Origin of the sequence: Streptomyces sp. NBC_00846, from assembly GCF_045207325.1 — a bacterium.
Classification (GTDB): domain Bacteria; phylum Actinomycetota; class Actinomycetes; order Streptomycetales; family Streptomycetaceae; genus Streptomyces.
In genome coordinates, this window is record NZ_CP108846.1 from 3,215,856 (window position 1) to 3,329,108 (window position 113,253).

A 113,253-nucleotide genomic window follows, 5' to 3' on the forward strand; every position below is an offset into this window, starting at 1 on the left:
TGCCTCAATCACAGACCCGGAAATCACAGACACGAACCCTCGCCAAGAAGAGTGGACGCTGGATTCCGTATGTCGTATTCGGAGTGACCCTTGCATGGGTCGGAGGGGTCGCGTTCGAAATTTCCCGCGAAACGCCTGCCGGGGCATCCACACCGAGTGAGCTCAAAACTCAGGTAGGGGAATATGTACGCGAGGGAAACTCAGACGATCTGAATGATCTGTTTACAGAGGACAGCGTCGGTGGCTCCTACGCGAAAAACTATTTGGCGCACCTTGAAGATGCCAAGCCGAGTCGGCTTGAAGTGTCCATCAATGACCACCAAGGAGTTTACGCACTGACCCTTTCAGGGGTGACGAAATAAGGAGGGAAAGTCTGCACTTCGTGGCAGATAGAGCAAAAGGGTGGCCGATGGTTTTTGGACGCGGCGCCACTCGTCCAACCGAACCCGTGCGCCACCACCCCCTGACCCGCCACCCCTCACAGGGCCTCGCCGACCTCGCAGCGCCTCGCAGGCCTCGCCGCACAACCGATCGGCAACACCGGCAGCACATCCACCGAGCCCCTCCGCAGCACCAGCCAGAAATCAGACAGATCCAGATGGCCAGAAAAGGACTGTCCGAAGTAGATCTTCCATGGTTTTGCTTCGTGACCCTCCTCGCAAAAAATGGAGGATCGCTCGATGAAGAAGGCCCTCTCCCTCGTGGCGGCAATCGGGATGAGCACTATTGCTTTCACCGGTAGCGCGCAAGCCGTCGACGTCCAGCCGCTCTCGGCCACCGGCTGCACCGGAAACGCCGGATCCACCGACGGCTCCGGATCGGTATGCATATCCGTCACCGGGACGGGCTTGAAGGTCGACAGCGTATCGTTGAGCAAGAAGTCGAATAACCGGGCCTGGACGGATTACGCGCAGATCGATTTCACCGACGGCTCCGGCGGCTACATGAGCGCGACGGTGAGCGCCGCACGGGTCGAGACCAAGACCGTCGGCTTCAAGTGGGGTCTCAACGCCGCGAACAACAGCAAGGTCTGCGGATACTGGCACAACTACCCGGGCACCAAGGCCTGCGTGACGATCCACAGCTGACGGACCCGACGAGGGGCCGCACCCTGCGCACGCGCGGGACGGCCCCTCTTCTCACCGGTCACGCAGTCGGGCGCGACCGGCCACGAGGTCCCCGCCGAAAGCGCTGGACGGGCCGAACGTGCACCACACGATCACGGGACGAGAGTCACACTCCGTGACTACGCTGCCGCGGTACGCGCACCCGTACAGATTTCTTGTACGGGTCGTGCGCGCGTGACATACGCACGTAGGTGGGAGTTCGATCCGTATGCACCCCAGGAAGCGGCAGCGCAAGAACGCGTCGGCAATGAAACTCGTAGGCAAACTGGTCGGCGTGTTCCGCGTCGCGGCTGGCCTGACCCAGGCCCAACTGGCGGACCGGGTCGGCCATCAGGTCGAGACGATGGCCTCCATCGAACAGGGCAGACGCGCGCTGCTGCCGGAACTGGCCTGTCGACTGGACGAGTTGCTGGAGACCAAGGGGGCGCTGGAGACGGCGGTGGACAACATGCCGGAGGTCGACCTGATTCCGGCGTGGGTCGAGGAGTACCTGGACCTGGAACGGGAAGCCCTGGCCCTGTCCTGGTACGACAACCAGGTGCTCCCCGGACTCCTCCAGACGGAGCCGTATGCCCGAGCCGTCTTCCGCAACCGAATCCCCGTCTTCGCCGAGGACGAGATCGCCATCCAGACCACGGGCCGTCTGAAGCGCCAGGAGATCCTGCACCGCACCACACCCCCACCATTAGCTTCGTGGTCTGGGAACCGGTCCTGATGCTTCAACTCCTGGGCGGCGAGGAGCATGCGGAGCAGCTGCGCCACCTGCGGGCGTGTGCCGCGCTCCCCGGCATCTGCCTCCAGGTCCTGCCGCTGAACAGCCGGACCCACGCGGGACTCAATGGCCCCTTCATCCTGCTGGAGACACCGGACTTCCAGCACATCGCCTACTCCGAAACACAACGCGGCAGCCTGCTCGTCTCCGACCCCGACGAGGTCAGCATCCTCGCCCAGAAATATGCGATGCTGCGAGCCCAGGCCCTCAGCCCCGAAGACACCGTGGGCCTGCTGGACCGTCTGCTGGGAGAGCAATGAGCACTGAACGCAAGTGGTTCAAGTCCAGCTACAGCGGCGACGAGGGCGGCGCCTGCCTCGAAGTCGCCTACGACTGGCACAAGTCGAGCTACAGCGGCAGCGAAGGCGGCGAATGCGTCGAGATCGCCGCGCACCCCGCCGCGATCCACATCCGCGACTCCAAGAACCCCGACGGCCCCACCCTCACCGTCGCGCCCACCACCTGGACGGCCTTCGCCGGCTTCGCCGCCGACCGGCGTCTCGTCTGAGCCCACGGGAGGGATCCACCACCATGGCTGTCATCCACAACACCACCACCCTGACGCCCACCAAACTGGAACTCCTCGCCACCTGGCTGCCCGCGCAGCCCTGGTACCGCGGCAAGGCGGGGCAGCAGCCCGAGCTGGCCAGGACCGGCGGGTTCCGGCTGGACGACCCGGAGGGCGAGGTGGGGATCGAGTTCATGGTGGCCACCGACACGTCGGGGGACCAACCCGTCTCGTACCAGATCCCGTTCAGCTACCGAGGCGCGCCGATCCCGGGCGCCGACGAAGCGCTCATCGGCACGGCGGAGCACGGGGTGCTGGGGCAGCGGTGGGTGTACGACGGGACGCGTGACCCGGTCCTCGTCGCCCAGCTGTTCGCGCTGATCGTCGGCGAGGCCGAGCCGCAGATGCAGAGCACGAGCAACACCCCCGACCCGTCCGTGACCGGTTGGTTCGCGGAGACCGGCATCAAGGCCACGCTCGCCTCCACGACCGTGACCGACGCCCCGGACGGTACGGACCTCCTCGTGGAGACAGCACCCGACGGACGTCGGCTGGCCATCCGCATCAACCGCGTTCTCCAACCCGGCCAGGACACCGACGAGCAGGCACTCGGCCACGTCACCGCAGACGTGCCACTGCTCGACGGCACCACGGCACGCACCGCGTTCGCCGTCGTCCACGCACACCCATAGCCCGGGTCGGCCCCGGTCGCATCCCGTCGTTGTCAGTGGCCGCGTCTAGAGTCGCGGTCATGGCGACGCTCCCGAACCCGCTCCCGTCCTTGACCGCTTCAGGGCTCCAACTCCCGCCCGGCTCAATGGTGGACGCCACGCTCGACGGCGTGTGGCACGAGCCATTGCTCTGGTACGGGGACGAGCCCGCGTCGCCCGGGACGTGGGCCGGGCTGCGTGAGGCGGGCCGGCCGGTCGGGCTCATACCCGTACTGATCGACGGCGGGAATCGCGACCAGTGGCCCGACACCTGGGACCTGGCCCCGGACAGGACGTCGTACCCCGGTGATCACGACGCCGAGGAAGTGCTCGGCGAGTACTGGGCGGACTGCGCACCCGACGAACTCGACGCCGCCGAGGACGAGTGGCCGGGCCTGGCACCCGCCCCGTCCGTCGACGGGCAGTCCACCCCGGACGACCTGGCCGCCGAGATCGCGGACGAGTGTGTCGGCCCGGACGGCTGGTTCCCCGGTACCCGGGCGGCGCTCGTCCCGGCCCGGCGCAGCGCGGACATCCCGGCGGCGATCGGCTGGTCGGGACCGGTCAACTACGAAGACGACGTGGCCCGGCTCTGCGCCGTGCTCCGCTCCTGGGAGGACCGCTTCGGCATACGGGTCGTGGTGCTCGGCTTCGACACCCTGACCGTGTCCGTCGGACGCCCGCCCACCACCTTCGCCGAGGCACGGGCGCTCGCCGCCGAGCACTTCGCGTTCTGCCCGGACAACATCAACCAGAACCCGCCGTACGACCTGGATGCGTACGCCGGGAAGAGGGTGCTGAACCAGGAGACCTGGTCGTTCTGGTGGGACTAGTGCCCCTCCCGGCAAGCTTTGCCCCGTCGCGGCACTAGGTGTGCTGACTGGCTTGCTCCGCCGCCGACAGCGGGCGGTGGCCACCCGCTCCGAGAATCTCGCCGTGCGCTGCGAAGCGACCGTCCTCGTCACTGCCGTCAACAAGTGGCTGTGACCAACGACTTCGCGGCCGTCATGGCGGCCGTCACCTGCTTTCCGCCTCGAATGCCTGGGCGACCGCCAGGCTGTCCTCGTAGACATGGTGCCGGGTGACGAGGCCATCCTCGACCGTAAGGTGCAGGGCGAACCGCGCGCGATACGCACGCCTGGTGAGCCGAGCGGTCTGACGAATCTCGCCGAGCACAACTGCGTCGTTGCCATCGACGAGGATGCGCTCGATCTCGGTCGCCCCGTGCTCAGGCACGTGGTGCTCGGCAAGCTCGCGATAGTGAGCTGCCGCGTCGGCCCGGGTGGACCGGTGACGGATCCACGGCGTGGCCGTTCGGCCGTGCTCGGCCTCCGGCCAGTCCAGCTTCCAATCGCCCCTCTCGGCGTACAGCTCGGCGATACGCTCGGGGTCGCCTTCCCCGATCCTGCTCAACAGTTCCTCGACAACGGTGCGCGTGTTCTGAGGTGCGGCAATGGGCATGGCTGGCCTCCCCGTCCTGATCCGCGTCCAGCCGACGCGGAGAGGACCCCATTCTTGCCGGTACAGGCGAGCCAGGACGATTACCTCTGAGGTAGGCGCAAGCGAGTCACCGTGATCCGCTTTCGACGCACGCCCTCGTCGGCCGGGCGCCTGTCCGGCAGATCACGAGGCTCGCCCGGCCCGGCGGAGTCCGCGCGAGACGTGAGCGGCGTGCGAACCGGTGACCGTGCGGCAAGGCACCGTCACCGGCGAGCCGGGTCGGGTCTCATATATTCGTTTGGTGATCACACGTTCTGAAAACCTGCCCGATGGCGCGTTCAGCGATATCCCAGGCGTCCGGAACTTCCGCGATGCGGGTGGTGTCGGGTCCCTTCGCCACGGGGCTCTCTACCGTTCCGGTGCCCTGAACGCCATGCCACCGGAAGGCGCCCCATACCTGAAGGCACTCGGCCTGCGCAGCGTGATCGACCTGCGCAGTACGCCGGAGGTGACGGCCGGACCCGACCTGCGGCACGACCTCGGGTACGAACACAGTCACTTTCCCGTCTTCGCCGAGCAGCGGTGGCCCGAGGACCAACGAGAGCTCTACCCTTCCATGGCCGAACACGCCGGGCGTTCGACGGTTGCGATCATCCGTCGGCTCATCGTTCCCGGAGCGTTGCCCGCACTTGTCCACTGTGCCTCCGGCAAGGACCGCACCGGGGTAACCATCGCCATTCTTCAGACTCTTCTGAACGCCTCCGAAGCGGAGATCACGGAGGACTTCCTCCGTTCGAACACTTCCCTGGGCCTCACCGAGGCTTCGGCTGCGGCACGGACCGGACACGGCACCCGCCCCGTCACCGCGACCCACCTGCTCCACGCCATGATCTGGATCCGCAGCCACTACGGGTCGGTGCCCGACTATCTCCTGGCGCACGGCGCCAAGGAGGCCGAGTTGCAGGCGCTGCACACCGCCTTGACCTGACGCGGTCCAGCGAGACGGCCACGGGTCGGAGGCTCACCGGCCGCCGGGCGACCGGTGCGGACCCGCTGTAGCCGCCACCGAAGAGATGCGGCTGTCCAGGACACGCGGCGGCGTAGGACATGCCACCGTACGACGTGCCACGCTCCCCACCCGGCAGATGAGTACGACGACTCATGTGCCGTCTTCGACGGTCCGATTGAATCGCACGCATGCCCGACAACGTCATGGACAGCCGCCCCCAGCGCACCTGGATAGCCTCGCTGATCTCCACGATCGTGACGCTTCCGCTGGCGTTCTTCGCCCTGGTCTTCGGCGCGCTCTCGCCGATGGCCTGCGACGCCTGCGAGGAAGCCGAGGCCCACCGGTTCGACACCAGCTTCGATTCCGCGTGGACGGTGCTCACTGTCGGCCTGGTGCTGGCGCTGATCACCCTCGTCACGAGCTGGGCGCTCAGCAGGCAAAGGCCACCGGCCGCCCTCGCCCTCGCCGTGCTCGCGCCCGGCGTCGTGTTCTTCGCGTGGGTGACGTTCATGGCCCTGGTCGACTGGCCCTGAGTTCCGCACAAATCCTGAGACGGTCTGTCAATTCAGCGGCTGGTCCCGGTCGTTGAGTGGTCAGTTGTTGCTCGGGGCCGGGCGGCCTTCGAAGGCGATCCGGAAGGCGTTGAGTGGGGGCTTCCAGCGCGTGGTCCACCGCTTGCGGCCCTTGCCTGTCGGGTCGAGGCTCATCAGCGCCATATAGACGCGCTTGAGAGCGAACCGATACAGCCGGGAGTCGTTCCTCGGGGAACGGCCTGATCAATGTCAGTGACCTTTGCTGTCGCTCGTGTGCTGCGGGGCCGCCCGCTTGGGCATGATGAGGACCGGAACATCCCGTCAAGCGGGCACCGCGCCGCCGAGGCCGACACGGCCTGCGCCGACCTCGCGATTCACGAGCTCGGGAACAGGGGCCCGCCCGCCATGAGGCCACCGTCGACAAGGAGGATGTGCCCGGTGACGTAACTCGCCTTGTCCGAACCCAGGAACTGGACGGCCTCGGCAATCTCCTCCGGGGTACCCGCCCGGTGCATGGGCAGCACCGAATCGACCTCGGCACGAGCCGTGTCGTCGCCGGTGAACCGCTCGTACATAGCGGTCCGGGTGTAGCCGGGCGCGACCGCGTTGACCCGGATACCGTGAGCAGCCCCTTCAAGTGCGGCCGCCTTCGTGATGCCGACGACGGCGTGCTTGCTCCCGACATACAAGGTCGCCCCGGGATAACCCATCAGGCCGAAGGTGGAGCTGACGTTGACGATGCTGCCGCCGCTCTGTTCCCTCATGACCCGGAACTCGTGCTTCAGGCACAGCAGCGTTCCCTTGACGTTGGTATCGAAGGTCGCCTGGTATGCCTCGTCGGTCACCTCGGTGACAGGGCCGGGTGTTCCTTCGGTGCCGGCGTTGTTGAAGGCGACATCGATCCGCCCGAACCGTGCCACCGCACGGTCGACGAGGTCCTTCACATCGGCGTCGAAGCGGACGTCGGCACGCACGAACTCGACCGGGGCGCCGAGGTCGCCCAGCTCCCCGGCAAGCTGCTCGCCCACGTCCTCGTGGCGGCCGGAGACCACAAGGTTCGCGCCTTGACGGGCATAAGCGAAGGCGGTGGCGCGGCCGATACCGGTAAGCGCGCCCGTGATGAGGACAACGGGATCAGACACGTCGAGGGCCCTTCCTGAAACCACCCAGATGAACGACGGGCAAGCGGATCGGAACCCGCACGACACCGGGTTCCTCTTCGGGCCGGGGCGTATCCCCCGGTACGCCCGCAAGGAAGGTGTCCCAGCCGGACGACAGCCGCATCGGACCCGACCGCCGCGTCCATCGAACGGCGGCACTCAATGACCCGTATGGCCCACGGACAGCAGCCGGGACAGACGAGTCCGAACAGGGCCCAGGAACTTTCCGCGGCGGTGTTATCGAAGCAGGGCCCGGTGCGTCCGCAGCTCTGACGCAGGCTCAACTCGCATATTCCCCGCCCTACTTCGGCCGAGGTGCATTCGCTGCCGCAGTCGCTGTGCGTGACACACCCGGGCTCAAGGCCACCCCGGCCGTGGGCCATTTTCAGGGCATCGACGACCAGGGAGGCGCGGTGGTGGTCGGCCATGGCCTGGCCGACGACCTCGCGGGTGGCCCTCTTACAGCAACATGTGACGCCTGTCACCTCGGACGACATGCCCCGTCGGTGCCTCTTGTCTGGGCTTCCGTGCCTCCTGCCTGGGCCAAGGAGACACCTCCACAGCAACGCCGTAGCCTTGAAGGGAGCGCCTGCTGACCAAACGGGCGAACTCCTGCGTCGGGTCTCCACCCATCGCGGCTACATCGGCGAGCGGTCGACCGACACCTGTGAGGAGCGACGCCGTCACCCGCAGCCTGAGGCTGCGGGTGAAGAAACGGGGAGGTCGAAACGCCGTCAGGGCGCCTTTCTCCGGTGCGACGGACATTCCTTCAGGGCTCAGCACCAGCTGTGCGTTTCAGCTAAGGAAGTGAAACATGCCTGTGCAAGTCGAAGAGCGTATTCGAGTTCCCGCCAGACGATTCGGGGCGCCGCACTCCGACGGCGTGGCCGGCGCCTACCTCGCTGAGTTGATCGGGACCTTCATCCTGGTCTTCGCGATAACCGCCACCGCCACCTCCGCCGGCCTGGGGCACACCATCGCCGGACCGGCCTACGGCTCGCTGGCCATCGTTCTGGTGAACGGGCTGGCGCTGGCCGCGCTGGTCGGCGGCCTCGCCCACGTCTCCAGCGCACACTTCAACCCGGCCGTCACCGTCGCGCTGGCTGTCATCCGCAGGTTCTCGTGGCGGCATGTCCCCGGCTACGTCGCCGTCCAGATGATCGGCGGGATCCTCGGCGCTCTCGCCACCTGGGCCATTCACGGCAACGCCGCGCGGACCACCACGCACCTCGGTGCCACCAACCCGGCGCCCGGGGTGGGCGACGGCCGTGCTCTGGTCGTCGAAATCCTGATCACCTTCGTGCTGGTCCTCGTGGTGACCGCCGCGGCCACCGACAAGCGGTTCCCGTCCCCCGCTGCCCCGGTCGTGGTCGGCTTCGCCCTCGCCGCGGCGGTCTTCATCGGCGGCCCCAGTGACGGGGCCGCGGTCAATCCGGCCCGCGGTCTTGGCCCGATGATCGCCGCCGGCTCGTTCAGCGGCTGGTGGGTGAGCCTGGTAGGCCCTGTGGTCGGTGGTGTCCTCGCCGCGGTGCTCTACGACCGATACGTCCGCAGGGGCCGGCCCTCAGCAGTTGAGCAGGTATCCAAGGCCCGTGTTGTCGCCGGCAGCGGACGAGCACGCAGCCGGCGCGTGTTGTAGGCCCGGGCCGGCCGCCCGAATCCCAGCGCCCGGGGCTCGAAACCCAGGGCTCGAATCCCGAGTCTCGGAGTCCGAGGCCCGGGTTTCGAGCGCCGGACCCCGGCACCACGTTCGACGCATACATAACACTTACGGCCCCGGTCCAACGTCCCCGAGAGGAACGTCAGCATGCCCCCGGCCCCGAGCCCGGACCACCCCCACCACCTCATCGAGGAGTTCCGCGCCCTGCCCGCCTCCAGCGACCGCAGGCGCGAGATCGTCGCGGAACTGGACGGGAACGCCGAGGCGCTGCCGTTCCTCGCCTCCGTTGTCGCCGACCCGCAGGAGTACGACCTCGCCCGCGTCGAGGCGGCCACGATCCTACGCCTGTGGCCCCCGTCCGACCCGGCCACCGCCCGCACCGCCGCCCAGGCCCTGCTGGCCGCACTGCGCGACCCCGAGGACGACCTGGTCCGCCAGTACGCGGCCGCGGCGCTCGGCCCCTACGCCGACGAACCGGCGGTCGACCAGGCCCTGGCCACCGCCCTGCGGCCCGACGAGGAGCCCCTCGTACGGGACAACGCCCTGGCCGCCGTCGAGGAGGCAGGCCCGAGCGACGCCCGTACCGACGTACTGCGCGCCCTCACCCGGGACCCCGACCTCGGCAGGGCGGCGGCCCGCATCCTCACGGCATGGGGCCGGGACCTTGGGGCCTGAGCCGGTCGTTCGTCCGACACAGCCGGACGCGCCTCGAACCCGGTTGCTCAGCCGGGCATTCGCCAGGGTCGCTCGCCGATTGGCCCTACTCGTCCACCCGGTGGAGCAGGTCAGTGATCGCCTGGAGAACGGCGTCCGGACGGTCCTCGTGCAGAAATCCGTGACCTGCGTCGTTGAGGATGCGCTGTTCACCGCGGGGTACGGACGATGCAAGATCGGCGTGGAGGGCGCTCGTAATGCGGTGGATCTCGCTCAGAACGTGTTCGGGCCAAAGCTGGGCCTGGGTGGCGTCGCGGCCGAGCGCGGTGATCACGATCAGCGGAAGATCCGGAAGGGCCGGGGCGTGCCGGAGCTCCTCGGCGACCTCGTCGTAGATGTTCTTGCTCTCGTGCAAGCCGGTTCGCCAAGCGGTGCGGAGATGGTGCTCGATGAGCGGCTCACGGACAGCTTCGGGCCAGTTGGCGAACAAGGGTGCCATTTGGCTGCGGGCAAGCCGTAGCTGCTCCTCGGTGAGCTCGGGCTGCTCCCGGCTCTCCATATCCTTCAGCTTGTCCCGAACTTCTTGGGGCACGCGTGCGTGGAGGTCTTCGTGGAACGGGTCCAGCAGGAGCAGGCCGGCCACCTCGCCGGGGAAGCGTTGTGCGATGTGGCGGGCCGTAGGCGGCGCCCAGAGAGTGGCCGACAAGCAGGTAAGGGCCTGGCACGTCGGCTGCACGCAGCAGGTCCATGAGTTCGTCGGTTACCGCGGCAGCGGTGCGGGGAAGTGCGGCTGCCTCGCTCCAACCGGTACCCGCGCGGTCGTAGAGGACGGTGGTCGTCAGCTCGGCGACGCGGTTGTGCATGTTCAGGTAGTCCAGACCGACCAGTCCGGCACCGGGCAGGAACACCACGGCCGGGCCCCCGCTCCCGGAACGGTGCAGCAGCAGCCTCCGCCCCGCGACCTCGCACAGCCTGCCCAGCGGCGGCTCCAGGAGGGCCGATTCCTGCGCCTCGGCGACAGACGACTGATCTGGCATGGTGCGCTCTCCGAACACCGGGCTCTCAAGTTTGAGAAAGGTATCGGATGTGAGACCGTTCGTCCATGAACACGGTCGACCTGCTTCTGCACCCGGTCCGTCTGCGTGTCGTGCACACCATGACCGGCGGACGGACACTCACCACAGCTCAGCTGTGTGACCTTCTGCCGGACGTTTCGAAAGCGACCGTGTACCGGCATGTCGGCCTCCTCGCCGACGCAGGTGTCCTGGAAGTCGAGGGCGAGCAGCGTGTTCGGGGGGCGGTCGAACGCCGCTACCGGCTGAACCGGACGCGGTCGGTGATCGACGCCGATACGGCCGCATCGGTGTCGCTGGATGACCACCGCCGCGCCTTTGCCGTCGCCATGGCCGCCTTGTTGGCGGAGTTCAACGCCTATCTCGACCGGGACCACGCCGATCCGACGGCCGACCTCGCGGGGTATCGCCAGCACGCGCTGTGGCTCAGTCAGGACGAGCTCATGGAGATGATCGTCGAGATGCGCAGCGTGATCGTGTCCCGGATGGGAAACACCCCTTCCCCGGAGCGCACCCGACATCTGATCAGCCCGATTCTTTTCCCCGCTGAGGAAGGGCCTCCGGGTCCCGCTGACAAGCAGGGCTGAACAACGTCACCGAGCCGGCCCGACCGTGCAGATCCCGGGTCGGACTCCGCTCGGACTGGGCCGTGCGCGGAGTCCGGCGCGGGTTCAGGAATCCGCACGAGATCGGCCGCGGACGAAAGGACAAGCCGAGCCCTACGCGCGCCCCAGCCGCTGCGCGACCTCCGTCGCCCAGTACGTCAGGATCATCTGCGCCCCGGCCCGCCGGATCCCGGTCAGGCTCTCCAGAATGGCCGCGTCCCGGTCGATCCAGCCGCGCTCCGCCGCCGCCTCGATCATCGCGTACTCGCCACTGACCTGGTACGCGGCGACCGGCACGTCCACCGAGTCGGCGAACTTCGCGAGGATGTCGAGGTACGGGCCGGCCGGCTTGACCATGACCATGTCCGCGCCCTCTTCGAGGTCGAGCGCCAGCTCGCGCAGGGACTCACGGGTGTTCGCGGGGTCCTGCTGGTACGTCTTGCGGTCACCCTTCAACGACGACCCGACGGCCTCGCGGAACGGCCCGAAGAACGCCGACGAGTACTTCGCCGTGTACGCGAGGATCGAGACGTCCTCGTGGCCCGTCTGGTCCAGCGCGTCACGGACGACGCCGACCTGGCCGTCCATCATGCCGCTGGGGCCGACCACATGGGCGCCCGCGTCAGCCTGGACCTGGGCCATCTCGGCGTACCGCTCCAGCGTCGCGTCGTTGTCGACGCGGCCGTCGGCGGTCAGGACACCGCAGTGGCCGTGGTCCGTGTACTCGTCCAGGCACAGGTCCGACATGACGACGAGCTCGTCACCGACCTCCTCGCGCACCGCGCGCAGACCAACCTGGAGGATCCCGTCCGGATCCGTGCCCGCCGAGCCCCGGGCGTCCTTCTTCTCGTCCGTGGGGACGCCGAAGAGCATGATCCCGGAGACGCCGGCCGACACCGCCTCGACGGCGGCCTTCCGCAAGGTGTCCAGGGTGTGCTGCTGGACGCCGGGCATGGCCGAGATGGCGACGGGCGCGTCGATGCCCTCGCGCACGAACGCGGGCAGGATCAGGTTCGCCGGGTCGAGCCGTGTCTCGGCGACCATGCGCCGCATCACCGGGGTCGTCCGCAACCGCCGGGGGCGGGAGCCGGGGAAGTTTCCGTACACAGTCATGCTTCGAGACTAGACCCGTACACATCACCGATTTACCGACACCGGCGCCGGAAAAGCTTCACAACGGCGACGGGCGGCCCGGCCGCCGAAGCAGCCGGACCGCCCGGTCCTCACACATCACCCGTCACATGGACATGGGTCAGGTCGTCGTACGACGCCGCCGTGCCCCCGGACGCCGCTCGCTCGGCCGCGTCACCGGGTCACCGGCCTCCTTCGCCGCCTCCCGGCGCTGCGCACCGAACTCGGCGAGGGCCTCGACCAGCCTGTGCACCGAAGGCTCCGGCGACAGGACGTCGACGCGCAGCCCGTGCTCCTCGGCGGTCTTCGCCGTCGCCGGACCGATACACGCGATGACCGTCACGTTGTGCGGCTTGCCCGCGATGCCGACGAGGTTCCGTACGGTCGACGACGAGGTGAAGAGCACCGCGTCGAACCCGCCGCCCTTGATGGCCTCACGCGTGTCGGCGGGCGGCGGCGAGGCGCGGACCGTGCGGTACGCGGTGACGTCGTCGACCTCCCAGCCCAGCTCGATGAGCCCGGCCACCAGCGTCTCGGTGGCGATGTCGGCACGCGGCAGGAAGACACGGTCGATCGGATCGAAGACCGGGTCGTACGGCGGCCAGTCCTCCAGCAGACCGGCGGCCGACTGCTCACCGGACGGCACCAGGTCCGGCTTCACACCGAAGTCGACGAGCGCGGCGGCGGTCTGCTCACCGACGGCCGCGACCTTGATCCCGGCGAAGGCACGGGCGTCGAGCCCGTACTCCTCGAACTTCTCCCGCACGGCCTTCACCGCGTTGACGCTGGTGAAGGCGATCCACTCGTAGCGGCCCGTGACCAGACCCTTGACCGCGCGCTCCATCTGCTGGGGCGTACGAGGCGGCTCGACGGCGATCGTCGGGACCTCGTGCGGCACGGCACCGTACGAACGAAGCTGGTCGGAGAGCGACGCCGCCTGCTCCCTGGTACGCGGGACGAGCACCTTCCAGCCGAAGAGGGGCTTGGACTCGAACCACGCGAGCCGGTCGCGCTGGGCGGCGGAGCTGCGCTCACCGACCACGGCTATGACGGGCTGGTGCCCGTCCGGCGACGGGAGGACCTTCGCCTGCTTCAGGACCTGGGCGATCGTCCCGAGGGTCGCCGTCCAGGTGCGCTGGCGGGTGGTCGTACCGGCCACCGTCACGGTCAGCGGGGTGTCCGGCTTGCGGCCCGCCGCGACCAGCTCACCGGCGGCCGCGGCCACCGAGTCGAGCGCCGTGGAGACGACAGCCGTCGCATCGCTCGCGCCGACCTCGGCCCAACAGCGGTCCGAGGCGGTACGCGCGTCGACGAACCGGACGTCCGCGCCCTGCGCGTCGCGCAGCGGCACACCGGCGTACGCGGGCACGCCCACCGCGTTCGCGACTCCCGGCACGACCTCGAAGGGGATACCGGCGGTGGCGCAGGCGAGCATCTCCGCGCCGGCGTTCCCGTCCAGTCCCGGGTCACCGGAGACGGCACGAACGACCCGCCTGCCGCCCTTCGCTGCCTCCATGACAAGATTGACCGCATCCCTGAGAACGGGAACACCGGCGGCTGTTGACTGCGCGTCAACAACCGTCAGCTCAGGCGTGCTTACGCCTGCCCGCGCATGGCAGCGAACAACGCCGAGAACGTCCGGCTCGGCGACAAGGACGTCCGCGCTCGCGAGCGCCTCGACGGCGCGCAGAGTCAGCAGTCCCGGGTCGCCGGGACCGGCGCCGAGGAAGGTGACGTGCCCTTGTGCGGACAGGGCTGGATAGTCGGATGCGGCGGGGCCGGTGGGGCTCAAAGTGCTCGCTCCCCCATAAGACCGGCCGCACCCTTGGCGAGCATCTCGGCCGCGAGTTCGCGACCGATGGCCGCCGCGTCGTCGTGCGACGTGGGGACGGGACCGGTGGTGGACATCTGTACCAGCGAGGAACCGTCGGTGGAACCGACGACACCGCGCAGGCGCAGTTCATTGACAGCCTGCCCATCCGCCAGGAGGTCGGCCAGCGCACCCACAGGTGCGGAGCAACCAGCCCCCAGAGCGCCGAGCAGGGCACGCTCGGCGGTCACGGCGGCCCGGGTGACCGGGTCGTCGAGCTCGGCGAGCGCGGCGGCGAGGTCCGCGCTGGTCTCAGCGCATTCGATCGCCAGTGCTCCCTGGCCGGGAGCGGGCAGAATGGTGTCGACCGACAGGAAGTCGGTCGCCTCACCGGTCCGGCCGAGGCGGCTGAGCCCGGCCGCGGCGAGTACCACCGCGTCCAGCTCCCCGCTTCGGACAAATCCGATACGCGTGTCGACGTTCCCCCGGATCGGCACGGTCTCGATGTCGAGGCCGTGGTTACGGGCGTACGCGTTGAGCTGCGCCATGCGGCGCGGCGAGCCGGTGCCGATGCGGGCACCGGACGGCAGCTGCTCGAAGGTCAGCCCGTCCCGCGCCACCAGTACGTCGCGCGGGTCCTCGCGCACCGGCACGGCGGCCAGCACGAGGCCCTCGGGCTGAGTGGTCGGCAGGTCCTTGAGCGAGTGGACGGCGAAGTCCACCTCGCCGCGCAGCAGCGCGTCGCGCAGCGCGGCGACGAACACACCGGTGCCGCCGATCTGCGCGAGGTGCTCCCGGGAGATGTCGCCGTACGTGGTGATCTCGACGAGCTCGACGGCGCGCCCGGTCACCTCACTGACCGCGTCGGCGACGAGGCCGGACTGCGCCATGGCGAGCTTGCTGCGCCGGGTGCCCAGCCGGAGCGGTGCGTCGGTCCGTGCGCGCTGGGGTGAGTTGTCGGTCATGACCGCCCTCGATTCGGGTCGTTCAGGTCTGCCCGGGAGACGGCGGCGACCGTCTGCGGGTCGAGGTCGAAGAGTTCCCGCAGCGCATCGGCGTACCCGGCGCCGCCGGGCTCGCTGGCGAGCTGCTTGACCCGCACGGTGGGCGCGTGCAGGAGCTTGTCGACGACGCGGCGCACGGTCTGCGAGATCTCGGCGCGCTGCTTCTCGTCCAGGTCGGGGAGGCGTCCGTCGAGCCGCGCGATCTCGCCCGCGACCACTCCGGCGGCCATCGTGCGCAGGGCGACGACGGTCGGGGTGATGTGGGCGGCGCGCTGGGCGGCGCCGAAGGCGGCGACCTCGTCGGCGACGATCGTGCGCACCTGGTCCACATCGGCGGCCATCGGGGCATCCGCCGACGCCTCGGCGAGCGACTCGATGTCGACCAGGCGCACGCCGTCGAGGCGGGCGGTGGCGCCGTCGATGTCCCGCGGCATGGCGAGGTCGAGCAGGGCGAGACGGACGGGGCCGGCGCCCTGCGCGGGCACGGTGGCCCGGCGGACGGCCTGGCGCACCGTGCCGGCGGTGCCGTTCTCCACCCAGGCGGCATGCCGGTCGGGGGCGGCGGGCGGCGCGGGGACGGAGGCGGCGGGCGCCTCGTGCGCGGGGTCGAAGGCCAGGCCGAGCGCTCCGGCGACGGCCTCGGCGGTCAGCACGAGACCGGTCGCACCGGTGCACGAGACGACGACGTCGGCACGTGTCAGTTCGTCGGCGACGGCGGCCATCTCCACGGCGTGGGCGGACACTCCGGTACCGCCGGGCTGGCCCAGGATCTCGACGAGCCGGTCGGCGCGGGCCCTGGTCCGGTTGGCGACGACGATCTCGGCGACACCGGCACGGGCCAGCGTCGCGGCGGCCAGCGAGGACATCGAGCCGGCGCCGATCACCAGCGCGCGCCTGCCCCGGGCCCAGTCGGTGACGTCCGCACCGGCTGCGATCTGTTCGAGACCGAAGGTGACGAGCGACTGCCCGGCCCGGTCGATCCCGGTCTCGCTGTGGGCCCGCTTGCCGACCCGCAGGGCCTGCTGGAACAGATCGTTCAGCAGCCGGCCGGCGGTGTGGAGCTCCTGCCCCAGTGCCAGCGCGTCCTTGATCTGGCCGAGGATCTGGCCCTCGCCGACGACCATCGAGTCCAGCCCGCACGCCACCGAGAAGAGGTGGTGGACGGCCCGGTCCTCATAGTGCACATAGAGATACGGAGTGAGCTCGTCCAGACCGACGCCGCTGTGCTGGGCGAGGAGCGTGGACAGCTCGGCGACGCCCGCGTGGAACTTGTCCACGTCGGCGTACAGCTCGATGCGGTTGCAGGTGGCCAGCACGGCAGCCTCGGCCGCGGGCTCCGCGGCAAGGGCGTCCTGAAGCAGCTTGGCCTGCGTCTCGGCAGCCAGCGAGGCCCGTTCCAGTACGGAGACGGGTGCGCTTCGGTGGCTCAGCCCCACTACGAGAAGACTCATGCCGGCATCACGGCGGGCATGTCCCCGTCGGGTCCCTTCCGGCTGCCGGTGTCGGCGCGCGCGGGCGGCGCGGCCGCGTCCGGGCTGCTCTCGGTGGTGTCCTCGCCGGCCTTGCGCTGCTCGTGGAAGGCGAGGATCTGGAGTTCGATGGAGAGGTCGACCTTGCGGACGTCGACGCCGTCGGGCACGGAGAGCACCGTCGGCGCGAAGTTCAGGATGGAGGTGACGCCCGCGGCGACGAGCCGGTCGCAGACCTGCTGCGCGGCACCGGCCGGGGTCGAGATGACGCCGATCGACACGCCGTTCTCGCTGACGATCTTCTCCAGCTCGTCGGCGTGCTGAACGGGGATCCCCGCGACCGGCGTTCCGGCCAGCGCAGGATCGGCGTCGATCAGCGCGGCGACCCGGAAACCACGGGAGGCGAAACCGCCGTAGTTGGCGAGCGCGGCGCCGAGGTTACCGATACCGACGATCACGACCGGCCAGTCCTGGGTGAGCCCGAGTTCGCGGGAGATCTGGTAGACGAGATACTCGACGTCGTACCCGACACCACGCGTTCCGTAGGACCCGAGGTAGCTGAAGTCCTTGCGCAACTTGGCAGAGTTGACCCCCGCCGCAGCCGCGAGCTCCTCGGACGAGACCGTGGGGACCGAGCGCTCGGAGAGCGCGGTCAGTGCGCGCAGATACAGCGGAAGTCGGGCGACGGTGGCCTCGGGAATTCCTCGGCTACGGGTCGCCGGTCGGTGAGTTCGGCCAGTTGCCACGGTGCTCCTGCGGGATGAGCGGGGCTGCAGGCGGCCGTATGCAGCAGGACCGCCCCGTCGAATGCAGGCTATGTCTTTGTGAACACGTGCACAAAGATAGTGTCCGTTTTGTCCGGTCAAAGTGACCGGGGTCACGCACATTCGTCGCGCGATCCCGGAACCAGGGATCGCATCAGCCCGTTGCAGACCCGAAGGGGGCAAAGCAGCACACACTCCTCACAACCATTCCCCCGAGATCACTCAAAACGCCCACGATGGTAACCGGGTTTCACTCACGAAAGCAGTGCGCTGCGCAGCCTCGCCGGGTCCACCCGCCAGAACGTGTGCTGTTCGTTATCAATCAGGACGACCGGAATCTGCTCCCAGTACTCCCGGTGCAGCTCCTCGTCCTGATCGATGTCCTTCTCCTCCCAGGACGCGCCGGTCTCCTCGCACACCTCCTTCACCACCGTCCTCGCGTCGTCACAGAGGTGACATCCGGGCTTCCCAACCAGGGTCACCACCCGGTCCGCGGGCTTCTTCCTCATACGTCGCAGCAGGGCACTCATGCCTTCATTCTGCGCCGAACAGGACCGCCACCCCGAGTAGGAGAGGAGCCGACCCCACCCTTGATCCCTTACGCCCCGAATCGCCCGATTAACAATTCGGCAGCCAAGAGTTCACGGCACGGCATCCCGGCAGGTCCGGAACGGCCGAACCGACTGGCTATGCTCACGACATGGCCGCTCTTGGATGGCTCACACCCCGTAGGCGCCCCGCGACAGCACGGAGCGTGCTGGCAGGCGAGGCTGCAGCTGAGGCAGCGCGGAAGTCCGCCCTCCCCGGCGAACTCCCCGACGACCAGCCCGCCGCCGGTCAGGGCGGCTCCGCCCCCACCGAGGCCGAGGAACCGGCCTTCCCCGTCGTCGGCGACGACCGGGCCGCCGCCTTCTTCGACCTGGACAACACCGTGATGCAGGGCGCGGCGATCTTCCACTTCGGCCGCGGCCTGTACAAGCGGAAGTTCTTCCAGCGCCGCGAGCTGACCCGGTTCGCCTGGCAGCAGGCCTGGTTCAGGCTGGCCGGCGTCGAGGACCCGGAGCACATGCAGGACGCCCGCGACAGCGCCCTGTCCATCGTCAAGGGCCACCGCGTCTCCGAGCTGATGTCCATCGGCGAGGAGATCTACGACGAGTACATGGCCGACCGCATCTGGCCCGGTACCCGCGCCCTCGCCCAGGCCCACCTGGACGCCGGACAGCGGGTCTGGCTGGTCACCGCCGCCCCGGTGGAGACCGCCACGATCATCGCCCGCCGCCTCGGTCTGACCGGCGCGCTCGGCACCGTCGCCGAATCCGTCGACGGCGTCTACACCGGCCGCCTGGTCGGCGAACCGCTGCACGGCCCCGCGAAGGCCGAGGCGGTCCGCGCCCTGGCCGCCGCCGAGGACCTCGACCTCGACCGCTGCGCAGCGTACAGCGATTCGCACAACGACATCCCGATGCTGTCCCTGGTCGGCCACCCGTACGCGATCAACCCGGACGCCAAGCTCCGCAAGCACGCCCGCGCCCTCGACTGGCGGCTGCGGGACTACCGGACGGGCCGCAAGGCCGCCAAGGTCGGCATCCCGGCCGCGGCGGGCGTCGGCGCCCTCGCGGGCGGCACCGCGGCCGCCGTCGCGCTGCACCGCCGCCGACGCTGACGCACACCCGTTCGTTCTCCGGCGGGGGCCGCCGAGCCACGCCCGGACACCCGGCGCCGATCGGGATCCCTTGCCCACCGGCCGCTCCCGCCAGTCGGATTGCCCGCACCCGACCACAACCCGTCGCACCCGCAGGCAGATCCCGAACTAATCCGATCATTAACCGGTCACGATGTGCTACTTGATGCATCGATTAGTTGCTACAGAAGCGACGTAATCGATGATTTGAGCAACTGGGTGTAGCACTGCCTGTACGAAGCGTTATTCTCCTCAGACGCATTCCGGAACCCACCACTCACTACGACGAGTGACGGTTTCGTACTGCACGTGATGGAAGCTCTGCCTCTGGGAGTCCCGTGTACCCACACGTCGGGGTTGACGCCTCGGGCCTGGCTACGCTCCGCGCAACGGTCGCCGACCGCTTGCGCGGTTTCGTCCCCACCGCGTACGCCGTACCCGCATTTGCCACCCCTGCACCTGCCGGCCCTTGCTACGCCCTGGCCGAACGCGGTGCGGCGGTCGGAAGACGCAGCAACCGCGGCGCACCTACTACGTCCACCGTCCGCCGGCCCACCGCCGACAGCGACAGCGCGCGCATGATGGATCTCGTCGAGCGCGCACAGGCCGGCGAGGCCGACGCCTTCGGCCGCCTCTACGACCAGTACAGCGACACCGTCTACCGCTACATCTATTACCGCGTGGGCGGCAAGGCGACAGCGGAGGACCTCACCAGCGAGACCTTCCTGCGCGCCCTGCGCCGCATCTCCACCTTCACCTGGCAGGGCCGCGACTTCGGCGCCTGGCTGGTCACGATCGCCCGCAACCTGGTCGCCGACCACTTCAAATCCAGCCGCTTCCGGCTGGAGGTGACCACCGGCGAAATGCTCGACGCCAACGAGGTCGAGCGCAGCCCCGAGGACTCCGTCCTGGAGTCCCTCTCCAATGCCGCACTGCTGCAAGCCGTGCGCCGACTCAACCCCCAGCAGCAGGAATGCGTGACCCTGCGCTTCCTGCAGGGCCTCTCGGTCGCCGAGACCGCCCGGGTCATGGGCAAGAACGAGGGCGCGATCAAGACCCTGCAGTACCGCGCCGTCCGCACCCTGGCCCGGCTCCTTCCGGACGACGCCCGCTGATCCCGCCCCGCCCGAATCACTCTCGGCGATATATTCATCACACACTGGTCCGATCATCTTTCTTGCGTAACCCATGTGCCGCGCCCCTCGTTGTGCCGGTTGCAGGCCCCCTGTCGTCACCCCATGTCCGCCGACACTCACTCATCCGTGTGGAAGCGCTCAAGGTGTGCAACCTTCCGGACGCGCAGGGGAGTCGACCGTCATGACGAGAGGAGGTGCCGCCAGTGATCGCAAACGTTTCGGCACACCGGCGGGCGGACGCCTTCGCCCAGGCCCTGGAGGAGCAGTCGCTCCGCGGTGCGGCGGCCGTACAGCCCGAGGAACCGGCCGAACCGGCCGACCACGGACCGCTGTTGGCCCTGGCGAACGGCCTCGGTGAGCTACCGCGGCCCGAATTGGATCCCGAAGTCAAAGTGGTGCAACGAGCCCAGCTCGTCGCCGCGATGGAGGCCATGTTCGCCGAGGGCGGCGAATCCACGGGTCCTACGGTGCCCGAACAACGGACCAAGGGGGCCCACCGGGCCTCCCCGCTCCGGAAATTGCGTCCGCGCTCACGCTGGGCGAAGGGCCTCGCGGCCGGCGGGCTCACCGTCGGAGTGGCGGCGGGGGCCTTCGGCGGAGTGGCCGCTGCCAGTTCCGACGCCCTGCCGGGTGATTCGCTGTACGGGCTCAAACGCGGCATGGAGGACATCCACCTCACCATGGCCAGCGGCGACGCCGACCGCGGCGAGGTCTACCTCGACCAGGCATCGACCCGGCTCAGCGAGGCCCGTCGGCTGATGGAGCGCGCCCGCTCCGGCGATCTCGACCACGAACAGCTCGGCGAGGTCAGGCGCACGCTCAACGGCATGACGCACGACGCCGCCGAGGGCCACCGCCTGCTCCACGCGGCCTACCAGCGGGACGGCGCCATCGGCCCGATCCAGACCCTGGAGTCCTTCTCCCGCTCGCACCGCAACAGCTGGAGCAGCCTGCGCGACCGGCTGCCCGTCCAGCTGACCGATGTGGGTGACCAGGTCAACTCGGTCTTCGACGCCATAGACGAAGAGGTCGAACCGCTGCAGTCGCTGCTGCCCCGCACCCCGGGCAGGAGCAGCGATTCGCGGCAGTCGGACGCCACGGAACAGGCCACGGAATCGTCCGGTACGGACCACTCCGCGCCCTCGTCACCGGAGGCCTCGCACGGCCGTACGGACCCCAGCGCCGCGCCCCACCCCTCGGCCTCCGGCAGCGCCCCGTCCGACGGCCTGATCGGCGGCAGCACGGACGGCCTCCTCGGCACCCCGACCCCGGGCACCCTCCCGTCCGCCGACGGCCGGATCGGCTCCCCGCCCACTCCGGACGTAACCCTGCCCCCGCTCCTCCCCGGCCTGCTCCCGGGCCTGGGAATCAACAGCGAGGACCTGGACGACTGACGCCACCTCGGTCGCCGGACGGGCACGAAGAGACAAGCCCGTCCGGTGAGCCGGTGATCATCGGCTCAGAAGAACACCGACCGCCGCTGCACCAACAACTTGTACAGCGTGTGCTGAATCTGCTCCCTCACCTGATCCGTCAGATTGAACATCAGCATCGGATCCTCCGCCGCCTCCACCGGATACCCACTCGTGGAGATCGGCTCGCCGAACTGGATCGTCCACTTCGTCGGCAACGGCACCGCCCCGAGCGGCCCCAGCCACGGAAACGTCGGCGTGATCGGGAAGTACGGAATGCCCAGCAGCCGCGCCAGCGTCTTCGAGTTCCCGATCATCGGGTAGATCTCCTCCGCCCCCACGATCGAGCACGGAACGATCGGCACCCCGGCCCGCAGCGCCGTGGAGACGAAACCGCCCCGCCCGAAGCGCTGCAACTTGTACCGCTCGCCGAACGGCTTGCCGATGCCCTTGAAGCCCTCCGGCATCACCCCGACGAGCTCGCCGCGCCGCAGCAGCCGCTCCGCGTCCTCCGCGCAGGCAAGCGTGTGCCCGGCCTTGCGGGCGAGCTCGTTGACCACCGGCAGCATGAAGACGAGATCGGCGGCGAGCAGCCGCAGGTGCCTCCCGGCCGGGTGGTTGTCGTGCACGGCGACCTGGAGCATCAGTCCGTCGAGCGGCAGCGTCCCCGAGTGGTTGGACACGATGAGCGCCCCGCCGTCGGACGGGATGTTCTCGATGCCCTTCACCTCGACCCGGAAGTACTTCTCGTACACCGGGCGCAGCATCGACATCAGGACCTGATCGGTCAGTTCTTTGTCGTACCCGAACTCGTCGACGTCGTACTCACCGGTGACCCGCCGTCGCAGGAACGCGAGCCCGCCCGCGATCCGCCGGTCCCAGCTGCCCCGCTCCGCCCCTTCCACGGGCTGCCCGGCCCACTGGGGCTCCCCCTGCGGCAGCGGCAGCGCGGCGTCCTGCTGCCCGGGAAGGGCGCTGACGGCCGCCGTCCCGACCACCGGTGCGGCCGCGGAGGGCCCCTGCCCCCGGCCGCCGCCCCCCGCGGACCGGCGCCGCGCGGAGCGCGACGCGCCGCCCGCCCGCGAACGGTCGTCGTCGAACGGAATGACCTTGGCATCCGCCATCGTCGATGCGCTCCTCTACCTGCCGCTGGGGGTCGGGTACGTGTCGCCCGCCCCGGTGATCCCCGGACCGTCGCCGGCCACCCCGGCGAACGGCATGGCGGCCACTCTGTCGACCGCCCTTCCCGCCACCTCGGGCGGCAGCAGCCCCGGCCCCTGACTGCGCGCGAACTCCGCGAACGTCTCCGCGGTGGTGAACTCCGGGTGGAAACCCAGCGTCTCGCGCATCTGAACGGTGGAGACCACCCGGCCGTGGGTGAGCAGCCGGATCTGCTCCGGCGAGAAGTCCGTCATGCCGACCGTACGCAGCGCCTGGCCCACCCAGGTGACGGCAGGCAGCAGCAACGGCATCGTCGGCCGCCCCAGCCGCCGCGAGCACTGCGAGAGCAGCAGCACGCCGTCCCCGGCGATGTTGAAGGTGCCACTGTTCAGCGTCCCGCGCCTCGGCTCGCGCGAGGCGATCCCCAGTACGTCGACGACATCGTCCTCGTGCACGAACTGGAGCCTCGGGTCGTAACCGAACACCGTGGGCAGTACGGGCAGCGACAAATAGTCGGCGAGCGGCGAATCCGCCTGCGGCCCCAGGATGTTCGCGAACCTGAGCACGCACACGGCGACGTCCGGCCGACGGCGTGCGAAGCCCCGTACGTACCCCTCGACCTCCACCACGTCCTTGGCGAAGCCCCCGCTCGGCAGGGACTTGGGCGGAGTGGTCTCGGTGAAGACCGCCGGATCGCGGGGCGCGGAGCCGTACACGTTCGTACTGGACTTGACGACCAGTCGCCGCACGCTCGGCGCCTTCTGACAGGCCCCGAGCAGCTGCATGGTGCCGATGACGTTGGTCTCCTTGACCGTCGTCCGGCCACCCGTGCCGACCACCTTCGCGGAGACGTCCAGATGGACGACCGTATCGACGGAGTGCTCGGCGAGAACTCTGGCGATCGCGGGCTGGCGGATGTCCGCCGACACGAAATCGGCGTCGCCCAGCCGGTGTCCGGGCGTGACCGCGTCGACGGCGATCACCCGGTCCACTTCCGGATCACGCTGAATGCGCCGCACGAAGCGGCCGCCCAGCTGCCGGGCCGCTCCCGTGACCAGCACGACCTTCCCCAAGATCAGCGCCTTCCGTCGAAAGGTTTCCCCTGGCCGTCACCGTAGCGGGTGGATGTTGCCCTGCGATGACCGCACGGCTGCCTTGTGCCAAGACTTTGGCCCGAATGCGGGTACCACCCCGCAACGCGCCGCAGCCCTCCCGCCACAAGGGCGGAAGGGCTGCGGATTCACGAACTGCGTTCGCCTACTTCTTGTTGCGACGCTGAACGCGCGTGCGCTTGAGCAGCTTGCGGTGCTTCTTCTTGGCCATCCGCTTACGCCGCTTCTTGATAACAGAGCCCACGACTACCCTCGCTCACTTCTCTTCACTGGTGCGGGGCGTCTGGGCCCACACGACCTACGTCGTCCTAGCCTACCCGCCACCGCGTGAGGGACGTAATCCGAGGCGAATCTCAGGCGGACTCCACCCCCACAAAGGACTCGCGGAGATACTCGTGAACCGCTTGCTCCGGAACCCGGAATGACCTGCCCACCCGGATCGCCGGCAGATGACCGCTGTGCACCAAGCGGTACACGGTCATCTTCGACACCCTCATGACCGAGGCGACTTCCGCCACAGTCAGAAACTTGACCTCATTGAGAGGCCTCTCGCTGCCAGCAGCCATGACCCACCTGTACCTTCCGCACGAGACGCGCACCGGCTTCCCCTCCGGTGACTCTTCGTCGTTATGCGCTCACTCCCCAGATTAGGGGCGGGTGATGCGAGTGGGGAAGAGGAGAGACGATCGGCCGCCTACTGTGACAGACACGCCCGATTGAGTACATAGCGCGTGAGCGGCCGGTAGTAGGCGGACCGTACGGCGTCATCGAGCGGAACGGCGACCGACACCCGCCCCTCCGCCTCCCCGACGAACAGCGCGGGATCGTCCGTATCCGCCAGACCGATCGCCTCGATGCCCAGCTGACCTGCCCCGCAGACCCATCCGTGGTCCCCGACGACCAACTCCGGCAGCCGCTCGTGCCGCTGCGCCGCAGACTCCAGAACGACCCGGACCGGCAACGGTGAATGGGTATGTGCGCCGGTGTCACCGCCGGAAGTCCGCGCGCCCGGTTCGCGCACCATCGCGACTCCTCGTACGTAGTCCAGGTTGTGCGTGCGTACGCCGAACCGGGTCGTTATGTCGATACATCGGCCCTGCGCAGGAGTGAGTACAGGGCACCCGGCCGCCGACAGGGCGTCTGCCAGTCCTGCGTAGAAACCGAGCAGTCGATGCGGATGACCGGTCCCGAACAGCACCGGCGCCCGCCGGACCGCCGCATGCGACAGCCGCTCCGCGAAGGAATTCAGAGCTGCCAGAGTCCGCTCCGGATCGATCACGTCCGGGCCCGAAACATGAGCAGGATCGCCCGAAACACCACACTTGTCGGCCATCAGACGAAGAAGATCGGACTCTTCCCAGCGCCACTCGGGGTCGAGGCCGAGCGTCACCCGAGGGTCGCGGGCCGCGAAGAGCCGATAGCTCCGCAGGCTCACTTCCCTCGATGTGGCCACGGGCCCGGCCAGCCGGGCCGCCAGCAGATGTGCACGCAACGCTCCGGTGCTCAACACCCCACCGATGCTGCCCCAACCACCCGGACGGGGGGCCAGAAGCCCGGTTACGCCCCACAGTTGGCGTAACCCATGCTCACCACCGCACGAAACCAGCCGCACCCCGACCGCCCCGCCCGTCTCAGGCCAACAGCCCCCGCAACGGGAACGCCGCCCGCCTGGTCGCCCGCACCGCCTGGTCCACCCGGTCCGCGGGGTCGTACCCCTCCTCCCACGACTTCCAGGAAGGAATACGCCCGTCCGTCATCCGGGCCGGCCCCGGCTGCCGGGTCCTCGCGTACACCTCGTCCCGCCACGAGGCCGGAATCACCGACTCGGGATCCACCGGCGCGTGCGCGGCGATCCCCACCAGATGCGTCCAGGACCGCGGCACCACGTCGACCACCGCGTAACCGCCCCCGCCGAGCGCCACCCAGCGCCCGCCCTCCGCGTACTCGTGGGCGAGATCGTGACAGGAAGCCATCACCGCCCGCTGCGCGTCCAACGACACCGCCAGGTGGGCGAGCGGGTCCTCGAAGTGTGTATCGGCCCCGTGCTGACTCACCAGCACCTGCGGCCGGAAATCCGCCAGCAGCTCCGGCACCACCGCATGGAACGCCCGCAGCCAGCCCGCGTCCCCCGTACCGGCCGGCAACGCCACGTTCACCGCACTGCCCTCACCGGCCCCGGCGCCGGTCTCCTCCGGCCAGCCGGTCTGCGGAAACAGCGTGCGCGGGTGCTCGTGCAACGAAACCGTCAGAACCCGCGGGTTCTCCCAGAAAGCCGCCTGCACACCGTCCCCGTGGTGCACGTCCACATCGATGTACGCGACCCGCTCGGCACCCAGCTCCAGCAGCCGCGCGATGGCGAGCGCCGGATCGTTGTAGATGCAGAACCCCGCCGCGCCACCCGGCATGGCATGGTGCAGTCCGCCCGTGAAGTTCACGGCGTGCGCGGTTTCCCCACGCCACACCGCCTCGGCCGCGGCCACCGACTGCCCGGCGATCAGCGCCGACACCTCGTGCATCCCCGCGAACGCGGGATCGTCGACCGTCCCGAGCCCGTAGTTCTGATCGGCGTGCTTCGGATCCGCCGACGCAGCACGCACGGCAGCCACATAGTCCTCGCGGTGCACCAGCCGCAGCGTGGACTCGCCGGCGGGCCTGGCCGCCACCACATCCACCGCGCGGTCGAGCCCGAACGCCCGCACCAACCCCATCGTCAGAGCGAGTCTGACGGGGTCCATCGGGTGACTCTCGCCGAAGTCGTATCCCGTTACTGCGTCATCCCACATCAACTGTGCGCGGCCGCTCATGCCCGCCACCGTATCGGGCAGGTTCCGCGCCGAACGACTTGGCGTACAGGAGCGTTGCCAGGACCAGCACCATCGGTACGAGCATCGCCCCCCGGTAACTCCAGGCGTCCCCGAGCGCCCCCACGAGCGGCGACCCCACCAGGAATCCCACGTAGTTGAAGACATTCAGCCGCGCGATGGCCGTATCGCTCGCCCCGGGGAACATCCGCCCGGCGGCGGCGAACGTCTGCGGCGCGATCACACACAGTCCGAGGCCCAGCAGAGTGAACCCGAGCATCCCGACCCACGCCCCACCGGCCAGCGCCACCACAGCGAACCCGACCGCGGCCAGCACACTCCCGGACCGCACCACGGCCACCGCCCCGAATCGCCGCACCCCGAAGTCCCCGACAGCCCGCCCCAGCAGCGTCGTCACCATGTAGACGTTGTACGGAACGGTCGACACCTGCTCCGAACTCCCCAGCACGTCCTGCAGATACTTGGCGCTCCAGTTGGAGACCGTCGAGTCCCCGATGTACGCGAAGCTCATGACCAGACAGAGCGGCATCAGCAACTTGAACGAGACCGACGCAGCCCCCTTCCCCTGCCCCTCCACCGGACCCGTCTCGACGGACGCGCCCTCGGCGTACCACCGGCTCCCGATGAGCGCGACAGGCAGCAGCACGACAACCGCCGGCAGGTACGAGACCAGCAGCGACAGACCCCAGTGCGCCCCGGCCCACGCCATGGACGCCCCGGCGATCCCGCCCAGGCTGTACGAGGCATGGAACCCCAGCATGATGGAACGCCCGTACGCCCGCTGGAGGCTGACCCCCATCATGTTCATGGAGGCATCGAGCGCCCCAACGGCAAGTCCGAACACCCCGAGCGCCAGAGCCGCCTCCCACAAGGCGCTCCCGGCCCCGACCCCGAGCAGCGCAAGCAGCACCACGGGCTGCGCCCACCTCAGTACGACCCCGGGCCGTACCCGCGCGACCACCTTCTCGGTGACGACGCTGCCCACCCCGGCCAGAATCGGCACCGCGGCCAGGAACACCGGCAACAGCCCGTCGGATATCCCGTACCGGTCCTGAATGGCGGGAATCCGCGTCACGAGCAGGGCAAAGGTGACTCCCTGCACGAAGAAGCTCAACGCGAGGGAGGCTCTGCCGTGCCGCAATCGAGCATGTGTCATGGCCGCGAGCGTAGGGCCAGTTTCTACCCATGGGTAGATGGATCAGGCGAGCAATTCCCGCAGTTGACTCATGTCGGAGAAGTGCCCGGTCACCCCGGCGAGCCGGTCCGAGGGCATCATCGACGTAAACCCGTACACATCCATCCCCGCGGCCCGGGCCGCCTCCACTCCGAGCGGACTGTCCTCGATGACGACGCACCGCTCGGGAGGAACGCCCATGCGCTCGGCGGCGAACAGGAACAGATCGGGCGCCGGCTTTCCGCGCGCCACATCGTCCGCGCTGAAGATCCAGTCTTCCTCGAACCACTGGTCGATCCCGGTCTTGCGGTGCCCGACCCGGATCCGCTCATGACTCCCGGAGGACGCGACGCAATAGGCGACCCCGTCGGCGACGAGCTTCCCCAGCACGTCGTCCACGCCCGCCACCGGTTCCAGCTCCTGCTGGAAGGCCGCGAAGATCCGTGAGTGGAGCGTCTCCTCGAAGTCCGCGGGCAGCTTCTCCCCTGTCCTTTCCTCGACGAGGTCGTGCACTCGATGCACGGCAGCTCCCATGTAGTCGCGAAGGCACTCCTGGTACGAGGTGGGGTGTCCGAGTTCCGTGAGGTACTCGGACAGGATGGTGTTGGAGATCGGCTCGCTGTCCACGAGCACACCGTCGTTGTCGAAGATGACCAGTTCGTAGCGCATGGATCGAGCCTAGACGCTCCGAACGCAGAAAAGCCCCGTGCCACAAGGGCACGGGGCTTTCCCGTAAAAGGAGTTCGGCGGCGTCCTACTCTCCCACAGGGTCCCCCCTGCAGTACCATCGGCGCTGAAAGGCTTAGCTTCCGGGTTCGGAATGTAACCGGGCGTTTCCCTAACGCAATGACCACCGAAACACTATGAAATTAACCAACACCGGAACAACACGGCCGTTCGTTATTTCAGAACAAACACAGTGGACGCGAGCAACTGAGGACAAGCCCTCGGCCTATTAGTACCAGTCAGCTCCACCCGTTACCGGGCTTCCACATCTGGCCTATCAACCCAGTCGTCTACTGGGAGCCTTAACCAATCAAGTTGGTGGGAATACTCATCTCGAAGCAGGCTTCCCGCTTAGATGCTTTCAGCGGTTATCCTTTCCGAACGTAGCCAACCAGCCATGCCCTTGGCAGAACAACTGGCACACCAGAGGTTCGTCCGTCCCGGTCCTCTCGTACTAGGGACAGCCCTTCTCAATATTCCTACGCGCACAGCGGATAGGGACCGAACTGTCTCACGACGTTCTAAACCCAGCTCGCGTACCGCTTTAATGGGCGAACAGCCCAACCCTTGGGACCGACTCCAGCCCCAGGATGCGACGAGCCGACATCGAGGTGCCAAACCATCCCGTCGATATGGACTCTTGGGGAAGATCAGCCTGTTATCCCCGGGGTACCTTTTATCCGTTGAGCGACAGCGCTTCCACAAGCCACTGCCGGATCACTAGTCCCGACTTTCGTCCCTGCTCGACCCGTCGGTCTCACAGTCAAGCTCCCTTGTGCACTTACACTCAACACCTGATTGCCAACCAGGCTGAGGGAACCTTTGGGCGCCTCCGTTACTCTTTAGGAGGCAACCGCCCCAGTTAAACTACCCATCAGACACTGTCCCTGATCCGGATCACGGACCCAGGTTAGACATCCAGCACGACCAGAGTGGTATTTCAACGACGACTCCACAACCACTGGCGTGGCCGCTTCAAAGTCTCCCACCTATCCTACACAAGCCGAACCGAACACCAATATCAAACTATAGTAAAGGTCCCGGGGTCTTTCCGTCCTGCTGCGCGAAACGAGCATCTTTACTCGTAGTGCAATTTCACCGGGCCTATGGTTGAGACAGTCGAGAAGTCGTTACGCCATTCGTGCAGGTCGGAACTTACCCGACAAGGAATTTCGCTACCTTAGGATGGTTATAGTTACCACCGCCGTTTACTGGCGCTTAAGTTCTCAGCTTCGCCGACCCGAAAGTCGGCTAACCGGTCCCCTTAACGTTCCAGCACCGGGCAGGCGTCAGTCCGTATACATCGCCTTACGGCTTCGCACGGACCTGTGTTTTTAGTAAACAGTCGCTTCTCGCTGGTCTCTGCGGCCACCCCCAGCTCGGAGAGCAAGTCTCCTCACCAGTGATGGCCCCCCTTCTCCCGAAGTTACGGGGGCATTTTGCCGAGTTCCTTAACCATAGTTCACCCGAACGCCTCGGTATTCTCTACCTGACTACCTGAGTCGGTTTAGGGTACGGGCCGCCATGAAACTCGCTAGAGGCTTTTCTCGACAGCATAGGATCATCCACTTCACCACAATCGGCTCGGCATCAGGTCTCAGCCTTAACGTGTGACGGATTTACCTACCACACGGCCTACACCCTTACCCCGGGACTACCACCGCCCGGGCTGGACTACCTTCCTGCGTCACCCCATCGCTTACCTAGTACAAGTCTGGTTCGTCGGCTCCACCACTACCCTCAACTCCGAAGAGATCGGGCCGGCTTCACGGACTTAGCATCGCCTGATTCAGTATTGGGCGTTTCAAAGCGGGTACCGGAATATCAACCGGTTGTCCATCGACTACGCCTGTCGGCCTCGCCTTAGGTCCCGACTTACCCTGGGCAGATCAGCTTGACCCAGGAACCCTTAGTCAATCGGCGCACACGTTTCTCACGTGTGTATCGCTACTCATGCCTGCATTCTCACTCGTGAACCGTCCACAACTCGCTTCCGCGGCTGCTTCACCCGGCACACGACGCTCCCCTACCCATCCCAGCAGGCGTTGGCCCTATACGCTGGAATGACACGACTTCGGCGGTACGCTTGAGCCCCGCTACATTGTCGGCGCGGAATCACTTGACCAGTGAGCTATTACGCACTCTTTCAAGGGTGGCTGCTTCTAAGCCAACCTCCTGGTTGTCTCTGCGACTCCACATCCTTTCCCACTTAGCGTACGCTTAGGGGCCTTAGTCGATGCTCTGGGCTGTTTCCCTCTCGACCATGGAGCTTATCCCCCACAGTCTCACTGCCGTGCTCTCACTTACCGGCATTCGGAGTTTGGCTAAGGTCAGTAACCCGGTAGGGCCCATCGCCTATCCAGTGCTCTACCTCCGGCAAGAAACACACGACGCTGCACCTAAATGCATTTCGGGGAGAACCAGCTATCACGGAGTTTGATTGGCCTTTCACCCCTAACCACAGGTCATCCCCCAGGTTTTCAACCCTGGTGGGTTCGGTCCTCCACGAAGTCTTACCTCCGCTTCAACCTGCCCATGGCTAGATCACTCCGCTTCGGGTCTTGAGCGTGCTACTAAAACGCCCTATTCGGACTCGCTTTCGCTACGGCTTCCCCACACGGGTTAACCTCGCAACACACCGCAAACTCGCAGGCTCATTCTTCAAAAGGCACGCAGTCACGACTGTTGCTCCGAAGAACAACAGCGACGCTCCCACGGCTTGTAGGCACACGGTTTCAGGTACTATTTCACTCCGCTCCCGCGGTACTTTTCACCATTCCCTCACGGTACTATCCGCTATCGGTCACCAGGGAATATTTAGGCTTAGCGGGTGGTCCCGCCAGATTCACACGGGATTTCTCGGGCCCCGTGCTACTTGGGTGTCTCTTAAACGAGCCGTTGATGTTTCAGCTACGGGGGTCTTACCCTCTACGCCGGACCTTTCGCATGTCCTTCGCCTACATCAACGGTTTCTGACTCGTCTCACAGCCGGCAGACTATGAAAAAGAGATCCCACAACCCCGCATGCGCAACCCCTGCCGGGTATCACACGCATACGGTTTGGCCTCATCCAGTTTCGCTCGCCACTACTCCCGGAATCACGGTTGTTTTCTCTTCCTGAGGGTACTGAGATGTTTCACTTCCCCTCGTTCCCTCCACACTGCCTATGTGTTCAGCAGCGGGTGACAGCCCATGACGACTGCCGGGTTTCCCCATTCGGACACCCCCGGATCAAAGCTCGGTTGACAGCTCCCCGGGGCCTATCGTGGCCTCCCACGTCCTTCATCGGTTCCTGGTGCCAAGGCATCCACCGTGCGCCCTTAAAAACTTGGCCACAGATGCTCGCGTCCACTGTGCAGTTCTCAAACAACGACCAGCCACCCATCACCCCGCTCCGAAGAACAGGTTCACTGGGGCCGGCAACTGAAGGCGACCTCACGGCCGTACCCTCAGATACCCAACAACGTGCCCGACCCGACCGGTCATCCCCACGTTCCACGCCGAAGCAGTACTAGTGAACAACAACCTGTCGTGCCGAATAGTCAACGTTCCACCCATGAGCAACCACCGTCGAACATTTGCCGACGTAGTGGCCTCTGACCAGGCAAGCCCGGTAAGAAGTGCTCCTTAGAAAGGAGGTGATCCAGCCGCACCTTCCGGTACGGCTACCTTGTTACGACTTCGTCCCAATCGCCAGTCCCACCTTCGACAGCTCCCTCCCACAAGGGGTTGGGCCACCGGCTTCGGGTGTTACCGACTTTCGTGACGTGACGGGCGGTGTGTACAAGGCCCGGGAACGTATTCACCGCAGCAATGCTGATCTGCGATTACTAGCAACTCCGACTTCATGGGGTCGAGTTGCAGACCCCAATCCGAACTGAGACCGGCTTTTTGAGATTCGCTCCGCCTCGCGGCATCGCAGCTCATTGTACCGGCCATTGTAGCACGTGTGCAGCCCAAGACATAAGGGGCATGATGACTTGACGTCGTCCCCACCTTCCTCCGAGTTGACCCCGGCAGTCTCCTGTGAGTCCCCATCACCCCGAAGGGCATGCTGGCAACACAGAACAAGGGTTGCGCTCGTTGCGGGACTTAACCCAACATCTCACGACACGAGCTGACGACAGCCATGCACCACCTGTACACCGACCACAAGGGGGGCACCATCTCTGATGCTTTCCGGTGTATGTCAAGCCTTGGTAAGGTTCTTCGCGTTGCGTCGAATTAAGCCACATGCTCCGCTGCTTGTGCGGGCCCCCGTCAATTCCTTTGAGTTTTAGCCTTGCGGCCGTACTCCCCAGGCGGGGAACTTAATGCGTTAGCTGCGGCACCGACGACGTGGAATGTCGCCAACACCTAGTTCCCAACGTTTACGGCGTGGACTACCAGGGTATCTAATCCTGTTCGCTCCCCACGCTTTCGCTCCTCAGCGTCAGTAATGGCCCAGAGATCCGCCTTCGCCACCGGTGTTCCTCCTGATATCTGCGCATTTCACCGCTACACCAGGAATTCCGATCTCCCCTACCACACTCTAGCCTGCCCGTATCGACTGCAGACCCGGGGTTAAGCCCCGGGCTTTCACAACCGACGCAACAAGCCGCCTACGAGCTCTTTACGCCCAATAATTCCGGACAACGCTTGCGCCCTACGTATTACCGCGGCTGCTGGCACGTAGTTAGCCGGCGCTTCTTCTGCAGGTACCGTCACTTTCGCTTCTTCCCTGCTGAAAGAGGTTTACAACCCGAAGGCCGTCATCCCTCACGCGGCGTCGCTGCATCAGGCTTTCGCCCATTGTGCAATATTCCCCACTGCTGCCTCCCGTAGGAGTCTGGGCCGTGTCTCAGTCCCAGTGTGGCCGGTCGCCCTCTCAGGCCGGCTACCCGTCGTCGCCTTGGTAGGCCATCACCCCACCAACAAGCTGATAGGCCGCGGGCTCATCCTTCACCGCCGGAGCTTTCAACCCCGTCCCATGCGGGACAGAGTGTCATCCGGTATTAGACCCCGTTTCCAGGGCTTGTCCCAGAGTGAAGGGCAGATTGCCCACGTGTTACTCACCCGTTCGCCACTAATCCACCCCGAAGGGCTTCATCGTTCGACTTGCATGTGTTAAGCACGCCGCCAGCGTTCGTCCTGAGCCAGGATCAAACTCTCCGTGAATGTTTTCCCGTAATCGGGACAACACAACACGAGAGCGGAACGATCAGCCGGAATAAGACCGATCGTTCACAGCGTCCTCGCTGTGTAATTGCCTACCGGAACCGTGAGGCCCGGCAGGACTTTCAAAGGAACCACCAACCTGCCGAAGCAGGCCGGGGTATCAACATATCTGGCGTTGACTTTTGGCACGCTGTTGAGTTCTCAAGGAACGGACGCTTCCTTTGTACTCACCCGCAGAACATTCTCTGGGGCTTTCCTCCGGGCTTTCCCTTCGGTCTTGCGTTTCCGACTCTATCAGACTCTTTCGTGTCCGATTCCCGGTCGAAGCGGGTTCGCTTTCCAGTTCTTCGCTTTCGCGTTTCCCTTTCCGGCGAGTCCGACTCTATCAGATCCTTTCGGGCCTGATTCCCAGTCAGCGGGGTTCGTCTTCCCGGCCGTTGGGCCGTTCCGACGAGTGAGACTTTAGCGAATCCTGGGCCTCGACGCTAATCGGGGCCGTGTTCCTTCGAACGCGGATTCCTCATTTCGCAAATGCGCACAGAAAGTCGGGCGACAGATGTCGCTGACCGATGTGGTTACTGCGGAATGGCTGTCCGGGGACCGACCGGAGTCGGCGCTCACGTCGGACAACTCGGAGCACACTACGGATGTGGGCGTGTCGTGTCAACTCCGGCCGGGCCGGTGACTCGGGCGTGGGCGCGAACCCACCGCCGTGGCGTTGCACAGCGGTGGGTTCGCGAAGGTGGTGCGCAGCAGATGTAGGGGGTGGGCGCGGGGCCTGCTGCCCGTCAGCCGTTGCCGGAGGCGAGTTCGCGGCTGCGGTCGCGAGCGGCTTCGAGGGCGGCGATGAGGGCGGCGCGTACGCCGTGGTTCTCCAGCTCGCGGATGGCGCTGATGGTGGTGCCGGCCGGGCTGGTGACGGCCTCGCGGAGCTTGACCGGGTGTTCGCCGCTGTCGCGGAGCATGACGGCGGCGCCGATGGCGGCCTGGACGATCAGCTCGTGGGCCTGGGCGCGGGGCAGGCCGAGCAGGATGCCCGCGTCCGTCATCGCCTCGACGAGGAAGTAGAAGTACGCGGGGCCCGAGCCGGAGAGGGCGGTTGCCGCGTCCTGCTGGGACTCGGGCACGCGCAGGGTCTTGCCGACGCCGCCGAAGATCGCCTCTGCGGCGGCGAGGTGCTCGGTGGTGGCGTGACTGCCCGCGGAGATGACGGACATGCCCTCGTCGACGAGGACGGGGGTGTTCGGCATGACGCGTACGACCGGGGTGTTCGCCGTGAGGCGGTCCTCGATGAAGGCGGTCGTGATGCCCGCGGCGGCGCTGATGACCAGGCGGTCGGCGGATACGTGCTCGGCGAGTTCGTCGAGGAGCCGGGCCATGTCCTGGGGCTTGACCGCGAGGATGAGGATGTCGGCGCGCTTGGCGGCCTCGGCGTTGGTGACGGAGTCGACGCCGTAGCGGTTGTGGAGTTCCTCGGCGCGCTCGGAGCGGCGGGTGGTGACCAGCAGGTTCGCCGGGCGCCAGCCTGCCCGGATCATTCCGCTGAGCAGGGCCTCGCCGATCTTGCCGGTGCCGAGGACTGCAACTGTCTGGGTCATGTGGTTCACCCTCCGGGCGGTACTCGCGGTGCTCGGTGCTCGTGTCCGTCATCCTCGCACCGGGGCCGGTCAGGCGGTACGTCGGCGGAGCGTGGCCGCGCCGAGGGTGAGGACGAGGAGCGCGCAGCCCGCGACGACCAGGACGTCGCGGACGAAGTCGCCGGTGACGTCCGTGTGGTGGAGGACCTCGTTCATGCCGTCGACCGCGTACGACATGGGCAGGACGTTCGAGATCGCTTCGAGTGCGGGTGCCATCCGGTCGCGCGCGGTGAACAGTCCGCAGAGCAGGAGCTGCGGGAAGATCACCGCCGGCATGAACTGGACGGCCTGGAACTCGGATGCGGCGAAGGCGGAGACGAAGAGGCCGAGTGCCGTGCCGAGGAGCGCGTCGAGCAGGGCGACGAGGAGCAGCAGCCACGGGGAGCCGGTGACGTCCAGGCCGAGTGCCCAGACCGAGAGTGCGGTGGCCAGGAGGGACTGGACGATGGCGACGGTGCCGAAGGCGAGGGCGTAGCCGCCGATGAGGTCGCCCTTGCCGAGCGGCATGGCGAGGAGGCGTTCGAGGGTGCCCGAGGTGCGTTCGCGCAGGGTGGCGATCGAGGTCACCAGGAACATCGTGATCAGCGGGAAGATGCCGAGGAGCGAGGCGCCGATGGCGTCGAAGGTGCGGGGGCTGCCGTCGAACACGTACCGGAGCAGCGTGATCATCACGATCGGGATCAGGAGGAGCAGCGCGACGGTGCGCGGGTCGTGGGTGAGTTGGCGCAGGACGCGGGCGGCGGTGGCGAGGGTGCGGGCCGGGCTCAGGGGTGGTGTGGCCGGGCGGGGGTGGGAGCCGGGGTTCGGGTGCGTGCTCATCGGGCGGTCTCCTGACGGATGGCGGCCTTGTCGACCAGGTGGAGGAATGCCTCTTCGACGGTGGCGGCGCGGGCAGCGGTGCGCAGTGCCTCGGGGGTGTCGTCGGCGAGGATCTCGCCCTCGCGCATGAGGAGCAGCCGGTGGCAGCGCTCGGCCTCGTCCATGACGTGGGAGGAGACGAGGAGTGTGGTGCCGCGGTCGGCCGCGAGGGCGTGGAAGAGGTTCCACAGGTCGCGGCGGAGGACCGGGTCGAGGCCGACGGTCGGTTCGTCGAGGACCAGGAGTTCGGGCGTGCCGAGCAGGGCCACGGCGAGGGAAACGCGGGTGAGCTGGCCGCCGGAGAGGGTGCCGGCGAGGGCATCGGCGTGGCTGGTCAGGTCGACCTCGGCGATCGCGCGGGTGACGGCGGTCCGGCGTGCGTCGCGGTGCCTGCGGCCCGGCTGGAGGATCGCCGCGAAGTAGCCGAGGTTCTGTCGGACCGTCAGGTCGGTGTAGACGGACGGGGCCTGGGTGACGTACCCGATGCGCGGGCGGAGCGTGGGGGCGCCCGCGGGGCTGCCGAGCACGTCGAGGGTGCCGGTGACTTTGGCCTGGGTGCCCACGACGGCGCGCATCAGGGTGGATTTGCCGCAGCCGGAGGGGCCCAGGAGGCCGGTGATTCTGCCGGGTTCGACGGTGAAGTCGAGGCCGCGGAGGACGGTGCGGTTGCCTCGTACGACGGTGAGGCCACGGGCCTCGATGGCGGGGCCCGGGGAATTCATCATGCGATGAATTTTGATCCTGGCGTGTCCCTTCGTCAAGGGGGCTGGTGATGGTGGGGCTGGGGTGCGGGTGGCGGGGGCGGGGGTGGGGTCGGCTACGGACGGATCGCCACGCTCAGGTCGACCACGTAACTCTCCTCGACCGTGCCGTCCGGGAAGAGCTCTGCCAGCTGGTCGCGCTCCTCGGTGAGGAACCGGCGTGCGGGTTCCTCACCGAGGACGAGGAAGGCGGAATGGCTGCCGAGGTTGGCGAGGTGGGTGTCCAGGGACACCCGTCGGGTCCAGGGCACCGTGCGGTGTACGAAGTCGAACTCGGACGGCAGGTCGCGGAGGGGCGCGGACGAGCCGTGGGCACTCTCGCCTGCGCCGAAGAAGCGGCGCAGCCGGGCGTCCTGCTCGGCGATCCAGGGGACGGAGTGGTCGGAGACGTTCCACCAGAGGGCGAGTGCGCCGCCGGGTCGCAGGACGCGCAGGGCCTCGGAGGCGGCGCGGCTCCGGTCGGTCCAGTGCCAGGACTGGGCGTACGTGATCAGGTCGGCCGATGCGGTGGCGAGGGGGAGGCGGTTTCCGTCGCCGCGCACGACCGGTACGTACGGGAGTGCCCGGTGCAGCTCTTCCGCCATGCCGGGGCCCGGTTCGACCGCGGTGACCCGGGCGCCCCTCTCGTGGAGGAGCCGGGTGGCGATGCCCGTGCCCGCGCCGACGTCGATGGTGCAGGCGCCGCGCAGGGGACGGCCGGACAGGTTCTCGACGGTGTCGAAGAGGGCGGGCGGGTAGCCGGGGCGGGCCGCGGCGTACTGGGCGGCCGCGCGGTCGAAGGAGAGGGCGCGGGGCGGAGCCGGTGTGGGATCGGAGGGAGGCATGGGGCCATCGTGCCCCCCGCGCGGCGGGCCGATGCCCAGACCTGCGGGGACCCCCGGTGCGCGTGGGGTGCTACTTGCGCTTGGGACGCTTGCCCTTGGTGGTCTTGCGGGCGGCCGGGTTGCCGGTGCGGGCCGAGCGGCGCTTCGTGTAGCGGGCGAGTGCCTCCTCGTACTCCGTGCGGCGCAGCTGTTCGCCCGGTGCCTCCTTGAACGTACGGAGGAAGTACGCGAGCAGCGAGCCGACGAAGCCGATCGTCTTGAGGCCACGCAGGTTCGCCTCGCGCGCCGGATCGGCCGGGCGGCTGCTGAATCCTTCCCAGGTCCTGCGGAAGGCGACGGCGCTGCAGATGGCGAACATCAGGACGACCAGGATGCCGACGAGGTTGCCGACGTCGGCGATCTCCAGCCCCTGGAAGGCGAAGCGGAGTACGAAGCAGGCGGCGGCCGCGGCGGCGAGGGAGCCGACCGCGGCCCCGGTGCGTCGCAGCCCGTAGCCCCCGTCGTGGTCGACCCAGGTCGTACCGAAGAAGAGCAGGGGCTCGGGCTGCGGGCCGGCCGCGGTGGAGCCGGGCGTGTCGCTGCCGGACCTGTCGCCGGTGCCGGGGGCTTCGCTGTTCTCGCTCACGAGGTCGATTATCCCCGGGCGGGCCGCGGTCCCGGGTGCGGTCCCCCGGTCGCGGCCCTCGCCGTGCCGGTCAGTCGCAGCGCGGGGCGATGTATCCATCGCTGCCCGTGTGGACGTAGGCGTCCGACACGAACTGGCCGTTGGCGATGTTGTCCCAGATGTTCGAGGTGCCGTACGGGCCGGTGACCCGCTCCCCCGGCTTCTGGCAGTAGACCGCGACCTTCACTCCGTACGGCAGTGTCCTGACGATGCCGTACTGGGTGCCCGGTCCCGTGCGAACGTTGACGCGGTAGCCGGGCGCGATGGGGTACCTGGTGACGTCGGCGGTGCCGGCGAGCGTGGTCACGCCCTCGGACGCGTCGGCGGTGCTGTCGATGTGCTCTTCCGAGGCCATGAGGCCCTCCCCCGTTGAGAGACGGTGTGTACGACGCGCAGGCTACAAGCCCCGCCCGTATCGCACGCACCATCGACTAGGCTCCGTGCGTCGCGCTTGGCGACGAAACACACGGGGGTGGGCGATGCCGCCGCTGCGAGGTACCGGAGCCAATCCGGAAGCGGAGCATCCGGAATACGCCGGTCATTACCGCCTTGAGGCATGTCTCGGCGCGGGCGGCATGGGCGTCGTACACCTGGCGCGCTCCACCTCGGGGCTGCAGCTGGCCGTCAAGGTGGTGCATCGGCGCTACTCCCAGGACCCCGAGTTCAGAGCCCGTTTCCGGCAGGAGGTCGGGGCCGCGAGGCGGGTCAGCGGGGCCTTCACGGCGCCGGTCGTCGATGCCGACCCCGATGCCGTACGGCCGTGGATGGCCACCCTTTACGTGCCCGGCCCCACGCTCTCCGACCAGGTGAAGCGGAATGGGCCGATGACTCCCGCCGAACTCCGCAGGCTGACGGCCGGACTTGCCGAGGCGCTGCGTGACATCCATCGGGCCGGGGTCATCCACCGCGACCTCAAGCCGAGCAACGTGCTGCTCTCCGACTCCGGGCCCAAGGTCATAGACTTCGGGATCTCCCGGCCGTACGACAGCGATCTGCGCACCGAGACGGGCAAGCTGATCGGCTCGCCGCCGTACATGGCGCCCGAGCAGTTCCAGCGGCCGCGCGAGGTCGGGCCCGCCGCGGATGTGTTCGCCCTGGGCGCCGTGCTCGTCCACGCGGCGACCGGCCGGGGGCCCTTCGACTCCGACAGCCCGTACATCGTGGCCTACCAGGTGGTGCACGACGAGGCGGACCTGACGGCCGTGCCCACGGAGCTGGCGCCGCTGATCGGGCAGTGCCTGGCGAAGGACCCCGCTGAGCGGCCCACTCCGGACGACATCATGGCGGCGCTGCGCCCTCCTTCGTACGACGCCGCAGCGTTCATACCGTCGCAGCGCAGGCCGGGCACCATCGCGGCCGGGTCCGGTGCCACGGCGGACCCTGACCCGGGGATCGTGGCGCTGGCGGACGCGGACACGCATGCGGGCGTGGGCGCGGCTGCGCGGGGCAGGAAGGTGACCGCCAACCACGGCGGCAAGCGGCGGTGGCTGGCAGCCGGGGCGGCGCTGCTCGTCATAGGTGCCGGTGGGGTGTGGGCGGCCGGTGTCATGGGCAACTCGGGTGGCCCGGGTGAGTCGGGTGGCTCCGGTGGGTCGGGTGGGGCGAAGGGCTCGGCGGAAGCGGTCGCGCCGTGGCAGACGCCGCTTCTGGCCTCGGGTAACTCGACGCCGGTCTGCTCCGCGGCGAGCCGCGGCGCCGTCGGCGATGACGGCGATGACGGCGATGACGGCAAGGACGGTATGGACGGCACCGGCAAGAAGGCGGCCGGCCGGTCCATGGCGCTGTACTGCACCGCTGCCGGTATCGGCGCCGCCCGGCTGGACCCCGCGGACGGCCGGGTGCTGTGGTCCCATGGCGTCGCCGCGAACGCCCCGTCGGCCGGCGTCGTGTCGGTCTCCGGAGATCTGGTACACACGGCGGTACCGGGCGGGAAGCTCCGGGCGTACGACCCCACCGAGGGCGCGCAGGTCTGGCAGGTGGATCTCTCCCCGTACCTCGGCGCCCCCTTCGCCGCGGGCGACACGCTGCTGCTGGTCGCCGAGGACGGCACGACCGAGGCCCTCGACCCGGCGACCGGCGTGTCCCGCTGGCGGCATCCGCTCGCCGGGCACCGGCGCCCGGACTTCGCGCTGTACGACGACGCATCGGGGCTGGCCTACGCGTTCGAGCACTCCGCCCACGGGTCCACCACGTTGGTCACGGCCGTCGACGCGCGGGCCGGGCACGTGGCCTGGCAGCGGCGGCTGGACGGCATGCTCACCCCGGTGGGGACCTCGGACGGCGCACTCGTCCTGACGTCCATGAACGGGGACACCCAGACCATCGGGCTCGTCCGCTACGACCCGGAGCGGGGGCGCGTCGCCCGGGTGGCGCTGCCGTTCCGGATGAACGAACCGGAGGTCGTGGTGGGCGGGGACACCGTCTATCTGCTGGCGCACGGCGGGACCCTGGTGGCCGTCGACACGCGTCCGGCCGGCGGCGAAGCCGTTCTCTGGCAGCTGGAGACCGCTGCCGGGCGGACGTCGGCGCCTGTCCTCGCCGGTGGACACCGACTGTACTTCTCGGCGGCGGACGGGCGGCTGCTCGCCGTGGACACGGAGCGCGGAACGCTGCTGGGGCAGACGGGTCCCCGGCTCCGGGACGGGAAGCTCACGTACGCCTCGACGCTGCCCGCCCCCGTCGCCGCCGGCCGGGCCGTCTTCGGGACCGCGCCCGACGGGTCCGTGTTCGCCGTGGACGGACAGGACCCCGCTCACTGGTGAGAGCGGGGTCCGTCTTCGTTGCCGGGTCCGGTTCAGCCGAGCTTGGACACGTCCCGCACCGCGCCCCGGTCCGCGCTCGTCGCCATCGCGGCGTACGCGCGCAGCGCCGCGCTGACCTTGCGGTCGCGGCTCTTCGGTGCGTAGACGCCGTTCAGCGCCTCGCGGCGGGTGGTCAGCTCGGCCTCGGGGACGAGGAGCTCGATCGAACGGTTCGGGATGTCGATCCTGATCCGGTCGCCGTCCTCGACGAGCGCGATCGTGCCGCCGGACGCGGCCTCCGGCGACGCGTGGCCGATGGACAGTCCCGACGTACCGCCGGAGAAGCGGCCGTCGGTCACCAGGGCGCAGCTCTTGCCGAGGCCGCGGCCCTTGAGGAAGGACGTGGGGTAGAGCATCTCCTGCATGCCGGGGCCGCCGCGCGGGCCCTCGTAACGGATGACGACGACGTCGCCCTCCTTGATCTCCTTGCGGAGGATCTTGTCGACGGCGTCCTCCTGCGACTCGCAGACGACCGCCGGGCCCTCGAAGGTCCAGATCGACTCGTCGACGCCCGCCGTCTTCACGACGCAGCCGTCCACGGCGAGGTTCCCCTTGAGGACCGCGAGGCCGCCGTCCTTGGAGTACGCGTGCGCCAAGTCGCGGATGCAGCCGCCGGCCGCGTCCAGGTCGAGGGTCTCCCAGCGCTCGGACTGCGAGAAGGCGGTCGCGGAACGGACACAGCCGGGGGCCGCGTGCCACAGCTCGACGGCTTCGGGGGACGGAGAGCCGCCGCGGACATCCCAGTTCTTCAGCCACTCGGCGAGGGTGGCGGAGTGCACCGAGTGCACGTCCTCGTTGAGCAGGCCGCCGCGGTGGAGCTCACCGAGGATGGCGGGGATGCCGCCGGCCCGGTGGACGTCCTCCATGTAGTACGTGCCGCCGGGGGCCACGTTGGGCGCGACCTTCGACAGGCAGGGGACGCGGCGCGAGACCTCGTTGATGTCGTCGAGGTCGTAGGGGAGCTCGGCCTCCTGCGCCGCCGCGAGCAGGTGCAGGATCGTGTTGGTCGAGCCGCCCATGGCGATGTCGAGCGCCATGGCGTTGTCGAACGCGGCGCGGGTGCCGATGGAGCGGGGCAGGACCGTCGCGTCGTCCTGCTCGTAGTAGCGCCTGGTGATCTCGACGACCGTACGGCCGGCCTCCTCGTACAGCGCCTTGCGGGCGGTGTGCGTGGCGAGGACGGAGCCGTTACCGGGGAGGGAGAGGCCGAGGACCTCGGTCAGACAGTTCATCGAGTTGGCGGTGAACATGCCGGAACAGCTGCCGCAGGTGGGGCAGGCATTCTCCTCGATGCGGAGGATGTCCTCGTCGGAGATGTTCTCGTTGACGGCGTCGCTGATCGCGTTGATCAGGTCGAGCTTGCGGACCGTGCCGTCGACGAGGGTGGCCTTGCCGGCCTCCATCGGGCCGCCGGAGACGAAGACCGTCGGGATGTTGAGGCGCATCGCGGCCATCAGCATGCCGGGCGTGATCTTGTCGCAGTTGGAGATGCAGATCAGCGCGTCCGCGCAGTGCGCCTCGACCATGTACTCGACGGAGTCGGCGATGAGGTCGCGGGAGGGGAGGCTGTACAGCATCCCGGCGTGGCCCATCGCGATGCCGTCGTCGACGGCGATCGTGTTGAACTCGCGCGGCACCGCACCCGCGGCCTTGATCGCGTCGGAGACGATCCGGCCGACCGGCGCCAGGTGGGTGTGGCCGGGGACGAACTCGGTGAAGGAGTTGGCGACCGCGATGATCGGCTTGCCGATGTCCTCGCTCGCTACGCCCGAGGCCCGCATAAGGGCGCGAGCGCCCGCCATGTTGCGGCCGTGGGTGACAGTGCGGGACCTCAGCTGGGGCATCGTCTCTCGCTCCTTCGACATGAAATGACTGTTTCCGAGCGTACGCCTCCGACTCCAAGATCTGGACACGGTGTCCGGCATGCGGGATGAGGTGCTCGGTGGGTGGGCGGGGTGGGAGCGCGGGCCGGGAGTGCGGTGCGGAGGGTCCGCCGCCGGGTTACTCCGCTTCCGTCAGGTAGCGCTGCAGCGTCGGTGCCACCATCTCGATGATCTGCTCCGGGTCCGCCGAGGCCAGTGGTTCCGCCCGGACGACGTAGCGCAGCATCGCGATCCCGAGCATGTGCGAGGCGGCCAGTTCCGCGCGGAATGTCGCGTCCGGTACGTCCAGCGTCTCGGCCACGCGATCCAGGAGGCGGCGCAGGACGAAGCCGCGGAGGACCTTCGCCGCCGCCTCGTGCGTCAGCGCGGACCGCATGATCGCCAGCAGGGGGGCCCTGGACACCGGGTTCTCCCATACGGAGATGAAGGAGCGGGCCAGCCGCTCCCCCATGCCGTCCGCGCCGCTGCCGAGGACGGCCGGAAGCACCAGGGCCGGCTCGAAGGAGAGCTCGATGGCGGCCGCGAAGACCTCGTCCTTCGTACCGAAGTAGTGGTGGACGAGCGCGGAGTCGACGCCTGCCGCCTTGGCGATGCCCCTGATCGACGTCTTGTCGTAGCCGCGCTCCGCGAACTCGGTGCGGGCCGCCTCCAGGATGCGGGTGCGGGCGTCGGGGCCGGTGGTCCGGGACGTGCGGGAGGGGCGACCGCGGCGCTTGGGGGCCGGGTGCGCGGGGCCCTCGTCGTCGGTGTGGCCGCCGGTCACCGGCGCGGCGCCTCTGCCGAGGACGACGCCAGGTGAAGCCGGGTGAAGGCCAGCGCCTCCGCCAGGTCGGCCTCGCGTTCGGCGGTGGACATGGCGCGGCGGGTGTTGACCTCGATGACGACATGGCCGTCGAAGCCGGTACGGGCCAGGTGTTCCAGGAGTTCGGCGCAGGGCTGGTCACCGCGGCCGGGCACCAGGTGTTCGTCCTTGTTGGAGCCCTTGCCGTCGGCGAGGTGGATGTGGGCGAGCCGGTCGCCCATCCGGTCCACCATCGCCATGCCGTCGGTGCGGGCCGTCGCGGTGTGCGAGAGGTCCACGGTGAAGTGCCGGTAGTCGTCGTTGGTGACGTCCCAGTCGGGGGCGTACGCGAGCATCTCGCGGTCCCGGTAGCGCCACGGGTACATGTTCTCGACGGCGAAGCGCACGTCGGTCTCGTCGGCCATGCGCCAGATCCCGGTGACGAAGTCGCGCGCGTAGTTGCGTTGCCAACGGAACGGCGGGTGGACGACGACGGTCGTCGCCCCGAGCTTCTCCGCGGCGGCACGGGCCCGCTGGAGCTTCACCCACGGATCGGTGGACCAGACGCGCTGGGTGATCAGCAGACAGGGCGCGTGGACGGCGAGGATCGGCACCTGGTGGTAGTCCGAAAGCCGTCGCAGGGCCTCGATGTCCTGGCTGACGGGGTCGGTCCACACCATGATCTCGACACCGTCGTAGCCAAGACGCGCGGCGATCTCGAAGGCCGTCGACGTCGACTCCGGGTAGACGGAAGCCGTCGACAGGGCGACCTTCGCATCCGGGATGCGCACCACTGGTTCTGCCACTGGGACAGCCTACGGGCAGTGGTACGCCCCGCCGAGGGAGCCGGGCGGAAAGTGAGAAGGGCCATGGCCGGCTTCCGGTCACCTGCGCGGGGCGGCGTGGAGCCTGCGCGCGGCGCTCAGTGGAGCGCGGCCCGCTCCGTCGGCTCCGTGGGCTCCGTCGGCAGGTGGTCCAGGCGGCGCAGGATGACGCCCTCGCGCAGCGCCCAGGGGCAGATCTCCAGCTCGTCGACCCCGAATAGATCCATGGCGCCCTCGGCGACCAGCGCCCCGGCCAGCAGCTGCGCGGCCCGGCCCTCGGAGACCCCGGGCAGAGCGCCCCGCTTCTCGGTCGTCATCGCCGCCAGCTTCGGCACCCACTCCTCCAGCGCCTTGCGGGTGAGGGCGCGCTGCACGTACAGGCCGTCGGTGGAGCGTGCGGCGCCCGCGATCCTGGCGAGCTGCTTGAACGTCTTGGAGGTGCCGACGACGTGGTCCGGGCGCCCGAGGCGGGTGAACTCGCCGACACTCCGGGCGATCCGGGCCCGTACATGACGGCGCAGCGCCCGCACGTCCGCCGGGTCCGGCGGATCGCCCGGCAGCCACCCGGCGGTCAGCCGGCCGGCCCCGAGTGGCAGCGACACCGCGGCGTCCGGCTCCTCGTCCATGCCGTACGCCATCTCCAGCGAGCCGCCCCCGATGTCCAGGACCAGCAGCCGCCCCGCCGACCAGCCGAACCAGCGGCGGGCGGCGAGGAAGGTGAGCCGGGCCTCCTCCGCGCCGCTGAGGACGGCGAGGTCGATGCCCGTCTCGTCCAGCACCCGGGCCAGCACCTGGTCGGCGTTGCTCGCCTCCCGTACCGCGGACGTGGCGAAGGGCAGCACATCCTCGCACCCCTTGTCCTCGGCGGCCTGGAGCGCGTCGGTGAGCGTTGCCACGAGCCGGTCCACACCGTGGGGGCCGATCGCCCCGTCCTCGTCGAGGAGTTCGGCCAGGCGCAGCTCCGCCTTGTGCGAGTGCGCGGGCAGCGGACGCGCACCGGGGTGCGCGTCCACCACCAGCAGATGCACCGTGTTCGAACCCACGTCGAGGACTCCGAGTCTCATACCAGGAACGCTACCGGGGCGGCGGACTTACCCTTGGCGCGTGCCAAAGACGAAAAAGGCGAAGCCGGGCAAAAACACGAAGAAACAGAGAACGAAGCAGGAGATGCAGCAACAGGAAGCGAACGGACCGAACCGGTCCGAAGACGAAACAGGTATCGATTTCGCCCGCGCCTGGGTCGAGTTCCCCGACCCCGCGGACGACGAGCAGATCTTCCGCTGCGACCTGACCTGGCTGACCTCCAGGTGGACCTGCATCTTCGGCAGCGGTTGCCAGGGCATCCAGGCGGGCCGCGCGGACGACGGGTGCTGCACGCTGGGCGCGCATTTCTCGGACGAGGACGACGAGAAGCGGGTGGCGGGCCACGTCGAGCGGCTGACCCCCGAGCTGTGGCAGTTCCACGACGTCGGTACGGAGACGGGCTGGGTCGAGGTCGACGACGACGGGGAACGCCAGACGCGGCGCTGGAAGGGTTCGTGCATCTTCCAGAACCGTCCCGGGTTCGCGGCGGGCGCGGGCTGTTCGCTGCACATCCTGGCGCTGCGGGAGGGCAAGGAGCCCCTGGAGACCAAGCCGGACGTCTGCTGGCAGCTGCCGATCCGGCGCACGTACGACTGGATCGACCGGCCCGACGACACGCGCGTGCTCCAGGTCTCGATCGGCGAGTACGACCGCAGGGGCTGGGGTCCGGGCGGTCACGATCTGCACTGGTGGTGCACCTCGGCGACGTCCGCGCACGGGGCCGGGGAGCCGGTGTACGTCTCGTACCGGCCGGAGCTCATCGAGCTGATGGGCAAGGAGGGCTACGACCGGCTGGTCGAACTGTGCGAGGAGCGCTTGTCCTCGCTGCTGCCGATGGCACCGCACCCGGCGGATCCGGCGTGACCGCCGGGGTGTGACCGGGCGGGCCGCGCCGGGGCGCCTTCCCGCCGTTCGGCCCGTTTCAGCCTGCCGGGGTCGTGGTGCCCGTACCCGTCCCCGGGCCGGTGGGGACCGATGGTCCGGACGGGTCCGGGGACGGTGTCGGATCGGTCGGTGACGGTGTGGGATCCGGGGAGCCCGTCGGGTCGGGGGTCGGGTCGGTCGGGTGCGTGGGATCCGGCGAGGACGGCGGCGGATCCGACGGTACGGACGGGCCCGAGGAGTCGGGCGGGGCGGGCGTCCCCGGTTGTCCCGGGCCGCCGGGGGTCGGTGTCGTCGCGTCGTGTCCCCGCCCCCGGATCGCCACGACCGAACCGGATGGGGCGAGGGCGATGCGCGCGCTCCAGGGACCGGCGGGTTCCCGCAGGTGGTCCACGTGGACGCGGATCGTGACGCTCTCGCCCGCGGCGAGCGTCCCCGAGGAGCTGCTCAGGCGCAGCCAGGACGCGTCCGCGCGGGCCGACCACGCGACCGGGGCGCCGCCCGAGGCGGTCAGCCGGATCAGTGTCGTGCCGCCGGACGAGCGGGCCTCGACGGTGAGACCGCCGAGGCCGCCCCGCGCCGGACCCGAGCTGATCACCTCGGCCGAGACGTCCGGACCGCGGCCGTCCTCGAAGGGGCCGCCGGGGCCGGGACGGGCGTTGCCCGCGTTCTCGTAATAGCCGCCCGAGGTGCCGTCGAGGTCCTGGCGGGCGTCCGCCTCGGTCGCGGTGACCGAGGAGCCCTCGTGGCCCTCGCCCGTCAGCGGCGCGCCACGGTAGGCGGTCCACAGCGCGATCACCGGGGCCGCGACGACCGTCGCCACCACCGTCGTCGTCACGACCCTGGCCCGCAGCCGGTCCCGGCGCGCGGCGTGGTCCTTCGGGTCCATGGGGAAGCCCGCCCGGTCGAAGCGCGGGCCGCCGGACCGGTTCCGCTGGGCGTGCACCATCGCGACGTACGCGGACGGCCGCGGCGCCTCGACGACCGGCAGCGCGGCGGCCGGGGTGACGGCCGCGCCCGGCCAGGGCCCCTCGGCACCGGCTCGCTCGGCGGCCCGGCGGCAGCGGGGGCAGTCGTCGACATGGCGGACGAGTTCGCGGCGCAGGGTGGCCGAGAGCAGGACACGGTGGTCGCCGGTGAGGCGGGCGATGGTGGGGCAGTTGCCGGTCTCGACGACGGCGAGGGCGGCGCGGGTGCGTTCCACCTCGCAGGCCGCGGCGGCCAGGAGCTCCCGGGCGGTTGCCGGTTCGAGGCCCAGGACGGAGGCGACGGCGCGCGGGGCGAGGCTGTGGCGCACGGCGAGTTCGAGCGCTTCGCGCTGTTCGGGGGTAGTGCCTGCGGCCTCCGGCCAGGCCAGCTGGGCGAGTTCGCGGCGGTGCGCCTCGGCGGCGGCCTCGGATTCCGGGGCGGGGGCGTGGCCCGCCGGGGCGCCGCCGGGCGGGGAGGGTGCGGCAGCGCCCTTCCCGATGGCGGTGGGGGGCGTACGGCGTCCCGCACGCGCCCCCTGGGCGGCCGTCCCGCTCGGCTGCTTGCCCCGGGGCCCGCCGGCCGCCCGGTTCGCCTCCCGCCCCGTCTCCGGCTCGGGCTGCAGTCTTCCCGAGGGCTTCCCGACCTTGTGGCGGTGCGCCCGACGGCCCTGCTTCTGTTCGGCGAGCTTGCGCAGACACATCCATCGGGCCAGCGCGTACAGCCAGGATTTACGTTCCTCCTCACCTGCCGGGCACCGGCCGCCCTGCCGTTCCGCGATCGCCAGCACACCGCCGAGCGCCTCGGTGGCGGCATCGTGGTCGCAGAGCACGGAGAGGCAGTAGGTGAACAGGCCGTCGAGATGCGGCTCGTAACGTGCGGGAGGCCGCCGCGGCGGGTGCGTCGAGGAGTGGGGCGCACGGCGTCGCGCCCGGTGTGCGCCGGTGGTGTGCGTTGGGGGCTCCAGTCTGCTGCTCGTCACCTGGCGACCGTAGGCAGCACAGAGCATGCCTTTAGCGCCCCTTCAGCACATTTAATCCTTACGGGTGAACGTGTCGCTCGAAAGGGGACAGGAATCCCGGTTTCAGGGAGCCGAAATCCCTGAAACCGAGCAAAGTGACCCGCCACTGCCGTACCGGGCGCCGCCCGCGGACCGTGCCCGACGTCGTTGTCCGACCCCACCTATACGGTTGCGCCATGGCTGCCCGTACGAAATCCGCGAAGGACCGGCCGTCCTACCGCTGCACCGAATGCGGCTGGACGACCGCCAAGTGGCTCGGCCGCTGCCCCGAATGCCAGGCATGGGGGACGGTCGAGGAGTTCGGCGGCGCCCCCGCCGTGCGGACCACCGCGGCCGGCCGGGTCAGCACCGCCGCGCTCCCCATCGGCCAGGTCGACAGCCGGCAGGCCACCGCCCGGTCCACCGGCGTCGGTGAGCTGGACCGGGTGCTCGGCGGCGGGCTCGTCCCGGGCGCCGTCGTGCTGCTCGCGGGCGAACCGGGCGTCGGGAAGTCGACACTGCTGCTGGACGTCGCCGCCAAGGCGGCGAGCAACGACCACCGCACCCTCTACGTCACCGCCGAGGAGTCCGCGAGCCAGGTGCGCCTGCGCGCCGACCGGATCCGGGCGATCAACGACCATCTGTATCTCGCCGCCGAGACGGACCTGTCCGCGGTCCTCGGCCATCTGGACGCCGTCAAGCCGTCGCTCCTCGTCCTCGACTCCGTACAGACCGTCGCCTCGCCCGAGATCGACGGGGCCCCCGGCGGCATGGCGCAGGTCCGGGAGGTCGCCGGTGCCCTCATCCGGGCCTCCAAGGAGCGCGGCATGTCGACGCTCCTGGTCGGCCATGTCACCAAGGACGGGGCGATCGCCGGGCCGAGGCTGCTGGAGCATCTCGTCGATGTGGTGCTGTCGTTCGAGGGCGACCGCCATGCCCGCCTGCGGCTCGTACGCGGCGTCAAGAACAGGTACGGCGCGACCGACGAGGTCGGCTGTTTCGAGCTGCACGACGAGGGCATCACCGGCCTCGCCGACCCGTCCGGGCTGTTCCTCACCCGGCGCGACGAGCCGGTGCCCGGCACCTGCCTGACCGTCACCTTGGAAGGCAAGCGACCGCTCGTCGCCGAGGTACAGGCGCTGACCGTCGATTCCCAGATCCCTTCACCCCGGCGCACCACCTCGGGGCTGGAGACGTCCCGGGTATCGATGATGCTGGCCGTTCTGGAGCAGCGCGGCCGGATCAGCTCGCTCGGCAAGCGGGACATCTACAGCGCGACGGTCGGCGGAGTGAAGCTCTCCGAGCCCGCCGCGGACCTCGCGGTCGCGCTGGCGCTGGCCAGCGCCGCCAGTGACACACCCCTTCCCAAGAACCTGGTGGCGATCGGCGAGGTGGGCCTCGCGGGCGAGGTCAGACGTGTTACGGGGGTCCAGCGCAGGCTGGCCGAGGCGCACCGCCTGGGCTTCACGCACGCGCTGGTTCCGACCGATCCGGGAAGGGTCCCGGCCGGTATGAAGGTCACAGAAGTCGCCAACATGGGCGATGCTCTGAGCGTGCTCCCGCGCCGGTCTCGCGCACAGGCCCCACAGGAGGAGAGCGCACGCCGGTAGACTTTGCCCTGGTCTCGCCCGTCCGTACGAACGGTATGAATGACGTAAGGGCACCGCAAACCTGTGACCGGAGGAGTGCAGTGGCAGCCAGCGACCGGGCAGCATCGCCCGGAAAGTCCGGCCAAGGCACCGGTAACGAGACGCTGATGCGCGCCTCATTGAGCGCTGTCGCGCCCGGAATGGCGCTGCGGGACGGCCTGGAGCGCATTCTCCGCGGCAACACCGGCGGGCTGATCGTGCTCGGCATGGACAAGACCGTCGAGTCGATGTGCACCGGCGGATTCGTGCTGGACGTGGAGTTCACCGCGACGCGCCTGCGGGAGCTGGCCAAGCTCGACGGGGCACTGATCCTCGACAAGGACATGACCAAGATCCTGCGGGCCGGTGTGCAGCTGGTCCCGGACGCCTCCATCCCCACCGAGGAGACCGGCACCCGCCACCGCACGGCGGACCGGGTCTCCAAGCAGTGCAACTTCCCGGTCGTCTCCGTCTCGCAGTCGATGCGTCTGATCGCGCTGTACGTGGACGGGGAGCGCCGGGTTCTGGAGGAGTCCGCCGCGATCCTCTCCCGCGCCAATCAGGCACTCGCCACCCTGGAGCGGTACAAGCTCCGGCTCGACGAGGTCGCGGGCACGCTCTCGGCGCTGGAGATCGAGGACCTGGTGACGGTCCGGGACGTGACGGCCGTCGCACAACGTCTGGAGATGGTCCGCCGGATCGCGACCGAGATCGCGGAGTACGTGGTGGAGTTGGGCACCGACGGCCGGCTTCTCTCGCTCCAGCTCGACGAGTTGATCGCGGGCGTCGAGCCGGAGCGCGAGCTGGTCGTGCGCGACTACGTGCCGGAGCCGACCGCGAAGCGGTCCCGTACGGTCGCCGAGGCACTGACCGAGCTCGATGCGCTCTCCCACACCGAGCTGCTCGAACTCCCGGTCGTGGCAAGGGCACTGGGATACAGCGGCTCGCCGGAGACGCTGGATTCGGCGGTCTCGCCGCGCGGCTTCCGGCTGCTGGCGAAGGTGCCGCGGCTGCCCGGGGCCATCATCGACCGGCTGGTGGAGCACTTCGGCGGCCTGCAGAAGCTCCTCGCCGCCAGCGTGGACGACCTCCAGACGGTCGACGGGGTCGGCGAGGCGCGGGCGCGTAGCGTGCGCGAGGGACTGTCGCGGCTGGCCGAGTCGTCGATCCTCGAACGGTACGTATAGCGGCACGCGCAGCGGTGCGCGGCATGGGACGCAGCATGGGGCCCGGGAAACCGGGCCCCGCAGTGTTTTTCCGGGCGCCCGCCCCTCAGCCCGTCTCGGCCCTTCTCAGTCCTTCGCGAGGACGAAGGAGGCGCGCTGCACCGGCTCGCCCGGCACCTTCGCCTCGACCAGATACGTACCCGGCCCCGCAGTTCCCGACGGCGGCGTGGCGCACTGCGGGACGCTCTTCCGGCGGTCCCACTCCACGGTGTGGACGACGGTCGCGCCCGCCGGGACCTTCAGCAGCAGGCTGCCCGCGTTCCGCGGGCAGTCCTTGGAGGACCACACCTGGCTGTCGTCGCCACCGGCCTCGGTGATGGTGAGCACCGCGCTCTTCGGCCCGAAGTCGGCCTTGCAGTCGGTGGACGAGGTGTTCCTGGCGACCAGGCGGAACTTCGGCTTCTGGCCGGGGCCGTAGCTGAGTTCGGTGCTCAGGCTCAACTGAAGTGCGCTTGCGGCGCAGTTGGGAAGCGGAGAGCTCTGCGGGACCTGCTGCCCGGTCGTCTCGGCGCCGTCGCTCGCGCCACCGGCTCCGGTGCCCGATCCGCTGCCGGTGTCCGTACCGCCACCGCCCGCGCCGCCGGTACCCGTACCGCTGCCGCCTCCGTCGCCGCCGCCCGTGTCGTCCGACTCGTCGCGCCCGCCCGGCTGTTGGCTGATGGCCGGGCCCGACGGGGTGGGGCCGGGGGTGATCTCGTGCACGGGATCCGATCCACCGGACCGGGAATCGTCCGTGGTCTTCTTGTCGCCACCGGAGGTGACAGCCCATACGATCAGCGCCGCGAGCAGCGCAACCAGCGTCGCCGCCACCGCCCTCCGTCGCCAGTAGATGGTGGAGGGAAGCGGCCCGATCGGATTACGCAAAGATCCCACGACGCAAACTGTACGAGAGATCGGCGCCGACTCCCGCCCCACCCGCCGCCCGGCCCCTAAGTTTTGCGGATCATCATCCCGGGACGGCCCGTTCCGGCCCCGCGCTTCCGCCGGTTCGGCCCGCTGGGATCGCCGAAGATGACCACTCGATTTCGTTGACTACCCTCTGTCACATGGATAGTTCAGTTACTGCCCCGCTCTACCGGGACATCACCGACTTCGCTCATGACATGCCGTCATGGGTTCAACACCTGGCCGAAATATGGACGGAGCTCGGACTCCTGGTCTTCGGCGTCCTGTTCATCACCGGGTGGTGGCGGGCCCGCCGGGCGGACGAGCGCGCCCTGGCCCTGGCGGTGCTCGCGCCCCTCGCGACGGCCTTCGGCTATGTGGTCAGCGAGGTGCTCAAGTCGATGGTGAACGAGGAGCGGCCGTGCCGGTCGGTCGTCGGGGCGGCGGCCTCGCTGGTGCCGTGTCCGCCGACGGGCGACTGGTCGTTCCCCAGCAACCATTCCGCGATCGCCGGCGCGGCAGCCGTCGCCCTGGCGATCGCCCGGCCCCGGCTGGCCTGGCTCACCGTGCCGCTGGCCCTGCTGATGGCCTTCTCCCGGGTCTTCGTCGGGGTGCACTATCCGCACGATGTGGCGGTCGGACTGCTGCTGGGTGCGGCGATGTCGGCCGCGGTGGTCGCCGTGCTGCACCGCCCGGCACGGTCGCTCGCCCGGACGGTACGGGACAGCGGGGCGCCGGTGGCGGCCCTGGTGTCGGGGCCGGGCACGGCGCCGGGCCAGGGGCGGGGTACGACGGCGGGCCGGTCCCGGCGGCGGCACGGAGGGTCCCGGCGGCGGCGCTGACGGCACCGACGGCCCCGGGGGGAGACCCCTTGGGCCGGTTGCCGGATTCCGCGGGGACAGACGGGTGGCATTATCACCCCAAGGGCCCTCACGAGGAGCGACACCACCGTGCGCTGAGCCCTCGTCTGCCCTTCCGTGCCAGGATCGTGGGTGCGATGACTGCCATGACTGCGACACAGACGCCCCCCGCTTCCCTCCACACTCCCGTCATCGGGTGGTTCGAGCAGCACGCCCGCGATCTGCCCTGGCGCCGTCCCGAAGCGGGCGCCTGGGGCGTGATGGTGAGCGAGTTCATGCTGCAGCAGACCCCCGTCAGCCGGGTCCTTCCGGTGTACGAACAGTGGATGGCCCGCTGGCCGCGCCCGGCCGACCTGGCCGCCGAGCCGCCCGGTGAGGCGGTCCGCGCCTGGGGCCGGCTCGGCTACCCGCGCCGCGCGCTCCGCCTGCACGGGGCCGCGCAGGCCATAACTGAACGGCACGGCGGCGACGTACCGAGCGAGCACGGTCAGCTGCTCGCCCTGCCCGGAATCGGCGAGTACACCGCGGCGGCCGTGGCCTCGTTCGCGTACGGGCAGCGGCATGCCGTACTGGACACGAACGTCCGCCGGGTGTTCGCCCGGGCCGCGACCGGCATCCAGTACCCGCCGAACGCGACCACCGCCGCCGAACGCAAGCTCGCCCGCGCGCTGCTCCCCGAGGAGGACGAACGGGCCGCCCGCTGGGCCGCCGCGACGATGGAGCTCGGCGCCCTCGTCTGCACCGCCAAGAACGAGGACTGCACGCGGTGCCCGATCGCCGGGCAGTGCGCCTGGCGGCTGGCCGGTAAGCCCGCCCACCAGGGGCCCGCGCGGCGGGGCCAGTCCTACGCCGGTACGGACCGGCAGGTGCGCGGGCGGCTGCTCGCCGTACTGCGCGAGGCCGTGGCACCGGTGCCGCAGTCGGCCCTGGACGCGGTGTGGGACGAGCCGGTGCAACGCGCCCGGGCACTGGACGGACTGGTCGCCGACGGCCTCGTCGAACCGCTGCCCGGCGGCCAGTACCGGCTGCCGATGAGCTGAGCCACGCCTCCCCCTCGCTGTTACACAACCGATGGACAGCCGTGCGTCGGCGTATGGCTGCTCCGCACAGCCCCGTGACAACAGCTCCGTAGCGTCAGCGACGTCAGCCCGACCGGATCGATGTCCGGCGGCGGCGTACGGGGTTCTACGGGGACGGAGGCGGTTGGAATGGCGCAGGGCGAGGTGCTCGAATTCGAGGAGTACGTACGCACCCGGCAGGACGCACTGCTTCGCAGTGCGCGCCGGCTGGTCCCCGACCCGGTGGACGCGCAGGACCTGCTGCAGACCGCCCTGGTCCGTACGTACGGCCGCTGGGACGGCATCGCCGACAAGTCCCTCGCCGACGCCTATCTGCGCCGCGTCATGATCAACACCCGGACCGAGTGGTGGCGGGCCCGCAAGCTGGACGAGGTCCCCACCGAGCAGCTGCCCGACGCGAGCGTCGAGGACGGCACCGAGCAGCGCGCGAACCGCGCCCTGCTGATGGACGTGCTGGGCGTACTGGCTCCCAAACAGCGCAGCGTCGTCGTGCTGCGACACTGGGAGCAGATGAGTACGGAGGAGACGGCGGCGGCCCTCGGCATGTCGACCGGTACGGTGAAGAGCACGCTGCACCGCGCGCTGGCACGGCTGCGCCAGGAGCTGGAGAGCCGCGAAACGGCGAGCACGGAGGCCCGGCTCCGGGAGGAGCGGGGCCGTGCCGCGGCCGGCCGCGGCACGGCCGCCGGTGCTCCGGTGCGTGCGCGGGCAACGGCGCGGATACGGGAGCAGGCGGGCGGGCGGATGGACGAACGGGGGCGGGAGCGGTGCGCGGCCTGACAGCCAGCGATGACAGCGCCGGCGACGACGACCGTTGCGGCGCAAGAGACGACGGTGGCCCCGTGGCCACCGTCGGACGCGGCCGGTTCCTGACCGGCTGGGCGGCGGGCACCACGACCCTGGTCGGGCTCGCCGCCTTCGGGCTGTTCGCCGTCGGCTGCTCCACCGGCGGCACGGGCACCCGGGACGAGGGCCCGGCGGGCACCCAGCCGGTCGCCCGGGTCACGCCGAGCGCCCATGCACCGTCCACGGCGAAGCCCACGCCCCGGGTCGATCCGGTGGCGCTGCTCAAGCAGGACCCCAAGGTCGGCGAGCGGGTCAGGACGGACCTGAAGCCGTGCAGCGGTTCCGAGTACCCGGTGGACACCTCGTACGGCAACCTGACCGGCAGCTCCTCGGCCGACGTCGTGGTCAACGTGATGACGTGCGGCGACTCGGTGGGCGTCGGCACGTACGTGTACCGCCCGCGGGGCAACGGCTCGTACGAGAACGTGTTCGCCATCGAGCAGCCCGCGGTGTACGGGACCATCGACCGCGGTGATCTGGTGGTCACGGCCCAGGTGTACGGGAAGAAGGACTCGGTCGCGTACCCCTCCGGCGAGGAAGTGATCACCTACACCTGGGCGAACAACCGGTTCAGCGAGCACGACCGGGTGCACAACGACTTCAACCGAGCCGTCGGTGACGGAGAGGCCGGGCTTCCGGAATCCGCTGAACCGGCGCAGAACTGAGAGCAGTCCGATGGCCGAGACCCACGTCCTGTTCGTCGAGGACGACGACGTCATCCGAGAGGCCACCCAGCTGGCGCTGGAGCGCGACGGCTTCGCGGTCACCGCGAAGCCCGACGGCCTGTCGGGCCTGGAGGCGTTCCGGGCCGACCGTCCCGACATCGCGCTGCTCGACGTCATGGTGCCGGGCCTCGACGGGGTCAGCCTCTGCCGTCGCATCCGCGACGAGTCGACCGTCCCCGTGATCATGCTGTCGGCCCGGGCCGACTCGATCGATGTGGTGCTCGGCCTGGAGGCCGGCGCCGACGACTACGTCACCAAGCCCTTCGACGGGGCGGTCCTGGTCGCCCGGATACGTGCCGTGCTGCGCCGCTTCGGCCATGCGTCGGGCGGCGGGCAGCCGGGCAACGGGGAGCCGGACCAGCAGCCCGTCGGCGGGGTGCTCGTCTTCGGCGACCTGGAGATCGACACCGAGGGCATGGAGGTCCACCGGGCCGGCGAGCACGTGGCGCTGACCCCGACCGAGATGCGGCTGCTGCTGGAGTTCTCCGCCGCGCCCGGCACCGTGCTCTCCCGCGACAAGCTCCTGGAGCGGGTCTGGGACTACGGATGGGGCGGTGACACCCGGGTCGTGGATGTCCATGTGCAGCGGCTGCGCACCAAGGTCGGCCAGGACCGGATCGAGACGGTCCGCGGCTTCGGCTACAAACTCCGGCCATGAAGCGGCTCGCTCTGCGGACGGGGGTCCGCTGGAAGATCAGCATCGCCATCGCGGCGGTCGGCGCGCTGACCGCGGTCGCGCTCAGCTTCGTCGTCCACAACGCCGCGCGGGTCTCGATGCTGGAGAACGCGCGCGAGGTCCAGCTGGAGAGGCTGACATACGCGCAGCTCCTGTACGAGGCCAAGAAGACACAGAAGGCCGACCCCCGGTTCGGCGCCAAGCTCAACGACCCGACGATGCCACGCGGCCTGCGCGCGGAGACCAGCAGGAACCGGCGCGCCACGCATGTCGAGGAGCTCAAGAACGGGGTGCCCGATGTGTGGGCGGCCGTGCCGGTCGGCAACGGCAATGTCCTCTCTCTGCACACGCATTTCGCCGATCGCAGCGCCACGATCATGAGTGACCTGGACCGGGCGTTGATCATCGGCTCGGTCTCCGTGGTGCTCGGCGGCTGCGCGCTGGGTGTGCTGATCGGCGGGCAGCTGTCGCGCCGGCTGCGCAAGGCGGCCGCCGCGGCCGGCCTGGTCGCGGAGGGCAACACGGACGTACGGGTCCGGGAGGCCGTCGGTGGTGTCGTCCAGGACGAGACCGATGAGCTGGCCCGGGCGGTGGACGCGCTGACGGACGCGCTCAACGAACGGATCGAGGCGGAACGCCGGGTCACCGCGGACATCGCGCACGAGCTGCGTACGCCGGTGACGGGTCTGCTGACGGCCGCCGAGCTGCTGCCGCCGGGCCGTCCCACGGAGCTCGTACGGGACCGGGCGCAGGCGATGCGCACGCTGGTCGAGGACGTGCTGGAGGTGGCCCGGCTGGACAGTGCGTCGGAACGGGCCGAGCTGCAGGAGATCGCGCTGGGCGAGTTCGTCAGCCGGCGGATCGCGCTGCTGGATCCGGATGTGCGGGTGCGGGTCGTCCATGAGTCCTGGGTCAGCACCGATCCGCGCCGGCTGGAGCGGATCCTCGGCAATCTGCTGGGCAACGCCGCGAAGCACGGTGCCACGCCGGTGGAGGTCACGGTCGAGGGCCGGGTGGTACGGATCCGCGATCACGGTGCCGGGTTCCCGGCGGCGCTGCTGCGTGAGGGGCCGAGCCGGTTCCGTACCGGAAGCAGCGACCGGGCCGGGCACGGCCACGGTCTCGGGCTGACGATCGCGGCCGGCCAGGCGCGGGTCCTCGGGGCCCGGCTGACCTTCCGCAACGCGGGGCCGGAGGGGGCGGCGAAGGGCGCGGGCGGGGCGATCGCCGTGCTGTGGCTGCCCGAGCACGCGCCGACGAACACCGGCAGCTTCCCGGTCCTGCGCGTGTCCGAACAGCGCACGCCAGGCAGCGGGGACGGGGAGAGCACACAGTCCGTTCGCAGACGGACCGGCGGCTGAAGCGGATAGGGGAGAGGCTCCCGGGGCGTGGTGCCCCGGGAGCCTCTCCGTACGCGGACTCTTGCGCGCACATCGTGCAACGCCGATCGCGATGAGCTCCGTGATCACAGCGGAGTTCCAGTCGTACTCCGAACCGCCCCAGGTGGTGACCAGCGCGATCGCGGAGTCCGCCGAGCAGCGGGGTCCGTCCCGGTCGAATCAGACCGAGACGCCCTCCTTGTGCAGGAAGCTGACCGGGTTGACCGCGGAACCGTAGTCGGCGGTGTGGCGGATCTCGAAGTGCAGGTGCGGGCCGCTGGAGTTGCCGGTGTTGCCGGAGAGGGCGATCTTCTGGCCCGTCTTCACGGTCTCGCCGATGCGCACATCGATCTGCGCCAGGTGGGCGTACTGCGAGTACGTGCCGTTGGCGTGCTTGATCACGACGGCGTTGCCGTACGCGGGACCGTCGCCGCCGCCGTTCGGGCCGGCCTTCACGACGGTGCCGCGGTGCGCGGCCTTGACCTCGGTGCCGATCGGCACGGCGAAGTCCTGGCCGGAGTGCTTGTGGGCCCAGCGGCTGCCGTCGTTGCCGAAGCTCGCGCTCAGCTGGTAGCGGCTCACCGGGGTCTCCCAGCCGGCGGCCTTCTTCGCGGCCGCCTTCTTGGCCGCCTTCTCCTTGGCGACCTCGGCGACCTTGGCCGCCTTGGCCGCCTTGCCCTGCACGGCCGCCTGCTGGGCGACCGACTCGGCCGCAGAGTTGTTCATCAGGCTCGCAACGCCGGGAGAACCTGCCGTGGCGGCCGCGAACGCAGCGCCCGCACCGAGAACCATCGACGTCCCCAGGCCGGCTGCCACCACGGCGCCACGGACACGGGACAGGGACGGACGGCGGGAGTGCTGGAACGAAACGCGCTTCGACATAAGCGGAGAACCTCCGGAGATGACTGGACCCGACGCTTCGGCCGGGCTGGCCATTCCTTGGTAACCCGCACCCCCACTCATGCTCAAATACCCCATCTACGAACAAAAGCCGTAGCGGCACCTTCGGGAATTCGCTGCAGACGGTCCCGCGCACCCGCCACCGGGACGCACCGAGACTCCCTTTTCAGACAGGTTTAACCCCAGCTCCAAACCGGTCGAACCGGACTAAACATAGCGATTCAGGCTCCTCCGCCGGGGCCCCGAAACCCCCTCCCCGCGCAGGGACAAAGGTGCCTGCCGCGACCGCGGCACCCTCTCCTATCGCGGCTAGTAGGCCCCGAAAGGGCTGTGTGCCTTGTCACCGCCGGTGGGACCGAAGCCCGTCCGATCGGGGCCTTCGGCCGACGGGTGAAGTCGTTTTCCGGTTCACCGTTCCGAGGTGCTCGGCACCGATCGCGGCCCGGGCACGGGGCACAACGCGGGCACGGACACGGGGGGGCACGGACACGGGGCACGGCAAAAAGGGGCTGCCCCGGACCGTTTCTCACGGTTCCGGGGCAGCCCCTTCAGGCGCTCAGGCGCTCACACGCTTCGGCGCGTCCTCACACGTCCTTCGACATGTTCGGTCCCGCGCCGCCCGCCGCCTGCTCGATCGGGGGGACGTCGGGCAGAGCCGACTTCTCCTCGCCGCGGAAGGTGAACTTCTTCTCCTCGCCCTCGCCGTCGGTGCCGACGACCACGATGTGACCGGAGCGCAGCTCACCGAAGAGGATCTTCTCGGAGAGGATGTCCTCGATCTCGCGCTGGATCGTCCGGCGCAGCGGCCGGGCGCCCATCACGGGGTCGTAGCCCTTCTTCGCCAGGAGCGACTTGGCTTCCGAGCTCAGCTCGATGCCCATGTCGCGGTCCTTCAGGCGCTCGTCCACCTTGGCGAGCATGAGGTCGACGATCTGGATGATGTCTTCCTCGGTGAGCTGGTGGAAGACGACCGTGTCGTCGACACGGTTGAGGAACTCGGGGCGGAAGTGCTGCTTGAGCTCTTCGTTGACCTTGACCTTCATCCGCTCGTAGTTCGTCTTGACGTCGCCCTGGGCGGCGAAGCCCAGGTTGAAGCCCTTGGAGATGTCCCGGGTCCCGAGGTTGGTCGTCATGATGATGACCGTGTTCTTGAAGTCCACGACCCGGCCCTGGGAGTCGGTCAGGCGACCGTCCTCCAGAATCTGGAGCAGGGAATTGAAGATATCGGGGTGGGCCTTCTCGACCTCGTCGAAGAGAACGACGGAGAACGGCTTGCGGCGCACCTTCTCGGTGAGCTGGCCGCCCTCTTCGTAACCGACGTAACCGGGGGGAGAACCGAAGAGGCGGGAAACCGTGTGCTTCTCGCTGAACTCCGACATGTCGAGGGCGATCAGCGCGTCCTCGTCACCGAAGAGGAATTCGGCGAGCGTCTTCGACAGCTCCGTCTTACCGACACCGGACGGGCCGGCGAAGATGAACGAACCACCGGGGCGCTTCGGGTCCTTCAGACCGGCTCGCGTACGGCGGATCGCCTTCGAGAGGGCCTTGATGGCGTCCTTCTGGCCGATGACGCGCTTGTGGAGCTCGTCCTCCATGCGCAGCAGCCGGGAGGACTCCTCCTCCGTCAGCTTGAAGACCGGGATGCCGGTCGCGGTGGCCAGGACCTCGGCGATCAGCTCGCCGTCGACCTCGGCCACGACGTCCATGTCGCCGGCCTTCCACTCCTTCTCGCGCTTGGTCTTCGCGGCGAGGAGCTGCTTCTCCTTGTCGCGCAGGGACGCGGCCTTCTCGAAGTCCTGCGAGTCGATCGCGGACTCCTTGTCGCGGCGGACGCCCGCGATCTTCTCGTCGAACTCGCGGAGGTCCGGCGGCGCGGTCATCCGGCGGATGCGCATCCGGGAACCGGCCTCGTCGATCAGGTCGATCGCCTTGTCCGGCAGGAAGCGGTCCGAGATGTACCGGTCGGCCAGCGTCGCGGCCTGGACCAGCGCCTCGTCCGTGATGGAGACGCGGTGGTGGGCCTCGTAGCGGTCGCGCAGGCCCTTGAGGATCTCGATGGTGTGCGGCAGCGACGGCTCCGCGACCTGGATGGGCTGGAAGCGGCGCTCCAGCGCGGCGTCCTTCTCCAGGTGCTTGCGGTACTCGTCGAGCGTCGTCGCACCGATGGTCTGCAGCTCGCCGCGGGCCAGCATCGGCTTGAGGATGCTGGCGGCGTCGATCGCGCCCTCGGCGGCGCCCGCACCCACCAGGGTGTGGAGCTCGTCGATGAACAGGATGATGTCGCCGCGGGTGCGGATCTCCTTGAGGACCTTCTTCAGGCGCTCCTCGAAGTCACCGCGGTAGCGGGAGCCGGCGACCAGCGCACCGAGGTCCAGGGTGTAGAGGTGCTTGTCCTTGAGGGTCTCGGGCACCTCGCCCTTGACGATGGCCTGCGCCAGTCCCTCGACGACCGCCGTCTTGCCGACGCCGGGCTCGCCGATGAGAACCGGGTTGTTCTTGGTACGACGGGACAGCACCTGCATGACCCGCTCGATCTCCTTCTCGCGCCCGATGACCGGGTCGAGCTTGGATTCGCGAGCCGCCTGGGTGAGATTCCGGCCGAACTGGTCGAGCACCAGGGACGTGGAAGGCGTGCCTTCCGCGGGGCCGCCCGCGGTTGCCGCCTCCTTGCCGCCCGAGTACCCGGAGAGCAGCTGGATGACCTGCTGCCGCACCCGGTTCAGGTCGGCGCCCAGCTTCACGAGGACCTGGGCGGCGACACCCTCACCCTCGCGGATCAGACCGAGCAGAATGTGCTCGGTGCCAATGTAGTTGTGGCCGAGCTGGAGGGCCTCACGGAGCGACAGCTCCAGGACCTTCTTGGCCCGGGGGGTGAAGGGAATGTGCCCGGACGGGGCCTGCTGGCCCTGGCCGATGATCTCCTCCACCTGCTGGCGGACCGCCTCGAGCGAAATCCCGAGGCTCTCCAGGGCCTTAGCGGCGACACCCTCACCCTCGTGGATTAGGCCCAGGAGGATGTGCTCGGTGCCGATGTAGTTGTGGTTGAGCATCCGGGCTTCTTCCTGAGCCAGGACGACAACCCGCCGCGCGCGGTCGGTGAACCTCTCGAACATCGTTAATCGCTCCTCAGAGCGGTCAGGCAGTAAGGGGTCGGTCCCCTCCCTGTCCTTCCGCAGCTTAGTCCCGCAAGCGGGGACCGCTCATTCCAACTGCCGACACCGTCCTTGGCCTCCCGCCCCGAACGCCGACATCTGCTCCAACCCGATGGTGCGAGACGATGTTCCCGCAGGCCAGGCAGATACGCCCTTCATCAGTACGCCGATGGCGAACGTGAGATGCCCGGGCCTGCGTGTCGCCCCTCCCCACTAGGGATGTCTTACCCGCTATTACAGACAGTCCATGCGGCGCACGCCGGTTCCCTCCGCTATGGGCGAACATATTTACGCTCCCTCATACGCCCCTACGCCCCCATGTCGGACACACTGCACACCCGGTCACGGACTCCGCGTAACCGTTGATGCGGCTCGGCCGTTCATCCGGCATGGCCATCATCGTCCCGCCTCCCCCGCCGTCGTTCACCGACGGGCGGAAGAGCCTCGACGCCTGCGCATGGTGGGCACGGTGGTACGAACGCGAGCTCGGCTGGGCAACGGAGGGCACCACACCGGTGCGGTTGCTGACCGGGCTGCGGTTCGACGTCCTGCAGGTGCCCGCTGCCGTCGGCCGTGCGGCGCTGCGGCGGGTCGGACGCAGCGGGCCGGTGGCACTGGCGGGCGCACGGATGAGCCTGCTGGTCGCGGCGGGAAGCGCCGACGAGCTGCCCGGGCTGCTCGACTGGCTGGAGTGGGGCGGGATCACCCTCTCGCTGACCGCCATCGGTGCGGGCGGCCGGATCACCGCGCCGGTGCCGCCCGGCGGGGTACCGAGCCGGCCGGGGGCCGCCGTATGGCTGCGGCCCCCCGGGCTGCGGCACGAGGAAGAGCCGGAGCTACCGGCCCTGAGCGGCCTCGGGAGCAGGGGTGGGGATGCTCCCGATCTCGTACGGCTCGTGGACGCGGTGGCGACGGAATGCCACCGGGTCCGGTTGATGCGCGCCCGAACGGGGCGGTCGACCGATGAGTCGACAGCTCAGCCGTTGGCCTTCTCGTAAGCCTCACGGATGTCCGCGGGAACACGACCACGGTCATTCACATTGTGACCGTTCTCGCGCGCCCACTTACGGATCTCCGCGGTGTCCTTGTTGCCACCCGTAACAGCGCGGCCCTTGCCGCGGCCGGCCGCCGCGCGGCCACCCGTACGCCGGCCACCCTTGGTGTACGGCTCAAGAAGACCACGGAGCTTGTCCGCGTTGCTCGTGGTGAGGTCGATCTCGTACGTCTTGCCATCCAGAGCGAACGTGACGGTCTCGTCCGCCTCGCCGCCGTCGAGGTCATCGACAAGAAGGACCTGAACCTTCTGTGCCACCGGATTTCCTTTCATCGAAAATGCAGTACGCGGAAAGGAAACCGCTTTTCTCCGAAAAACACAAACCCTCGGGAGAGGTTCAGGATCGCAAGAAGACGGGAAACGTGCGCGATTCGGACATAGGGCTACGGCTTCTTGTGACGGTCACAGGTGCAGAAGCATCCGGCTGTTGCCCAAGGTGTTCGGCTTCACTCGTTCGAGACCCAGGAACTCTGCTACACCCTCGTCATAGGAACGCAGCAGCTCGCTGTAGACATCTCCGTCGACCGGTGTCTCTCCGATCTCCACGAAGCCGTGCTTCGCGAAGAAGTCGACTTCGAAGGTGAGACAGAAAACCCGGCGTACGCCCAGCCAGCGGGCGGTCTGCAGCAACTTGTCCAGTACTTGATGTCCGACTCCGGCGCCCCGGATGCCGTGGTCGACCGCGAGAGTGCGCACTTCGGCCAGGTCTTCCCACATCACGTGCAGTGCACCGCAGCCGATGACCCGGGCGTCCTCGTCGCGTTCCGCGATCCAGAACTCCTGGATGTCCTCGTAAAGAGTCACCGTCGCTTTGTCGAGGAGGATGCCTTCACGTACGTACCCGTCGAGGAGACGGCGGACCGATGCCACATCGCTGGTCCTGGCGCGGCGGACGGTGATGGCCACGTTTATAACCGACGGTTCGGTACGCAAATCCGTATGCGGAAGCTCTGAGGACATACCCCGACGCTATCGCCCGGACTCCGGGCCCGCGCCATCGGCCGGATCTCCGGCCCGTTCATCGGTTGACTCATCGGTCGGTTCATCGGTCGGTTCATCCGCGGCTTCGTACGCGGGTTCGCGCTTGCCTTCATCCGCGGCTTCGCGCTTGCCTTCATCGGGCGCTTCCCGCGTCCGGGGCTCGGAGGGACCGGGCAGGTCGGGTCTGACGATCCGCATGGCGTCCCGGAGTGCCTCGCGCTGCTCGGCGGACATCATGCCGAAGAAGGCGACGAGAGCGGCGGCGGGGTTGTCACTGCGCGACCAGGCCTCGTTCATCAATGCGGCCGAGTACGCGGCACGGGTGGAGACCGCCGTATATCGATATGCGCGGCCATCTACTTCCCTGCGCACCCAGCCCTTCTGATGGAGATTGTCCATTACCGTCATGACGGTCGTGTAGGCGATCGAGCGTTCCTGCTGAAGGTCCTCGAGGACTTCCCGCACGGTGACCGGACGGTTCCATTGCCAGACCCGCGTCATCACGGCGTCTTCCAGATCTCCCAATTGACGGGGCATAATGTCACTTTAGTGCCAGATGCCGGGAATGCTCGGTTATTTACGCAATGAAAGGGCGCACGACTCCTGACGAGTCGTACGCCCTTTGCGTGCTGCGAGAAGCGGAGTGTCAGACTCCGTCGGTCCGGGGGGTCTGCTGAACGGACTCGGCGCGGCCGAGCACCGAGTCCACGGCCGCGTCCTCCTTGGCCTTGTTGGGACCGCCCTGGCTCTTGACGATCGTCACGACGAGGCCGATGAAGAAGGCGGCCATCACCACGGGGGGCACGAGCGCGGATACGTAGTCCATGGCGTCCAGAGTAGCGAGGCCGGTACGGACCTCCGCGCACCCCCTCCGGCTCGCGGCGCGGCTATCCCGCGGCGCGCTGCTGCGGCGGAGGGGCCGGGCGGCGGGGCGGGAAGACTTCGGAGGGCTTGGGCGCCGGGCGCCCGGGCGACGGGGCGGGCCGCCCCGGCCTGGCCGGGGCCACCGGGGTCTTCGGCTGTTCGGGTTCGGCTTCGTCGGCCCGGCCGCCGGGCAGGGCGAGAAGCCGGCTGCGGGGTGCGGGAGCCACCGCAGGCACGGCACGTCCGGCGAGGCGGGCCCGCACCGAGCGCTCCGCGAGCACCCGGCAGCGCTCCAGGAGGGCCGCGGCCACCGGTCTGTGACGCAGGGCGCGCAGTGCGGCGAGGTCGTCGGGACGGGGGTCGTATCCGCCCGCCAGGGCGTCCTGGAGCAGCTCCAGGTAGCCGCTGACGGAGCCGGGGAGGGCGTTGCGGTAGCGGACGAGGTCGGCGAGCAGGAACGTGCGCAGCCGTCCCGCCTCGCCGACCGCCTCGTCCACGGCGCCCGCCAGCCGCAGGCAGTCCTGGACGTCCTCGTCGGGCAGGGGCGTGGGGTGAAGGGCGGTGGAGAGGGCGCGTCGGAGCACACGCAGCTCGTCCGCGCTGAACGCCATACCGCCGCGTGATCCGTAAGGCGTGGGCATAACGCGACAATACGTGCTAAATGGACAAAATCCGCTTAACGGGTCGTCGGCGGCGCGGCGGCGGTTCCCGGTCCGCCGCGCCGTTCCCGCAGGCACGCTCCACGTCCGCTACATCCGGGCGATGTTCCGCTCATACACCAGGCGCAGACCGATGAGGGTGAGCCAGGGCTCGTGCTCATCGATGACGGAGGACTCGCCCAACACCATCGGCGCAAGGCCGCCCGTCGCGATGACGGTGACGTCGTCGGGGTCGGCGGCCAGCTCCTTCTTCATCCGTGCGACCACGCCGTCGACCTGGCCGGCGAAGCCGTAGATGATGCCCGCCTGCATCGCCTCGACCGTGTTCTTGCCGATCACGCTGCGCGGCCGGGCCAGCTCGATCTTGCGGAGCTGGGCGCCCTTGACGCCCAGCGCCTCGACCGAGATCTCTATGCCCGGCGCGATGACACCGCCGGTGTACTCGCCGCGGGCGGAGACCGCGTCGAAGGTGGTGGCCGTGCCGAAGTCGACGACGATCGCCGGACCGCCGTACAGGTCGACGGCGGCGACCGCGTTGATGATGCGGTCCGCGCCGACCTCCTTCGGGTTGTCCATCAGGATCGGCACCCCGGTCTTGATGCCCGGCTCGACGAGGACCGCGGGGACGTCGCCGTAGTAGCGGCGGGTCACCTCGCGCAGCTCGTGCAGGACGGCCGGGACCGTGGAGCAGATCGCGATGCCCTCGATGCCGTCGCCCAGCTCCATGCCCAGCAGCGGATGCATACCCATCAGGCCCTGGAGCAGCACCGCGAGCTCGTCCGCGGTGCGACGGGCATCGGTGGAGATCCGCCAGTGCTCGACGATCTCCTCACCGTCGAACAGGCCGAGGACGGTGTGGGTGTTGCCGACGTCGATGGTGAGCAGCATCAGGCGCCGGCCCCGTCGGTGTCGCGGAAGTCCAGGCCGATGTCGAGGATCGGCGAGGAGTGGGTGAGCGCGCCGACGGCCAGGTAGTCGACGCCCGCCTCCGCGTAGGCGCGTGCGGTGTCCAGGGAGAGCCGGCCGGAGGACTCCAGGACCGCGCGGCCGCCGACCAGGGCGACCGCCTCGGCGGTCTGCAGCGGGGTGAAGTTGTCCAGCAGGATCACGTCGGCGCCCGCGTCGACGACCTCGCGTACCTGCTGCAGGGTGTCGACCTCGACCTCGACCGGTACGTCCGGGAACTCGTCCCGTACCCGCTTGAAGGCCTCGGCCACGCCACCGGCCGCGATCACGTGGTTGTCCTTGACCAGCGCCGCGTCCGACAGCGACATGCGGTGGTTGACGCCGCCGCCGCAGCGCACCGCGTACTTCTCCATGGCGCGCAGGCCCGGGGTGGTCTTGCGGGTGTCGCGGACCTTGGCCTTCGTGCCGTCGAGGACGTCGGCCCAGGCGCGGGTGGCGGTCGCGATGCCGGAGAGCCTGCAGAGCAGGTTGAGCGCGCTGCGCTCGCCGGTGAGCAGGTCGCGGGTGCGGGTGGTGACGGTCAGCAGCTTCTGGCCGGAGACGACGCGGTCGCCGTCCTCGACGTGGCGCTCGACCGCGAACTCGTCCGTGCAGACGACGGACAGGACGGCCTCGGCGACGCGCAGACCGGCCACGACGCCCGCCTCCCGGGCGGTGAAGTCGCCGGTGGCCACGGCGTCCTCGGCGACAGTCGCGACGGTGGTGACGTCGACCCCGCCGTCGAGGTCCTCCTCGATGGCGACGTGCGCGACGTCCTCGACCTGGACCGGGTCCAGGCCCGCGTCGGCCAGGAGCTGGGCAAGGTCGGGGTCGAGGCCGCACTCCAGGGGGTCGAGCCGGTAGTACTCGTCCTCGCCGCAGCCGCAGCCGTCCCCGCAGCCGCCCTGGGACGGTGCGGGCGCGCCGATCTGGATCAGCGGTACGTCCACGGGTGTGGGGCGCGGATTCTCTTCGGGCGTGCTCACGGTTACGGCTCCTCGGTGACGTCTACGGGGTGAATCAGGGGTGCTGCTGCTGTTGCGCAGTCTGGTGCCTGCGCCGGACGTACGGGCCCGAATGCCTCGGTCTCCGTCCGACGGAGGACGAGTTGACGCTCCGGGGTGAGCCGGACGACGAGGTGGCGGCGCCAGCTCTCGTCGTCGCGCTCGGGCCGGTCCTCGCGCCAGTGGCAGCCGCGGGTCTCCTCGCGCCGGCGGGCGGCGGCGACCAGGACGCGCGAGACGAGCAGCAGATTGGTGGCCTCCCAGGACTCGACGCCGGGCACCGCGACCTTGGGCTCGGCCTCGCCGGCGGCACGGGCGGCACTGTCGTGCAGGGCCTCCAGCTCCTCGGCGGCGATAGCCAGGCTCTCGGCGGAACGCAGGACTCCGGCACCCCGGGTCATGATCCGCTGGATCGTGCCGCGCGCCTCGGGGGCGAGCAGCGGCAAGGGGGCCGGGAAAGGCGAGGAGGCCGCGTGGGGCGAGGAGGCGGGGAGGGGCGAGGAGGCGGGGCGGGGGCTTCGGCCGGCGGTCGCGGCGCCCGCGCGGGGCCGGTCCTCGATGATGTCCGCCGCGATGCGCTCGGCAAAGACGAGGCCCTCCAGGAGGGAATTGGACGCCAGCCGGTTCGCGCCGTGCACGCCGGTGCACGCGACCTCGCCGCAGGCGTACAGACCGGGCACGGTCGTACGCCCCCGCAGGTCGGTACGGATGCCGCCGGAGGCGTAGTGCGCGGCGGGTGCGACGGGAATGGGTTCGGTGATCGGGTCGATGCCGTGGGCGCGGCAGGCCGCCAGGATGGTGGGGAAGCGCCGTTCCCACATCTCGGCGCCGAAGTGACGGGCGTCGAGATACATGTGCTCGGTGCCGTGCAGCTGCATCTGGCGGGTGATGGCCTTGGCGACGATGTCGCGCGGGGCCAGTTCCGCCAGTTCGTGCTGCCCGGTCATGAAGCGCGTACCGGACGCGTCGACGAGATGGGCGCCCTCGCCCCGTACCGCCTCCGACACGAGGGGCTGCTGGCCCTCGGAGTCGGCGCCGAGGAAGAGGACCGTCGGGTGGAACTGGACGAATTCGAGGTCGGAGACCTCCGCGCCGGCCCGCAGCGCCAGGGCCACGCCATCGCCGGTGGAGACCGCCGGGTTGGTGGTGGCGGAGAAGACCTGGCCCATGCCGCCGGTGGCGAGGACCACGACGGGGGCGCGGACCGCGCCGACGCCGTCGTGCTGGCCCTCGCCCATGACGTGGAGGGTGACGCCCGCGGTACGGCCCTCGTCGTCGGTGAGGAGGTCGAGGACGAGGGCATTCTCGACGGTGTGCAGGGCGGCTTCGCGGACCGCCTTCACCAGGGCGCGGGAGATCTCGGCGCCGGTCGCGTCACCGCCCGCGTGGGCGATGCGGCGCCGGTGGTGGCCGCCCTCGCGGGTCAGCGCGATGTCGCCGCTGTCCGTGGTGTCGAAGTGGGCGCCGGTCCCGATCAGCCGGCGCACGGCGTCGGGGCCCTCGGTGACCAGGGTCCGTACCGCGGCCTCGTCGCACAGGCCCGCGCCCGCGACCAGGGTGTCGTCCAGATGCTGCTGGGGCGTGTCGCCCTCGCCGAGTGCCGCGGCGATGCCGCCCTGCGCCCAGCGGGTGGAGCCGTCGTCCAGGCGGGCCTTGGTGACGACGACGGTGGCGAGACCCGCGGCCGCGCAGCGCAACGCGGTGGTGAGACCGGCCACGCCGGATCCGACGACCACGACGTCGGCGTCGATGGACCAGCCGGGGGCGGGGGCGGTCAGCCGTATTCCGGTCACGTGGTGGCTCCGAAGGTCAGCGGGATGTTGTCGATGAGACGGGTCTTGCCGACCTTCGCCGCGACGGCGAGGATCGCGTCGCCGGTGGTGCGGTCGTCGGGGATCTCGGTGAAGTCGGCCGGGTCCACGAGTGCCAGGTAGTCCAGGGCGAGCGGCGGCTGTTCGGAGGACGCGTCGTCGAGGATCAGTCGCGCGGCGGCGCGCACCGCGGCGGGTCCGTCCACGGGGCGGGCCAGGGCCACCGCCTGGGTGTCGGCGGCGGCGCGGGTCTCGCCGAGCGCAGTGAGCGCGGCGGCCCGGCCGGTGGTCGCCGTGGTGGTCTGCGCGCGGGCGTGCAGCGCCTGCTGGGCGGCGAGCCTGTCGCGCGCCGCGAACAGGGCCCGGGACAGGGCGAGGGCGGTGTGCCGCTCCTCGGCGTCCAGGAAGCGGTTGCGGCTGGAGAGCGCGAGGCCGTCCGGCTCGCGGACCGTCTCCACGCCGACGATCTCCACGGGGAAGTTCAGATCGCGCACCATGCGGCGGATCAGCGCCAACTGCTGGGCGTCCTTCTGCCCGAAGAACGCGGCATCGGGGCGGGTGAGGTGCAGCATCTTGGCGACGACGGTGAGCATTCCGTCGAAGTGCCCCGGCCGGAACGTGCCTTCGAGCCGCTCGCCCATCGGGCCCGCCGAGATCCGGACCTGTGGCTCACCGCCGGGGTACACCTCGTCGACGGACGGCGCGAAGACCGCGTCCGCCCCGGCGGCACCGGCCACGGCGAGATCGGCGTCGAGGGTCCGTGGGTAGCGCTCCAGGTCGGCGGCCTCGCCGAACTGGAGCGGGTTGACGAAGACGGTGACGACGACCTGGCCGGCCGGGCCCGCGGCCGCGCGTGCGGTACGGATCAGGGTGGCGTGGCCCTCGTGGAGGGCGCCCATGGTCATGACGACGGCCCGCGGCCCCTTGAGCGGCGCGAACCCGGTGAGCTCGGCAGCCGTACGGAGAAGGGTGGCCGCGGGGGCGGCGCCGGGGGCTTGCGGCGAGGCGGCGGGGCGGGAGGTGTGGGGCATGGCAGACACGGGGGACTGGGCGGGCCGGGGCGGTGGGGTGGGCTTGTGCGACTGCGCTGTCGGAGGCGTGGCGCCCCGCGTGTGCGGTGCGTCGGGCCTGCCGGTCGTGTTGGTCATCGGGGCTCCTGTGATCCCGTGCCGCCCGCGGTGTCGGCGCCGTCGGCCAGCACGCCGAGGAGGGCCTCGGCCGGCTCCGGCTTGAGCATGCCGTGGGCGAGCGCGCGGTCGGCCGTGGCGCGGGCCATCGCGAGGTAGCCGGCCACGGTCTGCGGAGCGTGCCGGCGCAGCTCGCTCATGTGCGCGGCGACCGTACCGGCGTCGCCTCGGGCCACCGGACCGGTCAGTGCGGCGTCGCCGGAGCGCAGGGCGTTGTCGAGGGCGGCGCCGAGGAGGGGGCCGAGCATCCGGTCGGGGGCGGCGACCCCGGCCGTACGCAACAGCTCCATCGACTGGGCGACCAGCGTGACCAGGTGGTTCGCGCCGAGGGCGAGCGCCGCGTGGTAGAGCGGGCGGGACTCCTCCGCGATCCATTCGGGCTCGCCGCCCATCTCGATGACCAGCGCCTCCGCGGCGAGCCGCAGCTCCTCGGGGGCGGTCACGCCGAAGGAACAGCCGGCCAGCCGCTGGACGTCGACGGAGGTGCCGGTGAACGTCATCACCGGGTGCAGGGCGAGCGGCAGGGCACCGGCCCGCATGGCCGGGTCCAGCACCCGTGTCCCGTACCGCCCCGAGGTGTGGACGAGCAGTTGTCCCGGCCGCACCGCGCCCGTCTCGGCGAGGCCCTCGACCAGGCCGGGCAGGGCGTCGTCCGGAACGGTCAGCAGCACCAGCTCGGCGCGCGCGAGCACTTCGGCGGGCGGCACCAGCGGTACGTCGGGGAGCAGGGTGGCCGCCCGGCGCACCGACGCGTCGGAGACGCCCGACACGGCGACCGGTCGGTGCCCGGCGAGCTGCAGGGACGCGGCGAGAGCAGGGCCGACGCGGCCCGCGCCCACGACGCCGACCGTGAGTCGGGCGGGGCGGTCCCTCGCGTCGAGGGGCTCCTTGGGAATTGATGCATTCACGCGGCGGTGGCCTTCCGTTCCAGTCCGCGGGGGGTACCGGACGATTTCTCTGCATGCTACGCCAGCGTTTCGCCCCGGCCCCTGGCTGTCCACAGCCTGTGGGAAAACTCCCGGCGGGCGCTCGGCCCGAGGTCCCTGCGAGCCCGAAAAACGTGCGGGCTCCGGCTGCTGCCTGCGTAATGATCGTCCCATGACAGAGATAGCAGGGACGGCAGAGACGGCGAGCACGGAAGAGCAGGCACGGCACCCGGAGGGGGATGCGCAGGCACAGGAACAGTCACCGAAGGACGCGCAGCGGCTGCGCAGACTGAAGGCCCGGCGTGCGGCCGAGCGGGTCCTGGAAAGGCCGCCCATGCACCTCCCGCTCGGTGAACGGCTGGCCGCGCTGGCGGCGGGGGCCTCAGCGGTCACCGATCTCGGCCGTCCTGCGGACATATACGGCGATGGGGTCGTCGCCGAGCTGGAGCGGCGGATCGCGGACCTGCTGGGCATGGAGGCCGCCGCGTTCTTCCCGACCGGGACGATGGCGCAGCAGGTCGCACTGCGGTGCTGGGCCGGGCGGACCGGAAATTCCACCGTGGCGCTGCATCCCCTGGCCCACCCCGAGGTGCACGAGCGTGGCGCGCTGGGAACGGTGAGCGGGCTGCGTACCGTCCATCCGACGTCCGAGCCCCGGCCGCCCACGGCGCAGGAGATCCGCGACTTCGCCGAGCCGTTCGGCACGCTGATGCTGGAGCTGCCGTTGCGCGATGCCGGTTTCGTCCTGCCGACGTGGGAGGAGCTGGAGGCCATGGTGGCGGCCGCCCGGGAACGCGATGCGGTCGTGCATGTCGACGGCGCGCGGCTGTGGGAGTGCGCCCCCCACTTCGGGCGGGAACTGCCGGAGATCGCGGCGCTCGCGGACAGTGTGTACGTCTCGTTCTACAAGACCCTCGGCGGAATCTCCGGGGCCGCGCTGGCCGGTCCCGAGTCCCTGATCGAGGAGGCCCGCACCTGGCGCCACCGGTACGGCGGGCAGCTCTTCCAGCAGTTCCCGGCGGCCCTCGCTGCGCTGATCGGCCTGGACCAGGAGCTGCCGATGCTGCCGTCGTACGTGGCCCAGGCGAAGGTGGTGGCCGGGGCACTGGCCGAGGGCTTCGCGGCGGCCGGCGTCGGGTGGTTCCGGGTGCATCCGGAACCACCGCACACGCACCAGTTCCAGGTGTGGCTGCCGTACGAGGCGGACGTCCTGACGGAGGCGGCGGTGCGGCAGGCGGAGGAGACGGGCGTGGCGCTCTTCCAGAACTGGCACCCCACGGCCGCGGGCCCGCCCGGGGTGGCGTTCACCGAGGTCACGGTGGGCCGGGAAGGGCTGGAGTGGACGGCACAGGACGTACGGGAGGCGGTGGCGGAGTTCATGAACCGGGTGGTGGCTCAACTCCGTCCGTCGGACTGACGTCCGTCGGGCCGGGCGGACCAGGTACGGCGGCGGTAGCGGCCGTAGTGGTCCCGGACGGTCCGCAGTACTGACCGGTCGTGCCGGCCCGGCGGTGGCGGCGGCGGTTCGCCGTGCTGAGCCGCGCGATAGCTGTCGATCATGTGCTGCTGAAGGGCGTCCATGGCCTCAGCGTGGGCCGGTCCCGGCGCCGCCCGCCCGCCGATTGACGACCACCGTCAAATGGCGCGATGCCTGCCGCGGGCACCCCGCACTATGGAGGGGTGAGCGTGCACATCGACATCGCCGGGCTGGCGCCCGACCGCATCGTCTTCGAGACCTCCCCCCTCGCCGAGCTGGGGCTGGCCCTGCACGCCCTCTCCGAGCCGGGGCACCACCCCGGCCTGCACGGCTGGGCGACGGCGACCGCCAGCGCACTGGAGCCGGACCTCGCCGACCGGCTGCACGAGGCCGACTTCCTGTGGCGCCACACGTTCTCGGACGTCTTCATGGCCTTCGCCGGAGTCCGCGGCGGCAACGGCAGGACGGGCGCGAACCTCGCCGAGGACCTGGACATCCTCGACCGGCTGGACGACGAGCGGTTCGTCGCCGCGGCCCTGGAGTTCAACTGCTCCAGCCTGTACGGGATCGGCGCGCCCTCCCCGCTCAGCGACGCGCTGATGCGCGCCCGCGCCCTGGACATGGCGGCGGTGCGCGGCCCCCAGCAGGTGGAATTCGCCCAGCAGCTGCTGGACGATCCCGCCTCCGTACGCCGCTGGATCCGCCGCCTGTTCGAGGACTGCGACCAGGCGTTCTTCGCCGACACCTGGAGGCGGGTGCGGGTCCAACTGGTCGCCGACGCCCGGCACAAGACGGATCTGCTGCGGCGCAAGGGGCTCGGCGAGGCGGTGGGCGCGGTGTCCCCGGCGCTGTCGCTCGACGAGGCAGGGACCCGGATCAGCGCCGACAAGCTGAACGAGGGCCTGGCGAACGCGGCGGACCCGGCTGTCGGCCGCCCCGGGCTCACCCTCGTCCCGTCCGCCTTCGGCTGGCCGCACCTGAACCTGCTGTACGCGCCGGGCTGGCGCCCGGTGATCCACTACCCGGTGCACCGCCCCGAGCTGCCCTCCCCCGCCTCCGTGGAACTGCTCCGGCTGCGTATGGAGGCGCTGGCCCACCCGGTGCGGATGCGCCTGTGCCGCCAGCTCGCCCGTTCCCCGTACACGACCGGCGAACTCGCCGAGACGTACGGCATCACGGCGCCCGAGGTCTCCCGGCACCTCGCGGCGCTGAAGAAGGCGGGCCTGGTCACCACCCGGCGGCGCGGCCGGTACGTGCAGCACCAGCTGGACCTGACCGTGGTGGCGCGGCTCGGCAGCGACTTCCTGGAGGGCATCCTGCGCTGAGCGGCGCTCCCGATTCGCGCCGGGCGTCGACCGGCCCGACCGGCTGTCGGCCGTATCGGCCGGTCCGAACAGCCGTCGGCCGTATCGGCCGGCTCAGTCGAAGCGGCGAGCAGCGCGAAATGGTGCACGGTGTGCCCGTCGTCGCGCAGCCGTCCGATGATCTCGGCGAAGTAGCCGGGTCGACGAGCGTCATCGGGGCGATCACCGGTCCCGGATGACCCCGCAGCGCCAGTCCCAGCACCTCGCGCACGCCGTCCCGCCAGGCCGTCAGGTCCTGGAAGTCACCGCGTAGTCGCGGCGGGAGCATCCGGTGCAGCCCGAACCCGACGTGCTCGGGGTCGCAGACCACACTGCCGGGCAGTCGCCGGTTCAGCTCGTAGGCCGTGTGCGTCTTGCCGCCGCCGAACGGCCCGTTGATCCAGAGAAGCGCCCCCACGGTTCAGCCCATCCCGCCGCCGCCGGCCCTGACCAGCCCCGTCTCGTACGCGAGGACGACGACCTGCACCCGGTCGCGCAGGCTCAGCTTGGTGAGGATGCGGCCAACGTGCGTCTTCACGGTCGCCTCGGAGAGCACCAGGCGTGCCGCGATCTCGCCGTTCGACAGTCCCTGCGCGACCAGCAGCATCACTTCGCGTTCACGTTCGGTGAGCTTCGCGATGCCCTTGTGCTGCGGTTCGCTGGTGCCGCTCGGCAGCATCGATGAGAAGCGGTCCAGGAGCCGGCGGGTGGTGGACGGGGCGACGACGGCGTCGCCGCTGTGCACGGAGCGGATGGCGGCGAGCAGTTCGGCGGGCGGCACGTCCTTGAGCATGAAGCCGCTGGCCCCGGCCTTCAGCCCGGAGAAGGCGTACTCGTCGAGGTCGAACGTGGTCAGGATGAGCACCTTGGGCGCATCCGGCTGCGCGCAGATGCGCCGGGTGGCCTCGACACCGTCCAGCCTCGGCATCCGGACGTCCATCAGCACCACGTCGACGGCGGTGGCGCGCAGGATCCCGATCGCCTCCGCGCCGTCGCCGGCCTCGGCCACGACCTCCATGTCCGGCTGGGCGGCGAGCACCATCCGGAAGCCGGTGCGCAGCAGCACCTGGTCGTCGACGAGCATCACGCGGATCGCCATGAGGGGTCCTGTCTCCTGTCTGTCCTGCGCCTGTACTGCTCTTCTGTACCGCGTCATTTCTGTACCGCGTCTGTCCTGCGCCTGTACTGCGTCTCTGTACCGCGTCCGTCCCGGGCCCGGAAAATGCCGGAGGTCTAGTGGGCCGCCTTGAGCGGCAGCAGGGCGCTGATCCGGAACCCGCCGCCGGGCCGCGGCCCGGCGTCCAGCGTGCCGCCGACCATGCCGACCCGTTCGCGCATGCCGATCATTCCGTGGCCCGCGCCGTCGGCGCCGCCGTCCACGTACAGCTCGTGCGCCGCACCCCGCCCGTCGTCCTCGACCAGCAGCCCGAGCCCGTCGTCGAAGTAGACCAGCCGCACACTGGCCCCGGCGTCCGGACCGCCGTGCTTACGGGTGTTGGTCAGCGCCTCCTGCACGATGCGGTACGCGGTCAGCTCGACCCCGCTGGGCAGCGGCCGCGGGGTGCCCTCGATCTTGAAGTCGACGGCCAGCCCGGTCTTCCTGACCTGCTCGATGAGATCCTCGATCTGCTCGACGTCGGGCTGCGGGACGTACTCCCCGCTCTCCTGGGCGTCCCCGGTCCGCAGCACCCCGAGCAGCCGCCGCATCTCCGCGAGGGCCTGCCTGCCGGTGCTGGAGATGGTCTCCAGGGCCTGCCGCGCCTGGTCGGGGGCCGCGTCCATGACATACGCCGCGCCGTCGGCCTGCACCACCATCACCGAGACGTTGTGCGCGACGACGTCGTGGAGTTCGCGGGCGATACGGGCCCGCTCGGCGGCCACCGCGACCTTCGACTGCGCCTCGCGCTCCCGCTCCAGCCTGGCCGCGCGCTCCTCCAGCTGACTGAAGTAGGCGCGACGGGTACGCATCGAGTCGCCGAGCACCCAGGCGAGCACGAACGGCACGGTCAGCACGATGACGACGAAGACCTGCTGGGGCCAGCCGGTGTGCGGGGTGTCCTGCGGCCAGCGCAGCTGGGCGAGGCCGGCCGCGCACAGGGCGCAGACCAGCGCGAGCCGGGACGCCCACCGTTCCCCGAAGGTGGCCACGGTGAAGACGATCACCAGCATCGCGAAGTTCACGACGCCGGGGGTGACCCCGAACGCCAGCTGTACGGCGCCCATCGCGATGGCGAGCAGCAGCATCTTCTCCGGCGCACGCCGGCGCAACGCGACGACGGTGCAGAGCCCGATGCTGATCAGCAGGGCGGCCGGCCGCCCACCCTCGCGATCCGCAGGCGCCACCATGGACAGGCCGGAGAACCCGAGGAGGAAGACGGCCCAGAAGCTGTCGACGCCCGTCGGGTGTCTGCGGATGAAGTCGTAGAGGCGCTGCACGTAACCCAGCGTAGGGACAGGCGACAGGTGCACGGGTCAGCCGAAGGGCCGATCCGGCTCCAGGGACCGTACTCCCCAAGGTGGAGACTTGGAAACGTGACGGATGAGTGGCGTGGGTGGCAGGAGGCGGCAGAGACCGCTTTGTACGGAGACGGGGGCTTCTACCGGAGCCCGGAAGGGCCGGCGGGCCACTTCCGTACCTCCGTCCACGCGTCCCCGCTGTTCGCCTCGGCCGTCGCCCGGCTGCTGGTCAGGACGGCACGGGAGCTCGGCACCGACTCGGTCGACCTGGTGGACCTGGGGGCGGGACGGGGCGAACTGCTGACGGGGGTGCTGGCGGCCCTGCCGGCCGCGGGCGCCGACGGTCTCGCCGTACGGGCGTACGCCGTGGAGCTCGCCGCCCGCCCCGACGGTCTGGACCCCCGGATCGAGTGGGTCACCGAACCGCCGTCGGGAACGCGCGGTCTGCTGTTCGCCAACGAGTGGCTGGACAACGTCCCGACCGATGTCGCCGAGACCGATGCGGACGGCGTGGACCGGTATGTCCTCGTCCGGACGGCGGACGGTGCGGAACGGCTGGGCGGGCCGGTGTCCGGGGCCGACGCCGCGTGGCTGCGCCGCTGGTGGCCGTCGGCCGGACCGGGCAGCCGGGCCGAGATCGGGCTCCCGCGCGACGAGGCCTGGGCGCGGGCGGTGGCCACGCTGGCCGAGGGGCTCGCCGTGGCGGTGGACTACGCCCACGTACGGGAGGCGCGGCCCCCCTTCGGCACGCTGACCGGCTTCCGGTCCGGCCGCGAGGTACGACCGGTGCCGGACGGCAGCTGCGACCTCACCTCGCACGTGGCCCTGGACGCGTGCGCGACGGCGGCCGGGGGCGGGACGGTGCTCCCCCAGCGCGAGGCGCTGCACGGCCTCGGCATCGACGGCGGGCGCCCGCCCCTGGCCCTGGCCTCGGCCGACCCGGCCGGCTACGTACGGGCCCTCGCTTCTGCGGGCGAGGCGGCGGAGCTCACGGCCCGGGGCGGCCTGGGCGACTTCGGCTGGCTGATGCACCGAAGAATCAGCCCCGCCTGCGATTGAGGCGCGGAGCGAAAACCGGCTCCTCCGGCGATTGAGGAGCGGGGCCCGGGGCAGCGCCCCGGTCGGACCAGCCCCGCCGGCGATTGAGCCGCGGGGTCCGGGGCAGGGCCCCGGACGCTCAGGGAATACTGGCAGTATGACGGAGACGACAGTCGGCATCGGCGGCGCAGCGGAGAGCACCGACATGGTGCTCAACATCGGCCCCCAGCACCCCTCCACCCACGGCGTGCTCCGTCTGCGCATCGTCCTCGACGGCGAACGCATCCAGCACGCCGAACCGGTCATCGGCTACATGCACCGCGGCGCGGAGAAGCTGTTCGAGGCCCGCGACTACCGGCAGATCGTGATGCTCGCCAACCGCCACGACTGGCTGTCGGCGTTCTCCAACGAGCTGGGCGTCGTGATGGCCGTCGAGCGCATGATCGGCATGGAGGTCCCGGAGCGCGCGGTCTGGACGCGGACCCTGCTCGCCGAGCTGAACCGGGTCCTGAACCATCTGATGTTCCTCGGCTCGTACCCGCTCGAACTCGGCGGGATCACTCCGGTGTTCTACGCCTTCCGCGAGCGCGAGGAGCTCCAGGCCGTGATGGAGGAGGTCTCCGGCGGTCGGATGCACTACATGTTCAACCGGGTCGGCGGCCTCAAGGAGGACCTCCCAGCGGGCTGGCTCGGCCGCGCCCGGGACGCCATCGCCTCGGTCCGGTCCCGGATGGACGTGTACGACGACCTGGTGCTCGGCAACGAGATCTTCCGCGGCCGCACCCGTGGCGTGGGCGTACTGTCCGCCCGGGCCGTGCACGCGTACGGGGTGTCCGGGCCGATCGCCCGCGCCTCGGGCGTCGACTTCGATCTGCGGCGCGACGAGCCGTATCTCGCGTACGGGGAACTCCAGGACACCCTCAAGGTCGTCACCCGCACCGAGGGCGACTGCCTGGCCCGCTTCGAATGCCTGCTGGAGCAGACGCACAACGCCCTGGATCTGGCGGACGCCTGCCTGGACCGGATGGCCGGCCTGGCGCCCGGCCCGATCAACCAGCGGCTGCCCAAGGTACTGAAGGCCCCCGAGGGCCACACCTACGCCTGGACCGAGAATCCGCTCGGCATCAACGGCTACTACCTGGTATCCAAGGGTGAGAAGACCCCGTACCGGCTGAAGCTCCGCTCCGCGTCGTACAACAACATCCAGGCGCTCACCGAGCTGCTGCCGGGCACGCTGGTCGCCGACATGGTGGCGATCCTGGGCTCGCTCTTCTTCGTCGTCGGCGACATCGACAAGTAGGCCCGACCGGCCCGGCCCCGGCTGCGCGGCGCCTACGAGATGGCGCTGCGCAGCTCCACCACATCGAGCTGCTCGGTCTCGTCGTGCGCGGTCAGGTCGATGACCTTGCCGACGGCCCGGTTCCCGGTCGTGCCCGTGCGGTGCGCGGCCAGTGCCTCCTCGCCCACCACGTCCGCGAGGTCCTCGTTCTGCACGGACTCGATCGCGGCGCGCGCCTTCTGCGTACCGAAGAAGTCGAAGCTGCCCTGCGGCACCGGATGACGGCGCAGCGCCGCGTGCGGAGCGATCGGGCTGGCGGCCGGCACGGCGCGCGCCGCGGGCAGCGCGGCGGACGGCCGGGGCGCCGGAAGGGCGGTCGTCGGGCGGAGGTGCTGTGCTCCGGACGTGTCCGGGGCCGCCGCGTGCTTCCCCTGCCGCTCCTCCGCCTCCCGGGCGCGCTCCGCGAGATCCCGCTTCCTGGCCTGCTCGGCGGTACGGCGCGCCTCCTGGAGGGCCCCGCTGCGCGAGAGGTCCTCCAGCGCCTGGGCGGCGCGCAGATAGGCGGCCGGCGTCGGTGTGCTGCGCGCCGCGGGCAGTTCCCGGGGAGTCGCGGCTTCGAGCGCGAGCTGCCTGCGGCCCTCCAGCGCGCTGGCCCGCTCGGTCTCGGCGTTGGCGTACCGCCGCAGCAGCGCGGCGTGCTCCCCGCGCAGGTTGGCGAGCTCCACGCGCTTGCGGCGCAGCTTCGTCTCCAGCCGGGCGCGCAGCTCCCGCGACTCCTCCAGGTCGGCCTCCAGCTCGGCCATGCGCTCCTCGGCCCGCCATTCGTCACCGGCTCGGGCGCGCGTCAGCTCCGCGAGACGGCGGCCCGCGTCCCGGTCCCAGCTGCGCATCAGATACGCGCCGGTCACGGCCGCGGCCGCCGCTGCGGCCACCAGACCGCGCAGGATCAGGGGCTCGGCGAGCAGCCAGGCGCCCCCCGCACAGAGAACCGACACTCCGACGACGGCCGAGGGCGGAAGGATTCTGTGCAGAGGTGGCGAATGGCGATGACGTCCACGTGACATGGCCTGAAATTTACCGTGCGCAGGAGGCACTTGGGGAGCCGCCGGCCAATCTGTTCCCACCCGGTTACCTGACGGTCCCCCATCCTCGATCTCTACTTCTTGATGAGGCCCTTCGACCGCAGATAGTCCTTGGCCGCGTCGGCGGGCTTTGCGCGCTCGGCGTCCACCTTGCGGTTCAGTTCCGCGAGATCCTCGGTGGTGAGGGCCTTGGTGAGCTTGCCGAGTGCGTCGGCAATGTCCTGGGAACCCGCGTCCTTGGCATTGACGACCGGCAGAACGTTGTCCGCGTTCTGGAGCTTCTTGTCGTCCTCCAGGAACACCAGGCCGTAGCTGTCGAGCACCGCATCCGTGGTGGTGGTGAGGACCAACTGGTCCTTGCCGTCCTTGACGGCCTGCTTGGACTGCGGTGTACCGACTCCCTTGGGGTCGATGCCGGTGACATTGATGCCGTACGTCTTCTTCAGGCCCGGCGCGCAGAACGGCCGCACCTCGCACTCGTCACCCGCCGCGATCTTCACTTCGGTCTTCGACCTGCCGAGATCCGAAAGCGTCTCGAGCTTGTTCTTCGCGGCGAATTCCTTGGTCACCGCGAAGGCGTTCTGGTCGACGGCTCCGCCGGCCGGGAGGACCTTCAGTCCGCGCGGAGTGGCGAGCTTCTCCAGCGCCGCGACCGTGGCGGCCGCGTCACCGGAGGCGACCGGCTTCTTCTCGGCCGCCTTCGCACCGTTCACCTTGGCGTTGAGGAATTCGGCGATCGTCGCGGCGTATTCGGGGACGACATCGATCTCGCCCTTCTCCAGGGACGGTTCGTACAGTTCCCGGTTGGCCACCGTGGTGACCGAGGTGCTGTATCCGGCGTCGCCCAGGATCTGTGCGTACAGCTCCGCGAGGACCTTGGACTCGGTGAAGGACGCCGCGCCGACGACGAGCGAACCCTTCTTGCCGGAGCCGCCGCCGGAGTCGCCGGAGGACGCCGAGCCCGCCTTGTCCTTCTCCAGGCTGTCGCCGCCGCAGGCGGCGAGCGAGCCGGCCAGCGCGACCATGCCGATGACCGCGCCCGCTATTCGCGAGGTCTTGCTCATGAGGTGTTCTCCGTCCACAGCAACAGGGCTATTTGAGATGAGATCCGGGGATCGAGGATCGGGGATCGAAGGACCGGGGGCCGGGGGGCCGGGGGCGTCATGCCGTCCTGCGGCGGCGCAGCGGTGACAGCAGCCGGTCCAGACCCACCAGCACCGCCTCCACCAGCAGGGCGAGTACGGCGACCAGCAACGCCCCCGCAACCACCTGCGGCGTGTTGTACGTGTTGAATCCGGCGGTGATGATCCGGCCGAGGCCGCCCTGGCCGACCATCGCGGCGATCGTCGCCGTGGCGACCACCTGGACCGCGGCCGAGCGCAGCCCGGTCATGATCATCGGGTAGGCCAGCGGCAGCTCGACCCGCACGAAGAGCTGGCCGCCGGACATTCCCATGCCCCGCGCCGCCTCGGCCACCGACCGGTCGACCCCCGTCATCCCGACATAGGCGTTGGTGAGCAACGGCGGCACGGCGAACAGCACCAGCGCGGTGATCGTCGGCACGTATCCGGCGTTGCGCAGCGGCGAGACCATGAAGAGGGCCAGCACCGCGAAGACCGGAACCGCCCGCCCCACATTGGAGATGTTGACGGCCAGCGCACCCCCCTTCCCGATGTGCCCGAGGTACAGGGCGACCGGCAGCGCGATCACACAGGCCAGGGCGAGCGCGACACCGCTGACGTACAGATGCTCGGCGAGCCGGTGGGCCGCCCCGCTCTCCCCCGTCCAGTTGGCGCCGGTCGTGAGCCAGGTCCAGGCCTCGCCGAGAACTCCCATCGTTCAGACCGCCTTTGCCGTGGCACCCGCGACCGCACTATCGCCCGCGCGAGTGGTACGTATGCGGGTCCAGGGGGTCAACAGCCGCTGGAGGCCCAGCAGCAGCAGATCGGCGACGACCGCGAGCAGTACGCACAGGACCGACGCGGTGAGCACCTGGGCCTTGAAGAAGCTGGGCAGGGCGTCCCCTATGAGGTTGCCCAGGCCGCCTCTGCCGATGATCGATCCGACCGTCGTCAGCGCGATCGTCGAGACGGTGGCGATCCGTATACCTGCCATCAACGCGGGCATGGCAAGAGGGAGTTCGACCTCCCACAGCAGCCGGACCGGCCCGTAGCCCATCCCCTTCGCGGCTTCCTTCGCCTCCTGCGGAACCGCTTCGAGGCCCGCCAGGATGTTCCGCACGAGAATGGTCAGGGAATACAGCACCAGGCCGGTGACGACCAGCGCCGCGGAGAGACCGAACAGCGGCAGCAGCAGCGAGAACATCGCGAGGGACGGCACGGTGTACAGCACCGTGGTCAGCCCCAGTACCGGTCCGGCGAAGCGGCGGCTGCGGCGGGCGACCAGCGCCAGCGGAAAGGCCACCACGAGCCCGATCAGCACCGAGACCACGGTGATCCAGATGTGCTGGACCGTCGCATCGGTCAACTCCTGGCTGCGGGAAAGGAGATACTCCCCGCAGATCCAGTCGTTCGTGACCATGCAGTTCTGTGCAGCAGCCATCCGTCCCCCCACCTCCCGATTACCGCTCGTCCCGAAGTGCCGAAGCACCGGCGCACCCGAAGTGCCGATGTCCGGCGACCCTATCCCCGACCACTGACAATCGCCGAGGCCGTTGTATTCCAGCAACATGTCCTTCACAGAACACGCGCGACAATGGGGAACCATGATCCGTTTCGAGCACGTCACCAAGCGGTACGCGGACGGCACCACCGCCGTCGACGACCTTTCCTTCGAGGTCGCCGAGGGTGAACTGGTCACGCTCGTCGGACCGTCGGGCTGCGGCAAGACGACCACCATGAAGATGGTGAACCGGCTGATCGAACCGACCGGGGGCCGGATATTCCTCGACGGGGACGACATATCCGCCATCGACCCCGTCCAACTGCGTCGCCGCATCGGCTATGTGATCCAGCAGGTGGGCCTCTTCCCGCATCGTACGGTCCTGGAAAACACCGCGACCGTTCCCCACCTCCTCGGCTGGAAACGGGGAAAGGGCCGCGAGCGCGCGGCAGAACTCCTCGACCTGGTCGGACTTGATCCTTCCGTTTATGGCGACCGCTATCCGGAACAGCTCTCCGGTGGTCAGCGCCAACGCGTGGGCGTGGCAAGGGCGCTGGCCGCCGACCCGCCCGTGCTGCTGATGGACGAGCCTTTCGGCGCGGTCGATCCCGTCGTACGGGAACGGCTGCAGAACGAATTCCTTAATCTCCAGGAACAGGTCCGTAAAACCGTGTTGTTCGTCACGCACGACATCGAGGAAGCGGTCCGGCTCGGTGACCGTATCGCCGTCTACGGACAGGGCTCGATCGAACAGTTCGACTCCCCGGCGACCGTGCTCGGCGCGCCCGCCACTCCCTATGTGGCGGACTTCGTGGGCGCCGACCGCGGCCTCAAACGCCTCTCCGTGACCCCCATCGAGGTGGGCGACCTCGACCAGCCACCGGTCGTCCACCTCGACGACTCCCTGGCGAGGGCGACCGAACGGCTGCGGGCCGAAGGGGCGCGTTGGGCCGTCGTGCTGGACGGCAAGGACAATCTGCACGGCTGGATCCCGGCCGACGGCGCCGCCACCACCACCACCGCGGCCAAGGACACGGTGCGCGCCCACGCACGCAGGATGGAGGCGTGGCTGCCCGTCGGTGCCCCGCTCAAACAGGCGTTCGCCACCATGCTCCAGCACGACGCCGGCTGGATCGCCGTCATCGACAAGGAGAGCACCGGCCGCTTCCTCGGCGTACTCACCCCGGCCCGGCTCCATGAGGCGCTGCGCCGCTCGATCGACGCGGACGCGCAGGACGTCCCCCGGGCCGAGGTCGCCGTCGAGACGGTGGAGAGCATCACCAAGACCGCCTCACGGTGAGCCGGGAGCGGGGGGCTGGTGAGCTGAGGGCCGGAGGCCGGTGAGCCGGTGGCCATGGCCGGTAGCCGGAGGCCGGTGAGTCGGTGCCTGGGGCAGGGACCGGGGCCTGTCCCACCCCGTACGCGCCCCGTCCCCCGATCAGCTCTCGCTCAGCCGGCTGCTCATCCAGTCCAGCGCCGAAGGAATCTCCCGCCGCCAGGTGTTGAAGTTGTGCCCACCGCTGTCGAGCACGATCGACGAAGCCTGGGCGGGCGGCTTCACCTTGCTGAGGAACCGCATCGTGGAGTGGTAGTTCCCCTCGCCGTGCTTGGAGGTCGTGACCAGGAACGACGAGTCGGGCTGCGGCAGGTTGTCCAGGCTCCACATCAGATCGGAACGCTCACGCGCGCTCTGGTCGCCGTGGAAGAGGTCGCCGGTCGTCGGGTCCTCGGCCGCCTTGTAGTACGCGGAGAGCCCGGCGCTCGCGGCGAACCGGTCCGGGTGATGGAGCCCGATCTTCAGCGCACAGTAGCCGCCGGTCGAATTGCCGATGATGCCCCAGTTGCGGGCCAGCTTTCCGACCCGGTACGCATCCGAGACCGCCTGCGGCAGATCTTCGGCGAAGAACGTCTCGGTCTGCGGCCCGCCCTTCACGTTCACGCACTCGGTATCCCGCGGCGGCGTCACCGTCGGCCGCAGCATCACCAGAATCATCGGCTGCGACCGGCCGGCCTCCACCCGATCGCGTGCAGTCCGCGGATAATCGAGGCCCTTCAGAAGGTTCTCCGAGGCACCCGGGTAGCCGGTGAGGACCACCACCGCGGGGAACTTCCGGTGGGCGAACGCCGGCCGGAAGTACTCCGGTGGCAGATACACGTACGCCGAACTCTCGATCTTCGACCGCCGCCCCGAGATCACGACCTTGTCGATCCGGCCGCTCACGGCGGGCTGCGAACTGCGAGGCCCGTCCGGCAGTTGCGTCCCGACCCGGACGATGTTCTTGGCGGCCAGCGTTCCGGCCGCGTGGTCCGTGACCACCCCCAGATCCTGCTTCTGCCCGAACAGATCGGCCCAGGAACCGTAGAAGAGGAAGGAGTTGTTGGCCACCAGCCCGACAGCGACGAAGACCGTCACCTGAGTAGCCAGCAGCAGGCCGACCCTGCCGAACACCGCGGGCGTGCTGCGCCGGGCCAGCCGTGGCCAGAGCCAGACCGTGGCACCGAAGAACACCACGGCCAGCACGATGGCCAGCGCCAAGAACGTCTTGCTGGTAAGGCCCATGGAGGGGTGCGCTTTCTTGTCTGGAATTTTCCGGCCAACGGGTGAACCCCCGGCGCGGAAGCCTCGTCCTACAGGTCGCACATCGTCCGGAAGGCCCTCGGCCGAAGGACTCAAGAATCTCTCGCGGAACCACGGGAAGCGATGTCTGTCACGCTAGATGGGGATAAATCAGGATCGGTTCCGAGTCCTGTACGTAAGTTCGTGCGGGGCCCGCGCCCCGGTTCAGTACCGGCGCTGGTCGGTACCGCCTGCACCGTCGTCGGCCTGGTCGATGTCGCCGCGGGGGTCTTCCCACGCTTCCGGAACAGCCGGATGCATACCCTCGCCGAGGTGCTCCCAGGCACCCTCGGACCGTTCACCGCCGCTCTCTCCCTGAGCGCGGGCGTCCTGCTGCTGCTCCTCGCCCACGGCCTGAAGCGGCGCAAGCGGCGGGCCTGGCGGGCGGCCGTCGTACTGCTGCCGGCCGGCGCGCTGGCGCAGTTCGTCTACCGGCACTCGTTGATCGGCACGCTCGTCTCGCTCGCGCTCTGCCTTCTGCTGGTCCGCCGTCGCGGTGAATTCGCCGCGCTCCCCGACCCCAGGAGCCGCTGGCGGGCCCTGGCTAACTTCGTGCTCCTCGGCGCGGGTTCGCTCGGACTGGGCCTGATCGTCGTCAGCGTCCACCCCGGCCGCGTCGTGGGGAGCCCCAGCGTCGCCGACCGTCTCCAGCACGTGCTGTACGGGCTGTTCGGCTTCGAGGGTCCCGTCGAGTACGCCGGAGTCACCTCCTGGACCGTGGCGTACTCGCTCGGCGCCCTCGGTCTGCTGACCGCCGTCACCACCATCTACCTGGCCTTCCGCCCCGAGCACCCGGCCGCCCGCCTCACCGAGGACGACGAGGCCCGGCTGCGCGGCCTGCTGGAGAAGCACGGCGGCCGCGACTCGCTCGGCCACTTCGCGCTCCGCCGCGACAAGGCCGTCGTGTTCTCCCCAAGCGGCAAGGCCGCCGTCTGCTACCGGGTCGTGTCGGGGGTGATGCTGGCGAGCGGCGACCCGATCGGTGACGTGGAGGCCTGGCCAGGCGCCATCGAGCGCTTCATGGACGAGGCCAAGGCCCACTCCTGGACCCCTGCCGTGATGGGCTGCAGCGAGACCGGCGGCGAGGTCTGGACCCGCGAGACCGGACTCGACGCGCTGGAACTGGGCGACGAGGCGGTGGTGGATGTCGCGGATTTCTCGCTCGCCGGGCGCGCGATGCGCAACGTACGCCAGATGGTGAAGCGCATTGAACGTCTTGGCTACGAGACCCGGGTCCGGCGCGTCCGCGACATCGGCGAGGCCGAACTGGACCGCATCCGGCTGGCCGCCGCCGACTGGCGCGGCACGGACAACGAGCGCGGCTTCTCCATGGCGCTCGGCCGGATCGGCGACCCGGCCGACGGGGACTGCGTCATCGCCACCGCCCACAAGGCCGACGAACACACCGCCGACTCCCCGTACGGCGACCTGAAGGCCGTGCTCCACTTCGTCCCGTGGGGCGATGACGGCATGTCCCTCGATCTGATGCGCCGCGACCGCGCCGCCGACCCCGGCATGAACGAGCTGCTGATCGTCGCCGCCCTGCAGGAGTCCTTCCGGCTCACCGTCGAACACGTATCGCTGAACTTCGCGATGTTCCGCTCGGCGCTCGCCCGCGGCGAGAAGCTGGGTGCGGGACCGGTGCTGCGGACCTGGCGGGGACTGCTGATCTTTCTGTCGCGCTGGTTCCAGATCGAGTCGCTGTACAAGTTCAACGCCAAGTTCCGGCCCCGCTGGGAGCCCCGTTTCGTGGTGTACCGCGCCGCCCGCGACCTGCCCCGCATCTCCCTCGCGGCCATGCAGGCGGAGGGCTTCGTGAACCTCGCGCTGCCCCGTCCCTTCGCCCGCCGGTTCCCGCGCCGCCTGCCCCGCCCCTGCGCCCACACCCCGGCGCCGGGCCAGGAGCACCACGCCCGCGCGGCATAACAGCACGCCGTGCGGGCCTACGCTGGTCGCATGAGTACGTTGCGTGGACGAGGCACGGTCCGAGGCCTGCCGGAGTGGGACCGCTGCGCGGTCATGGGTGTCGTCAATGTGACCCCGGACTCCTTCTCCGACGGGGGCCGCTGGTTCGACACCACGGCCGCGATCAAACACGGCCTCGACCTGGTCGCCGAGGGCGCCGACCTGATCGACGTCGGCGGCGAGTCGACCCGCCCCGGCGCCAGCCGGGTGGACGCGTCGGAGGAGCTGCGTCGCGTGGTACCGGTGGTCAGGGGCCTGGCGTCCGAAGGGGTCACGGTCTCCGTCGACACCATGCGGGCCCGGGTCGCCGAGGAGTCGGTCGCGGCCGGAGCCGCCCTGGTCAACGACGTGAGCGGCGGTCTCGCCGACCCGGACATGGTCGGTGTCGTCGCGGCGGCCGGCGCGCCGTTCGTCGTGATGCACTGGCGCGGCTTCAGCCAGTCCATGAACAGCCGCGCGGTGTACGAGGACGTCGTCGCCGAAGTCGTCACGGAGCTGCGGGAACGGATGGACGCCGTGATCGCGGGCGGTGTCGCCCCGGAACGGATCGTGATCGACCCCGGTCTCGGCTTCGCCAAGGACGTCGGCCACGACCTCGCCCTTGTCGCCCACCTGGCCGAACTGCGCGACCTGGGCCGCCCGCTGCTGGTCGCCGCCTCCCGCAAGCGCTTCCTCGGCCACGTGCTGGCCGGCGAGGGCGCCGCCCCGCCACCCGCCCGCGAACGCGACGCCGCCACCGCGGCGATCTCCGCGCTCTCCGCCCACGCCGGCGCCTGGGCCGTCCGGGTCCACGAGGTCCGGGCCACAGCGGACGCCGTACGGGTCGCCCGCGCCGTCGAGGGAGCCGCGTGAGCGGGCGCGACGAGCACGCGGAGGCGGCCGCCGACATCGCGGCCGTCGAGCAGGCCAACACCGCCTTCTACGAGGCGATGGAACGCGGCGACTTCGAGGAACTCTCCGGGCTCTGGCTGCCCGGCGAGGACCTCACCGTCTCCTGCGTGCACCCCGGCTGGCCGGTGCTCACCGGGCGCGGCGAGGTACTGCGCAGTTACGCCCTGATCATGGCGAACACCGAGTACATCCAGTTCTTCCTGACCGATGTCGGGATCTCCATGACCGGCGACACGGCCCTGGTGACCTGCACCGAGAACATCCTCAGCGGCGGCCCCGCGGAGGACGGCAACGCGCTCGGACCGCTGGTCGGCCAACTCGTCGTGGCCACCAACGTGTTCCGGCGCACGCCGGACGGCTGGAAGCTCTGGTCCCACCACGGCTCGCCCGTACTCACCGAATCCGATGACGAGGACGAGGAAGAAAGCCCGTCCTGACGAGAACATCCGCGCGACGGGGGGTTGGAAACGGGTGATGGGGGTAGTAGCGGGTACCAGTCGCGCGGGGCCCTGTCCATAGCCCCCGCGGGCGGGCACTGTCGGTGCTCGCAGGTAGATTCGAGAGTGAGAACAAGGCCGTCCGCACGCGGCCGCGTGTCTCTACGCCCAACGACAGCAGGAGTGATTCGCGTGGATCGTGTCGCGCTGCGCGGCCTCAAGGCCCGTGGACACCATGGCGTCTTCCCCCGGGAACGGGAAGAGGGCCAGACGTTCATCGTGGACGTGATTCTCGGCCTCGACACCCGCCCCGCGGCAGCCGCCGACGACCTGACGAAGACCGTGCACTACGGCATCGTCGCCGAGGAAGTCGTCGACGTGGTGCAGGGGGAACCGGTCGACCTGATCGAAACGCTCGCGGAGCGCATCGCCCAGAGGTGCCTCAAGCACGAAGGAGTCGAGGAGGTGGAGGTCGTGGTGCACAAGCCGGACGCGCCGATCACCGTCCCCTTCGACGATGTGACCATCACCATCACCCGGAGCCGAGTATGAGTGCATTTTCCACCGAAGGGCAGAGCGACCCGACCGTACAGCCGGTGCCCGCCTCCGTGGTCGAGCAGGTGGACGCCGCGGACATCACCCTCTCCAACCCCAAACGCGCCGTGATCTCCCTGGGCGCCAATCTCGGCAACCGCCTGGAGACCCTCCAGGGCGCCATAGACGCCCTGGAAGACACCCCCGGCCTGCGGGTCAAAGCTGTCTCCCCGGTCTACGAGACCGAGCCCTGGGGCGTCGCTCCCGGCTCCCAGCCCTCGTACTTCAACGCGGTGATCGTGGTGAAGACGACACTCCCTCCGTCCTCGCTCCTGGAGCGCGGCCAGGCCGTCGAAGAGGCTTTCGAACGGGTCCGCGAGGAGCGCTGGGGCCCGCGCACCATCGACGTCGACATCGTCGCGTACGCGGACGTCGTCTCCGACGACCCCTCGCTCACCCTCCCCCACCCCCGGGCCCATGAGCGGGCCTTCGTCCTCGCCCCGTGGCACGACGTCGACCCCGAGGCACAGCTGCCCGGCGCCGGTCCCGTCTCGGAGCTGCTGGCCAGTCTCGGCCGTGAGGGCGTACTGCCCCGGACCGATCTGGAACTCCGGCTGCCCGAGTAGTCGTTAGGCTCAACGGACACGGACCGGTGGCGGCACGCACCACGGACGACCGACCACTGACCACTGACCACTGACGGCACGGACCCACCGACGGCGAAGGGCGGATCACTCGGTGAAGCAACTACGGCTCGGGATACTGGCCGGCCTCTTCGCCGCGGCCGGGGTGCTCTCCTGGGGCGGCGCCCGCCTCTGGGACTCCTTGAGCAGCCTGCCGAGCGTTCCCCTCGCCGCGCCGATCGTGCTCGCGGTGATCGCCGCCATCCTGCTCGCGACGGCACTCTCCATCCGTTCCCGGCTGCGCGCCCAGCGCGAGCGACGGCCGGGAGCCAAGGGCGTCGAGCCCCTGATGGCGGCCCGGGCAGTCGTCTTCGGCCAGGCCAGCGCCCTGGTCGTCTCCCTGGTCTCCGGCATGTACGGCGGCACGGGCATCTACCTGCTCGGCTTCCTCGACATCCCGGCCCGCCGCGACCAGGCGATCTACGCGGGCCTCGCGGTCCTCGCCGGGATCGCGGTGGTGGCCGCGGCCCTCTGGCTCGAACGCATCTGCAAGCTCCCGGAAGACGAGGACAAGGACAAGAGCTCGGCGGCCGCGTAGGAGCCACCGAGCTCTCCTCCCACAGGCCGCTGGGGAACTCAGCGCGCCATGATCAGGCTCATGGCCTCGGCGCGCGTCGTGGGGTCGCGGAGCTGTCCGCGGACCGCCGAGGTCAGCGTCTTGGCGCCGGGCTTGCGGATACCGCGCATCGACATGCACATGTGCTCGCAATTGATGACGACGATGACGCCGCGCGGCTCCAGGATCTCCATGAGCGAATCGGCGATCTGGGTGGTGAGCCGCTCCTGGACCTGCGGACGCCGGGCGAACACATCGACGAGACGGGCCAGCTTCGACAGACCGGTGATCTTGCCGCTGGTCGCCGGAATGTACCCGACGTGCGCGACGCCCCTGAACGGCACCAGGTGGTGTTCACAGGTACTGAAGACTTCGATGTCCTTGACCAGCACCATCTCGTCGTGGCCCAGGTCGAACGTGGTCGTCAGGACATCCTCGGGCTCCTGGTAGAGGCCCGCGAATATCTCCTTGTACGCCCTTGCCACCCGGCCCGGTGTCTCGCGCAGTCCCTCACGGTCCGGATCCTCGCCCACCGCGAGAAGAAGTTCACGTACGGCGGCCTCGGCCCGCTTCTCGTCGAACTCGCCGATCGGACCCTGGCCGTCCAACGTCACCGGGTCGGTCATCTGTGCCTCGTTCCTTTGAGCTGTCATCCGCACACGCACGGGCGTACGAAAAAGCCGCGCCCCCACAGGCTAGAACCTGCGGGGGCGCGGCATCCATTCCGGACCCGGTACGACCCCGTGACAGGGGCCACACCAGGGCTTCTATACCTCGGGCTGATCCTCCGGGATCACCTCGGTGGCCGGGACGGTGTCCGTGGGGACGACCGAGCCGTTCGCCGCGGCGGCGCCGTTGGTGAGGGCGAGCTCCTTCGGCGAGAGCACCGGCGGCCGCGTCGACGGAGTGCGTCGGGCGGAGCCGGTCCATGCCGGACGGGACGGACGCTTCACGATCGGGGCGAAGATCTCGGCGATCTCCTCCTTGCCGAGCGTCTCCTTCTCCAGGAGCTGGAGAACGAGGGCGTCCAGCACGTCACGGTTCTCGACGAGAATCTCCCACGCGTCGTTGTGCGCGGTCTCGATGAGCTTCTTGACCTCTTCGTCGACGAGGGCCGCGACCTCTTCCGAGTAGTCGCGCTGGTGGCCCATCTCCCGGCCCACGAAGGGCTCGGTGTTGTCGCCGCCGAACTTGATCGCGCCGAGCCGCTCCGTCATGCCGTACTGCGTGACCATCGCGCGGGCCGTTGCGGTGGCCTTCTCGATGTCGTTCGCAGCGCCGGTGGTCGGGTCGTGGAAGACCAGCTCCTCGGCCGCGCGCCCGCCCAGCATGTACGCCAGCTGGTCGAGCATCTCGTTGCGCGTCGTGGAGTACTTGTCCTCCTCCGGGAGCACCATCGTGTAACCGAGGGCGCGACCGCGGGAGAGGATCGTGATCTTGTGGACCGGGTCCGACTGGGGGGAAGCCGCCGCGACCAGGGCGTGTCCGCCCTCGTGGTACGCGGTGATCTTCTTCTCCTTCTCGGACATGATCCGGGTCCGCTTCTGCGGGCCCGCCACGACGCGGTCGATGGCCTCGTCGAGCATCATGTTGTCGATCAGCTTCAGGTTGCTGCGCGCCGTGAGGAGCGCCGCTTCGTTCAGCACGTTCGACAGGTCGGCACCGGTGAAGCCGGGCGTACGACGGGCGACGGCGCCGAGGTCGACGTCCTTCGCTACCGGCTTGCCCTTCTGGTGCACCTTGAGGATTTCGAGACGGCCCTGCATGTCCGGCCGGTCGACCGCGATCTGCCGGTCGAAGCGGCCCGGGCGCAGCAGTGCCGGGTCGAGGATGTCCGGCCGGTTCGTGGCGGCGATCAGGATGACGCCGCCCTTCACGTCGAAGCCGTCCATCTCGACGAGCAGCTGGTTCAGCGTCTGCTCGCGCTCGTCGTGACCGCCGCCCATGCCGGCGCCGCGGTGGCGTCCCACGGCGTCGATCTCGTCGACGAAGACGATCGCCGGGGCGTTCGCCTTGGCCTGCTCGAAGAGGTCACGGACCCGGCTGGCACCGACACCGACGAACATCTCGACGAAGTCGGAACCGGAGATCGAGTAGAACGGGACGCCCGCCTCGCCCGCGACGGCGCGTGCGAGCAGCGTCTTGCCCGTACCAGGAGGTCCGTACAGCAGGACACCCTTGGGAATCTTGGCGCCGACGGCCTGGAACTTCGCCGGCTCCTGGAGGAACTCCTTGATCTCCTGGAGCTCCTCGACGGCCTCGTCCGACCCCGCCACATCGGCGAACGTCGTCTTCGGCGTGTCCTTGGTGATCAGCTTGGCCTTGGACTTCCCGAACTGCATGACCCGGGAGCCGCCGCCCTGCATCTGGTTCATCAGGAACAGGAAGACGACCACGATCAGGACGAAGGGCAGCAGCGAGAGGAGGATCGAGATGAACGGGGACTGCTTCGACGGCGAGACGGTGTAGCCCTTGTCGATCTTGCCGCTCTCGAACTTCTGCTGCAGCGTGTCGGCCAGCTGGACACCCTGGTCGCCGATGTAGCTCGCCTGGAACTTGCTGCCGGACTCGCCCGAAAGCTTCTGGTCCTTCTTCAACTCGATCTTGATGATCTGTTCGTCACCGGTGGTCAGCTTGGCCTGCGCCACCTGGTCCTTGCTGATCGCCTGGATCACCTTGCCGGTGTCCACCGATTCGTAGCCGCCCTTTGAGCCGACGACCTGCATCAACACGACCACGGCGAGGACGGCCAGCACGATCCACATGACCGGCCCACGGAAGTATCGCTTCACGTCCATCCATACGGGGCGATAACGCCCCGTCCCTCCTGCCCGTAGGTAAATGCTGCTGTGAGAAAAGACTGTTCTTCGGACGGTACCCCAGCATTGTCACCCGCGACTGCCGGGGACGTCTGTCAAAATCTGCCTTCGAAGGCTCAACGGCGGGAATCCGGTGAAAGGTTCCCGGCGCCCCGTCCCGGTCGGGCCGGCCCCTGAGGACGGGAAGGCGGTCAGCCGCCGTAGACGTGCGGGGCCAGCGTGCCGACGAAGGGGAGGTTGCGGTACTTCTCCGCGTAGTCCAGCCCGTATCCGACGACGAACTCGTTGGGGATGTCGAATCCGACCCACTTGCAGTCGAGCGCGACCTTGGCCGCGTCCGGCTTGCGCAGCAGGGCGCAGATCTCCAGGGACGCGGGCTCGCGCGAGCCCAGGTTCGACATCAGCCAGGACAGGGTCAGGCCCGAGTCGATGATGTCCTCGACGATCAGGACGTGCTTGCCCTTGATGTCGGTGTCCAGGTCCTTGAGGATCCGGACCACTCCGGAGGACTGGGTGCCCGCGCCGTACGACGAGACGGCCATCCAGTCCATCGTGACGGGGGTGGACAGCGCGCGCGCCAGGTCCGCCATCACCATCACCGCGCCCTTGAGGACGCCGACGATGAGCAGGTCCCTGCCCGCGTACTCCGCGTCGATCTTCGCGGCCAGCTCGACGAGCTTCGCGTCGATCTCTTCCTTGGTGAGGAGCACCGACTGAAGGTCGGTGCCCATGTCCTTCTCGTTCACCCGCGTCTCTTTCTCTGCCTGCCCGGTCCGGGGCGATGCCCCGTACCTGCGCGGCCGCTCGCCTGCATTGTCAGCCGCCCGTGCTTCAGCTCTGCCGAATCACCAGTCTGCCACCCTGCCGCCTGGCTTCCACCCGGCCGGGCAGGTTGATGGCCCGCTGGCCGCGCCAGCCGGTGATCAGACGGTCGACTTCCTCGATGTGCCGGGCGAAGAGGGAACCGGCCGGGGAACCCGCCTCCACGGCGGCCCGGCGCAGCACCCGGCGGCGCACGGCCGGCGGCAGCGCGTACAGCTTGGCGCACTCCAGCCGGCCCGCGTCGTCCCGAACGGCGCGGTCGGCCTCGGCGGCCCAGGTGTCCAGGGCGTCGGCGTCGTCGCGGGAGAGCTGCGCCGTACGGGCCAGGGCCTCGACGACGCCCTTGCCCAGCGCCTTCTCCAGGGCGGGCAGGCCCTCGTGGCGCAGTCGGGAGCGGGTGTAGGCGGGGTCGATGTTGTGCGGGTCGTCCCAGACGGGCAGCGACTGGACGAGGCAGGCCTTGCGGGCGGTCTGCCGGTCGAGCTGGAGGAAGGGGCGGCGGTAGCGGCCCGCCGGTCCCGACGCGGCGGCCATGCCGGAGAGCGAGCGGATGCCGGAGCCGCGGGCGAGGCCCAGCAGCACCGTCTCCGCCTGGTCGTCTCGGGTGTGGCCGAGCAGGACGGCCGCGGCGCCGTACCGCTCGGCGGCCGCGTCGAGGGCGGCGTAGCGGGCGTCGCGGGCCGCGGCCTCGGGTCCGCCCTCCTGGCCGACCTGCACGGCGACGGACTCGACCGGGTCGAGGCGCATGTCGGTGAGGCGGTCGACGACCTCGGCGGCCCGGGTGTCGGAGCCGTCCTGGAGGCCGTGGTCGACGGTGATGCCGCCGGCCCGGACGTCGAGTTTGCGGGCTTCGAAGGCGAGGGCGGAGGCGAGTGCCATGGAATCGGCGCCGCCGGAGCATGCCACCAGCACCAGGGGGGTATCGGGGCGTTCGGGGAGTGCGGCGCGCTGTCTGCCCGCGCCGGCTTCGGCGAGCTGGGGGTGCGGGGTGCGCCGGGTGTGCTCGGCGCACCGGGTGTGTTCGGTGAGTACGTCGTGGAGTACGCGGCGGACCGCCAGGCGTATCGCCGCGACCGCAGGATGGGGACCCATGTCCGGTGCCCTTCGTGAAGTTTGGGGAGGCGCCTCCGAGTGCCGGGACGGGAAGCGTGCCGTCACTCAGAGTGCGTCGATGGTGACAGAGGTAAGCCGTCCATCGAGCATTGCACGCCTTCCCATGCCCCTACGGTCCCTCGGATGGGTGATTACCGGCGCGTTCTTGTTCTGTCGTACGCCGTCCGGCCCGTCGTGATCAGGACTCTGCCTTACGGTGCACCCTCGCGATCCAGTCCGCCGGCTTCGCGATCTCCGCCTTGGTCGGGAGGGTGTTCGGCGAGGTCCAGACCCGGTTGAAACCGTCCATGCCGACCTCCTCGACCGCGGCGCGGACGAATCGTTCGCCGTCCCGGTACTGGCGCAGTTTGGCATCGAGACCGAGGAGCTTGCGCAGCGCCTGGTCGAGCCGGCTCGCGCCGCGCGCCCTGCGCTGCTGGAACTTCTCCCGGATCTCGCCGACGGAGGAGACGACCTCCGGGCCGACGCCGTCCATCACGTAGTCGGCGTGCCCTTCGAGCAGGGACATCACGGCCGTGAGCCGGCCGAGGATCTCGCGCTGGGCGGGTGTCTGGACGAGTTCGACGAGGCTGCGGCCGCCGTCCTCGCCCTCCTCGCCCTCGGGCCGGCCCCCGGCCAGGGACTGGGCCGCCTCGCGGAGCCGCTCCAGCACGGTCACCGGGTCGACGTCGGTCTCCTCCAGGAATGACTGGATCTCGCCCTGGAGGTGGTCCCGGAGCCAGGGCACCCCGGTGAACTGGGTGCGGTGGGTCTCCTCGTGGAGGGCGACCCAGAGCCGGAAGTCGTGCGGGTCGACGTCCAGTTCGCGCTCGACGTGCACGATGTTCGGGGCGACGAGCAGCAGCCTGCCGCCGCCGTCGGTCGAGGTTGGGAGTTCGCGGGTGGCCGGGGCGAACGTCTCGTACTGGCCGAGGACCCGGGAGGCGAGGAACGACAGCAGCATCCCCACCTCGACGCCGGTCACCTTGCCGCCGACCGCGCCGAGCACGGCGCCGCCGGGGCCGCCGGGACGCCGCTCCTGCATCTTGCCCAGCAGGGGGCGGAGCAGTTCGCGGAAGCCCGCGACGTTGGCCTTGATCCAGCCGGCCCGGTCCACGATCAGGACCGGGGTGTCCTCCGGATCGGTCCCCTCGGGGATCATCCGGGTGAAGGAACGGACGTGCTCCTCCGAGGCCTTGGCATGCCGACGGAGCTCCGCGACGACTTCGCGGGCCTCCTCCCGGCTGATCTCGGGCCCCGGCCGCACGAGTCGGGTCGCGGTCGCCACCGCGAGATTCCAGTCGACCATCTCGGCACCACCGATGCTCGTCATGCGTCAACGGTACGTGCTCGGGTCCGTCCGCGGTGTGGTGTCGACCGGCTCACCCGGCTCGGGTGGCAAGGCTGGCGGCGAGGGCGTCGAGGGAGGACTGAGCCTCGGAGGGCGATGTCGTACCGGAGGCCAGGAAGGCGAAGGCGAGCAGCCGGCCCTGCCGGTCGACGACCGTCCCGGCGAGGGAATTCACTCCGGTGAGGGTGCCGGTCTTGGCGCGGATCAGGCCGGTGCCCGCGGACTTCTCGGTGTAACGGCCGCTGAGGGTGCCGCTGAACCCGGCCACGGGAAGGCCGGTGAGGACGGGGCGCAGTTCGGGGTGGTGCGGGTCGGCGGCGCGGGCGAGGAGGCCGGCCAGCAGTCCGGCGGTGACCTTGTCCTTGCGGTTGAGCCCGCTGCCGTCGGCGAAGTTCGCGCCGGTCAGCGGCAGGCGGAGCTTCTTGAGCTGTGCGGTGACGGCCCGTCGGCCGCCCGCGAAGTCGGCCGGTTCGCCCGTGGCCAGGGCGGTCTGCCGGGCGAGTGCCTCGGCGATGTCGTTGTCGCTGTTGGTCAGGGCCCGTTCGACCAGGGCGGAGAGCGGGACGGAGAGGTGTTCGGCGACCGGCCGGGACCCGCCGGCCGGGCGGCCGGGCGCCGGGCCGGACCCGGTGGCGATCCCGGCGTCGTGGAGCAGCTTGCCGAAGGTCCGGGCGGTGTCACCGGCCGGGTCCTCGCTGCGCGGGGCGGGTCCGCTGTCGGTGCTGTCGAGCCTGCCTTCGCGGGTCATCAGGGCGGTGACGGGCGCGATGTTCTCGTTGGGGCCGATCGGGTGCCGCGCGGGACCGGAGTAGCGGGAGGTGTCGTACGTGAGGCGGACCGACTTCACGCCCCGGTCCTTCAGGGCGCGGGCGGTGTCGGCGGCCAGCTTGCGCAGGGCGGCCTTGTCGAGGGTGGGATCGCCGCCGCCGACCAGGGTGAGGCCGCGGGAGTCCGGGGACGCCCGGACCGTCGTGGCGATGCGGTGGCCGGGGCCGAGCGCGCTCAGCGCGGCGACCGAGGTGGCGATCTTGACGGTGGAGGCGGGCGTCATGGGCGTGTCGGCGCCCTGGCCGTACAGCCGCTCGCCGGTGGCGGTGTCGATGACGACGGCGGTACGCACGGTGCCCAGGGCGGGGGCCTTCAGCAGGGGGCCGAGGGTGGCGCGGAGGGCGGCCGCCGCGCCGTCCGGCTTGCCGCGGGCGTCCGGAGCGGCGTTGTCGACCGCGGCGGAGAGCGGGGCGAGGACGGCCGGGGCGCTGGGTGCGGGTTCCGGGCCGGACGGGGTGCCGGGTTCGTGATCTGCGCCACCTGTACGGTTGCGGGCGGCCGCCCAGTCCTGCTCGGCCTTACGCTGACCCGAGTCCCAGGGGCCGGCGGCAAGGACGACGCCGGCCGCGAGCATCAGGCCCAGGCCTGCGGAGACAGCCGCGAACTGCCGATCGCTCAAACCACGCAAGCTGATCACGCCGCCCGGCCGGGCAAGCCTGCTCAGCTTGTCCAGCGGGTTGACCGATGGTCTTTTCACCGGCTCGTCCACCGTTGACCAGCCCCTTTCGCGAGCACACATCTGCGTGGGGGACACTTAATCACCAGTCGTATGTGTTGATCATGGAGGAGCCACCCGTGGAGTTCGACGTCACCATCGAGATCCCGAAGGGTTCGCGGAACAAGTACGAGGTGGACCACGAGACCGGTCGGATCCGCCTGGACCGTCGACTCTTCACCTCGACCAGCTACCCGGCGGACTACGGTTTCGTCGAGAACACCCTCGGCGAGGACGGCGACCCGCTGGACGCGCTGGTCATCCTGGACGAGCCGACCTTCCCCGGCTGCCTCATCAAGTGCCGTGCCATCGGCATGTTCCGGATGACGGACGAGGCCGGCGGCGACGACAAGCTGCTGTGCGTGCCGGCCTCCGACCCCCGGGTGGAGCACCTGCGCGACATCCACCACGTGTCGGAGTTCGACCGCCTGGAGATCCAGCACTTCTTCGAGGTCTACAAGGACCTGGAGCCCGGCAAGTCCGTCGAGGGCGCCGACTGGGTGGGCCGCGCCGAGGCCGAGGCCGAGATCGAAGCCTCCTACAAGCGCCTTGAGGCGCAGGGCGGCGCGCACTGACGACCTGCGGGTCGCGGCCGGACTCCGGCCGAGGTACGTCGCACGGTTCCGTTTACGGTTCCGTGCCGGAAGCGGGCGGTACTCCCTCCGAGGGGGTGCCGCCCACTTCGCGTTTGCACCCTTGTCCGTGGCCATACTGGGCAGCAGCGCGACCGAGGACGCGCAGCCGATGAGGAGCGAGGTCGAGTGGTGGCGGAACCGGGCGGTCCGGAGGACCAGAAGCCCCAGTCCGACGAGGCGCGCAGCGCTTTCGTCCCGCCGGCCGGGGTGGGGCGGCGGACGTCTGCGTCCGAGGACGACCACCCGACCTCGGAATTCGCCATCCCGACCGGTCTGGTGGCCGAGCCCCAGGGACCGGGCCCGGCTTCCGCTTCGGGCTCCGGTTCCGGTACCGCCTCCGGCTCGGACACGATCGGCTCCGCCTTCGCCCCGCCGAGCACGTACAGCGCCCAGCACGCGCCGCCCGCCTTCACCCCTGCGCACGGCAGCCCGATGATCCGGCTGACCAAGGAGGCTCCTTGGCAGGACCGGATGCGCACGATGCTGCGGATGCCGGTCGCCGAGCGGCCCGCGCCCGAGCTGGTGCAGAAGCCCGACGAGGCGGGGCCCTCGGTGCCGCGTGTGCTTGACCTCACGCTGCGTATCGGGGAGCTGCTGCTCGCGGGCGGTGAGGGCGCCGAGGACGTCGAGGCGGCGATGTTCGCGGTGACCCGCAGCTACGGCCTCGACCGCTGCGAGCCCACCGTCACCTTCACCCTGCTGTCGATCTCGCACCAGCCGTCGCTGGTCGACGACCCGGTGACGGCGAGCCGCACCGTACGCCGTCGTGGCACCGACTACACCCGGCTGGCCGCCGTCTTCCGGCTCATCGACGACATCACCGCCGAGGATGTCGACGTCTCGCTGGAGGAGGCCTACCGGAGGCTGGCGGAGATCCGGCGCAACCGGCACCCGTACTCCGGCTGGGTGCTGACGCTGGCCGGCGGCGGTCTCGCGGGGGCTGCATCGGTGCTGGTCGGCGGTGGCGCGCTGGTCTTCGTGGTGGCCGCGATCGGCGCGATGCTCGGCGACCGGCTCGCCTGGCTCTGCGCCGGGCGGGGGTTGCCGGAGTTCTACCAGTTCGTGGTGGCGGCCATGCCGCCCGCCGCGATGGGTGTGGCGCTGACCCTCACCCACTGGTCGGACGTACGGCCGTCCGCGGTGATCACCGGTGGGCTGTTCGCGCTGCTGCCGGGGCGGGCCCTGGTGGCGGGCGTGCAGGACGGGCTGACCGGCTACTACATCACGGCCGCCGCGCGCCTGCTCGAAGTCATGTACCTCTTCATCGGCATCGTCGTCGGTGTGCTGCTCGTGCTGTACATGGGGGTTCAGCTGGGCGCCCAACTGAACCCCGAGACCAGGTTCGTCGCCCATGACCGGCCGGTGGTGCAGATCCTTGCTTCGATGGCGCTCTGTCTCGCCTTCGCGATTCTGCTCCAGCAGGACCGGTCGACGGTGCTCGCGGTGACCCTCAACGGCGGTGTGGCCTGGGTGATCTACGGGGCGATGGCCAGGACCGGCAACATCTCGCCGGTGCTGGCGACAGCGACGGCGGCCGGCCTGGTAGGCCTGTTCGGGCAACTGTTCTCGCGCTACCGGTACACCTCGTCGCTGCCGTTCATCACGGCGGCGATCGGTCCGCTGCTGCCCGGTTCGGCCACGTACTTCGGTCTGCTGGGCGTGGCCCAGGGCAATGTGAACGCCGGGCTCGCCTCGTTGTCGACCGCGGTGGCGACGGCGCTGGCGATCGCGATCGGGGTGAACCTGGGAAGCGAGATCTCCCGGCTGTTCATGCGGGTGCCGGGAGCGGTCGGCGGGGCGAACCGCCGCGCGGCCAAGCGGACGCGCGGCTTCTGAACCGCCGACGGTGCGACTCGTGGTCAGCGCTTGGCGTGGCGGCCACGCTGCACCGCGGACGGGCCGGAGCCCTCCACGCCGCCGGCCGCCGCCTCCTTCTTCGACCTGGAGCGGGCCCGCAGGAACTCGATCGCGATCGGCACCACCGAGATGAGCACGATCAGGATGAGCATCGCCTCGATGTTCTGGTGCACGAACTCGATCTTGCCGAGCGCGGCCCCGAGCAGCGTGACGCCGACGCCCCAGAGCACGCCGCCGATGATGTTGAAAATGATGAACGAGCGGTAGTTCATCCGGCTCACACCGGCGATGATCGGCGTGAACGTACGCACGATGGGCACGAAGCGGGCCAGGATCAGCGACTTCGGCCCGTACTTCTCGAAGAACTCATGGGCCTTCTCGACGTTCTCCTGCTTGAAGAGGCGGGAGTCCGGGCGCTTGAAGAGCGAGGGGCCGACCTTGCGGCCGAAGAGATACCCGACCTGGTCGCCGATGATCGCCGCGAGAGCGACCAGGAGGCAGACCAGCCACAACGGGGCCTCCATCTGGCCCGTGGTCACCAGCAGGCCCGTGGTGAACAGCAACGAGTCACCGGGCAGGAAGAAGCCGATCAGCAGTCCGGACTCGGCGAAGACGATGAGGAGGACGCCGGGGAGTCCAAACGTGTTGATCAGATAGTCCGGGTCCAGCCAGCTCGGTCCGAGCGCAAGCGTATTCAAGGGTCCGGGCTCCTGGATCGTTCGATGGCGGCTGCGTGGCCGCCCAAAGCTATCAACGCAAAATGACGGCCCGGGGTTCCAGTGGCCCGCGCGAACACGCACACCGGGCCAACCGGGACAAAGCTCTCTCCAGGAGGTGCCACACGATGAGTATCGAGGATTTCGGCGGCGGCCAGACGGACCAGTCGGACGTCCTGGTCGTCACCACGAACGACGTACCGGGCTACCAGGTGACACGGGTGATCGGTGAGGTGTTCGGCCTGACCGTACGCTCCCGCCACCTCGGCAGCCAGATCGGCGCCGGACTGAAGTCCATGATCGGCGGCGAGCTGAAGGGGCTGACCAAGACGCTCGTCCAGACCCGGAACCAGGCGATGGAGCGACTGGTCGAACAGGCCAGGGCACGGGGCGCCAACGCGGTGCTGATGATGCGCTTCGACGTGACCGAGGCGGCCGACGCGGGCACCGAGGTCTGCGCGTACGGTACGGCGGCCGTGATCAGCAAGATCTGAGCGATGGCCGGTACGGGGCAGGGACACCCACTCCCGTACCGGCCGTGCGGCACGCGTTACGAGAGGCGCTCCGCGTTGGCGTCGATCGCTGCCCTCAGATGTTCGGCCAGGCCCGGCCGCATCGACTCGTAGTACGCGCGAAACCGCGGGTCGGACACGTACATCTCGCCGAGTCCCCGGTGGATCTCAGGGGTGCACTCTTGAAGTGCTCTCCCGGCTGAAGCCGGGAGATTCCTGCTTACCTTGCGGTAGCGGGCTTGACGCGCTGCGCGCGCCTGACGACTGCCCTCCCGGCAGCCGGGATGAGCGCGAGGCCCATCCGGTACAGGTGCAAGACGTTGTGGGCTGCGTTGTGGTCGGCGTTGCCCGACCAGCCGCAGTCCGGGTTCTTACACACGAACACGGCCTGGCTCTCCCGGCTGCCGGGCGTGGTGATGCCGCACGCCGAGCAGCGTTGGGAAGTTCCGGGGGCGGGGACCTTGTGCAGGGTGCCCCCCAGCCTGGCGGTCTTGTACGTCAGCATGGTGACCGTCCGGCCCCACGCCTCCCCGCTGATGGAGCGGTTCAGCCCAGATTTCTGGGCGACGTTCTTCCCCGGCTCTTCGATGGTTCCTCTGGCGGATTTGACCATGTTCGTGATGGTGAGTGCTTCGACCACGACCGTGCCGTAGGTGCGGGCGATGGCGGTGGTCGTCCGGTGCTGCCAGTCCAGGGCCCGGCGCTTGGCTTTCGCGCGGAGTCCTGCGATCTGGTCGTAGGTGCGGTGCAGTCGGCGGCTGGTGCGCTCGCCGGGCTTGCGGTGCTGCTTACGCCGGGCGGCGCGCTGATCCAGATGCAGGAGCTTGGCCTTCTCCTTCTCCGTCAGCCACTCGCCGTGCTCATACGTCTGCCCGTCCGACAGGGCGATGGGCACGTTGACGCCCACGTCGATGCCGACTTCCGGCCCCTGGTGGGGCTCGGGCCCGGCCTCCAAGGTCTGGACACGGAAGGTGATGTGCCAGCCGAGCACATCCTTGACCAGCCGGGCCCCGGTGATCCGGTTCTCCGTGGTGGCGTGCTTGCCCACGGGCAGGTCCTTGGTCCAGCGGAAGCGGACCCGGCCCACCTTGGGAAGGCTGACCTGCCCCCACCGGCGATGCACGCGGGTGATGTTCAGGTCGCGGCCCTGCGGGATGTCCACGGACATCACCGTGCGAAGACGGCCCTTGAAGTTCGGGGCGTCGGCGCGGCCCTCCCAGCAGTTCTTCCACGCCCGGACATACGTCTTGAGCACCGCTTGCGCGGCCTGCGCGGGAAGGACGGCCAGGAAGTCGATGTCCTCGCGGGCCTGCCGGATCGCGGCATCCGCGTTGGCGAGAGTCCGCTTCTCCTTCGGCATCATCTGCCACCAGGCGTGCAGCAGGTTCCACAGGGCGCGGGCCGCGTGCGCCTGGTCATCGGTCTTCAACACTTCGGCGTGCGACAGTGCAAGCCGGGCACGGTGCCCGAACTGCCGCTTCACCAGGGTGTCTTGACTCACGATCGAAAACCTAACATTGGTTTATGTCGCCACGCTGGAACCCAAATCCCGATGTCAGAACCGGTCGCCATGTTGTCTACAACCTGCACGTTCACTTGGTTTTTGTTACGAAGTACCGGCGGAACGCGTTCACCGACGCCATGCTGACCCGCACCGAGGAGATCACGCGGGAGGTCTGCGCCGACTTCGAGGCCGAACTGAAGCAGTTCAACGGAGAACAGGACCACGTCCACCTGCTCGTGCACTACCCGCCGAAAGTCCAGCTCTCCAAGCTGGTCAACTCTCTCAAGGGCGTCAGCTCCCGGCGGCTCCGCCAGGAGTACACCACGCATGTCCGCCGGTACCTGTGGGACGGACACTTCTGGTCCGGCTCCTACTTCGCAGGATCATGCGGCGGGGCACCCCTGACCGTCGTCAAGCAGTACATCGAAAACCAGCAGCGCCCCGTCTGACCGTCACCCCGGAGACGAAGAGCACTCCGGCACTCCGCGCCTCCGAGCCAAAGATGGCCTTCACCCCCGACCTGAAGGGCGGAGCACTGGCCAAGATCAGAGGTAGAACCACCCGGTGATGTGGAGCCGGTGCGCCTCGGCCAGGTCCATCGCCCGCTCACCGGTGGCGGGTTCGCCGGCCTCCATCAGATCGCCGTAGGCGGCGCTCCAGTCGGCGACCTCCGCCTGCATCCGCTTCCAGTCCTCCTTGGTGCAGCGGGCGGCCCGGCGCTGCGACTCGGCGTAGGCGGCGGTGCCGCCCCAGCGGCGTTCGGCCTCCTCGGCATGCTCCTCCGGGTCCTTGCCCCCGAACACCTCGAACTTCTCCTCGGGCGTGAGGTCGATGCCCATCTTCCGTGCCTCCATGGCTGTCTCGACGGCGGCTGCCATCTTCCGGAGCTCGGCGATCCGGCCGGTCAGCAGCCGGTACTGGCGGCGCAGGTGCTCCTGCGGGTCCGCGGCCGGGTCGTCGAGCAGTACCGCGATCTCGTCGAGCGGGAAGCCGAGCTCCCGGTAGAACAGGATCTGCTGCAGCCGGTCGAGGTCGGCGTCGTCGTAGCGCCGGTGGCCCGCGTGGCTGCGCCCGCCGGGCGACAGCAGCCCGATGCCGTCGTAGTGATGCAGGGTGCGCACCGTGACCCCGGCGAATCCGGCGACCTGTCCCACGGAATGGTCCACGACTCCCCGCTCCCTTCTCCGCTCTCGGTACATACCGAGCCTGAGTCCTGACGCGACGTGAGGTGCAAACCCGAAAGCCGCCCATCCCGGCGCCATTCGAGGCGTTATGCGGCTTTTGCGTCTATAGGGTGAGCCGATGGCCACAGATTCTCCGGCCCCGACCGGAACCGCTCCCGAGCCCACCCCCGTGCAACGGCTGCTGCCCGTCATCGTGCCCGCCCTGGCCGTCGGGGTCGCCTCGGCGCTCATCCTGCTCGGCGTCAGCCTGCTCGCGGAGAAGCTGCAGGACGTCCTCTGGGGAACGCTCCCCGACGCCCTCTCCATCGGCCGCTACTCCAGCCTCTGGATGATCGTGACGCTCACCGCGAGCGGGCTGGTGATCGGGGTGCTCATCCGGGTGGTGCCCGGCCACGCCGGTCCCGATCCGGCGACCACCGGGCTGGTCGACCCGCCGCTCGCGCCGGGCGTGGTTCCCGGGCTGCTGCTCGTCACCGCCCTCACCTTGGCGAGCGGGGTCAGTCTCGGCCCGGAGAATCCGATCACGGCCGCCAACATCGCCCTGGCGTACTGGCTCGGCCGCCGGTTCGCGCCGGGCACGACAGCGGAACTGTGGATCTCCCTGGCCGCGGCCGGCACCATCGGCGCACTGTTCGGCACCCCGGTCGCCGCCGCGCTGATCCTCTCCGAGACCCTCGCCTCCCGCTCCGGACCGGGTGCGCTCTGGGACCGGCTGTTCGGCCCTCTCGCGGCGGGCACCGCCGGCGCGCTCACCATGACACTGCTGGCCCATCCCAGCTTCGACCTGCCACTGCCCGCCTATACCCGCCCGCACTGGGGCGACCTGCTCTCCTCGGCCGTCATCGCCCTGGCGAGTGCGGTGCTGGGCCTGCTGGCGGTGTACGCCTTCCCGTACGCGCACCGGTTCTTCCGGGCCCTGAGACACCCGGTCCCGGCACTGGCTCTCGGCGGGCTGCTGCTGGGGCTGCTGGGCGCACTGGGCGGTCACCTCACCCTGTTCAAGGGGCTCGACGAGGTGAAGGAGCTCGCCGTCGACCCGAGCGGCTGGTCGGCCGGGCAGTTCGCGGTCATGGCCGTGGTGAAGACGGTCGCGCTGCTGGTCGCGGCGACCTGCGGCTTCCGGGGCGGCCGGATCTTCCCCGCCGTCTTCGTGGGGGTCGCTCTGGGGCTCTGCGCCCATGCCCTGGTCCCGTCGGTGCCGGTGGCGCTCGCGGTGACCTGTGCGGTGCTGGGAATTCTGCTGGCCATCACCCGGCAGGGCTGGCTGAGCCTGTTCACCGCGGCGGTGCTGGTCGGCGACGCGGCCATGCTCCCGATCCTGTGCGTCGCCTCACTGCCGGCCTGGCTGCTGGTGACCGGGCGGCCCCAGATGCAACTGCACGAGGACGCCACGCCGTTGAGGTGAGCCCGCCCCGGAGTCATGCCCCGGAGCCGTGGCCGGGAGCCGTGGCCGGGAGCCGTGGCCTAGCGCCCCGAGCCGTCACCCCGCGCCGCCACTCGACGCGCCGGGCGCCCCCTTCTTCCGTATTGTCACATCCGTATGGATACACATGGATACATCCAGTAAGGCGCCGCCGGAGGTTTCCGCCATGCCCACGCCCGTCAACGTAGCCGTCATCTACTACTCGTCGACCGGCACCGTCGCCGCGATGGCCAGGGCCATCGCGCAGGATGCCGAGAAGGCTGGTGCGGAGGTACGACTGCGCAAGGCGCGCGAGCTCGCCCCGCAGGCGGCCATCGACTCCAACCCGGCCTGGGCCGCCAACGCGAAGGCGACCGCGGACATCGCCGAGGCGTCGCCCGACGACATGATCTGGGCGGACGCCGTGCTCTTCGGTACGCCGACCCGGTTCGGCAATGTCACCTCCCAGCTCAAGCAGTTCATCGACACCCTCGGCGGCCTCTGGCAGGCGGGCCGCCTGGCGGACAAGGTCTACAGCGGCTTCACCTCCACCAGCACCACGCACGGCGGCCAGGAGTCCACACTGCTCGCGCTCTACCACACGGTCCACCACTTCGGCGGCATCCTGGTCGCCCCCGGTTACACGGATCCGTCGAAGTTCGTCGACGGCAATCCGTACGGCACCTCGCACGTGGCAGGCCAGGGCGACATCCCGGTCGGTGTGCAGACCCTGACCGCCGCCCGGGTCCAGGCCGAACGCGTCGTCAGGTTCGCCCGGGCCATCAAGGACGGCCTCGCCGCCGAGAACTCCTCCGGAGCTCCGGGGCCAAAGGGGCCGGGAAGCTGACCACGGCACCCCACACCGCAGCACCGCACGCCAACAGGACCGTCGCGGGTCGCGAGGCCTGTCGAGAGCCGGGAAGGGCTGTCCGCCGATGCCACTGCACAAGGGTTCGCCGCACGCTGCGGAACCGTCCGCGAAGCGCCGAAAGCTCGCCCTCAACCCGTTCTTCGGGGAGGCCGACCCGATCGCCGGCATGGAGTTGGCGCCGCCCCGGCACCGGCTGCCCGACGGGCCGATGCCGCCCTCGACCGCGTACGGTCTCGTCCATGACGAGCTGATGCTCGACGGCAACGCGCGGCTCAACCTCGCCACCTTCGTCACCACCTGGATGGAGCCCCAGGCCGGGGCGCTGATGGGCGAGTGCCGCGACAAGAACATGATCGACAAGGACGAGTACCCCCGCACCGCCGAGCTGGAACGGCGCTGTGTGGCGATGCTCGCCGATCTCTGGAACGCCCCCGATCCCGCAACCGTCGTGGGCTGTTCGACGACCGGCTCCAGCGAGGCCTGCATGCTCGCCGGACTGGCACTGAAACGCCGTTGGGCGGCCAGGAACGCCGACCGCTACCCGGCGAGCGCCCGACCGAATCTGGTCATGGGCATCAACGTGCAGATCTGCTGGGACAAGTTCTGCAACTTCTGGGAGGTCGAGCCGCGGCTGGTCCCGATGGAGGGCGACCGCTTCCATCTCGACCCGCAGGCCGCGGCCGACCTCTGCGACGAGAACACCATCGGTGTGGTCGGCATCCTCGGCTCCACCTTCGACGGTTCGTACGAGCCGATCGCGGAGCTCTGCGCGGCCCTGGACGCTCTCCAGGAGCGCACCGGCCTCGACGTCCCTGTCCATGTGGACGGGGCGTCCGGCGCGATGGTGGCGCCGTTCCTGGACGAGGACCTGGTGTGGGACTTCCGGCTGCCCCGGGTCTCCTCCATCAACACCTCCGGGCACAAGTACGGCCTGGTCTACCCGGGCGTCGGCTGGGCGCTGTGGCGCTCGCCCGCGGAACTGCCCGAGGAGCTGGTCTTCCGGGTCAACTACCTGGGCGGCGACATGCCGACCTTCGCGCTGAACTTCTCCCGGCCCGGAGCGCAGGTGGTGGCGCAGTACTACACCTTCCTGCGGCTGGGCCGGGACGGCTACCGGGCCGTCCAGCAGACGTCCCGGGACGTGGCCCGCGGGCTGGCCGAGCGGATCGAGGCGCTCGGGGACTTCCAGCTCCTCACCCGGGGCGACCAACTGCCCGTCTTCGCACTGACGACCACGCCGGACGTACGGGCGTACGACGTCTTCGACGTGTCGAGGCGGCTGCGCGAACAGGGCTGGCGGGTGCCCGCGTACACCTTCCCCGCCAACCGTCAGGACCTGTCGGTGCTGCGCGTGGTGTGCCGCAACGGCTTCTCGTCGGACCTCGCCGATCTGCTGCTGGAGGACCTGCGCCTGCTGCTGCCCGGGCTGCGCAGCCAGCCGCACCCGTTGAGCCACGACAAGCAGGCGGCGACGTCCTTCCACCACTGAGGGCCAAGCGCCACGGTCAGCGGCCCATCCGGGCGAACCTCCGTACCGCCAGCGGGAAGAACACGGCGAGCAGCGCCAGCGGCCAGACCACCGCGAGCAGTCCGGCATGATCGGACGCCCAGGTGCCGCCCGACGCACCCGGATTGCCGAACAGGCCGCGTACCGCCGTGGCCGTGGCCGACATCGGGTTCCATTCGACGACCGCGCCCAGCCACCCCGGCATCGACTCGGGGGCGGCGAAGACGTTGGAGAGGAAGCCGACCGGCCAGACCAGGATCTGCACCGCCTGCACCAGCTCCGGCTTCCCGGCCACCAGCGCCAGGTGGATGCCGATCCACAGCATCGCGAACCGCAACAGCAGCAGGAGCCCCACCGCCCCCAGTGCCGCGGCCGGCCCGTGGTGCCAGCGCCAGCCGACCGCGTAGCCGACGCCGGTCAGCACGGCGAGCGCGGCCACCGACTGGAGCATGTCCGCGACGCTCCGGCCGACCAGCACCGAACCGGAGACCATCGGCATGGCGCGGAACCGGTCGATGACGCCCTTGCCGAGGTCCTGGGTGACCGCGAGCATGGTCGACTCCAGGCCGAAGGCCATGGTGAGCGCGAGCATGCCGGGCACCAGGAACTCGGTGTTGTCGCCGTCGACGCCCTGCCCGCCGCCGACCAGGTAGGTGAACATCAGCAGCAGCATCACGGGGAAGACCAGGCCGACGACGATCCGCACCGGCTGCCGTGCCCAATGCGCCAGTTCGCGCCGGGTCATCGTCCAGGAGTCGGAGACCGCCCAGCTCATCGCGCTCACGCCGGCACCTCCGCGGACTCCGGCTGCCGGTCGGTCAGCGCGAGGAAGACCTCGTCCAGCGTCGGACGCCGCACCGCGATGTCCTCCGCCTCGATGCCCGCCTCCTCCAGCGCCCGTACGGTCCGGGTCAGGGTCGCCATCCGGTCCGGGGCCGGTGCCCCGATCCGCCGCCGGTCCGTGTCGACCACCGCGCCGTCGCCCAGCAGGCGGGCCGCGGCCGCCAGTTGGGCCCCGTCCCGGACGACGACATCGATGCGGTCCCCGGCCACCATCGCCTTCAGCGCGTCGGGCGTCCCCTCGGCGGCCACCCGTCCCGCGTCGATCACCGAGATCCGGTCCGCGAGCTGATCGGCCTCCTCCAGATACTGCGTGGTCAGCAGGACGGTCGTGCCGCCGCCCACCAGTGACCGCACCGCCGCCCACACCTCGGCCCGGCCGCGCGGGTCGAGTCCGGTGGTGGGCTCGTCCAGGAAGAGCACCTCCGGGTCGGTGATCAGCGAGGCGGCCAGGTCGAGCCGTCGCCGCATGCCGCCGCTGTACTGCTTGACCGGTTTCCGGCCGGTGTCCGCGAGCCCGAAGCGGGCCAGCAGTTCGTCCGCCCGGACACCCGCGCGGCGTGCGCCCAAGTGGTACAGCCGGCCGAACATCTCCAGGTTCTGCCGGCCGCCGAGCTCCTCGTCGACCGCCGCGTGCTGCCCGAGCAGCCCGATGCGGCGCCGGACCTCGCGGGCCCGGTCCCGTACGTCGAAACCCGCCACCTCGGCGCGGCCCTCGTCGTGCCGCAGCAGCGTCGACAGGATGCGTACGGCAGTGGTCTTGCCCGCACCGTTCGGGCCGAGCACGGCGTGGACGGTGGCGCGGGCGACCCTGAGGTCCAGACCGTCCAGGGCGCGCTTCTCCCCGTACCGCTTGTGCACACCTTCGACAACGATCGCGTCGGTCAAAATCGCCACATCCTCCCGTAGTCAAACTTGACTAGCGGACTCGAAGGTAACCACTCCGCCCCTATTCCTCAAACTTGATTACTCGTCGTCGCCGGGATCCGGGACACCCGTCGCGTACGGGTTCTCCTGCCCATCGGCGAGCACACCGACGAAGGGTTCACCCTCCCCCGCGAAGGTGTAAGCGCCGCCCTCGATACGGGCGATCAGCCCGCGCGTCCACTGCGCCCCGGCGTCCGCCGTGTGGACCCACATGTTCATGATCTCGCCGATGTGGCCGAGCGATTCGGGCCCGGCCTCCGGCGTGTAGTAGTCGGTGACCGAGGCCCGCCAGGCCGCCAGACCGGCCACCCGCTTCTTGAGCAGCAGGATCACCTCGGCCCGCTCCAGGTCGACGATGCCGCCGAGGCCCGCGGAGAGCACGTCCAGCTTCTGGTCGTACGAGGTCAGCGCCGCGCGCAGCAGCGTGAAGTACTCCTCGTTGCCGCGCCCGGTGATCTCGTACTCGGTACGGGGCGGGCCGCCCGCCGGGCTCGGGGCGGTCTCGTGGGCGACCAGCAGCCCCTGCTTCGCCATCTGTTTCAGCGCGTGGTAGATCGATCCGGGTTTGGCGTTGGACCACTCGTGGGCGCCCCAGTACTCCAGGTCGTTGCGGACCTGATAGCCGTGCGCCCGGCCGTGCTGGCGCACGGCGCAGAGGACCAGCAGCCGGATCGCGGACATGTCACGCACCCTTTCTATTCAACTTTGATCAGCGTAGCGGGCCGCCTCGGCGACCAGCTCGAACGCGGTGCGGCCGTCCAGGGACTCCCTGATGGTGTCGGCGTGCCCGGCGCGCCGGGCGTGCTCCTCGACGAGATGGAGCAGCAGCCAGCGCATCGACACCCGCCCCTCCTTCGGGAACCAGGGCGCTTCGGGCAGCGGGAAGGTGTCGTCCAGGCCGGGCACCGAGCGGATGAACTTCTCGACCTCGGCCGCGACGCCGTCCCAGAACTCCAGCATCTGCCCCACGGTCTCGTCGCCGACGCGCCGGAAGCTGTCCGCCCAGGTCTCCTCGGTGCGGGCGGCCTCGTTCGGCTGCTGCTGGGCCATCCGCAGCCAGTTCAGCTCGGTCTCGGAGACATGCTTGAGCAGCCCGGAGAGCGAGAGCTCACTGGCGCTGGGCCGGCTCGCCGCCTGTTCCTCGGTCAGACCGATGAGCGAGCGCCGGATTGCGCCGCGCTGCGCCTCGACGAAGGAGAGGAACGCGCCGCGCTCGTCGCCGGTGGCTTCCGCGGGAACGCGAGTGACCATGGTGTCCGCCCTTGTGTCCGGGCCGATTTCTCCTGACACCGACCACGTTACGGACCCTTGCGGTCAGCTTCCGTCCTCGACTCCGGCAGACCCCGCAGCGGAGGCGTCAGGTCAGAAGGGGAACGCGCTCCGGCCGTGCTGGATGGAGATCCACTTCTGGGTGGTGAAGGCGCCCACGGTCGCCTCGCCGTTCAGCCGGCCGATCCCGGAGGACTTCTCGCCGCCGAAGGCCACCAGCGGATCGTCCTGGACGGTGGAGTCGTTGACGTGAAACATCCCGCTGACGACGCGCCGCGCGAACCGCACTCCGCGTTCGACGCCACGGGTGTGCACGGCGCCGCTCAGCCCGTACGGGGTGGCGTTGGCGATCCGTACTGCTTCGTCCTCGCCGTCGAACGGCACCAGCAGCGCCACCGGGCCGAATATCTCCTGGGACAGCAGCGGGGAGCCCTCGGGGAGCCCGGTGAGCACGGTCGGCTCCACGAGGTTGCCGCGGGTCCGGCCCCGTACGAGCGCGGTGGCCCCCTCGGCGAGCGCCTGGTCGACCAGGGCGGTCAGGGCGTCGGCCTGGAAGGTGTTGATGACCGGGCCGATCTGGGTCTCCGGGTCGCGCGGGTCGCCGGTCTTCAGCGCGGCCACCCTGGCGGTGAACTTCTCGGTGAACTCCCGTTCCACACGGCGGTCCACCAGGATGCGGTTGGCAGCCATGCAGACCTGCCCCTGGTACACGAAGCGGCTGAAGACGGCCGCGTCGACCGCGTAGTCGATGTCCGCGTCCTCCAGCACCACCAGGGCGCTGTTGCCGCTGAGTTCGAGGACTGTCCGCTTGAATTGCCCGGCCGCCGTCGCGCCGACGTGACGGCCCACCCGGTCCGTGCCCGCGAAGGAGATCACCTTGGGTACGGGATGCTCGATGAAAGCGTCCCCTATTTCCGCGACATCGGTGATCACGATGTTGAGGAGTCCGGCGGGCAGCCCGGCGTCCTCGAAGATCTTGGCGATCAGTCCGCCGCCGACGACCGGGGCGTTCTGGTTGGGCTTGATGACGACCGCGTTGCCGAGCGCGAGGGCCGGTGCGACCGACTTCATCGTCACCAGGAAGGGGAAGTTGAAGGGGCTTATCACCCCTATGACGCCGACGGGCTGCCGTTGGACGCGGTTCTCCTTGCCGTCCACCGCGGAGGGCAGGACGCGGCCCACGGGAAGCAGCGCCCGATGGATCGCGTCGCGCAGGAATTCCTTGGCGACCCGGACCTCGTACTCCGCCTTGAGGCGGGTGCCGCCCAGTTCATCGACGATCGCCTCGACGATGCCGTCGTGCAGTTCCTCGGTGATGCGCAGGGCCCGTTCCAGAACACCACGGCGTTGGTACGGGCCGGTGGTGGCCCAGGACCGCTGGGCGCGTTCGGCGGCGCGGTAGGCCAGGTCGACCTCCTGCTCGGTCGCGATGGTGATCGCGGCGAGTTTCTCCCCGTTGTAGGGATTGAAATCGATGATGTCCCACGAGCCGGTTCCGGTCCGCCACTCACCGTCGATGTACTGGTCGGCCAGCTCGTAGAAGAAGGACATGCGATCCCTTAACTCAGGTGCAGACTCCCGTCGAGCCGTCATCGTACTGATGAATCACGTCAGTTGGAGCAGACCGCGGAGCAGATCACGGCTCTCCTCCGGGCCAGGGCTGTCCTGGTGAAGTCGCTTCATGGCCTTTTCGTACTGAGCGACTTCTTCGGCCTTGTCCAGATAGAGCGCACTTGTCAGCTGTTCCAAGTAGACAATGTCCGACAGATCGGATTCCGGGAATCGGAGCATCGCAAAAGAACCGCTCTCGCCGGCATGCCCGCCGAAACTGAAGGGCATCACTTGAAGAGTGATGTTGGG

The 113,253-nt window shown here is 69.6% G+C and carries 107 protein-coding genes, 3 rRNA genes and 5 pseudogenes (2 of these 115 running past the window's edge); 43 read left to right on the plus strand and 72 right to left on the minus strand.

Going from position 1 to position 113,253, the window contains the following annotated elements; translation table 11 throughout:
• On the plus strand, window positions 1-362 hold the 3' portion of the coding sequence (locus OG936_RS14800) for a hypothetical protein (protein WP_406495171.1). 10 nt of this gene lie to the left of the window's left edge; the window shows 362 of its 372 coding nt (coding positions 11-372); its start codon lies beyond the left edge, outside the window; it ends in the stop codon at window positions 360-362.
• A 116-nt stretch (window positions 363-478) separates the two neighbouring features.
• On the opposite strand, the gene OG936_RS14805 is transcribed toward OG936_RS14800, so the two are convergent.
• On the minus strand, window positions 479-877 hold the full coding sequence (locus OG936_RS14805; RefSeq protein ID WP_406495173.1) for a hypothetical protein: 399 nt from the start codon (window positions 875-877) through the stop codon (window positions 479-481).
• Between OG936_RS14805 and OG936_RS14810 the strand changes: the two genes are divergently transcribed.
• From OG936_RS14810 to OG936_RS14830, 5 genes and pseudogenes are all read left to right on the plus strand, one after another.
• Window positions 870-1,088 carry a hypothetical protein gene (locus OG936_RS14810; protein WP_406495175.1) on the plus strand — a complete coding sequence of 73 codons (219 nt, stop codon included), beginning with the start codon at window positions 870-872 and terminating at the stop codon, window positions 1,086-1,088. The two genes, OG936_RS14805 and OG936_RS14810, sit on opposite strands and share 8 nt — an antisense overlap.
• Before the next feature lie 286 nt (window positions 1,089-1,374).
• Window positions 1,375-2,159: pseudogene (locus OG936_RS14815) on the plus strand (Scr1 family TA system antitoxin-like transcriptional regulator).
• Window positions 2,156-2,407: a DUF397 domain-containing protein gene (locus OG936_RS14820; protein ID WP_406495177.1), complete on the plus strand. Its 252-nt coding sequence runs from the start codon at window positions 2,156-2,158 to the stop codon at window positions 2,405-2,407. Before OG936_RS14815 ends, OG936_RS14820 begins: the two are co-directional and overlap by 4 nt.
• A gap of 23 nt (window positions 2,408-2,430) precedes the next feature.
• Window positions 2,431-3,099, plus strand: a complete 669-nt coding sequence (locus tag OG936_RS14825; RefSeq protein WP_406495179.1) for a maltokinase N-terminal cap-like domain-containing protein — start codon at window positions 2,431-2,433, stop codon at window positions 3,097-3,099.
• Between the two features lie 59 nt (window positions 3,100-3,158).
• Window positions 3,159-3,950, plus strand: coding sequence for a DUF4253 domain-containing protein (locus OG936_RS14830; RefSeq protein ID WP_406495181.1), 792 nt, complete (start codon window positions 3,159-3,161; stop codon window positions 3,948-3,950).
• Window positions 3,951-4,134: 184 nt separating this feature from the next.
• Here the strand turns inward: OG936_RS14830 and OG936_RS14835 are convergent, their stop codons facing one another.
• Window positions 4,135-4,578 (minus strand): nuclear transport factor 2 family protein, encoded by a 444-nt coding sequence (locus OG936_RS14835; RefSeq protein ID WP_406495182.1) that lies wholly within the window; start codon window positions 4,576-4,578, stop codon window positions 4,135-4,137.
• A gap of 226 nt (window positions 4,579-4,804) precedes the next feature.
• On the opposite strand from OG936_RS14835, the gene OG936_RS14840 reads away from it, so the two are divergent.
• Both OG936_RS14840 and OG936_RS14845 read left to right on the plus strand, forming a co-directional pair.
• The gene (locus tag OG936_RS14840; RefSeq protein WP_406495184.1) at window positions 4,805-5,545 is read left to right on the plus strand and encodes a tyrosine-protein phosphatase; all 741 of its coding nucleotides are present in this window, start codon (window positions 4,805-4,807) and stop codon (window positions 5,543-5,545) included.
• Window positions 5,546-5,754: 209 nt separating this feature from the next.
• Entirely contained in the window at window positions 5,755-6,099 is a 345-nt protein-coding gene (locus OG936_RS14845; RefSeq protein WP_406495186.1) for a hypothetical protein, read from the plus strand.
• A gap of 60 nt (window positions 6,100-6,159) precedes the next feature.
• Here the strand turns inward: OG936_RS14845 and OG936_RS14850 are convergent.
• Window positions 6,160-6,300, minus strand: a pseudogene (locus OG936_RS14850) (IS256 family transposase); the annotation flags it as partial.
• Window positions 6,301-6,473: 173 nt separating this feature from the next.
• On the minus strand, window positions 6,474-7,241 hold the full coding sequence (locus OG936_RS14855) for an SDR family NAD(P)-dependent oxidoreductase (protein ID WP_406495188.1): 768 nt from the start codon (window positions 7,239-7,241) through the stop codon (window positions 6,474-6,476).
• Between the two features lie 832 nt (window positions 7,242-8,073).
• Between OG936_RS14855 and OG936_RS14860 the strand changes: the two genes are divergently transcribed.
• Window positions 8,074-8,898, plus strand: a complete 825-nt coding sequence (locus tag OG936_RS14860; RefSeq protein WP_406495190.1) for an MIP/aquaporin family protein — start codon at window positions 8,074-8,076, stop codon at window positions 8,896-8,898.
• 168 nt (window positions 8,899-9,066) lie between these two features.
• A complete protein-coding gene (locus tag OG936_RS14865; RefSeq protein WP_406495192.1) occupies window positions 9,067-9,594 on the plus strand; it encodes a HEAT repeat domain-containing protein in 528 nt (175 codons plus the stop codon).
• Between the two features lie 85 nt (window positions 9,595-9,679).
• Here OG936_RS14865 and OG936_RS14870 read toward each other — a convergent pair whose 3' ends face one another.
• Together OG936_RS14870 and OG936_RS14875 are read right to left on the minus strand one after the other, a co-directional pair.
• A complete protein-coding gene (locus tag OG936_RS14870; RefSeq protein ID WP_406495194.1) occupies window positions 9,680-9,988 on the minus strand; it encodes an alpha/beta fold hydrolase in 309 nt (102 codons plus the stop codon).
• Window positions 9,989-10,031: 43 nt separating this feature from the next.
• The gene (locus OG936_RS14875; protein ID WP_406495196.1) at window positions 10,032-10,610 is read right to left on the minus strand and encodes an alpha/beta fold hydrolase; all 579 of its coding nucleotides are present in this window, start codon (window positions 10,608-10,610) and stop codon (window positions 10,032-10,034) included.
• A 65-nt stretch (window positions 10,611-10,675) separates the two neighbouring features.
• On the opposite strand from OG936_RS14875, the gene OG936_RS14880 reads away from it, so the two are divergent.
• Window positions 10,676-11,233 carry a helix-turn-helix domain-containing protein gene (locus OG936_RS14880; protein WP_406495198.1) on the plus strand — a complete coding sequence of 186 codons (558 nt, stop codon included), beginning with the start codon at window positions 10,676-10,678 and terminating at the stop codon, window positions 11,231-11,233.
• Between the two features lie 132 nt (window positions 11,234-11,365).
• Here OG936_RS14880 and hemB read toward each other — a convergent pair whose 3' ends face one another.
• From hemB to OG936_RS14910, 6 genes are all read right to left on the minus strand, one after another.
• The gene (hemB, locus tag OG936_RS14885) at window positions 11,366-12,364 is read right to left on the minus strand and encodes a porphobilinogen synthase (protein WP_406495200.1); all 999 of its coding nucleotides are present in this window, start codon (window positions 12,362-12,364) and stop codon (window positions 11,366-11,368) included.
• Between the two features lie 139 nt (window positions 12,365-12,503).
• Window positions 12,504-14,174 (minus strand): uroporphyrinogen-III synthase, encoded by a 1,671-nt coding sequence (locus tag OG936_RS14890; RefSeq protein ID WP_406495202.1) that lies wholly within the window; start codon window positions 14,172-14,174, stop codon window positions 12,504-12,506.
• On the minus strand, window positions 14,171-15,157 hold the full coding sequence (hemC, locus tag OG936_RS14895; RefSeq protein WP_406495204.1) for a hydroxymethylbilane synthase: 987 nt from the start codon (window positions 15,155-15,157) through the stop codon (window positions 14,171-14,173). The genes OG936_RS14890 and hemC overlap by 4 nt, the downstream gene beginning before the upstream one ends.
• Window positions 15,154-16,647, minus strand: a complete 1,494-nt coding sequence (locus OG936_RS14900) for a glutamyl-tRNA reductase (protein WP_406495206.1) — start codon at window positions 16,645-16,647, stop codon at window positions 15,154-15,156. The genes hemC and OG936_RS14900 overlap by 4 nt, the downstream gene beginning before the upstream one ends.
• Window positions 16,644-17,411: a redox-sensing transcriptional repressor Rex gene (locus OG936_RS14905; RefSeq protein ID WP_406495208.1), complete on the minus strand. Its 768-nt coding sequence runs from the start codon at window positions 17,409-17,411 to the stop codon at window positions 16,644-16,646. Before OG936_RS14905 ends, OG936_RS14900 begins: the two co-directional genes overlap by 4 nt.
• A gap of 272 nt (window positions 17,412-17,683) precedes the next feature.
• The gene (locus OG936_RS14910; RefSeq protein ID WP_406495210.1) at window positions 17,684-17,959 is read right to left on the minus strand and encodes a glutaredoxin family protein; all 276 of its coding nucleotides are present in this window, start codon (window positions 17,957-17,959) and stop codon (window positions 17,684-17,686) included.
• 170 nt (window positions 17,960-18,129) lie between these two features.
• Between OG936_RS14910 and OG936_RS14915 the strand changes: the two genes are divergently transcribed.
• From OG936_RS14915 to OG936_RS14925, 3 genes are all read left to right on the plus strand, one after another.
• A complete protein-coding gene (locus OG936_RS14915; RefSeq protein WP_406495212.1) occupies window positions 18,130-19,092 on the plus strand; it encodes an HAD family hydrolase in 963 nt (320 codons plus the stop codon).
• 356 nt (window positions 19,093-19,448) lie between these two features.
• Entirely contained in the window at window positions 19,449-20,225 is a 777-nt protein-coding gene (locus tag OG936_RS14920) for an ECF subfamily RNA polymerase sigma factor, BldN family (protein WP_266746918.1), read from the plus strand.
• Between the two features lie 224 nt (window positions 20,226-20,449).
• Entirely contained in the window at window positions 20,450-21,640 is a 1,191-nt protein-coding gene (locus tag OG936_RS14925; protein WP_406495214.1) for a DUF5667 domain-containing protein, read from the plus strand.
• Between the two features lie 65 nt (window positions 21,641-21,705).
• On the opposite strand, the gene OG936_RS14930 is transcribed toward OG936_RS14925, so the two are convergent.
• From OG936_RS14930 to OG936_RS15010, 17 genes are all read right to left on the minus strand, one after another.
• The gene (locus tag OG936_RS14930) at window positions 21,706-22,782 is read right to left on the minus strand and encodes a lysophospholipid acyltransferase family protein (protein WP_383762970.1); all 1,077 of its coding nucleotides are present in this window, start codon (window positions 22,780-22,782) and stop codon (window positions 21,706-21,708) included.
• Between the two features lie 15 nt (window positions 22,783-22,797).
• A complete protein-coding gene (locus OG936_RS14935) occupies window positions 22,798-23,892 on the minus strand; it encodes an NAD-dependent epimerase/dehydratase family protein (protein ID WP_383762973.1) in 1,095 nt (364 codons plus the stop codon).
• Window positions 23,893-24,076: 184 nt separating this feature from the next.
• Entirely contained in the window at window positions 24,077-24,175 is a 99-nt protein-coding gene (locus OG936_RS14940; protein WP_003948845.1) for a 30S ribosomal protein bS22, read from the minus strand.
• A gap of 109 nt (window positions 24,176-24,284) precedes the next feature.
• A complete protein-coding gene (locus OG936_RS14945; RefSeq protein ID WP_014046653.1) occupies window positions 24,285-24,497 on the minus strand; it encodes a helix-turn-helix domain-containing protein in 213 nt (70 codons plus the stop codon).
• A 128-nt stretch (window positions 24,498-24,625) separates the two neighbouring features.
• Window positions 24,626-25,441 (minus strand): phosphatase, encoded by an 816-nt coding sequence (locus tag OG936_RS14950; RefSeq protein ID WP_406495217.1) that lies wholly within the window; start codon window positions 25,439-25,441, stop codon window positions 24,626-24,628.
• Window positions 25,442-25,562: 121 nt separating this feature from the next.
• Window positions 25,563-26,735 carry an acetoin utilization protein AcuC gene (locus OG936_RS14955; RefSeq protein WP_406495219.1) on the minus strand — a complete coding sequence of 391 codons (1,173 nt, stop codon included), beginning with the start codon at window positions 26,733-26,735 and terminating at the stop codon, window positions 25,563-25,565.
• Window positions 26,704-27,909, minus strand: coding sequence for an MFS transporter (locus OG936_RS14960; protein WP_406495221.1), 1,206 nt, complete (start codon window positions 27,907-27,909; stop codon window positions 26,704-26,706). The genes OG936_RS14955 and OG936_RS14960 overlap by 32 nt, the downstream gene beginning before the upstream one ends.
• 42 nt (window positions 27,910-27,951) lie before the next feature.
• Window positions 27,952-28,596, minus strand: coding sequence for an HAD family phosphatase (locus OG936_RS14965; protein ID WP_266746925.1), 645 nt, complete (start codon window positions 28,594-28,596; stop codon window positions 27,952-27,954).
• A 72-nt stretch (window positions 28,597-28,668) separates the two neighbouring features.
• Window positions 28,669-28,785: ribosomal RNA gene (rrf, locus tag OG936_RS14970) — 5S ribosomal RNA — on the minus strand.
• A 77-nt stretch (window positions 28,786-28,862) separates the two neighbouring features.
• Window positions 28,863-31,987, minus strand: a 23S ribosomal RNA gene (locus OG936_RS14975).
• A gap of 297 nt (window positions 31,988-32,284) precedes the next feature.
• Window positions 32,285-33,810: ribosomal RNA gene (locus OG936_RS14980) — 16S ribosomal RNA — on the minus strand.
• The 16S, 23S and 5S rRNA genes sit together here, the layout of an rRNA operon.
• 788 nt (window positions 33,811-34,598) lie before the next feature.
• A complete protein-coding gene (gene proC / locus OG936_RS14985) occupies window positions 34,599-35,408 on the minus strand; it encodes a pyrroline-5-carboxylate reductase (protein WP_406495223.1) in 810 nt (269 codons plus the stop codon).
• Between the two features lie 69 nt (window positions 35,409-35,477).
• Entirely contained in the window at window positions 35,478-36,266 is a 789-nt protein-coding gene (locus OG936_RS14990; RefSeq protein WP_406495225.1) for an ABC transporter permease, read from the minus strand.
• Window positions 36,263-37,030 carry an ABC transporter ATP-binding protein gene (locus OG936_RS14995; protein WP_406495227.1) on the minus strand — a complete coding sequence of 256 codons (768 nt, stop codon included), beginning with the start codon at window positions 37,028-37,030 and terminating at the stop codon, window positions 36,263-36,265. The genes OG936_RS14990 and OG936_RS14995 overlap by 4 nt, the downstream gene beginning before the upstream one ends.
• 92 nt (window positions 37,031-37,122) lie before the next feature.
• Complete coding sequence (locus tag OG936_RS15000; protein WP_406495229.1) at window positions 37,123-37,890, minus strand: class I SAM-dependent methyltransferase; 768 nt, start codon at window positions 37,888-37,890, stop codon at window positions 37,123-37,125.
• 70 nt (window positions 37,891-37,960) lie between these two features.
• Window positions 37,961-38,515, minus strand: a complete 555-nt coding sequence (locus tag OG936_RS15005; RefSeq protein WP_406495231.1) for a hypothetical protein — start codon at window positions 38,513-38,515, stop codon at window positions 37,961-37,963.
• Window positions 38,516-38,585: 70 nt separating this feature from the next.
• Complete coding sequence (locus OG936_RS15010) at window positions 38,586-38,909, minus strand: SH3 domain-containing protein (RefSeq protein ID WP_383757076.1); 324 nt, start codon at window positions 38,907-38,909, stop codon at window positions 38,586-38,588.
• A 124-nt stretch (window positions 38,910-39,033) separates the two neighbouring features.
• On the opposite strand from OG936_RS15010, the gene OG936_RS15015 reads away from it, so the two are divergent.
• Window positions 39,034-41,316: a serine/threonine-protein kinase gene (locus OG936_RS15015; RefSeq protein WP_406495233.1), complete on the plus strand. Its 2,283-nt coding sequence runs from the start codon at window positions 39,034-39,036 to the stop codon at window positions 41,314-41,316.
• A gap of 32 nt (window positions 41,317-41,348) precedes the next feature.
• On the opposite strand, the gene ilvD is transcribed toward OG936_RS15015, so the two are convergent.
• The 4 genes from ilvD to OG936_RS15035 form a co-directional block, all read right to left on the minus strand.
• Complete coding sequence (gene ilvD / locus OG936_RS15020) at window positions 41,349-43,199, minus strand: dihydroxy-acid dehydratase (RefSeq protein WP_406495235.1); 1,851 nt, start codon at window positions 43,197-43,199, stop codon at window positions 41,349-41,351.
• Window positions 43,200-43,356: 157 nt separating this feature from the next.
• Window positions 43,357-44,001, minus strand: a complete 645-nt coding sequence (locus tag OG936_RS15025; protein ID WP_406495237.1) for a TetR family transcriptional regulator — start codon at window positions 43,999-44,001, stop codon at window positions 43,357-43,359.
• Window positions 43,998-44,825 carry a sugar phosphate isomerase/epimerase family protein gene (locus OG936_RS15030; RefSeq protein WP_383757083.1) on the minus strand — a complete coding sequence of 276 codons (828 nt, stop codon included), beginning with the start codon at window positions 44,823-44,825 and terminating at the stop codon, window positions 43,998-44,000. Before OG936_RS15030 ends, OG936_RS15025 begins: the two co-directional genes overlap by 4 nt.
• Window positions 44,826-44,941: 116 nt before the next feature.
• The gene (locus OG936_RS15035; RefSeq protein ID WP_406495240.1) at window positions 44,942-45,907 is read right to left on the minus strand and encodes a Ppx/GppA family phosphatase; all 966 of its coding nucleotides are present in this window, start codon (window positions 45,905-45,907) and stop codon (window positions 44,942-44,944) included.
• 40 nt (window positions 45,908-45,947) lie between these two features.
• Here OG936_RS15035 and OG936_RS15040 point away from each other — a divergent pair, with 40 nt between their 5' ends.
• Complete coding sequence (locus tag OG936_RS15040; RefSeq protein WP_384455839.1) at window positions 45,948-46,790, plus strand: hypothetical protein; 843 nt, start codon at window positions 45,948-45,950, stop codon at window positions 46,788-46,790.
• Window positions 46,791-46,848: 58 nt separating this feature from the next.
• Here OG936_RS15040 and OG936_RS15045 read toward each other — a convergent pair whose 3' ends face one another.
• A complete protein-coding gene (locus OG936_RS15045; protein WP_406495242.1) occupies window positions 46,849-48,756 on the minus strand; it encodes a BACON domain-containing protein in 1,908 nt (635 codons plus the stop codon).
• A gap of 215 nt (window positions 48,757-48,971) precedes the next feature.
• Here OG936_RS15045 and radA point away from each other — a divergent pair, with 215 nt between their 5' ends.
• Both radA and disA read left to right on the plus strand, forming a co-directional pair.
• Window positions 48,972-50,384, plus strand: a complete 1,413-nt coding sequence (gene radA, locus OG936_RS15050; protein WP_406495244.1) for a DNA repair protein RadA — start codon at window positions 48,972-48,974, stop codon at window positions 50,382-50,384.
• 80 nt (window positions 50,385-50,464) lie between these two features.
• On the plus strand, window positions 50,465-51,589 hold the full coding sequence (disA, locus tag OG936_RS15055; RefSeq protein WP_266746940.1) for a DNA integrity scanning diadenylate cyclase DisA: 1,125 nt from the start codon (window positions 50,465-50,467) through the stop codon (window positions 51,587-51,589).
• 105 nt (window positions 51,590-51,694) lie between these two features.
• Here disA and OG936_RS15060 read toward each other — a convergent pair whose 3' ends face one another.
• Window positions 51,695-52,501 (minus strand): hypothetical protein, encoded by an 807-nt coding sequence (locus OG936_RS15060; RefSeq protein WP_406495247.1) that lies wholly within the window; start codon window positions 52,499-52,501, stop codon window positions 51,695-51,697.
• A gap of 173 nt (window positions 52,502-52,674) precedes the next feature.
• Between OG936_RS15060 and OG936_RS15065 the strand changes: the two genes are divergently transcribed.
• The 6 genes from OG936_RS15065 to cseC all read left to right on the plus strand — a co-directional run bounded on the left by OG936_RS15065 (window position 52,675) and on the right by cseC (window position 58,060).
• Complete coding sequence (locus OG936_RS15065) at window positions 52,675-53,355, plus strand: phosphatase PAP2 family protein (RefSeq protein WP_406495249.1); 681 nt, start codon at window positions 52,675-52,677, stop codon at window positions 53,353-53,355.
• A gap of 155 nt (window positions 53,356-53,510) precedes the next feature.
• Window positions 53,511-54,413 carry an A/G-specific adenine glycosylase gene (locus tag OG936_RS15070; protein ID WP_383757097.1) on the plus strand — a complete coding sequence of 301 codons (903 nt, stop codon included), beginning with the start codon at window positions 53,511-53,513 and terminating at the stop codon, window positions 54,411-54,413.
• A 168-nt stretch (window positions 54,414-54,581) separates the two neighbouring features.
• Window positions 54,582-55,232 carry a SigE family RNA polymerase sigma factor gene (locus OG936_RS15075; protein ID WP_406495251.1) on the plus strand — a complete coding sequence of 217 codons (651 nt, stop codon included), beginning with the start codon at window positions 54,582-54,584 and terminating at the stop codon, window positions 55,230-55,232.
• Window positions 55,220-55,963 (plus strand): hypothetical protein, encoded by a 744-nt coding sequence (locus OG936_RS15080; protein WP_406495253.1) that lies wholly within the window; start codon window positions 55,220-55,222, stop codon window positions 55,961-55,963. The genes OG936_RS15075 and OG936_RS15080 overlap by 13 nt, the downstream gene beginning before the upstream one ends.
• A gap of 10 nt (window positions 55,964-55,973) precedes the next feature.
• A complete protein-coding gene (gene cseB, locus OG936_RS15085; RefSeq protein WP_266746946.1) occupies window positions 55,974-56,681 on the plus strand; it encodes a two-component system response regulator CseB in 708 nt (235 codons plus the stop codon).
• A complete protein-coding gene (gene cseC / locus OG936_RS15090) occupies window positions 56,678-58,060 on the plus strand; it encodes a two-component system sensor histidine kinase CseC (protein WP_406495256.1) in 1,383 nt (460 codons plus the stop codon). Before cseB ends, cseC begins: the two co-directional genes overlap by 4 nt.
• 198 nt (window positions 58,061-58,258) lie before the next feature.
• On the opposite strand, the gene OG936_RS15095 is transcribed toward cseC, so the two are convergent.
• Together OG936_RS15095 and OG936_RS15100 are read right to left on the minus strand one after the other, a co-directional pair.
• Window positions 58,259-58,960, minus strand: coding sequence for a M23 family metallopeptidase (locus tag OG936_RS15095; protein ID WP_406495258.1), 702 nt, complete (start codon window positions 58,958-58,960; stop codon window positions 58,259-58,261).
• 602 nt (window positions 58,961-59,562) lie between these two features.
• A complete protein-coding gene (locus OG936_RS15100) occupies window positions 59,563-62,091 on the minus strand; it encodes an ATP-dependent Clp protease ATP-binding subunit (protein ID WP_406495260.1) in 2,529 nt (842 codons plus the stop codon).
• A 428-nt stretch (window positions 62,092-62,519) separates the two neighbouring features.
• Here OG936_RS15100 and OG936_RS15105 point away from each other — a divergent pair, with 428 nt between their 5' ends.
• A complete protein-coding gene (locus OG936_RS15105; protein ID WP_406495262.1) occupies window positions 62,520-63,128 on the plus strand; it encodes an SCO3374 family protein in 609 nt (202 codons plus the stop codon).
• On the opposite strand, the gene OG936_RS15110 is transcribed toward OG936_RS15105, so the two are convergent.
• The 10 genes from OG936_RS15110 to OG936_RS15155 form a co-directional block, all read right to left on the minus strand.
• The gene (locus tag OG936_RS15110; protein ID WP_266746953.1) at window positions 63,107-63,442 is read right to left on the minus strand and encodes an Lsr2 family protein; all 336 of its coding nucleotides are present in this window, start codon (window positions 63,440-63,442) and stop codon (window positions 63,107-63,109) included. The two genes, OG936_RS15105 and OG936_RS15110, sit on opposite strands and share 22 nt — an antisense overlap.
• Before the next feature lie 144 nt (window positions 63,443-63,586).
• The gene (locus tag OG936_RS15115; protein ID WP_266746954.1) at window positions 63,587-64,144 is read right to left on the minus strand and encodes an amino-acid N-acetyltransferase; all 558 of its coding nucleotides are present in this window, start codon (window positions 64,142-64,144) and stop codon (window positions 63,587-63,589) included.
• Window positions 64,145-64,153: 9 nt separating this feature from the next.
• Entirely contained in the window at window positions 64,154-64,702 is a 549-nt protein-coding gene (locus OG936_RS15120; RefSeq protein ID WP_406495264.1) for a BlaI/MecI/CopY family transcriptional regulator, read from the minus strand.
• 109 nt (window positions 64,703-64,811) lie between these two features.
• Complete coding sequence (locus tag OG936_RS15125) at window positions 64,812-64,991, minus strand: hypothetical protein (RefSeq protein ID WP_266746956.1); 180 nt, start codon at window positions 64,989-64,991, stop codon at window positions 64,812-64,814.
• Window positions 64,992-65,052: 61 nt separating this feature from the next.
• The gene (locus OG936_RS15130) at window positions 65,053-65,640 is read right to left on the minus strand and encodes a hypothetical protein (RefSeq protein WP_406500458.1); all 588 of its coding nucleotides are present in this window, start codon (window positions 65,638-65,640) and stop codon (window positions 65,053-65,055) included.
• A 138-nt stretch (window positions 65,641-65,778) separates the two neighbouring features.
• Window positions 65,779-66,576 carry a type III pantothenate kinase gene (locus OG936_RS15135; RefSeq protein ID WP_383757123.1) on the minus strand — a complete coding sequence of 266 codons (798 nt, stop codon included), beginning with the start codon at window positions 66,574-66,576 and terminating at the stop codon, window positions 65,779-65,781.
• Window positions 66,576-67,619: a carboxylating nicotinate-nucleotide diphosphorylase gene (gene nadC, locus OG936_RS15140; RefSeq protein WP_406495267.1), complete on the minus strand. Its 1,044-nt coding sequence runs from the start codon at window positions 67,617-67,619 to the stop codon at window positions 66,576-66,578. Before nadC ends, OG936_RS15135 begins: the two co-directional genes overlap by 1 nt.
• A 2-nt stretch (window positions 67,620-67,621) precedes the next feature.
• Window positions 67,622-69,430: an L-aspartate oxidase gene (locus tag OG936_RS15145; protein WP_406495269.1), complete on the minus strand. Its 1,809-nt coding sequence runs from the start codon at window positions 69,428-69,430 to the stop codon at window positions 67,622-67,624.
• Entirely contained in the window at window positions 69,427-70,479 is a 1,053-nt protein-coding gene (gene panC / locus OG936_RS15150) for a pantoate--beta-alanine ligase (protein WP_406500459.1), read from the minus strand. Before panC ends, OG936_RS15145 begins: the two co-directional genes overlap by 4 nt.
• Before the next feature lie 113 nt (window positions 70,480-70,592).
• Window positions 70,593-71,543 carry a Rossmann-like and DUF2520 domain-containing protein gene (locus tag OG936_RS15155; protein ID WP_406495271.1) on the minus strand — a complete coding sequence of 317 codons (951 nt, stop codon included), beginning with the start codon at window positions 71,541-71,543 and terminating at the stop codon, window positions 70,593-70,595.
• 190 nt (window positions 71,544-71,733) lie between these two features.
• Here OG936_RS15155 and OG936_RS15160 point away from each other — a divergent pair, with 190 nt between their 5' ends.
• Window positions 71,734-72,978 (plus strand): threonine aldolase family protein, encoded by a 1,245-nt coding sequence (locus tag OG936_RS15160; RefSeq protein ID WP_406495273.1) that lies wholly within the window; start codon window positions 71,734-71,736, stop codon window positions 72,976-72,978.
• Here OG936_RS15160 and OG936_RS15165 read toward each other — a convergent pair.
• Window positions 72,957-73,142, minus strand: coding sequence for a hypothetical protein (locus OG936_RS15165; protein ID WP_406495274.1), 186 nt, complete (start codon window positions 73,140-73,142; stop codon window positions 72,957-72,959). The two genes, OG936_RS15160 and OG936_RS15165, sit on opposite strands and share 22 nt — an antisense overlap.
• Window positions 73,143-73,247: 105 nt before the next feature.
• On the opposite strand from OG936_RS15165, the gene OG936_RS15170 reads away from it, so the two are divergent.
• The gene (locus tag OG936_RS15170) at window positions 73,248-74,363 is read left to right on the plus strand and encodes a DUF5937 family protein (protein WP_406500460.1); all 1,116 of its coding nucleotides are present in this window, start codon (window positions 73,248-73,250) and stop codon (window positions 74,361-74,363) included.
• Window positions 74,364-74,467: 104 nt separating this feature from the next.
• On the opposite strand, the pseudogene OG936_RS15175 reads toward OG936_RS15170, so the two are convergent.
• The 3 genes and pseudogenes from OG936_RS15175 to OG936_RS15185 all read right to left on the minus strand — a co-directional run.
• Window positions 74,468-74,799: pseudogene (locus OG936_RS15175) on the minus strand (ATP-binding protein); the annotation flags it as partial.
• Window positions 74,800-74,802: 3 nt separating this feature from the next.
• Window positions 74,803-75,480, minus strand: a complete 678-nt coding sequence (locus OG936_RS15180) for a response regulator (RefSeq protein ID WP_383757137.1) — start codon at window positions 75,478-75,480, stop codon at window positions 74,803-74,805.
• Window positions 75,481-75,614: 134 nt separating this feature from the next.
• Window positions 75,615-76,817, minus strand: a complete 1,203-nt coding sequence (locus OG936_RS15185; RefSeq protein WP_406495276.1) for a sensor histidine kinase — start codon at window positions 76,815-76,817, stop codon at window positions 75,615-75,617.
• Between the two features lie 96 nt (window positions 76,818-76,913).
• Here OG936_RS15185 and OG936_RS15190 point away from each other — a divergent pair, with 96 nt between their 5' ends.
• Window positions 76,914-77,897 carry an SAM-dependent methyltransferase gene (locus OG936_RS15190; protein WP_406495278.1) on the plus strand — a complete coding sequence of 328 codons (984 nt, stop codon included), beginning with the start codon at window positions 76,914-76,916 and terminating at the stop codon, window positions 77,895-77,897.
• 136 nt (window positions 77,898-78,033) lie between these two features.
• The gene (locus OG936_RS15195; protein ID WP_406495280.1) at window positions 78,034-79,176 is read left to right on the plus strand and encodes an NADH-quinone oxidoreductase subunit D; all 1,143 of its coding nucleotides are present in this window, start codon (window positions 78,034-78,036) and stop codon (window positions 79,174-79,176) included.
• A gap of 32 nt (window positions 79,177-79,208) precedes the next feature.
• Here OG936_RS15195 and OG936_RS15200 read toward each other — a convergent pair whose 3' ends face one another.
• The 4 genes from OG936_RS15200 to OG936_RS15215 all read right to left on the minus strand — a co-directional run bounded on the left by OG936_RS15200 (window position 79,209) and on the right by OG936_RS15215 (window position 82,799).
• Window positions 79,209-80,219, minus strand: a complete 1,011-nt coding sequence (locus OG936_RS15200) for a hypothetical protein (RefSeq protein WP_406495282.1) — start codon at window positions 80,217-80,219, stop codon at window positions 79,209-79,211.
• Between the two features lie 92 nt (window positions 80,220-80,311).
• The gene (locus OG936_RS15205; protein ID WP_266906258.1) at window positions 80,312-81,301 is read right to left on the minus strand and encodes an ABC transporter substrate-binding protein; all 990 of its coding nucleotides are present in this window, start codon (window positions 81,299-81,301) and stop codon (window positions 80,312-80,314) included.
• Between the two features lie 97 nt (window positions 81,302-81,398).
• Complete coding sequence (locus OG936_RS15210; protein ID WP_406495284.1) at window positions 81,399-82,073, minus strand: ABC transporter permease; 675 nt, start codon at window positions 82,071-82,073, stop codon at window positions 81,399-81,401.
• Window positions 82,074-82,076: 3 nt separating this feature from the next.
• Window positions 82,077-82,799 (minus strand): ABC transporter permease, encoded by a 723-nt coding sequence (locus OG936_RS15215; RefSeq protein ID WP_406495286.1) that lies wholly within the window; start codon window positions 82,797-82,799, stop codon window positions 82,077-82,079.
• A 163-nt stretch (window positions 82,800-82,962) separates the two neighbouring features.
• On the opposite strand from OG936_RS15215, the gene OG936_RS15220 reads away from it, so the two are divergent.
• Entirely contained in the window at window positions 82,963-84,159 is a 1,197-nt protein-coding gene (locus tag OG936_RS15220; RefSeq protein WP_406495288.1) for an ABC transporter ATP-binding protein, read from the plus strand.
• Between the two features lie 138 nt (window positions 84,160-84,297).
• Here the strand turns inward: OG936_RS15220 and OG936_RS15225 are convergent, their stop codons facing one another.
• A complete protein-coding gene (locus OG936_RS15225; protein ID WP_406495290.1) occupies window positions 84,298-85,419 on the minus strand; it encodes an alpha/beta hydrolase in 1,122 nt (373 codons plus the stop codon).
• A gap of 141 nt (window positions 85,420-85,560) precedes the next feature.
• On the opposite strand from OG936_RS15225, the gene OG936_RS15230 reads away from it, so the two are divergent.
• The 6 genes from OG936_RS15230 to OG936_RS15255 all read left to right on the plus strand — a co-directional run bounded on the left by OG936_RS15230 (window position 85,561) and on the right by OG936_RS15255 (window position 90,524).
• Complete coding sequence (locus tag OG936_RS15230) at window positions 85,561-87,402, plus strand: phosphatidylglycerol lysyltransferase domain-containing protein (RefSeq protein WP_406495292.1); 1,842 nt, start codon at window positions 85,561-85,563, stop codon at window positions 87,400-87,402.
• 93 nt (window positions 87,403-87,495) lie between these two features.
• Window positions 87,496-88,293, plus strand: coding sequence for a dihydropteroate synthase (folP, locus tag OG936_RS15235; protein WP_406500461.1), 798 nt, complete (start codon window positions 87,496-87,498; stop codon window positions 88,291-88,293).
• Complete coding sequence (locus OG936_RS15240; RefSeq protein WP_266746975.1) at window positions 88,290-88,769, plus strand: nuclear transport factor 2 family protein; 480 nt, start codon at window positions 88,290-88,292, stop codon at window positions 88,767-88,769. The genes folP and OG936_RS15240 overlap by 4 nt, the downstream gene beginning before the upstream one ends.
• A gap of 192 nt (window positions 88,770-88,961) precedes the next feature.
• Window positions 88,962-89,321, plus strand: a complete 360-nt coding sequence (gene folB, locus OG936_RS15245) for a dihydroneopterin aldolase (RefSeq protein ID WP_406495294.1) — start codon at window positions 88,962-88,964, stop codon at window positions 89,319-89,321.
• Window positions 89,318-89,929 (plus strand): 2-amino-4-hydroxy-6-hydroxymethyldihydropteridine diphosphokinase, encoded by a 612-nt coding sequence (folK, locus tag OG936_RS15250; RefSeq protein ID WP_406495296.1) that lies wholly within the window; start codon window positions 89,318-89,320, stop codon window positions 89,927-89,929. Before folB ends, folK begins: the two co-directional genes overlap by 4 nt.
• 112 nt (window positions 89,930-90,041) lie before the next feature.
• A complete protein-coding gene (locus tag OG936_RS15255; RefSeq protein WP_406495298.1) occupies window positions 90,042-90,524 on the plus strand; it encodes a DUF3180 domain-containing protein in 483 nt (160 codons plus the stop codon).
• A 38-nt stretch (window positions 90,525-90,562) separates the two neighbouring features.
• On the opposite strand, the gene folE is transcribed toward OG936_RS15255, so the two are convergent.
• The 6 genes from folE to dacB form a co-directional block, all read right to left on the minus strand.
• On the minus strand, window positions 90,563-91,168 hold the full coding sequence (gene folE / locus OG936_RS15260; protein ID WP_406495300.1) for a GTP cyclohydrolase I FolE: 606 nt from the start codon (window positions 91,166-91,168) through the stop codon (window positions 90,563-90,565).
• Between the two features lie 141 nt (window positions 91,169-91,309).
• Window positions 91,310-93,340 carry an ATP-dependent zinc metalloprotease FtsH gene (gene ftsH / locus OG936_RS15265; protein WP_406495302.1) on the minus strand — a complete coding sequence of 677 codons (2,031 nt, stop codon included), beginning with the start codon at window positions 93,338-93,340 and terminating at the stop codon, window positions 91,310-91,312.
• Between the two features lie 212 nt (window positions 93,341-93,552).
• Window positions 93,553-94,092, minus strand: coding sequence for a hypoxanthine phosphoribosyltransferase (gene hpt / locus OG936_RS15270; RefSeq protein WP_406500462.1), 540 nt, complete (start codon window positions 94,090-94,092; stop codon window positions 93,553-93,555).
• A 100-nt stretch (window positions 94,093-94,192) separates the two neighbouring features.
• Window positions 94,193-95,275 carry a tRNA lysidine(34) synthetase TilS gene (gene tilS / locus OG936_RS15275; RefSeq protein WP_406495304.1) on the minus strand — a complete coding sequence of 361 codons (1,083 nt, stop codon included), beginning with the start codon at window positions 95,273-95,275 and terminating at the stop codon, window positions 94,193-94,195.
• Window positions 95,276-95,474: 199 nt separating this feature from the next.
• Window positions 95,475-96,608 carry a zinc-dependent metalloprotease gene (locus OG936_RS15280; protein WP_406495306.1) on the minus strand — a complete coding sequence of 378 codons (1,134 nt, stop codon included), beginning with the start codon at window positions 96,606-96,608 and terminating at the stop codon, window positions 95,475-95,477.
• Window positions 96,609-96,657: 49 nt separating this feature from the next.
• Window positions 96,658-98,163: a D-alanyl-D-alanine carboxypeptidase/D-alanyl-D-alanine-endopeptidase gene (dacB, locus tag OG936_RS15285; protein WP_406495308.1), complete on the minus strand. Its 1,506-nt coding sequence runs from the start codon at window positions 98,161-98,163 to the stop codon at window positions 96,658-96,660.
• 86 nt (window positions 98,164-98,249) lie between these two features.
• Between dacB and OG936_RS15290 the strand changes: the two genes are divergently transcribed.
• Together OG936_RS15290 and OG936_RS15295 are read left to right on the plus strand one after the other, a co-directional pair.
• On the plus strand, window positions 98,250-98,744 hold the full coding sequence (locus OG936_RS15290) for an inorganic diphosphatase (protein WP_003968257.1): 495 nt from the start codon (window positions 98,250-98,252) through the stop codon (window positions 98,742-98,744).
• 186 nt (window positions 98,745-98,930) lie between these two features.
• Window positions 98,931-100,640 (plus strand): threonine/serine exporter ThrE family protein, encoded by a 1,710-nt coding sequence (locus OG936_RS15295; RefSeq protein WP_406495310.1) that lies wholly within the window; start codon window positions 98,931-98,933, stop codon window positions 100,638-100,640.
• Between the two features lie 23 nt (window positions 100,641-100,663).
• Here the strand turns inward: OG936_RS15295 and OG936_RS15300 are convergent, their stop codons facing one another.
• The gene (locus OG936_RS15300; RefSeq protein ID WP_406495312.1) at window positions 100,664-101,359 is read right to left on the minus strand and encodes a DedA family protein; all 696 of its coding nucleotides are present in this window, start codon (window positions 101,357-101,359) and stop codon (window positions 100,664-100,666) included.
• A gap of 146 nt (window positions 101,360-101,505) precedes the next feature.
• Between OG936_RS15300 and OG936_RS15305 the strand changes: the two genes are divergently transcribed.
• Window positions 101,506-101,871, plus strand: a complete 366-nt coding sequence (locus OG936_RS15305) for a YbjQ family protein (RefSeq protein WP_406495314.1) — start codon at window positions 101,506-101,508, stop codon at window positions 101,869-101,871.
• A gap of 56 nt (window positions 101,872-101,927) precedes the next feature.
• Here OG936_RS15305 and OG936_RS15310 read toward each other — a convergent pair.
• A pseudogene (locus OG936_RS15310) lies at window positions 101,928-102,092 on the minus strand (TipAS antibiotic-recognition domain-containing protein); the annotation flags it as partial.
• A 17-nt stretch (window positions 102,093-102,109) separates the two neighbouring features.
• Window positions 102,110-103,390, minus strand: coding sequence for an RNA-guided endonuclease InsQ/TnpB family protein (locus tag OG936_RS15315; protein WP_406495316.1), 1,281 nt, complete (start codon window positions 103,388-103,390; stop codon window positions 102,110-102,112).
• 23 nt (window positions 103,391-103,413) lie between these two features.
• Between OG936_RS15315 and tnpA the strand changes: the two genes are divergently transcribed.
• Entirely contained in the window at window positions 103,414-103,842 is a 429-nt protein-coding gene (tnpA, locus tag OG936_RS15320; RefSeq protein ID WP_406495317.1) for an IS200/IS605 family transposase, read from the plus strand.
• Between the two features lie 102 nt (window positions 103,843-103,944).
• On the opposite strand, the pseudogene OG936_RS15325 reads toward tnpA, so the two are convergent.
• Window positions 103,945-104,559 (minus strand): annotated as a pseudogene (locus OG936_RS15325) (MerR family transcriptional regulator); the annotation flags it as partial.
• Window positions 104,560-104,695: 136 nt separating this feature from the next.
• Between OG936_RS15325 and OG936_RS15330 the strand changes: the two are divergent.
• The 3 genes from OG936_RS15330 to OG936_RS15340 all read left to right on the plus strand — a co-directional run bounded on the left by OG936_RS15330 (window position 104,696) and on the right by OG936_RS15340 (window position 108,339).
• Window positions 104,696-105,982, plus strand: coding sequence for an ion channel protein (locus OG936_RS15330; protein WP_406495319.1), 1,287 nt, complete (start codon window positions 104,696-104,698; stop codon window positions 105,980-105,982).
• Window positions 105,983-106,166: 184 nt separating this feature from the next.
• Window positions 106,167-106,826 (plus strand): NAD(P)H:quinone oxidoreductase, encoded by a 660-nt coding sequence (gene wrbA, locus OG936_RS15335; RefSeq protein ID WP_406495321.1) that lies wholly within the window; start codon window positions 106,167-106,169, stop codon window positions 106,824-106,826.
• Window positions 106,827-106,914: 88 nt separating this feature from the next.
• Entirely contained in the window at window positions 106,915-108,339 is a 1,425-nt protein-coding gene (locus OG936_RS15340; protein WP_406495322.1) for a glutamate decarboxylase, read from the plus strand.
• A gap of 16 nt (window positions 108,340-108,355) precedes the next feature.
• On the opposite strand, the gene OG936_RS15345 is transcribed toward OG936_RS15340, so the two are convergent.
• The 6 genes from OG936_RS15345 to OG936_RS15370 form a co-directional block, all read right to left on the minus strand.
• Window positions 108,356-109,132, minus strand: coding sequence for an ABC transporter permease (locus OG936_RS15345; RefSeq protein WP_406500463.1), 777 nt, complete (start codon window positions 109,130-109,132; stop codon window positions 108,356-108,358).
• Between the two features lie 5 nt (window positions 109,133-109,137).
• Complete coding sequence (locus OG936_RS15350; RefSeq protein ID WP_406495323.1) at window positions 109,138-110,085, minus strand: ATP-binding cassette domain-containing protein; 948 nt, start codon at window positions 110,083-110,085, stop codon at window positions 109,138-109,140.
• Between the two features lie 78 nt (window positions 110,086-110,163).
• Complete coding sequence (locus OG936_RS15355) at window positions 110,164-110,805, minus strand: PadR family transcriptional regulator (protein ID WP_406495324.1); 642 nt, start codon at window positions 110,803-110,805, stop codon at window positions 110,164-110,166.
• A gap of 18 nt (window positions 110,806-110,823) precedes the next feature.
• Entirely contained in the window at window positions 110,824-111,375 is a 552-nt protein-coding gene (locus OG936_RS15360) for a DinB family protein (RefSeq protein ID WP_406495326.1), read from the minus strand.
• Window positions 111,376-111,486: 111 nt separating this feature from the next.
• Entirely contained in the window at window positions 111,487-112,944 is a 1,458-nt protein-coding gene (locus tag OG936_RS15365) for an aldehyde dehydrogenase family protein (protein ID WP_406495328.1), read from the minus strand.
• A gap of 54 nt (window positions 112,945-112,998) precedes the next feature.
• Window positions 112,999-113,253, minus strand: partial view of a helix-turn-helix domain-containing protein gene (locus tag OG936_RS15370; protein ID WP_406500464.1) — the 3' end only. It continues 627 nt past the right edge of the window; 255 of the gene's 882 nt are visible here — the last part of the coding sequence; its start codon lies off the right edge, out of view; it ends in the stop codon at window positions 112,999-113,001.

Coding starts and splice junctions, on each gene's coding strand:
- OG936_RS15100 (WP_406495260.1), bottom strand. CDS start 62,091: ATGTTCGAGAGGTTCACCGACCGCGCGCGGCGGGTTGTCGTCCTGGCT.
- proC (WP_406495223.1), bottom strand. CDS start 35,408: ATGACCCAGACAGTTGCAGTCCTCGGCACCGGCAAGATCGGCGAGGCC.
- cseB (WP_266746946.1), top strand. CDS start 55,974: ATGGCCGAGACCCACGTCCTGTTCGTCGAGGACGACGACGTCATCCGA.
- OG936_RS15165 (WP_406495274.1), bottom strand. CDS start 73,142: ATGGACGCCCTTCAGCAGCACATGATCGACAGCTATCGCGCGGCTCAG.
- OG936_RS15070 (WP_383757097.1), top strand. CDS start 53,511: ATGACTGCCATGACTGCGACACAGACGCCCCCCGCTTCCCTCCACACT.
- tnpA (WP_406495317.1), top strand. CDS start 103,414: ATGTCGCCACGCTGGAACCCAAATCCCGATGTCAGAACCGGTCGCCAT.
- OG936_RS14835 (WP_406495182.1), bottom strand. CDS start 4,578: ATGCCCATTGCCGCACCTCAGAACACGCGCACCGTTGTCGAGGAACTG.
- OG936_RS15095 (WP_406495258.1), bottom strand. CDS start 58,960: ATGTCGAAGCGCGTTTCGTTCCAGCACTCCCGCCGTCCGTCCCTGTCC.
- OG936_RS14875 (WP_406495196.1), bottom strand. CDS start 10,610: ATGCCAGATCAGTCGTCTGTCGCCGAGGCGCAGGAATCGGCCCTCCTG.
- OG936_RS14955 (WP_406495219.1), bottom strand. CDS start 26,735: ATGAGCGGCCGCGCACAGTTGATGTGGGATGACGCAGTAACGGGATAC.
- OG936_RS15130 (WP_406500458.1), bottom strand. CDS start 65,640: ATGGCGTTCAGCGCGGACGAGCTGCGTGTGCTCCGACGCGCCCTCTCC.
- OG936_RS15125 (WP_266746956.1), bottom strand. CDS start 64,991: ATGGACTACGTATCCGCGCTCGTGCCCCCCGTGGTGATGGCCGCCTTC.
- OG936_RS15035 (WP_406495240.1), bottom strand. CDS start 45,907: ATGAGACTCGGAGTCCTCGACGTGGGTTCGAACACGGTGCATCTGCTG.
- OG936_RS14960 (WP_406495221.1), bottom strand. CDS start 27,909: ATGACACATGCTCGATTGCGGCACGGCAGAGCCTCCCTCGCGTTGAGC.
- OG936_RS14945 (WP_014046653.1), bottom strand. CDS start 24,497: ATGGCTGCTGGCAGCGAGAGGCCTCTCAATGAGGTCAAGTTTCTGACT.
- OG936_RS14900 (WP_406495206.1), bottom strand. CDS start 16,647: ATGAGTCTTCTCGTAGTGGGGCTGAGCCACCGAAGCGCACCCGTCTCC.
- OG936_RS14830 (WP_406495181.1), top strand. CDS start 3,159: ATGGCGACGCTCCCGAACCCGCTCCCGTCCTTGACCGCTTCAGGGCTC.
- OG936_RS15340 (WP_406495322.1), top strand. CDS start 106,915: ATGCCACTGCACAAGGGTTCGCCGCACGCTGCGGAACCGTCCGCGAAG.
- hpt (WP_406500462.1), bottom strand. CDS start 94,092: ATGGGCACCGACCTTCAGTCGGTGCTCCTCACCAAGGAAGAGATCGAC.
- cseC (WP_406495256.1), top strand. CDS start 56,678: ATGAAGCGGCTCGCTCTGCGGACGGGGGTCCGCTGGAAGATCAGCATC.
- OG936_RS15160 (WP_406495273.1), top strand. CDS start 71,734: ATGACAGAGATAGCAGGGACGGCAGAGACGGCGAGCACGGAAGAGCAG.
- OG936_RS14845 (WP_406495186.1), top strand. CDS start 5,755: ATGCCCGACAACGTCATGGACAGCCGCCCCCAGCGCACCTGGATAGCC.
- OG936_RS14820 (WP_406495177.1), top strand. CDS start 2,156: ATGAGCACTGAACGCAAGTGGTTCAAGTCCAGCTACAGCGGCGACGAG.
- OG936_RS14915 (WP_406495212.1), top strand. CDS start 18,130: ATGGCCGCTCTTGGATGGCTCACACCCCGTAGGCGCCCCGCGACAGCA.
- OG936_RS14880 (WP_406495198.1), top strand. CDS start 10,676: ATGAACACGGTCGACCTGCTTCTGCACCCGGTCCGTCTGCGTGTCGTG.
- folE (WP_406495300.1), bottom strand. CDS start 91,168: ATGACCGACCCGGTGACGTTGGACGGCCAGGGTCCGATCGGCGAGTTC.
- OG936_RS15200 (WP_406495282.1), bottom strand. CDS start 80,219: ATGTCACGTGGACGTCATCGCCATTCGCCACCTCTGCACAGAATCCTT.
- folP (WP_406500461.1), top strand. CDS start 87,496: ATGGGTGTCGTCAATGTGACCCCGGACTCCTTCTCCGACGGGGGCCGC.
- OG936_RS14825 (WP_406495179.1), top strand. CDS start 2,431: ATGGCTGTCATCCACAACACCACCACCCTGACGCCCACCAAACTGGAA.
- tilS (WP_406495304.1), bottom strand. CDS start 95,275: ATGGGTCCCCATCCTGCGGTCGCGGCGATACGCCTGGCGGTCCGCCGC.
- OG936_RS15015 (WP_406495233.1), top strand. CDS start 39,034: ATGCCGCCGCTGCGAGGTACCGGAGCCAATCCGGAAGCGGAGCATCCG.
- OG936_RS14865 (WP_406495192.1), top strand. CDS start 9,067: ATGCCCCCGGCCCCGAGCCCGGACCACCCCCACCACCTCATCGAGGAG.
- folK (WP_406495296.1), top strand. CDS start 89,318: ATGAGTGCATTTTCCACCGAAGGGCAGAGCGACCCGACCGTACAGCCG.
- OG936_RS15220 (WP_406495288.1), top strand. CDS start 82,963: ATGATCCGTTTCGAGCACGTCACCAAGCGGTACGCGGACGGCACCACC.
- OG936_RS15345 (WP_406500463.1), bottom strand. CDS start 109,132: ATGAGCTGGGCGGTCTCCGACTCCTGGACGATGACCCGGCGCGAACTG.
- OG936_RS15195 (WP_406495280.1), top strand. CDS start 78,034: ATGACGGAGACGACAGTCGGCATCGGCGGCGCAGCGGAGAGCACCGAC.
- OG936_RS15280 (WP_406495306.1), bottom strand. CDS start 96,608: ATGACGAGCATCGGTGGTGCCGAGATGGTCGACTGGAATCTCGCGGTG.
- OG936_RS15230 (WP_406495292.1), top strand. CDS start 85,561: ATGTCTGTCACGCTAGATGGGGATAAATCAGGATCGGTTCCGAGTCCT.
- OG936_RS15135 (WP_383757123.1), bottom strand. CDS start 66,576: ATGCTGCTCACCATCGACGTCGGCAACACCCACACCGTCCTCGGCCTG.
- OG936_RS15215 (WP_406495286.1), bottom strand. CDS start 82,799: ATGGCTGCTGCACAGAACTGCATGGTCACGAACGACTGGATCTGCGGG.
- OG936_RS15365 (WP_406495328.1), bottom strand. CDS start 112,944: ATGTCCTTCTTCTACGAGCTGGCCGACCAGTACATCGACGGTGAGTGG.
- OG936_RS14990 (WP_406495225.1), bottom strand. CDS start 36,266: ATGAGCACGCACCCGAACCCCGGCTCCCACCCCCGCCCGGCCACACCA.
- OG936_RS15000 (WP_406495229.1), bottom strand. CDS start 37,890: ATGCCTCCCTCCGATCCCACACCGGCTCCGCCCCGCGCCCTCTCCTTC.
- wrbA (WP_406495321.1), top strand. CDS start 106,167: ATGCCCACGCCCGTCAACGTAGCCGTCATCTACTACTCGTCGACCGGC.
- OG936_RS15115 (WP_266746954.1), bottom strand. CDS start 64,144: ATGTCCTCAGAGCTTCCGCATACGGATTTGCGTACCGAACCGTCGGTT.
- OG936_RS15180 (WP_383757137.1), bottom strand. CDS start 75,480: ATGGCGATCCGCGTGATGCTCGTCGACGACCAGGTGCTGCTGCGCACC.
- OG936_RS15305 (WP_406495314.1), top strand. CDS start 101,506: ATGAGTATCGAGGATTTCGGCGGCGGCCAGACGGACCAGTCGGACGTC.
- OG936_RS15105 (WP_406495262.1), top strand. CDS start 62,520: ATGGCCATCATCGTCCCGCCTCCCCCGCCGTCGTTCACCGACGGGCGG.
- OG936_RS14965 (WP_266746925.1), bottom strand. CDS start 28,596: ATGCGCTACGAACTGGTCATCTTCGACAACGACGGTGTGCTCGTGGAC.
- OG936_RS15065 (WP_406495249.1), top strand. CDS start 52,675: ATGGATAGTTCAGTTACTGCCCCGCTCTACCGGGACATCACCGACTTC.
- OG936_RS15010 (WP_383757076.1), bottom strand. CDS start 38,909: ATGGCCTCGGAAGAGCACATCGACAGCACCGCCGACGCGTCCGAGGGC.
- panC (WP_406500459.1), bottom strand. CDS start 70,479: ATGCCCCACACCTCCCGCCCCGCCGCCTCGCCGCAAGCCCCCGGCGCC.
- OG936_RS14910 (WP_406495210.1), bottom strand. CDS start 17,959: ATGAGTGCCCTGCTGCGACGTATGAGGAAGAAGCCCGCGGACCGGGTG.
- OG936_RS15210 (WP_406495284.1), bottom strand. CDS start 82,073: ATGGGAGTTCTCGGCGAGGCCTGGACCTGGCTCACGACCGGCGCCAAC.
- OG936_RS15360 (WP_406495326.1), bottom strand. CDS start 111,375: ATGGTCACTCGCGTTCCCGCGGAAGCCACCGGCGACGAGCGCGGCGCG.
- OG936_RS15330 (WP_406495319.1), top strand. CDS start 104,696: ATGGCCACAGATTCTCCGGCCCCGACCGGAACCGCTCCCGAGCCCACC.
- OG936_RS15120 (WP_406495264.1), bottom strand. CDS start 64,702: ATGCCCCGTCAATTGGGAGATCTGGAAGACGCCGTGATGACGCGGGTC.
- hemB (WP_406495200.1), bottom strand. CDS start 12,364: ATGACTGTGTACGGAAACTTCCCCGGCTCCCGCCCCCGGCGGTTGCGG.
- ftsH (WP_406495302.1), bottom strand. CDS start 93,340: ATGGACGTGAAGCGATACTTCCGTGGGCCGGTCATGTGGATCGTGCTG.
- OG936_RS15355 (WP_406495324.1), bottom strand. CDS start 110,805: ATGTCCGCGATCCGGCTGCTGGTCCTCTGCGCCGTGCGCCAGCACGGC.
- OG936_RS15225 (WP_406495290.1), bottom strand. CDS start 85,419: ATGGGCCTTACCAGCAAGACGTTCTTGGCGCTGGCCATCGTGCTGGCC.
- OG936_RS14860 (WP_406495190.1), top strand. CDS start 8,074: ATGCCTGTGCAAGTCGAAGAGCGTATTCGAGTTCCCGCCAGACGATTC.
- radA (WP_406495244.1), top strand. CDS start 48,972: ATGGCTGCCCGTACGAAATCCGCGAAGGACCGGCCGTCCTACCGCTGC.
- hemC (WP_406495204.1), bottom strand. CDS start 15,157: ATGACCGACAACTCACCCCAGCGCGCACGGACCGACGCACCGCTCCGG.
- OG936_RS15075 (WP_406495251.1), top strand. CDS start 54,582: ATGGCGCAGGGCGAGGTGCTCGAATTCGAGGAGTACGTACGCACCCGG.
- OG936_RS15205 (WP_266906258.1), bottom strand. CDS start 81,301: ATGAGCAAGACCTCGCGAATAGCGGGCGCGGTCATCGGCATGGTCGCG.
- OG936_RS14930 (WP_383762970.1), bottom strand. CDS start 22,782: ATGGCGGATGCCAAGGTCATTCCGTTCGACGACGACCGTTCGCGGGCG.
- ilvD (WP_406495235.1), bottom strand. CDS start 43,199: ATGCCCCAGCTGAGGTCCCGCACTGTCACCCACGGCCGCAACATGGCG.
- OG936_RS14995 (WP_406495227.1), bottom strand. CDS start 37,030: ATGATGAATTCCCCGGGCCCCGCCATCGAGGCCCGTGGCCTCACCGTC.